Annotated in this window: 87 protein-coding genes and 1 pseudogene (2 of these 88 running past the window's edge); 29 read left to right on the forward strand and 59 right to left on the reverse strand. The window is 50.0% G+C overall.

What is annotated here, in order from left to right; genetic code table 11:
- On the reverse strand, positions 1-959 hold the start of the coding sequence (locus tag ACAN55_RS07175) for a methyl-accepting chemotaxis protein (RefSeq protein ID WP_379130099.1). It extends 1,132 nt beyond the left edge of the window; only the first 959 of its 2,091 coding nucleotides appear in the window; its start codon is at positions 957-959; its stop codon lies off the left edge, out of view.
- Between the two features lie 239 nt (positions 960-1,198).
- Positions 1,199-1,594, reverse strand: a complete 396-nt coding sequence (locus tag ACAN55_RS07180) for a Fur family transcriptional regulator (protein WP_379130101.1) — start codon at positions 1,592-1,594, stop codon at positions 1,199-1,201.
- A 204-nt stretch (positions 1,595-1,798) separates the two neighbouring features.
- Here ACAN55_RS07180 and ACAN55_RS07185 point away from each other — a divergent pair, with 204 nt between their 5' ends.
- Both ACAN55_RS07185 and ACAN55_RS07190 read left to right on the forward strand, forming a co-directional pair.
- Positions 1,799-2,896 carry a GGDEF domain-containing protein gene (locus ACAN55_RS07185; RefSeq protein WP_379130103.1) on the forward strand — a complete coding sequence of 366 codons (1,098 nt, stop codon included), beginning with the start codon at positions 1,799-1,801 and terminating at the stop codon, positions 2,894-2,896.
- A 186-nt stretch (positions 2,897-3,082) separates the two neighbouring features.
- Complete coding sequence (locus ACAN55_RS07190; RefSeq protein ID WP_379130348.1) at positions 3,083-4,606, forward strand: FAD-dependent oxidoreductase; 1,524 nt, start codon at positions 3,083-3,085, stop codon at positions 4,604-4,606.
- A 110-nt stretch (positions 4,607-4,716) separates the two neighbouring features.
- On the opposite strand, the gene ACAN55_RS07195 is transcribed toward ACAN55_RS07190, so the two are convergent.
- The 6 genes from ACAN55_RS07195 to cidR all read right to left on the reverse strand — a co-directional run bounded on the left by ACAN55_RS07195 (position 4,717) and on the right by cidR (position 12,805).
- Complete coding sequence (locus ACAN55_RS07195) at positions 4,717-6,945, reverse strand: MMPL family transporter (RefSeq protein WP_379130351.1); 2,229 nt, start codon at positions 6,943-6,945, stop codon at positions 4,717-4,719.
- A gap of 188 nt (positions 6,946-7,133) precedes the next feature.
- Positions 7,134-9,056 carry an ABC transporter ATP-binding protein gene (locus tag ACAN55_RS07200; protein ID WP_379130105.1) on the reverse strand — a complete coding sequence of 641 codons (1,923 nt, stop codon included), beginning with the start codon at positions 9,054-9,056 and terminating at the stop codon, positions 7,134-7,136.
- Positions 9,053-10,813 (reverse strand): ABC transporter ATP-binding protein, encoded by a 1,761-nt coding sequence (locus ACAN55_RS07205; RefSeq protein WP_379130107.1) that lies wholly within the window; start codon positions 10,811-10,813, stop codon positions 9,053-9,055. The genes ACAN55_RS07200 and ACAN55_RS07205 overlap by 4 nt, the downstream gene beginning before the upstream one ends.
- Positions 10,806-11,309, reverse strand: a complete 504-nt coding sequence (locus ACAN55_RS07210) for a MarR family winged helix-turn-helix transcriptional regulator (RefSeq protein ID WP_379130110.1) — start codon at positions 11,307-11,309, stop codon at positions 10,806-10,808. Before ACAN55_RS07210 ends, ACAN55_RS07205 begins: the two co-directional genes overlap by 8 nt.
- A gap of 215 nt (positions 11,310-11,524) precedes the next feature.
- Complete coding sequence (locus tag ACAN55_RS07215) at positions 11,525-11,815, reverse strand: aspartyl-phosphate phosphatase Spo0E family protein (protein WP_379130112.1); 291 nt, start codon at positions 11,813-11,815, stop codon at positions 11,525-11,527.
- 87 nt (positions 11,816-11,902) lie between these two features.
- Positions 11,903-12,805: a cidABC operon transcriptional activator CidR gene (cidR, locus tag ACAN55_RS07220; RefSeq protein WP_379130115.1), complete on the reverse strand. Its 903-nt coding sequence runs from the start codon at positions 12,803-12,805 to the stop codon at positions 11,903-11,905.
- Between the two features lie 113 nt (positions 12,806-12,918).
- Between cidR and ACAN55_RS07225 the strand changes: the two genes are divergently transcribed.
- Together ACAN55_RS07225 and ACAN55_RS07230 are read left to right on the forward strand one after the other, a co-directional pair.
- Positions 12,919-13,290 carry a CidA/LrgA family holin-like protein gene (locus ACAN55_RS07225; RefSeq protein WP_379130118.1) on the forward strand — a complete coding sequence of 124 codons (372 nt, stop codon included), beginning with the start codon at positions 12,919-12,921 and terminating at the stop codon, positions 13,288-13,290.
- On the forward strand, positions 13,290-13,970 hold the full coding sequence (locus ACAN55_RS07230; protein ID WP_379130353.1) for a CidB/LrgB family autolysis modulator: 681 nt from the start codon (positions 13,290-13,292) through the stop codon (positions 13,968-13,970). The genes ACAN55_RS07225 and ACAN55_RS07230 overlap by 1 nt, the downstream gene beginning before the upstream one ends.
- 66 nt (positions 13,971-14,036) lie before the next feature.
- Here the strand turns inward: ACAN55_RS07230 and ACAN55_RS07235 are convergent, their stop codons facing one another.
- Both ACAN55_RS07235 and ACAN55_RS07240 read right to left on the reverse strand, forming a co-directional pair.
- The gene (locus ACAN55_RS07235) at positions 14,037-15,005 is read right to left on the reverse strand and encodes a Gfo/Idh/MocA family protein (RefSeq protein WP_379130120.1); all 969 of its coding nucleotides are present in this window, start codon (positions 15,003-15,005) and stop codon (positions 14,037-14,039) included.
- A 59-nt stretch (positions 15,006-15,064) separates the two neighbouring features.
- On the reverse strand, positions 15,065-17,374 hold the full coding sequence (locus tag ACAN55_RS07240) for a helicase C-terminal domain-containing protein (protein WP_379130123.1): 2,310 nt from the start codon (positions 17,372-17,374) through the stop codon (positions 15,065-15,067).
- A gap of 200 nt (positions 17,375-17,574) precedes the next feature.
- Between ACAN55_RS07240 and ACAN55_RS07245 the strand changes: the two genes are divergently transcribed.
- Entirely contained in the window at positions 17,575-19,470 is a 1,896-nt protein-coding gene (locus ACAN55_RS07245; RefSeq protein WP_379130126.1) for an LTA synthase family protein, read from the forward strand.
- Between the two features lie 104 nt (positions 19,471-19,574).
- On the opposite strand, the gene ACAN55_RS07250 is transcribed toward ACAN55_RS07245, so the two are convergent.
- Entirely contained in the window at positions 19,575-20,006 is a 432-nt protein-coding gene (locus ACAN55_RS07250) for a MarR family winged helix-turn-helix transcriptional regulator (RefSeq protein WP_379130128.1), read from the reverse strand.
- Between the two features lie 508 nt (positions 20,007-20,514).
- Here ACAN55_RS07250 and ACAN55_RS07255 point away from each other — a divergent pair.
- Positions 20,515-22,209 (forward strand): methyl-accepting chemotaxis protein, encoded by a 1,695-nt coding sequence (locus ACAN55_RS07255; RefSeq protein WP_379130131.1) that lies wholly within the window; start codon positions 20,515-20,517, stop codon positions 22,207-22,209.
- Positions 22,210-22,358: 149 nt separating this feature from the next.
- On the opposite strand, the gene ACAN55_RS07260 is transcribed toward ACAN55_RS07255, so the two are convergent.
- The 3 genes from ACAN55_RS07260 to ACAN55_RS07270 all read right to left on the reverse strand — a co-directional run bounded on the left by ACAN55_RS07260 (position 22,359) and on the right by ACAN55_RS07270 (position 28,580).
- Positions 22,359-24,374, reverse strand: a complete 2,016-nt coding sequence (locus ACAN55_RS07260; protein WP_379130134.1) for a bifunctional diguanylate cyclase/phosphodiesterase — start codon at positions 24,372-24,374, stop codon at positions 22,359-22,361.
- A 426-nt stretch (positions 24,375-24,800) separates the two neighbouring features.
- Positions 24,801-27,770: an S-layer homology domain-containing protein gene (locus ACAN55_RS07265; protein WP_379130136.1), complete on the reverse strand. Its 2,970-nt coding sequence runs from the start codon at positions 27,768-27,770 to the stop codon at positions 24,801-24,803.
- Between the two features lie 81 nt (positions 27,771-27,851).
- Positions 27,852-28,580: a hypothetical protein gene (locus ACAN55_RS07270; RefSeq protein ID WP_379130139.1), complete on the reverse strand. Its 729-nt coding sequence runs from the start codon at positions 28,578-28,580 to the stop codon at positions 27,852-27,854.
- A gap of 418 nt (positions 28,581-28,998) precedes the next feature.
- On the opposite strand from ACAN55_RS07270, the gene ACAN55_RS07275 reads away from it, so the two are divergent.
- Positions 28,999-30,366, forward strand: coding sequence for a dicarboxylate/amino acid:cation symporter (locus tag ACAN55_RS07275; RefSeq protein ID WP_379130142.1), 1,368 nt, complete (start codon positions 28,999-29,001; stop codon positions 30,364-30,366).
- Between the two features lie 64 nt (positions 30,367-30,430).
- Here the strand turns inward: ACAN55_RS07275 and ACAN55_RS07280 are convergent, their stop codons facing one another.
- The 4 genes from ACAN55_RS07280 to ACAN55_RS07295 form a co-directional block, all read right to left on the reverse strand.
- Positions 30,431-31,426 (reverse strand): Gfo/Idh/MocA family protein, encoded by a 996-nt coding sequence (locus ACAN55_RS07280; RefSeq protein ID WP_379130145.1) that lies wholly within the window; start codon positions 31,424-31,426, stop codon positions 30,431-30,433.
- A 75-nt stretch (positions 31,427-31,501) separates the two neighbouring features.
- Positions 31,502-32,455, reverse strand: a complete 954-nt coding sequence (gene menA / locus ACAN55_RS07285) for a 1,4-dihydroxy-2-naphthoate polyprenyltransferase (RefSeq protein ID WP_379130148.1) — start codon at positions 32,453-32,455, stop codon at positions 31,502-31,504.
- A gap of 6 nt (positions 32,456-32,461) precedes the next feature.
- A complete protein-coding gene (locus tag ACAN55_RS07290; RefSeq protein WP_379130150.1) occupies positions 32,462-33,193 on the reverse strand; it encodes a DUF6081 family protein in 732 nt (243 codons plus the stop codon).
- A gap of 30 nt (positions 33,194-33,223) precedes the next feature.
- A complete protein-coding gene (locus ACAN55_RS07295; protein ID WP_379130153.1) occupies positions 33,224-34,141 on the reverse strand; it encodes a prenyltransferase in 918 nt (305 codons plus the stop codon).
- Positions 34,142-34,310: 169 nt separating this feature from the next.
- Here ACAN55_RS07295 and ACAN55_RS07300 point away from each other — a divergent pair, with 169 nt between their 5' ends.
- The 6 genes from ACAN55_RS07300 (at position 34,311) to ACAN55_RS07325 (ending at position 42,504) form a co-directional block, all read left to right on the forward strand.
- The gene (locus ACAN55_RS07300; protein WP_379130155.1) at positions 34,311-36,662 is read left to right on the forward strand and encodes a bifunctional diguanylate cyclase/phosphodiesterase; all 2,352 of its coding nucleotides are present in this window, start codon (positions 34,311-34,313) and stop codon (positions 36,660-36,662) included.
- Positions 36,663-36,786: 124 nt separating this feature from the next.
- On the forward strand, positions 36,787-37,410 hold the full coding sequence (locus ACAN55_RS07305; RefSeq protein ID WP_379130157.1) for an acetate uptake transporter: 624 nt from the start codon (positions 36,787-36,789) through the stop codon (positions 37,408-37,410).
- A 360-nt stretch (positions 37,411-37,770) separates the two neighbouring features.
- Positions 37,771-39,912 (forward strand): bifunctional diguanylate cyclase/phosphodiesterase, encoded by a 2,142-nt coding sequence (locus ACAN55_RS07310; protein WP_379130160.1) that lies wholly within the window; start codon positions 37,771-37,773, stop codon positions 39,910-39,912.
- 51 nt (positions 39,913-39,963) lie between these two features.
- Complete coding sequence (locus tag ACAN55_RS07315; RefSeq protein WP_379130163.1) at positions 39,964-40,284, forward strand: hypothetical protein; 321 nt, start codon at positions 39,964-39,966, stop codon at positions 40,282-40,284.
- A gap of 161 nt (positions 40,285-40,445) precedes the next feature.
- On the forward strand, positions 40,446-40,922 hold the full coding sequence (locus ACAN55_RS07320) for a DsrE/DsrF/DrsH-like family protein (protein ID WP_379130166.1): 477 nt from the start codon (positions 40,446-40,448) through the stop codon (positions 40,920-40,922).
- A gap of 76 nt (positions 40,923-40,998) precedes the next feature.
- Positions 40,999-42,504, forward strand: a complete 1,506-nt coding sequence (locus ACAN55_RS07325) for an aminotransferase class V-fold PLP-dependent enzyme (RefSeq protein ID WP_379130168.1) — start codon at positions 40,999-41,001, stop codon at positions 42,502-42,504.
- Here the strand turns inward: ACAN55_RS07325 and ACAN55_RS07330 are convergent.
- The 6 genes from ACAN55_RS07330 to ACAN55_RS07355 form a co-directional block, all read right to left on the reverse strand.
- Positions 42,494-43,399: an aldo/keto reductase gene (locus ACAN55_RS07330; RefSeq protein ID WP_379130170.1), complete on the reverse strand. Its 906-nt coding sequence runs from the start codon at positions 43,397-43,399 to the stop codon at positions 42,494-42,496. The genes ACAN55_RS07325 and ACAN55_RS07330 overlap by 11 nt on opposite strands.
- A 37-nt stretch (positions 43,400-43,436) precedes the next feature.
- Positions 43,437-44,051: a TVP38/TMEM64 family protein gene (locus tag ACAN55_RS07335; protein WP_379130356.1), complete on the reverse strand. Its 615-nt coding sequence runs from the start codon at positions 44,049-44,051 to the stop codon at positions 43,437-43,439.
- A gap of 198 nt (positions 44,052-44,249) precedes the next feature.
- Complete coding sequence (locus ACAN55_RS07340) at positions 44,250-44,459, reverse strand: hypothetical protein (RefSeq protein WP_379130172.1); 210 nt, start codon at positions 44,457-44,459, stop codon at positions 44,250-44,252.
- Positions 44,459-45,886, reverse strand: coding sequence for a dihydropyrimidinase (hydA, locus tag ACAN55_RS07345; protein ID WP_379130174.1), 1,428 nt, complete (start codon positions 45,884-45,886; stop codon positions 44,459-44,461). The genes ACAN55_RS07340 and hydA overlap by 1 nt, the downstream gene beginning before the upstream one ends.
- Positions 45,887-45,888: 2 nt before the next feature.
- Positions 45,889-47,178 (reverse strand): NAD-dependent dihydropyrimidine dehydrogenase subunit PreA, encoded by a 1,290-nt coding sequence (gene preA / locus ACAN55_RS07350; protein ID WP_379130176.1) that lies wholly within the window; start codon positions 47,176-47,178, stop codon positions 45,889-45,891.
- 245 nt (positions 47,179-47,423) lie between these two features.
- Entirely contained in the window at positions 47,424-48,815 is a 1,392-nt protein-coding gene (locus ACAN55_RS07355) for an NAD(P)-dependent oxidoreductase (RefSeq protein ID WP_379130178.1), read from the reverse strand.
- 348 nt (positions 48,816-49,163) lie between these two features.
- Between ACAN55_RS07355 and ACAN55_RS07360 the strand changes: the two genes are divergently transcribed.
- Positions 49,164-50,852, forward strand: a complete 1,689-nt coding sequence (locus ACAN55_RS07360) for a PucR family transcriptional regulator (protein ID WP_379130180.1) — start codon at positions 49,164-49,166, stop codon at positions 50,850-50,852.
- Here the strand turns inward: ACAN55_RS07360 and ACAN55_RS07365 are convergent.
- The 6 genes from ACAN55_RS07365 to ACAN55_RS07390 all read right to left on the reverse strand — a co-directional run bounded on the left by ACAN55_RS07365 (position 50,827) and on the right by ACAN55_RS07390 (position 57,641).
- Positions 50,827-52,185 (reverse strand): aspartate aminotransferase family protein, encoded by a 1,359-nt coding sequence (locus ACAN55_RS07365; protein ID WP_379130183.1) that lies wholly within the window; start codon positions 52,183-52,185, stop codon positions 50,827-50,829. The genes ACAN55_RS07360 and ACAN55_RS07365 overlap by 26 nt on opposite strands.
- Before the next feature lie 88 nt (positions 52,186-52,273).
- Complete coding sequence (locus ACAN55_RS07370; protein ID WP_379130359.1) at positions 52,274-53,737, reverse strand: CoA-acylating methylmalonate-semialdehyde dehydrogenase; 1,464 nt, start codon at positions 53,735-53,737, stop codon at positions 52,274-52,276.
- 103 nt (positions 53,738-53,840) lie between these two features.
- Positions 53,841-54,950, reverse strand: a complete 1,110-nt coding sequence (locus tag ACAN55_RS07375; RefSeq protein ID WP_379130187.1) for an ABC transporter substrate-binding protein — start codon at positions 54,948-54,950, stop codon at positions 53,841-53,843.
- Between the two features lie 179 nt (positions 54,951-55,129).
- The gene (locus ACAN55_RS07380) at positions 55,130-56,044 is read right to left on the reverse strand and encodes an ABC transporter permease (RefSeq protein WP_379130190.1); all 915 of its coding nucleotides are present in this window, start codon (positions 56,042-56,044) and stop codon (positions 55,130-55,132) included.
- Positions 56,044-56,856 (reverse strand): ABC transporter permease, encoded by an 813-nt coding sequence (locus tag ACAN55_RS07385; RefSeq protein WP_379130193.1) that lies wholly within the window; start codon positions 56,854-56,856, stop codon positions 56,044-56,046. The genes ACAN55_RS07380 and ACAN55_RS07385 overlap by 1 nt, the downstream gene beginning before the upstream one ends.
- Positions 56,857-56,858: 2 nt before the next feature.
- Complete coding sequence (locus ACAN55_RS07390) at positions 56,859-57,641, reverse strand: ABC transporter ATP-binding protein (protein ID WP_379130196.1); 783 nt, start codon at positions 57,639-57,641, stop codon at positions 56,859-56,861.
- Positions 57,642-57,796: 155 nt separating this feature from the next.
- On the opposite strand from ACAN55_RS07390, the gene ACAN55_RS07395 reads away from it, so the two are divergent.
- Positions 57,797-58,102 (forward strand): hypothetical protein, encoded by a 306-nt coding sequence (locus ACAN55_RS07395; RefSeq protein ID WP_379130198.1) that lies wholly within the window; start codon positions 57,797-57,799, stop codon positions 58,100-58,102.
- Here ACAN55_RS07395 and ACAN55_RS07400 read toward each other — a convergent pair.
- Positions 58,086-58,937: an MBL fold metallo-hydrolase gene (locus tag ACAN55_RS07400; protein WP_379130200.1), complete on the reverse strand. Its 852-nt coding sequence runs from the start codon at positions 58,935-58,937 to the stop codon at positions 58,086-58,088. The genes ACAN55_RS07395 and ACAN55_RS07400 overlap by 17 nt on opposite strands.
- A 149-nt stretch (positions 58,938-59,086) precedes the next feature.
- Here ACAN55_RS07400 and ACAN55_RS07405 point away from each other — a divergent pair, with 149 nt between their 5' ends.
- Both ACAN55_RS07405 and ACAN55_RS07410 read left to right on the forward strand, forming a co-directional pair.
- Complete coding sequence (locus ACAN55_RS07405; protein ID WP_379130203.1) at positions 59,087-59,932, forward strand: DUF72 domain-containing protein; 846 nt, start codon at positions 59,087-59,089, stop codon at positions 59,930-59,932.
- 49 nt (positions 59,933-59,981) lie between these two features.
- On the forward strand, positions 59,982-61,442 hold the full coding sequence (locus tag ACAN55_RS07410) for an alpha-amylase (RefSeq protein ID WP_379130205.1): 1,461 nt from the start codon (positions 59,982-59,984) through the stop codon (positions 61,440-61,442).
- A gap of 189 nt (positions 61,443-61,631) precedes the next feature.
- Here ACAN55_RS07410 and ACAN55_RS07415 read toward each other — a convergent pair whose 3' ends face one another.
- The 8 genes from ACAN55_RS07415 to ACAN55_RS07450 all read right to left on the reverse strand — a co-directional run bounded on the left by ACAN55_RS07415 (position 61,632) and on the right by ACAN55_RS07450 (position 68,288).
- On the reverse strand, positions 61,632-62,615 hold the full coding sequence (locus ACAN55_RS07415; protein ID WP_379130208.1) for an aldo/keto reductase: 984 nt from the start codon (positions 62,613-62,615) through the stop codon (positions 61,632-61,634).
- A 170-nt stretch (positions 62,616-62,785) separates the two neighbouring features.
- A complete protein-coding gene (locus tag ACAN55_RS07420) occupies positions 62,786-63,148 on the reverse strand; it encodes a FlxA-like family protein (protein WP_379130211.1) in 363 nt (120 codons plus the stop codon).
- A 100-nt stretch (positions 63,149-63,248) separates the two neighbouring features.
- Positions 63,249-64,118, reverse strand: coding sequence for a DMT family transporter (locus tag ACAN55_RS07425; protein ID WP_379130214.1), 870 nt, complete (start codon positions 64,116-64,118; stop codon positions 63,249-63,251).
- Between the two features lies 1 nt (position 64,119).
- Positions 64,120-65,349, reverse strand: coding sequence for a multidrug effflux MFS transporter (locus tag ACAN55_RS07430; RefSeq protein WP_379130217.1), 1,230 nt, complete (start codon positions 65,347-65,349; stop codon positions 64,120-64,122).
- Positions 65,350-65,620: 271 nt separating this feature from the next.
- Positions 65,621-66,223, reverse strand: a complete 603-nt coding sequence (locus ACAN55_RS07435; protein ID WP_379130220.1) for an alpha/beta hydrolase — start codon at positions 66,221-66,223, stop codon at positions 65,621-65,623.
- Positions 66,220-67,170, reverse strand: a complete 951-nt coding sequence (locus ACAN55_RS07440; protein WP_379130223.1) for a ring-cleaving dioxygenase — start codon at positions 67,168-67,170, stop codon at positions 66,220-66,222. The genes ACAN55_RS07435 and ACAN55_RS07440 overlap by 4 nt, the downstream gene beginning before the upstream one ends.
- A gap of 17 nt (positions 67,171-67,187) precedes the next feature.
- Complete coding sequence (locus tag ACAN55_RS07445; protein WP_379130226.1) at positions 67,188-67,589, reverse strand: DoxX family protein; 402 nt, start codon at positions 67,587-67,589, stop codon at positions 67,188-67,190.
- 228 nt (positions 67,590-67,817) lie between these two features.
- The gene (locus ACAN55_RS07450) at positions 67,818-68,288 is read right to left on the reverse strand and encodes a MarR family winged helix-turn-helix transcriptional regulator (RefSeq protein ID WP_379130229.1); all 471 of its coding nucleotides are present in this window, start codon (positions 68,286-68,288) and stop codon (positions 67,818-67,820) included.
- 736 nt (positions 68,289-69,024) lie between these two features.
- On the opposite strand from ACAN55_RS07450, the gene ACAN55_RS07455 reads away from it, so the two are divergent.
- The 4 genes from ACAN55_RS07455 (at position 69,025) to ACAN55_RS07470 (ending at position 72,281) form a co-directional block, all read left to right on the forward strand.
- Entirely contained in the window at positions 69,025-69,684 is a 660-nt protein-coding gene (locus tag ACAN55_RS07455) for a futalosine hydrolase (protein ID WP_379130361.1), read from the forward strand.
- Positions 69,684-70,544 carry a 1,4-dihydroxy-6-naphtoate synthase gene (locus ACAN55_RS07460; RefSeq protein ID WP_379130232.1) on the forward strand — a complete coding sequence of 287 codons (861 nt, stop codon included), beginning with the start codon at positions 69,684-69,686 and terminating at the stop codon, positions 70,542-70,544. Before ACAN55_RS07455 ends, ACAN55_RS07460 begins: the two co-directional genes overlap by 1 nt.
- A 103-nt stretch (positions 70,545-70,647) precedes the next feature.
- On the forward strand, positions 70,648-71,472 hold the full coding sequence (locus tag ACAN55_RS07465) for a class I SAM-dependent methyltransferase (RefSeq protein WP_379130235.1): 825 nt from the start codon (positions 70,648-70,650) through the stop codon (positions 71,470-71,472).
- 149 nt (positions 71,473-71,621) lie between these two features.
- On the forward strand, positions 71,622-72,281 hold the full coding sequence (locus ACAN55_RS07470; RefSeq protein ID WP_379130238.1) for a DUF559 domain-containing protein: 660 nt from the start codon (positions 71,622-71,624) through the stop codon (positions 72,279-72,281).
- Positions 72,282-72,653: 372 nt separating this feature from the next.
- Here the strand turns inward: ACAN55_RS07470 and ACAN55_RS07475 are convergent, their stop codons facing one another.
- The 4 genes from ACAN55_RS07475 to ACAN55_RS07490 are packed head-to-tail and all read right to left on the reverse strand — an operon-like array spanning position 72,654 to position 76,450.
- A complete protein-coding gene (locus ACAN55_RS07475; RefSeq protein ID WP_379130240.1) occupies positions 72,654-73,727 on the reverse strand; it encodes an ABC transporter substrate-binding protein in 1,074 nt (357 codons plus the stop codon).
- The gene (locus tag ACAN55_RS07480; protein WP_379130242.1) at positions 73,724-74,548 is read right to left on the reverse strand and encodes an ABC transporter permease; all 825 of its coding nucleotides are present in this window, start codon (positions 74,546-74,548) and stop codon (positions 73,724-73,726) included. Before ACAN55_RS07480 ends, ACAN55_RS07475 begins: the two co-directional genes overlap by 4 nt.
- Positions 74,545-75,351 (reverse strand): ABC transporter permease, encoded by an 807-nt coding sequence (locus ACAN55_RS07485; RefSeq protein WP_379130245.1) that lies wholly within the window; start codon positions 75,349-75,351, stop codon positions 74,545-74,547. The genes ACAN55_RS07480 and ACAN55_RS07485 overlap by 4 nt, the downstream gene beginning before the upstream one ends.
- A complete protein-coding gene (locus ACAN55_RS07490; protein WP_379130364.1) occupies positions 75,341-76,450 on the reverse strand; it encodes an ABC transporter ATP-binding protein in 1,110 nt (369 codons plus the stop codon). The genes ACAN55_RS07485 and ACAN55_RS07490 overlap by 11 nt, the downstream gene beginning before the upstream one ends.
- A 258-nt stretch (positions 76,451-76,708) precedes the next feature.
- Here ACAN55_RS07490 and ACAN55_RS07495 point away from each other — a divergent pair, with 258 nt between their 5' ends.
- Positions 76,709-77,833 (forward strand): FUSC family protein, encoded by a 1,125-nt coding sequence (locus tag ACAN55_RS07495; protein ID WP_379130247.1) that lies wholly within the window; start codon positions 76,709-76,711, stop codon positions 77,831-77,833.
- Between the two features lie 110 nt (positions 77,834-77,943).
- On the opposite strand, the gene ACAN55_RS07500 is transcribed toward ACAN55_RS07495, so the two are convergent.
- From ACAN55_RS07500 to ACAN55_RS07510, 3 genes are all read right to left on the reverse strand, one after another.
- The gene (locus tag ACAN55_RS07500) at positions 77,944-78,954 is read right to left on the reverse strand and encodes a glycosyltransferase (protein WP_379130249.1); all 1,011 of its coding nucleotides are present in this window, start codon (positions 78,952-78,954) and stop codon (positions 77,944-77,946) included.
- Between the two features lie 3 nt (positions 78,955-78,957).
- Positions 78,958-80,046 carry a phosphodiester glycosidase family protein gene (locus ACAN55_RS07505; RefSeq protein ID WP_379130251.1) on the reverse strand — a complete coding sequence of 363 codons (1,089 nt, stop codon included), beginning with the start codon at positions 80,044-80,046 and terminating at the stop codon, positions 78,958-78,960.
- Between the two features lie 391 nt (positions 80,047-80,437).
- A complete protein-coding gene (locus tag ACAN55_RS07510; RefSeq protein WP_379130253.1) occupies positions 80,438-81,046 on the reverse strand; it encodes a flavin reductase family protein in 609 nt (202 codons plus the stop codon).
- Between the two features lie 98 nt (positions 81,047-81,144).
- On the opposite strand from ACAN55_RS07510, the gene ACAN55_RS07515 reads away from it, so the two are divergent.
- Positions 81,145-82,122, forward strand: a complete 978-nt coding sequence (locus ACAN55_RS07515; protein ID WP_379130256.1) for an aldo/keto reductase — start codon at positions 81,145-81,147, stop codon at positions 82,120-82,122.
- Between the two features lie 33 nt (positions 82,123-82,155).
- The gene (locus ACAN55_RS07520) at positions 82,156-83,547 is read left to right on the forward strand and encodes an aldehyde dehydrogenase (RefSeq protein ID WP_379130258.1); all 1,392 of its coding nucleotides are present in this window, start codon (positions 82,156-82,158) and stop codon (positions 83,545-83,547) included.
- A gap of 135 nt (positions 83,548-83,682) precedes the next feature.
- Here the strand turns inward: ACAN55_RS07520 and ACAN55_RS07525 are convergent, their stop codons facing one another.
- From ACAN55_RS07525 to ACAN55_RS07550, 6 genes and pseudogenes are all read right to left on the reverse strand, one after another.
- Positions 83,683-84,963, reverse strand: a complete 1,281-nt coding sequence (locus ACAN55_RS07525) for an MFS transporter (protein WP_379130260.1) — start codon at positions 84,961-84,963, stop codon at positions 83,683-83,685.
- 482 nt (positions 84,964-85,445) lie between these two features.
- The gene (locus ACAN55_RS07530; RefSeq protein WP_379130263.1) at positions 85,446-91,610 is read right to left on the reverse strand and encodes an S-layer homology domain-containing protein; all 6,165 of its coding nucleotides are present in this window, start codon (positions 91,608-91,610) and stop codon (positions 85,446-85,448) included.
- A 225-nt stretch (positions 91,611-91,835) separates the two neighbouring features.
- Entirely contained in the window at positions 91,836-92,744 is a 909-nt protein-coding gene (locus tag ACAN55_RS07535) for an HD domain-containing phosphohydrolase (protein WP_379130265.1), read from the reverse strand.
- 16 nt (positions 92,745-92,760) lie between these two features.
- Positions 92,761-93,465 carry a hypothetical protein gene (locus tag ACAN55_RS07540; protein WP_379130268.1) on the reverse strand — a complete coding sequence of 235 codons (705 nt, stop codon included), beginning with the start codon at positions 93,463-93,465 and terminating at the stop codon, positions 92,761-92,763.
- Positions 93,466-93,604: 139 nt separating this feature from the next.
- Entirely contained in the window at positions 93,605-96,532 is a 2,928-nt protein-coding gene (locus ACAN55_RS07545; protein ID WP_379130270.1) for an ABC transporter substrate binding protein, read from the reverse strand.
- Between the two features lie 283 nt (positions 96,533-96,815).
- Positions 96,816-97,732, reverse strand: a pseudogene (locus tag ACAN55_RS07550) (DUF7916 family protein).
- Positions 97,733-98,007: 275 nt separating this feature from the next.
- Here ACAN55_RS07550 and gtfA point away from each other — a divergent pair.
- Entirely contained in the window at positions 98,008-99,462 is a 1,455-nt protein-coding gene (gtfA, locus tag ACAN55_RS07555) for a sucrose phosphorylase (protein ID WP_379130272.1), read from the forward strand.
- A gap of 17 nt (positions 99,463-99,479) precedes the next feature.
- Complete coding sequence (locus ACAN55_RS07560) at positions 99,480-100,457, forward strand: LacI family DNA-binding transcriptional regulator (RefSeq protein ID WP_379130274.1); 978 nt, start codon at positions 99,480-99,482, stop codon at positions 100,455-100,457.
- A 148-nt stretch (positions 100,458-100,605) separates the two neighbouring features.
- Here the strand turns inward: ACAN55_RS07560 and pgmB are convergent, their stop codons facing one another.
- The 5 genes from pgmB to ACAN55_RS07585 all read right to left on the reverse strand — a co-directional run bounded on the left by pgmB (position 100,606) and on the right by ACAN55_RS07585 (position 108,988).
- Entirely contained in the window at positions 100,606-103,608 is a 3,003-nt protein-coding gene (gene pgmB, locus ACAN55_RS07565; RefSeq protein ID WP_379130278.1) for a beta-phosphoglucomutase, read from the reverse strand.
- 326 nt (positions 103,609-103,934) lie between these two features.
- Positions 103,935-105,026: a carbohydrate ABC transporter permease gene (locus tag ACAN55_RS07570; RefSeq protein WP_379130281.1), complete on the reverse strand. Its 1,092-nt coding sequence runs from the start codon at positions 105,024-105,026 to the stop codon at positions 103,935-103,937.
- Positions 105,026-106,108, reverse strand: coding sequence for a carbohydrate ABC transporter permease (locus ACAN55_RS07575; protein WP_379130283.1), 1,083 nt, complete (start codon positions 106,106-106,108; stop codon positions 105,026-105,028). The genes ACAN55_RS07570 and ACAN55_RS07575 overlap by 1 nt, the downstream gene beginning before the upstream one ends.
- Positions 106,109-106,215: 107 nt before the next feature.
- The gene (locus ACAN55_RS07580) at positions 106,216-107,643 is read right to left on the reverse strand and encodes an ABC transporter substrate-binding protein (protein WP_379130286.1); all 1,428 of its coding nucleotides are present in this window, start codon (positions 107,641-107,643) and stop codon (positions 106,216-106,218) included.
- Between the two features lie 340 nt (positions 107,644-107,983).
- On the reverse strand, positions 107,984-108,988 hold the full coding sequence (locus ACAN55_RS07585; protein WP_379130288.1) for a LacI family DNA-binding transcriptional regulator: 1,005 nt from the start codon (positions 108,986-108,988) through the stop codon (positions 107,984-107,986).
- Positions 108,989-109,357: 369 nt separating this feature from the next.
- Between ACAN55_RS07585 and ACAN55_RS07590 the strand changes: the two genes are divergently transcribed.
- Positions 109,358-110,371 (forward strand): LLM class flavin-dependent oxidoreductase, encoded by a 1,014-nt coding sequence (locus tag ACAN55_RS07590; RefSeq protein WP_379130291.1) that lies wholly within the window; start codon positions 109,358-109,360, stop codon positions 110,369-110,371.
- Positions 110,372-110,781: 410 nt separating this feature from the next.
- Positions 110,782-112,014 (forward strand): peptidase T, encoded by a 1,233-nt coding sequence (gene pepT, locus ACAN55_RS07595; RefSeq protein ID WP_379130295.1) that lies wholly within the window; start codon positions 110,782-110,784, stop codon positions 112,012-112,014.
- 91 nt (positions 112,015-112,105) lie between these two features.
- On the opposite strand, the gene ACAN55_RS07600 is transcribed toward pepT, so the two are convergent.
- Positions 112,106-113,203 (reverse strand): NADH-dependent flavin oxidoreductase, encoded by a 1,098-nt coding sequence (locus ACAN55_RS07600; protein ID WP_379130367.1) that lies wholly within the window; start codon positions 113,201-113,203, stop codon positions 112,106-112,108.
- 309 nt (positions 113,204-113,512) lie between these two features.
- Between ACAN55_RS07600 and ACAN55_RS07605 the strand changes: the two genes are divergently transcribed.
- Positions 113,513-114,889, forward strand: a complete 1,377-nt coding sequence (locus ACAN55_RS07605) for an MATE family efflux transporter (RefSeq protein ID WP_379130297.1) — start codon at positions 113,513-113,515, stop codon at positions 114,887-114,889.
- A gap of 115 nt (positions 114,890-115,004) precedes the next feature.
- Here ACAN55_RS07605 and ACAN55_RS07610 read toward each other — a convergent pair whose 3' ends face one another.
- On the reverse strand, positions 115,005-115,343 hold the final stretch of the coding sequence (locus ACAN55_RS07610; protein ID WP_379130299.1) for an extracellular solute-binding protein. It continues 1,014 nt past the right edge of the window; the window shows 339 of its 1,353 coding nt (coding positions 1,015-1,353); its start codon lies off the right edge, out of view; the stop codon is at positions 115,005-115,007.

Consider the following 115,343-nt stretch of genomic DNA (forward strand, 5'->3'; position numbering starts at 1 on the left):
CCTCTACTGATGACTTCAGTCGCTTTCCGGAGGCGAAGCAGGGGTGAAAGAATAGAACGAACATTAAAGTAGATAAGCACCAGAGCCAGCAATACAGATGAGGTGATCACAATCAAAGCCGTATTTCGTATAGCGGATGTTGCAGCGGTAACCTCATTTTTGTTGATTGTTCCGCCAATTCTCCACCCGGTAAGATCGTTCGTCTGGTATACCATCTTTTTATTGGCTTCTTTATACGTATAATCAAATGCCCCGGTCTCGCTCTCGTACATCTTGACGATGAAATCAAGCGAAGTCTCCGAACCTATCTTTTCGGTCGGATGAACCACAAATTTTTTACTGCTATCGATAATAAAGATATAACCTTCTTTACCCACCTTAATGCTAGTGAGTGCGGCCAGTTCCTTCAGATTTAGATTCAGCGCAACTACACCGCTTCCCCCCTCTAGAACTGCAGAGATCGCAATGACACTCTCATTATTAACTGTTTGAAAGACTGGAGAAAGGACAATACCTTTGCCATGCTTCAGTGCATTAACATAGGAGTTATCCTTACGGGGGTCGTATCCCTCAGGAAGCTTCTCATCGGAAGCATGAATGGATTTAGCGCGGCCGGTTCCCACATATATATCCATGACATCCGGATGCAGCGCCGCGTACTCATTAAAGCGTGCTTTAATGGTAGCCGCAGTCTCTCCGTTCGCCTCACTATTAATCTCATCTGCAGTCAGGTTCGCAGCAAAATAATTAATATCGTTTATTTTGGATTGAATATTGGCATTAATAATTTCATTAACGGATGTCACGCTTTCAGAGGCGTTATTCACCAGTTGGGACTCCACTTGGTTACTGGCCGACAGGTAGGTTAGGGAGCCAATAATCATGCTGGGCACCAGTAGAACAAGTAGATATGTAAAAAGTAATTTGGCACGAATGGTGATACGCGCTTTTTTGTTCATCGGTCTGTTCACTCTCACTTTCTATTAATCATGCATACGTTGCGTCGATGAACGCACTACAGTTAATGATATAATTATATAGTAGGATTGAAAACAACTTTTTCTACTGAATTTCTTCATTATTCTCATATATTCGCAGGTAAATAAAGCCATTTGCTGAGACTGAGTACATGAGCACACCAAAAAGGCCGTTTATTGAAAACGGTCTTTTGTTATATGGATTAGATTTCGGATTTCGCTTATTTCTTAGAGCGTTCCCTGCAGGATTGGCAGATTCCGCCGAACACCACATGCGCATGCCCGATCGTATAGCCGGTCTCCTGGGCAACGGATTGCATCCATTCTTCCGGAACATGGGTCATGACCTCATCGACTCTACCGCATTCCTCACAAATAATATGTTGATGATCATCCATACGGGCATCATAGCGGCTGGCCGCTTCTCCAAGTTTCAGTTCACGAATCATTTGTTTATCGGAAAGATAACGCAGCGAATTGTATACTGTGCCATACGCCAAGTTTTGCCCTCTCTCAACCAGGCGGTTCATTACTTCAGCAGCAGTAGGATGATCGTGGGAGTCGCGGACAATATCATATACAGCTTTACGCTGAGAAGTCAGGTTAAGAGTTCTCATACCTATCATCCTTTAAGTTGTTTTTAGATCAAGTATAAGTCTTTGCATGAATAAGGTCAATGGAGTGCTCCAAATGTAGATATCAACTTGCTGTAACCAGTTTATTACAGTGATATTTCTCTTAACCCCATGTTCGAAATCAAGGCTAAAATAGATGCAGCCTTTATCAGGCTATAATTTACGTCGAGGAGCCTTCTATTTTAAATGATTATTGAGATAATAACCAGTTTGTTTGCTAATTTTTGTATTTTATCTACACTGATCTTTCTATCCAGCAAACTTTCTAAGAAATATATTGCTCCAAACCGCCCCATATCGTTAACAGTTCAAATACTGGCAGGCTTCCTGTTTGGAATATTTGGCATTATTATGATGGGCTATTCCGTTCCCGTCGGACCTGATACCTATGCGAATATGCGATATTTGACGATCGTTATTATCGGTGCATACCTGGGTTCGTTGCCGGCGATCCTCTGCGCTGCAGTTCTTGCGGTCAGCCGGGTAATATTTTATGAAGTTTCCTACAATTCCATATCTACCGCCCTCATTCTTCTGCTGGGAGGGATATGCTGCGGATGGATTGCCAGCTTCCCATGGTCACGGCTGCGTAAAATGATGGTCAGCAATGCCCTTTGCCTTGTGCTTACCTTTGCTGCCCTGTACAACAGTCTTGGGAGCCTAAATGCATTGATGGACTTCCTGCCCCTCCAATTACTCATTTCGCTGGTGGCCGGACTACTGATCTATTATGTGGCCGAGTCGATTCAGCGTTCTAACGAACAGTTTGATAAACTGGAGATCCGGGCGACCACGGATTATTTGACCGGCCTCAACAACCTGCGGCAATTTCACCGTCATTTAGAGGCTGAAGCTTCCCGCGCCGAGCGTTACCAGGAGAGCCTGTCCCTGCTCGCCATCGATATAGATCATTTCAAAGTCATCAATGATACCTATGGCCATCCTGCCGGGGATGAGGTTCTTAAGCAGCTTGCCGGAATTTTGAACCAGCACTCCCGCTCTTATGATACCGTCTCCCGCAACGGAGGTGAAGAGTTCGCCGTGATCCTGCCGGATTGCCCGCTGGATGAAGCCAAGAGAGCAGGTGAGCGGATCCGCGCTGCCGTGGAAAACGACTTCTTCCTCCTGCCGTCAGGTAAAAAAATCAACATTACCGTCTCCGTTGGGGTTGCCTGCTATCCCGATACGGTACCTATTGCTGATGCCCATATGCTCAATCACCGTGCCGATCAAGAGCTGTATTCCGCCAAGAACTCAGGCCGCAATAAGGTTAGTGCCGGATAATGTTATCCGCTGCTGGTCACAACCATGAAACCAGCTACAACTTTTTCTCCATATCTCTCCTTGATTCATGAGTTATTGCATGGCTGCACTGTTTTTTTTAGGGTGGCAGTGGTAATAAATGAAGAAAGGAACGATAACGATGGAGGGATAGCGGAAGTGGAATCCAAAACGAAATCAAGCCCCAATATGCCGCAGTTTCCGGAGTCGCTGTGGCGGGGGACCACAGAGCTGCCGTCATTCCCCCGGCTCACGGAAGATCACGACACGGACATTGCCGTTGTGGGAGGCGGAATCACAGGAATTACCACTGCTTATTTACTGATTCATGCCGGATACAAGGTCTCGCTTCTGGAAGCGGGGAGACTTCTGAATGGCACAACCGGATTTACCACCGCCAAAATCACGGCGCAGCATGGCATGATCTACAACGATCTCTTGAAGCATTTCGGAGAAGAGCAAGCCCGTCAATATTTTCAATCAAACAGTGAAGCGATGGAATGGATAGTAGGTACTGTGAAAGAGCTGGATATATCCTGCGGGTTGAACCGGGATACGGCCTATCTCTATGCGGATGCCGGTGATGAACAAACACTGAAGAAGCTGGAGGACGAATTCCAGGCTTATGAGAAGCTGAACCTGCCCGGCGAATGGCAGAATAACGTATCCCTGCCTCTGATGGCTGCTGGAGCCATCGCCCTCCCGGGGCAAGCCAGATTTCATCCGCTACTTTATTTGAAGACTCTGCTCCAGATTTTCCTGGATAAAGGCGGCGTTGTTTATGAACACACGATGATATCCGATGATGTCGAGAATGAGGGTAAGCTGACCCTGTTCACCGAGCAGAGCAGACACCGGATTACCTGCCGCCATGCCGTATCCGCTTCCCACTTCCCTTTTTATGATGGAGGTGCCCTGTACTTCTCACGTCTGCATGCCGAACGCTCCTATGCGCTGGCCATACGTCCGGAAACCGATTATGAGGGAGGCATGTACCTGAGTGCGGGAGAGCCGACACGCTCTTTGCGGGCCGTCGACTGGGAAGGACAGAAGCTGGTCATTGTAGGTGGCAACAACCATAAAACCGGCCATGGGATTTGTACGATCAACCACTACGACAGCTTGGAAGTATTCGCCGGCAACTTGCTTGGCATCAAATCTTTTCCTTACCGGTGGTCTACTCAAGATCTCATAACTCTGGATCGGGTGCCTTATATCGGAAAAGTGTCCGGCAAAGAGGAAATCTATATTGCCACCGGCTTCGCTAAATGGGGGATGACGAATGGTACACTGGCTGCACGTATAATTGCGGATCAGATCCAGCGAAAGGAGAATCCGTACACAGATTTGTACGATCCATCCCGCTTCAAAGCCAACCCTTCCATCAAAAACTTCATCGTGACGAATGCGGAGGTTGTCAAGGAGTTAGTCGCAGGCAAGTTGGAATTCGCACATAAGAAGATTGCAGATATGCAGGAGGACGAGGGGGCTGTTGTCCGTCATGAAGGCAAGCGGGCCGGAGCCTACAAAGATCTCAAGGGAAATCTGCACCTTGTTGACCGTACCTGCACCCATTTGGGCTGTGAAGTGGAATGGAATGATGCAGAGCGAACTTGGGACTGCCCTTGCCACGGCTCCCGCTTCTCCTATGAAGGCAATGTTATTGAGGGGCCAGCTGCACTCCCGCTAACCAAATTGGATAGCGGATTCTGAAGTATTGGCAGTATTGTTCACCATAAGAAAAGAAGATCAAATAAAACAGCGCGCACCGATGTTGAATAGGTGCGCGCTATTTCTTTATATTTTAAGTTAGTCTTATACGCCTACTGCTGTTCACTAACAGGAAGGGCTTTCTCCAATTCCTGGTGCTTGCCCGGCCAGAACGCCAGTCGCCCGAAGAGAACAGTTATCGCCGGAACGAGAAACGGCCGGACCACAAACGTATCGAGCAGCACGCCAAGTGCTGTAATAATGCCGAACTGTACAAGCACCTGAATGGGAAGGCTGGCGAGTACGGCAAAGGTTCCCGCCAAGATAAGGCCTGCAGAGGTAATCACCGAACCGGTCTCATTAACGCCTTCCGCAATCGCCTGCTTGAGTGGCATCACCTTCCGTTTATTCCAGATGTTCGAGATCATGAAGATGTTATAGTCCTCACCAAGTGCAACAAGGAACACAAAGGAATACAGAGGTATAGAGCCTTGGATGGCATCGGCCCCCAGTCCGTAATGGATAATAATCCAGCCCAGTCCAAGTGCGGAAAAGAACGACAAAATGACAGTTGCCACCAAGTAGACCGTGGCTATCACTGAACGCAGATACACCAGCAGCAATAAGGTAATCATACCGATCACAACGGGAATAATCAGATCGGTATCCCGTTCACCTACTTCCTTATTGTCGTACTGCGTTGCCGTCTGCCCACTCACCCACACCTTATCCTCAGGATTCTCAAGACCGAGTTCGGCCAGTGATTGCTCGGCTGTTGCCCTCAGAGCCGGGATATGGCTCATACTCTCCTGAGAATAGGGATTGCTGGTGAAGTTAATATCAAAGCTGAGAATATCTTTATTCACTGCACCCTGCTGCGGATCGGACACAGTGTCCACATAAGAGAGACTGCCCAGCACCGACTTCAGATCTCCTCCATCCGCCTTGCCCTGGGTATCTATCATCAGTTTGGCGGGAGCCAGTTCACCAGGGGAGAACTGCTCGCCGATCAGTGTGAACCCTTCGCGTGATTCCATATCCTCAGGGAATGAGGAGAGGATATCATAGGTGAATTTGATTCCGCTTGAGAAGGAAGCCAGAATGCCCAGCACCACGATCGTTATGCCTACAATCGCCCACGGACGGGACACAACCAGTCCGCCGATTCCATTCCTGCGGGAAGACTTCGGCTTGGGAGCCGGTTTACCTTTCGCCTCAGCCCGCTTGGCTTCCATGAGCGGTGTACGGGGAATGAACGGAAAGAACGATGCCCGGCCGAAGATGGCAAGAAGTGCCGGAACCAGCGTCAAGCTGGCGATGCCCATTATTAGAATCGACAAACTGAAAGGAACCGCGAACCGGTGGTAGGCGCCATATTTGGCCAGAAGGAGCGCAAACAGTGCGAGCACGACCGTAAATCCGCTCATGGCTATAGCCCCCGATGCATCCGTTATCGAACGAAGCAGCGCGCGGCTCTTGCTCTCCTCGGATTTCAGCACCTGACGGAAGCGTGCGATCAGGAACAGACAGTAATCCGTACCCGCTCCGAACAGCAGGACCGTCATGATGGATACCGCCTGCGAATCCACGGTAATCCAGCCTTCCTGCGCCATCTTACCGAGAATCGGACTTGTCGCTCCGTAGGCAAAGCCAACGGCAACCAGTGGAATCAGCGCCAGTATCGGCGACCGGTAGATCAGAAGAAGAAAGACAAGAACCAGAATGACTGTAGCGATTAACAAGGACACATCTGCATTCTCGAACAGGCCGGTGGCATCAATGGAAATACCCACGGGTCCGGTGACTCTTAGGCTCAGGTCGCCGCTGTTCGTTGGGTTGAGAGATAAATCGCTGCCCGCCTCCGCTGTAATGAGACTCTTAAACGCTGTTACGCCTTCTTTTAATTGGTCGCTATCTGCGTTTTTATCAAATAACACCGGCGTAACCAGTGTGCTGCGGTCCTCCGAAAGCGATGCCTGCAGCGCCTGGGGAGGGAGCTGACTCAGCGGCGGCACAAAGTTCTGATGAGGCAACGGCTCCTTCTCTATCTTACCGTATACGGCCTGAATATGTACTAGATCCTCTTGCGAGAGACCGCCTTCCCGGTGCCACACGAGCAGCGCAGGTACTCCGCTCCCGCTTGGGAATTCTTTCTCAGCAATAGCTGTAGCCTGCACAGAAGGTGATGACTCCGGAAGATTGGAGGCGTTATTCAGCACCTGCGAATTCACAGCAGGCCATAGCAACGTGAGCACCCCAACTACCGCTATCCATACGAGAAGCGTTATCCATTTCGTTTTACCGCCTGCTACCCATTTTCCGTAACTAGACATCCGGTTCATCGTCTCCTTCACCCCAGCAGCTTCAAGAAAAATGAGCCGCGGGTCATTTGATACTCTTATCATATATACCCGTGATTGCTTTGGCAAATCATTAGTACAAAAAAACGCCCCCAATTCCGCATGCTTGACTGACAAGCGCAGAACGAGGGACGTCCTCATTACTTAATTATGGGCAATATTTCTTCCTATTAGACCGCGTCGGGCACGTGATCCTCCGAGAATTGGCTGTTATACAGATCAGCGTAGAATCCGCCTTTCTCAAGCAGCTCCACATGCGTGCCTTTCTCAATAACGCTGCCTTGGTTCATCACCAGAATCAGATCAGCATCACGAATGGTGGATAGGCGGTGAGCGATAACAAAGCTCGTTCTACCTTTCATCAGCGTGTTCATCGCTTTCTGGATCTGCACCTCAGTCCGGGTATCGACACTGCTGGTCGCTTCATCCAGAATGAGGATCGACGGATCAGCCATAATGGCCCGGGCAATGGTCAGAAGTTGCTTCTGTCCTTGCGAAATATTGGATGCCTCTTCATTCAGAATCGTGTTGTACCCCAGCGGAAGTGTACGGATAAAGTGATCGGCATGCGCAGCCTTAGCAGCACGCACCACATCGGCTTCCGTAGCACCTTCCCGGCCGTAAGCGATATTATCGCGAATCGTGCCGTTGAAGAGCCAAGTATCCTGGAGCACCATACCAAATTTGCTGCGTAGCTCGCTGCGTTTCATATCGGTGATGTTGACCCCATCGATTACGATTTCCCCGCTGTTCAATTCATAGAAGCGCATCAGCAGGTTGATCAGCGTCGTTTTTCCGGCTCCGGTTGGACCAACAATAGCGATGGTCTGCCCCGGGCTGACTTCAATATTCATATCCTCAATGAGGATAGCGTCATCCTTATACCCGAATTTCACATGGCGGAACTCCACAGCACCTTCTTCAGCCGCAACGGGAGTGCCATTAGCATCCATTACTGGTTTCGCCAGCGAAATAGCAACCTCTGGAACTTCCTCTGCTTCATCCAGCAGCTCGAATACACGCTCTGCGGAGGCAATGGTCGATTGAATAATGTTAGCAATATTAGCAGTTTGAGTAATCGGCATGGTGAATTGGCGCGAGTATTGAATAAAGGCCTGAATATCACCGACTTCAATGGCTTTCTTGGTAACAAAGATTCCGCCGACTACGCAGACAAGCACATAACCCAGGTTACCGATAAACATCATCAACGGCATGATCATACCGGACATGAATTGGGCACGCCAGCCGGAATCATACAGCTTATTGTTAATTTCATCGAAATCACTAAGCGATTGGCGTTCGCGTCCGAACGCTTTAATAATGCGATGTCCGGTATACATTTCTTCTACGTGACCGTTCAATTGACCAAGTGATTTCTGCTGGCCGATAAAATAAGACTGCGAGCGCTTGCTGATTCCCATGATAACGAGAAAGCTCAGCGGCAGTGTAACCACGGTGATGAGTGTCAGCCAAGGGCTGATGGTCAGCATCATAATGATTACACCGATAATCGTGATGATGGACGTAATCAGCTGTGTTAAACTCTGCTGCAGAGTCGTACTGATGTTATCCACGTCATTGGTCGCCCGGCTCAGAATTTCCCCGTGCGTCCGGGAATCAAAGTACTTCAGCGGCAGCCGCTCCAGCTTGGCGTTGATCTGCTCGCGCATATCATAGACAACCTTCTGGGCTACTCCTGCCATTACATACTGCTGAATATAACTGAACAGGGCACTGAAGAGATACAAACCGGCAAGAAGAAGCAGGATATCATTGATGTAGCCAAAATCGATAAAGGCTGCCGGGTCACCCATCATTTTGCCATAGGCGCCTTCAAACAGCTTGGTCGTTGCATGACCCATTTTCTTCGGACTGTAGATACTGAAGACGGTACTGGCAACAGCCGTTAAAAAGACGACAAACAGCTGCAGCTTACGCGGAGCCAGATACGTAATCAACCGGCGGAGTGTCCCCTTAAAATCTTTGGCTTTCTCCGCAGGCAACATCATCCCCGGCGGGCCTCCTGGACCCGGTCCTCTGTGCCGCCGCGGTGGAGCGGCGTTTTTGTTGTTCGCTGTATGTTCACTCATGCTATTTCCTCCTCTGACAACTGCGAGGATACAATCTCGCGGTACACTTCACTGTTATCCAGCAGCTCACGGTGTGTGCCCATTCCGGCAATTTCACCGTCATCGATAACAATAATCCGGTCGGCATCCATGACCGTACTGACCCGCTGGGCGACGATCAGAACGGTAGCCTCTGTAGTTTCATCCTTAAGTGCTGCACGCAGCTTGGCATCTGTCTTGAAGTCAAGTGCGGAGAAACTGTCATCAAACAGATACACTTCCGGTTTTCTAACAAGCGCACGGGCAATGGACAACCGCTGCTTCTGACCACCGGAGACGTTACTGCCTCCTTGGGCAATCTCTGAATTGAAGCCTTCCTTCATCGCAGATACGAAATCGTAAGCCTGCGCGACCTGGGCAGCATGGATAATCTCTTCATCCGTAGCATCGTCTTTGCCATAGCGGATATTATCTTTAATCGTACCTGTGAACAACACGGCTTTTTGCGGAATATATCCGATTTTGGCCCGCAACTGCTCCTGTGTCATATCACGAACATCTACACCATCTACTCGCACTGCACCTGACTCTACATCATAGAACCGTGGAATCAAGCTAAGCAATGTCGATTTACCCGACCCTGTCCCGCCGATAATGGCGGTAACTTCACCCGGACGGGCACTAAAGCTGATTCCCGAAAGAGCGGGCTGCTCTGCACCCGGGTAAGAGAAGGTTACGTTCTCAAACTCAACAAAACCCCGCATGGTATCCCGGCCATCCCCGCGTGTAGCCGCAGCCGTCTTTTGAAGCTCACTTTCCGCAGGATCTTTAATTTCAGGCTGCATATCAAGTACTTCATTGATCCGCAGAGCAGATGCGGAAGCACGTGGAATAAGTACGAACATCATGGAGACCATAATCAGGGAGAACATGATCTGCATTGCATATTGAATGAACGCCATCAGGGAGCCTACCTCCAGGTTGCCTTCATCAATCCGGATTCCTCCGAAGTACAGAATGGCGATCATGGAGAAATTCATAACGATCATCATCAGCGGCATCAGGCCGGCCATGATTTTATTCACTTTGATTGCGGTATCCGTCAAATCACGGTTCGCTTCGCTGAAGCGCTGATTCTCATGACCAATCCGGTTAAACGAACGAATCACGCGAATCCCTGTTAGATGCTCACGTAGTACAAGATTTAATTTATCCAGCTTAATCTGGATGGCTTTAAATAATGGCAGACCCTTCATGCCGATGAACATGATGGCTCCCACTAGCAGCGGAATAACGACGACAAAAATCAGAGACAGATGGGCATCCTCTGATACGGCCATAATAATACCGCCGATCATCATCATCGGAGCGCCGACCATCATCCGAAGCATCATCGTAAGTACGGTTTGAACTTGAGTGATATCGTTCGTCGTACGGGTAATCAGCGAAGCTGTTCCCAGCTTGTCGAATTCATGCAGCGTGAAATTCTCAACATGGTTAAATACGCGGGAGCGTGTGCTTTTACCAAACCCGGCAGCGATTCTCGCCGACAGATAACTGGCGATGATGGAACAGAGTGCCCCGCCGCCTGCTACCAGAAGCATAAAGCCGCCAATTTGCCAAATATAGCTCTGATCCTTATGCACGATCCCTTTATCAACGATGTCAGACATCAGTGTAGGCAGGTATAGATCGCCCATGGACTGCAGGAATATCAGGATCAGTACTGCAGCAACTGCCCATTTAAAGGGTTTCAATTGTCTCATTAATTTAATCAATCTTCTCATCTCCGTTCATTTGTAGCCCGTCTAAATTAAGCGGCGGATTCTGCTCGCGAAAGTCATGTACCTTTAGAAGCAGATCAGCAAGTTTATTACTATCCTCTTCTCCCAGATACTCCACAAGCCGGCTCAGCGATTCATCCAAATGATTCTTAGCCTTAAGCGTAATGGCCTTCCCTTGTTCCGTCAGCATAATTCGCACCACTCTCCGGTCTGAAGGGTCGGCCTGACGTTCAACCATACCTTTGGCCTCAAGGCTGTTGACCAGCTGTGTAACTGTAGGAGGGGTAAGTCCCAGGAACCGGCTGATTTCTGACACCTTAAGTCCCTCGGCTCCGAAATGGGTCCGCCTTGCAATACTTATGAGCAAAGTCAATTCACTGGGCTTGTGGCCTTCGACCGAGTGATGCCAATGCGCCTTACGCATCGTCCGGAGTGCCGCAAAGAGCTTGTGTCCGACTGGATTATCATTATTTATCCCAATCTCGTTCACCTCATTTTTAGTTAGGAGTACTAATAATTAAATCTCATATTAATTAGGCTACCTAATTATATTTTGAGCCCAGTACTTTGTCAAATCATGATTACGCTCTCAAATATTACAGAATGACAAACACCGCCTGATGATATAAAGCACAGCAAAAAGAGGAGCCGCTTCCTCTCCTCTTCTAATTTAAATTTAACGACTCCTGAATCAGCAACTATAGCCTATAGCTGCATAGCGGTCTGATTTCTTGATGCTATATTCATCGAAGCAAGTTTATGGGCTGAGGAATCTGCCTTCCGGCTACGTTGTCTTTCCATCATCTTATTCTGCGCGAGTACAATATAGCCATCCAGCTGCTTACTCAATTCCACCACTACATTATCACTGAGACTGCGGTGCTGCGCCACCTCAAGAAGCTGGCACCTTAGGCTCTCTATAGTCGTAGACAGCTCATCTTCCTTGAAGTCTGTTCGGTATGCATCATGGAAAGAAGCTTGGGGAAGCATCAACATTCACCTTTTCTCTATTATAACTTTTTTCTTATTATAAAGGCTGATGCCAAAAATCATAATTTGCAGAAAAAGAAATAAATGTCGAATTTAATCTACTGATGGATACTGCTGCTCCAATATTCCTTTAGCAAAAGAAAGCCATTCCCGCGCCGCAAAAGAAAGATACCGGTCTCTTCGCCAGATCATCCCAAGCTGCCACGGGATCGCCGGTCCAGTCATCGGAACCACTGCCAGGCGGGAACGATCCATATCCCGGCAGATCGTCTCCGGCAGCAGCGCAATGCCAAGTCCGGCACTTACCATCCTGCTGATCAAATCCCACTGCGAGCTTTCATAGACCACTCTTGGCTCAAACCCCGCTTTGGCGCATTCCATAATAATCCGGTCATGCAGCGTAAAGTCTTCCCTGAACAGAATAAACTCCTCTTCGGATAACTCAGCCAGTGAAATCGACTCTGCCCCGGCTAGATGGTGGGATAAGGGCAAGATAAGCTGCAGCTCTTCCTTAATAAAGGAAAAATGATGAAACCGGGCGTTGTTCACAGGAAGCACGACCACGCCGATATCAAGCAATCCAGTCTCCACATCATGCTCCACCTTCTTGGCCCCGTCTTCATAAAGCCGGATCGTAACAGCAGGATATTTCTTGTGAAACTGTCCGATCACCATTGGAAAAAAGCTGGAGCCCACCATCGGCGGCAGCCCGATCCGGATATGGCCCTGCTTCAGTTCACGCAAGCTATCCAGCTCCGAAGGCAGGCTTTGAAAGGTTTCAACTATGTTTTGTGCTTTAGTGAACAGAATTTCTCCCGCATCTGTCAGGCGGATGCTTTTCCCCTCACGGTAAAACAGGTCTGCACCTAAATCCACCTCCAGGTTGCGGATCATTTTGCTAATCGTCGGTTGGGTGATATATAAAGATTCGGCCGCTTTGGAGAAGCTGCTGAGCCGTGCGGCCTGAACAAAGTATTCTAATTGGCGGATATCCATCCATTGAACCCCTCTCATATAGACAAAAGGAATGTCATTTATTCGATATATTCATTTTACCTATGAAAACAATTCATGTAAACTTTCAATATAAATGAAAGGGGTGGGTTCAGATGAAGAAGATCGCCACAATACTCCTGCAGGTGACCGGACTGACTGTATTCGCATTACTAATAAACAGCTTGGCGTCTTTGATGCATCTGCCTATTCCCGGAAGCATTTTCGGCATGATCCTGCTCTTTATTCTTCTGGAACTTGGTGTGGTACGACTGAACTGGATCGATATCGGCGGTGCCTGGCTCCTTGCAGAACTGCTGCTGTTCTTTATTCCCTCTGCAGTTGGAGTTATGAAATACACGACGCTGCTGGAGACAGACGGCCTTCGCCTCCTCGCCGTTGTTCTTGTTGGAACTTTTGTGGTCATGTCCAGCTCCGGGCTTCTGACAGGAGCCATCTATAAAGCAAAGGAGCGTAGAACATCATGATGACCGGACTATTCCTGCTTGCTCTTACAATCGGTATTTATCTTCTGTCCAAAAAAGTGTATGTTTCCAGCTCGAAAATGTTCATGTCCCCGCTCATCATTACTCCACTGCTGGTGATTAGCTTTCTGTTCATGACAGGGATCTCTTATGATTCTTACAATGCGGGAGGCAAATGGCTTACGGATCTGCTCCAACCGGCAACGGTCGCCTTTGCAATCCCTTTGCATAAAAATTTCAAGGTACTCAAAAAGCACGCCGCCGAGATTGCGGCAGGCGTGCTATCAGGATCGGTTACCGCGGTGATATCCTCGGTATTTCTGGCCAAATGGCTGCATCTGAGCAGCGATTTGGCTACGAGCCTGGTACCTCGTTCGGTGACAACGCCGATCGCCATGAGTATCTCGCAGCGCATCGGAGGCGTGCCGAATATTACGGCAGTATTCGTCATTCTGACCGGAATTTTAGGTTCAATGATGGGTCCAACCGTTCTGCGCCTCTTCCGCATTGATAATGAAATTGCCCGCGGCGTATCGCTGGGAACCGCGGCGCATGGTACGGGAACCTCAAAAGCCTTTGAGCTGAGCTCCCTAACCGGCACCATCTCAAGTATCGCGATGATCTTATCTGCAGTGTTTACGATAGGTGTAACACCTGCCCTGCTCGCGGTTTTCCTCCACTAAATCGGCCGCCCCGGCTTGGGCCGCAGACATGTCCTTCCTACAAGGAGGATATGTCTTTTTTTCGCTCTAAAGCCGAACAGATTGTCCGGACTCCGCCGACTCAAAGGCGGCGCAAGTAACTTGCAGCGTCTTAAACCCATCCTCATAATCACTCAGAATCCGTGAGCGGTCTCCGGTACGCACAGCATGGAGAAACGCCTCACTTTCTTTCAGATACGGATTACCGCTGTTCACATACTCGGTACTGTCTCCGCTTCGCGCTTCGAGCAGACGCTCAGGGTTCCAGTCCAGCATCCCCCGGTCATTATAGAAGCTAAGCCCTACACGTCCAACTTCTCCCGGAAGAACACAAGTATTAGAGATATTGGCGACGATGCCGCTCGCAAGCTTCAGTGACACCGTACCCACATCCGCTACGGTCACGTTATCATGCTGCTCATGCATCACCCGGTTGCCGAACATCCCGTACACCTCGGTAACCTCTCCGCCAAGGTACCGCAGCAAATCCACGATATGTGTAGTCTGCTCCGTGAACTGGCCGCCCGACTGCTCCTGGTTACGCCACCAAGACACACCCGGCATGCCGCCCATCCACTGTCCCACGATCATGCCCACCTTATCACCTTGCAACAGATCCTTGAGCCGTTCAATATTCTCCTGATAACGGAAATGGTATCCCACTGAGGTCAACAGATTACGTTCCTTGATATCCAGAAGAAGACTTGCCGGAATTTCAGTTGTTGCCCCAAGCGGCTTCTCTATAAAAAAAGGAATGTTTCTGCGGATAACCGCCCGCTCGATTGTTCCATGCGCATGCGGAGGAACGCAAATATATACCGCATCCAGTTCCTGTTCATTCAGCATTTCCGTGACATCCCCGTAACCTGCAGCGCTATAACTCTTGGCCATTTCCTCGCCCTTCTCCTTGCTGCTGCCGCAGACCGCCTGCAGCCTCACATCTTCCATGCCGGTTAGTAAATCCGCGTGAACCTTGGAGAACCAGCCTGTACCAATCATTCCGATCTTGAGTGTCATCGTTATACCCTCCTGGTCAGTAAGTACTGAAATGAATGTCTGACATCCATTATACGTTGTTATTTCAGCACCCGATAGTGTTGCCACTCCTCCGGCAGCAGCTGCTTATATGGACTTTGGAGAAAGCGGTCATCCGCAAGCACAATCACTCCCGTATCCTCTTCGCTGCGGATCAGCCGTCCCCCGGCCTGCAGCACCTTGCACATCCCGGGATAGACATAAGCATACTCAAACCCGTTCCTGTCCTGATTGTTAAAATATTGCCGCAGCAGATTGCGCTCCAGTCCTAACTGAGGCAGACCGACACCTACTACCATGACCCCATTTAACCGGTCGCCCGGCAGATCAACCCCCTCGGAGAAAATCCCGCCAAGCACTGCGAAGCCAAGAAGCGTCTCCTCCCGGTCCGGGCGGAAAGCCGCCAGAAAAGCTTCCCGCTCCTCCTCGCTCATCCCCTGACCTTGAAGCAGTGTCTGCACTTCCGGGTAACGCTCACTGAACACCTGGTATACTTCCTGTAGATAAAGATATGAGGGGAAAAACACCAGATAATTGCCTTTGACCATGACCATAGACATCAACGCCTCCGCAAGTGGGGTAAGCGACCTCTCACGGTCATGGTATCTCGTCGATACCGGCAGTACAGAAATCTCCCATTGCTCCCGGTAGAAAGGGGAAGATACCTTAAGGGTATAATCCTCTTCGCCGGCCCCCAGCATATCCCGGTAATAAGACATGGGGGACAGGGTTGCCGAGAACAAGATCCTGCTGCGGAAGCCTTTGGACATCTGACGCAACAGATGTGAAGGATCCAGATTGAACAGCTTCAGGTACACATCCCCCCTGCGCACCTCAGCATATGTAATGTAACGTTCGTCATAGGTTTTGAAAGTACGAAGCATTCCCTGGACGGCAAAATAAGCATCTAATAGACTCTCCCCCTCTTCTATAGAAGGTTCTGACATGAGGGTAACTGAAGGCAGAAGCAGTTCCTGCTCCGCTTCCGCCGCCAAAGCTTCCAGCAAAGGGGGAAGCTCCTCATGATATTTAGGCCACTGCCCTTGTCCCTCTTCATTGCAGCTTTTGCGCAGCGCGACAAAGAAGCGGTTCACTTCCTTGGCTGCATGGCTCAGCTTCCGGTTGCTGGCTTTGAACTGACGCTGAAGAGCCAGAAAGGGGGCCTTGGTAAGAGATGCTGAGAACATCTCCCGTCCCCGGTCCACCAGATTATGCGCTTCATCCACAAGCAGCACGCTGTCCTTCCGGCGCTCCTCGGCAAGACGTTTCAGGCTGATACGCGGATCGAAGATATAGTTGTAATCGCAGATAACGGCATCGCAGGCATACGCCGCATCGAGCGACAGCTCAAACGGGCAGACGGTATGCTTCTTGGCATAGCTGGCCAATACATCCCGGGTCATAAGTGTCTCATGCTCCAGAAGATCCAGAAGCGCCCCGTTGATCCGGTCATAATAGCCGTCTGCAAAAGGGCAATACTCCTTCGTGCAAAGTCCCTCCTCACGAAAGCACGCTTTCTCCTTGGCTGTAATGGTGATGGCATGCAGTTGCAGCCCCCGTGATATCAGCAGGGACATAGCTTCCTCTGCCGCCAGCCGTGTAACTGTCTTAGCTGTCAAATAGAACAGTACCTCACAATGTCCTTCACCCATTGCCTTGATAACAGGAAATATCGTGGACATCGTCTTTCCGATTCCCGTCGGCGCCTGGACAAACAGGCCCGCCCGCTCCGTCACCGCTTTGTACACCGAACCTGCCAGATTGCGCTGCCCGGACCGGTACGCCGGGAACGGAAAAGGCATTTCGCGGATGCTGTCATTTCTATGCTCATGATGCCTAAGAAGCATATCGGCGTAAGGAGCATACCCCCGAACCATCTCCTCCGCAAAGGCATCCAGTTCCTCTCTCGTATATCTCCGGTCCAGACTCATCTGCTCTTCACTTCCGGTGTGCACATAAGTAAGCCTAACATCCATCGCCGGGAGCGATTGCTCGGCAGCTATCATATAAGCGTACATAACCGCCTGTGCCCAATGAACAGGTCGGCCTTCTGCCAGCCTATCCAGCGGTTCTGCTGTGGATTTAATTTCTTCTACTATTAGCGTTCCCGCGTCCGATATCAGCAGCCCGTCACAGCGGCCGTCAATCCTAAAGAGCAGCCCGCTGTACGGGATCTCCGCCTTCACATATACTTCTTTTTGGTCCTTCTCTTGATACTGCTTCTGCACCTTTTGATGAATACGCGTTCCTTCCGCCATGGAGGCCGTACTGCGGAATCCCGGCTCGATGCTGCCGCTGCGGAAGCAATACTCCACAAGCGATCTGACCGAAATAGACACTGTATGGTTCATGCCGTCTTCCCTCCTCAGCGCTGAAGTATCAATTTGTTCCAGTCGTCATATTTGCCCTTTTTCCGTGATATACTTCGGTCTGGCGGCAATGGCATTACCTCCGGCCAGTAATCTTCCGTTTACTTAATCATGAATAAAGATACTGTAATTCTCTAATTTTGACATTCAAGGTGCCGCACTTCATAATAAATTTAATTACCATGGAGTTTTTATGTCTTTGCATCATCCAGAAAGAAGGCGAAGCTGTGTCATTCATTAACGGAAAACGCTGGATTGTGAAACCTTTTATCTTTTTCACCTTGATTTTTATCTTAAAAAGCTTCCTGGCATGGGGTGTTATATTCGGAGATATGCTTCCCTGGAAATCGCTGCTGACAGAGATTCCTTTTGTGTGGGCGCTTTTTTGCCTGATTGAACGCTTCGCTTCCAAACGGAAGCTGGGGTATTACATGACCGTTAATTTGCTGGTAACCGCGATATTTTTTGCAGCCATCATGTATTTTAAATATTACGGAGTGATTGTGACCTATCATGCCCTGGAGCAGGTAAACCAGGTGACTGCCGTACGCAACAGCGTCTTCTCCCTGATGGACCCGTATTATCTGCTTATTTTCTTGGACATCATCGTCCTGGGCTATTACTTCTTCCGCAATAAAAAAGGCCGGGATTTGAAAAAACAGATCAACCGCAAGGGCCGCAAAGGTCTCGTTACCGTATTATTTGTCATCTCACTCGGCCTGTGTCTCTTTAATGTGCTTCCTAATAAAGCAAGTATGAATGAGATCAAAAAAGCACAGGAAATGGGTATTCTTAATTATGAGGCTTATACCATATTTGCTCAAGAGAAACCGGAACCCGTTAAAGCCAGTGAAATTACGCAGGATGTGATTGATCAGCTTAAAGGCACCACTGAGGTCATTAACCCACAACTAGAGGGCACAGCCAAAGGCAAGAACCTGATTATCATCCAAATGGAATCCTTCCAGAACTTCCTGCTCGGGCTTACGATAGACGGCAAGGAAATCACACCTAACTTGAACCAGTTTATGAAGGATAGTCTTTATTTCCCTAACTTCTATCAGATGGTTGGCCAGGGTAATACCTCAGATGCAGAGTTTGTGGTCAATACTTCCTTCTACATCCCGCCACGCGGTGCAGCAACCATGACCTATGTAGACAAGAAACTGCCGAGCTTGCCTCGTCTGCTGCAGGATAACGGATATCAGACGGCCACGTTCCATACCAATGATGTGGAGTTCTGGAACCGCGGGGAGCTCTACAGTGCACTGGGCTGGGAGCATTATTACGATCATAAATTTTTCGGTGATGAGGATGCTTTTTTCTTCGGCGCTTCGGATGAAGTACTCTACCGCAAAACCTCCGAGAAGCTGAAGGAAATGAGTGATAGCGGTCAGCCTTTCTATGCTCAGGTTATTTCCATGTCCTCTCACCATCCGTTCACCATTCCGGAAGACAAATACCGGATGAAGCTGCCGGAACGTTACGAAGGAACCTTCGTTGGTGATTATGTGCGTGCCCAGAACTATGCAGATGAGGCCTTTGGCCAATTCGTAGATGAACTGAAAGCAAACGGTCTATGGGATACAAGTGTAATCATGGTTTACGGCGACCACATGGGCTTGCCGATTTATTCCCTGGACCATGATGATAAAGAGCTGATGACCGAAATTTACGGATATGAGTACAGCTACACGAATATGACTAATATCCCGCTGATGATCCACGGTTCCGGCAATACCGAGCCACAGGTTCTGGAGCAGGTAGGCGGTGAAATTGATATCATGCCTACAGCAGCAGGATTGCTGGGCGTCTCTATGGAGAACAACATTCATTTCGGCCAGAATTTGCTGAACCAGACCTACAATATCTTGCCGGAGCGTTATTACCTGCCATCCGGATCGTTCATTGGCACATCAGGACTCCTGATTCCAGGGAACAGCTTTGAGGACAATACCCAATATCCGCTGGTTACCGGAGGCCCGGCGCCTACTGCAACAGAGGATGAATATAACCGCGCATTAGAGCTGCTTCATCTATCTGACAGCTATGTAACCCAACTACCGGATAAGAATTAAGCAAGATGACAAAAGGGAGTGTACCGAAGCCATCGTCATGGCCTTTGGTACACTCCCTTTATTCAAGAGCAGCCTCGTGTTTTGCCGGGCACTCCTAATCAGAGCTATCTTTCCTGCCTCTCTACCATATCGAAATAACCCGCAAAGCTCTCCAACTCTTCCAGGGTCAATATGGACAAGTGCTCACGCAGCAGCTGTTTCGAACGTTTTTGCCCTTCCTGAAGAACAGTATAGCCTTTCTCTGTCAGCGAGACCATTACAGCTCTCCGGTCATTCTCATCCATCTCACGGATCGTCAGTCCGAGCAGTTCCATCCGGTCGAGCATTACGGTGATGGCACTCGATTTAACCTCCATCTTCTCCGCCAGCCGCACTACCTTCGATTTCTCTTCACTAGCGATTATGTTCAGCAGTGAGTACTGTGGGAAGGTTAGCCCTAATTCCTTGTTCAGTGCCATCCTGGAGATGATCTTCCGCTGCACTCTCCACATAGAAAGTCCAATGCGATCAACCAGCAGATCCATATGTTGTGTCATTCAGTTCAGCTCCCGGTTAATTGTCATAAGCTAAGCGTAACATCTTATCGAAATCGAATTCAATATCCCGTGTCCAAATTGATGGAATCAGACGTAATAAGTTCTATATATAAGCTGAACTTAAGATCTTTACCATTTGGGCTAGGTCGTAACTACGGTGGATGTTTGGACTCCGGCCGCTGTTGTCTCCCGATTTCTAGATTAAAACCCGCTGGTAGCGGTTGAAATCCGGAGACAAAGGCGGACGCTACCGCTCCTCCAGTTCCAAATATCCCTCTACGTTATGTTAAGTTATTTAGTTCTTTCTATTTATTCAAGAAATATGAGTGTATACTTACACCCGAATTTTCGTATATACTTTGTAGTACAGTTGTCTTACAGAAAAGAGCATTATTCGACACCAAAATACAACGTCCCTTTTGATGCCCTGTTTACATTACTACGATATAATCGTAGCAGTGGAACTAAGATCTACTGTACATAATTTGTCGAGGTTGGTGGAAAAAACATGAAGTTGGCAACTAAGTTAGCGTGGATGATGCTTTCTGTATTGCTTCTAGTCGGTTCATCCATAGGATTCTTTGGTTATCGCACAGCTCACAATCAGGTTGATGAAGCTGCTGGTATTGAATTAGTAGGATGCGCCAATATTACGACAGGCCTTGTGAATCCCGCGGATATTACCGCTTTAGCCGCAGGTGATACCAGTAAGCTTGCCGAAATTGAGAAGCAGATCGGCTGGATTAAAGAACATAAACCCATATTTAAAGAAGCTTTCATTCTATCCCTGGACGGTAAAATCCTCGCTGCCGACAAAAGCTTTCAGGAGAGAGGATACAAAGCCGGAGATACCTTCTACTTTAACGAAGAAGACAAGAACATGATTAACACGATGAAGCATTCCACGTATTCTAAAATATATACCTATAAAGGCACCTCACTAAAAACGGGATATGGACCTATCTATCAGGACCATGATCCTTCGAAACCGATTATTGCACTGATGGCTATTAACTTTGACGGACCTCTGATTCAAGAACGGACCATGGACATTATCATTCAACCTTTTATTATCGGTAGCTCGATCCTAATTATTGCTATCATTATAGCTTATCTCCTGATCCGCCGGATGGTCAGCCCGCTTTCCAAGCTGACGGATTCCGTAAATCTGGTCGCCCAAGGTGACCTCACCCACGATCCAATTCTGTTCAACAGCAAGGATGAGATTGGCACCTTAGCCCGTGACTTTAACGACATGACCAAAAGTCTGCGCAATCTGATTACCGAAGTGAATGATACCTCTATTCAGGTCGCCTCTTCCTCACAAGAGTTGTCTGCTAGCGCCCAGGAAACCAACCGGGCTGGTGAACACAGCGTAAATATTACCATCGAACTTGCCGATGGGTCACAGACCCAGCTGCGCAATTTGGAAGGCAGCTATCAAGCCGTACAGAGCATGTCCCGGTTCATTAGCGAAATTGCTGACAATGCCGACAGCGCCATGAACCACGCCGCCACTAATACGGACAAGGCACGAACCGGACGGGAATCCATGGATTCTACGACTACCCAAATGGAGGTCGTGAGCGAGAGTATTACCGATCTTTCCGGTATCATCGATGCTCTATCCAGTCATTCAAAGGAAATTGAGAGTATTGTCGGCACAATTGCAGGCATTGCAGAGGAGACCAACCTTCTATCACTGAATGCCGCCATTGAAGCCGCTCGTGCAGGCGAAGAAGGCCGCGGATTTGCTGTTGTAGCGAATTCCGTACGTAAGCTTGCAGACCGTTCCGCGAAGTCTGCGGCACAAATTGGCGAGCTCGTCAGCCTCATCGTAGGGCAAATGGATAAAGCAGGGGAAACAATGAAGGTGTCGACTCAGGAGATGAGCCACGGCAAGGAGATGATCATCGCTGCAGGCCGTTCCTTCGCCGAGATCGAGAATTCCGTAACCGACATGGCGGCACAGAGCCAGCAGATCTCCGCAACCGTACGCCAGCTGTCTGATATCTCCAGCGGACTTGTAAAGTCGATTCAGAACATTGTGAGTGTATCTAACCAGACTGCTGCAGGTGCAGAGAGCCTATCCGCTTCTTCCCAGGAGCAATTAGCGGCAATGGAAGAGGTTGAAGCTTCAGCTACCTTCCTGTCCTCATTAGCAGACAAGCTTCACACGCTGGTAGACCAGTTCAAAGTATAATTCAGTTATGAAGGAAGGGTGCCTAAAGCCAGCTTGGCTAAGGCACCCTTCCTTTTTATTTCCCTATTCACACAAAATAAGAGCAATCCCTACGCAGATCTCCGCGTAAGGATTGCTCTTGCCGTTTCTGGACTATGTAATTCATTGCTTCAACTAACTGCCTTATTATCCATAAACCATTGGCCCAGCTCATATACCGGCATTGGTTTGCCGTAATAGTAACCCTGCATGACCCGGCAGCCCAAAGACTGAAGCAACTCAATCTGCTCAGGAGTTTCGACTCCTTCAGCAATGACTTCCATATTGAGGTTGGCCGCGATAGCAATAATATTGCTTATAATGGCTTTCTTGGAGTGCATCTTACTCTTTCGGATAAAGACTTGGTCAATTTTAAGCGTATTAATTGGTATTTCATCCAGATTGCCCAGCGATGAGAAGCCCGTTCCGAAATCGTCCAAGGATACTCTAACACCAAGCGTGCGGAGTTTGGACAGTAATGCTACAGTCTCCTCCATATTATTCATGGCAATCGATTCGGTGATCTCAAGCTCCAGAAAGTGGGGCTCAAGGCCGGAACGTGATAGCGCCTCTTCAACAATCTCGTATAAGCTTTCACCCTCAAACATCCGGGCTGACATATTAATCGATACGGCGACTGAAGCAATATTCTCCTTATGCCAGAGCATATTCTGACTGCATACCTCGTGCAGCATCCAATACGTTATCGGTACAATAAGCCCGGTCTCCTCGGCAATCGGAATGAATTCAACTGGCGAGATCATGCCATGCTCCGGATGCCTCCAGCGCAGCAGTGATTCCAGGCCAACAGCCACATTCATTACCGAATCCCATTTCGGCTGGTATACCACCATAAACTCGGAACGGGCCAGTGCCTTACGCAGATCCTTCTCAAGGGACATCCGACGTAGCTGATGACGGTTCATCTCCTGATCAAAAACACTAAGCTTGTTCTTGCCCGAATCCTTGGACATGTACAGTGCCGTATCCGCTGCCTTCATCAGTGACGAGCGGTCTTTGCCGTGGTTAGGAGTTAGGCTTATGCCTACACTTGCCGTAACATACAGCTCATTACCCTCAATGCTGTAGTATTTCTTGAGTTCCTGCAGAACGTGCTCTGCTTTCTCCACCGCAGCTTCCGGCATACAATGAGGGAGAGCCACCAAAAACTCGTCACCGCCAAGCCGGAACACTTTACCACTGTCTCCGATACAGTACTGAAGTCTATGCGCGACCTCCTGGAGCAGCATATCTCCAATATCATGGCCCAGTGTATCATTGATAGACTTGAAACGGTCCAAATCTATAAAGAATACAGCACCCGGAGACTCGCTGAAGAATTCATTCTCAAAGTACCTCTCCAGTCCATGCCGGTTAGGAAGCTCTGTGAGCGGATCATGATAGGCCATACGCTCCAGTACATTCCGATCCAGAAACACAGCACCGCCAGAGACCAGGAACATAAACAGCGTTACCAGAGAAACACCCGTCAAGAGGATAACATCGGTTTGTGCCAAAAAAGGCTTTACTCCCAGCCACGCATCATATTCAAATTGGCTGGTCCGGATACTGGTATAGTGTAACCCTGTAATAGCCACACCAATAAACAACGCGAAGTACCTTTTCCATCGTCCGATGCCAGGATACTCCTTGAATTTATAGATAAGAAAGATTCCGACGTAGCATGCCGAAATAGCGATCAATACCGAAAGAACCTGAGATGGCATGTGATAGTGAAGCGTTGCTTCCATCTTCATCGATGACATTCCCGTATAATGCATTCCGGAGATGCCGCCCCCAAGAATCAGGCCACCCACAATTAAACGCCAAAGAGCAGGGTGAGGAGCAAAGATAAAACGAAGCGACACATAAGAGCACATTATACCGATCAGAATAGACAGCACCGATAACCTGGAATCATAACTGATCTCAAATGGCAGGCGACCGGACAAAATTCCGACAAAATGTGTTGCCCATATTCCGCTTCCCAGTACACAAGCACCCGAAATAAACCATAAATTGCGAATTTTCCCCGTCGAACGGGATCCTTGTAAAATAAGGTTCAAGGCGGAGTAAGCCGCTGTCACCGCAAGGGCAAATGATAAAAAAACAATGCCAATATTATAGTGGATTCCCATTTGATCCATCAGTCAACCTCTTCACCCGTAAGATAATTATCGTAATCGCTGCAGTGCATTTCTTAGAAGGTTCAGTACACGAATATTAGATAAATGGAAGAGTGCGTAAAGATTATAGGCTATCCTAAGAAAAAACCATTCCGGCATAAAGACGAGAAAATGATTATGCAGAAATTTATAAGCCTTTCGGCATTTATAAAAAAGCAACTTTAGGTGTAATTTTACCCTGAATTCAGCAGACTGTCTAAGAAAATACTGGGTTTTTCGCCCTTTTTTTTAAGCAGGCAAAAATTGTCCATATTTGACGCAATATCCAGCTTGAACTTGCAAATCCCGACTCCGGCCATAAAAAAGAGTGGCCCTTGTGGGCCACCCTCTTCTGTACAATCTTTAGAGCGAAAAACAGGCTTATGCGAAGATTTACGAAGTATGCTTCTATTGCGAAAGCAGATTATAAATCACCTGGGCGGCTTGGGCTCTCGTGGATAACCCTAGCGGATTAAGCTTACCTTGATCCCCTTCGATAATTCCACCTTTGGAAAGAGCTTGGAGCGCTTCCCGGGCATAACCGGAGATGAGACCGGCGTCGATATAAGTGTTCAGATCGGCCGTATTAGTACCAGCAGGCACTTCTCCCAAAACCTCAAGTGAACGGTAGAGCAGTGTGAATAGCTCTTGGCGTGTAATGGGTGCATCCGGCTTGAACTGATTCTCCCCGGCCCCGGTTGCCACTCCCAGACGCTTGGCAGCTGCCAGATAAGGCGTATAATACGTGCTGCCCGCATCAGAGAAGTTATCAGCACCCTCGCCGTCTGGTGCTACTCCATATGCTTTTAAGAGCAGAACGATAAATTGCCCCCTCGTTATCTCACCGGCTGGATTATAGTTCCCTGCATCCGTACCGGAGGTAATCTCTCTTGCAGCCAGGAAGCTTACGGCAGGACTGTACCAGGATGAACGTGCCACATCAGTAAATGCTACTTTGTTGTGTCCGATTATATATTGCGAGAAATGCGTAGTCACAAACTCCACACTGCCCGTAGCGGCGTTATATCTGCCCCGTACATGATCCAGTCCGCCAGAGCTATTGATATAGTAAATGATAATAGAATTCGGATCCTCACCGGTCTGCAGTGTGTAGGGCACGCTGACACTAACTTTACCTCCGAACGCCGAGACCTTGCTGTCCCCCGCCTTTACGGACAGGTCGTAGACCGGTCTGTCTCCGAGTACAGCCTTGCCTTCATCCGTTAAAGAAACCTTCGCGATCGCGATACTGATATCACCATTATTGGCCGCTCCGCTGATGCTTGCTACGGACTTGGCGTCAAAAGTAATTGTGCCTCCTTGCTCGTAGTTCACCTTAAGCGCCGCCTTGGTACCTGAGGCCACACTATTAAAAGCAGTTCTCGGTACAGTTAACTCAGCAGTCTTCGTGTCGGCAGATGTAGAGAGCTTGATCTCGATTGCCCCGGTTTTGCCTTCCGCCTCAGCCTTTTTCACTGTTTCCACAAGACCTGATATCGCATCTGCGGCAACGGTCGCTGTGGTCACTCCTGTTGCGGCATCTGTTTTGGAAGAAGCCGATACTACGGCTGTTACCGTATTACCAGATGCTGCCGCTGGTGCCCCGGTGTTAAGAGGAGCACTGGTAGGTGCAGGAGTAGGGCTGCTCCCGCCAGGCGAACCGGCTCCAGGACTTGCCGGTACCGTACTGGCAGGTACCACAATCTCTACAGATTGACCCGCCGGATAGGATACCGCCACGGCACCCGCCGCTGTCGTTGGTCCCTGGTAGCCGTAAGTTGCGGCATACCTCACTAGGTAAGTGCCTGGTGCAAGGCCAGTGATGGTATCTGCTGCGGCTGGTACCGCAGTGTACGCGGATGCACCCGTTAGCTTATACTCAAGCACTCTTTTGTTCACACCTTTAATTTGTCCATCTGTACTGCCGACCGTGCTGGGAGCCTGAGCGGATAATCCGGTAGGCACCGTTTCCAGTTTGGAGAGAACCGTATCCAGCGCTTTGATGTAGTTGGTGTATCTAGCACCGACGGGATAGTCCTGATAAACGTAGTCCGGTTGTATGCTCGACCATGTATACATAAGTTCGATATGCCCCAGTACAGGTGCGCTTGCACCGTTTGCATCCTTGTTGTCTTTATTGTAGGTGAAGAAATAAGGGACCTGAAGACGGTCGCCAGTGACGGTGCCTGAACTACCGGTATAGCTTATCGTATTTTTAGCTATAGTGGTCGGATCAAGCGCGAAGGCCGTTTTATTCTGGGTTTGAATATTCGATAAATAAGTGCTGACCAGATCCACATACAGCTTGGCGTATGGATGATTATTCGTTCTGATCTGAAGCGTATCCGTCTTATGCGGAGTATCCACAGGATTATTAACCGGCTGGGCAACAGTCACGCCAGCATCCAGCTTGGTGTCGAAGAAATATATCTTCTGGATATTATATTTCTTGGCATATGCATTGATATATTTAATGACCGCCTGGGTATTCGGGCACCAAGAGCCGCCAAACAGGAACGCATAGTTGCCTTCACTGGCCAGGATCTTCGTCAGTTGATGATAAGTCACATGTTCATAAACAAGCGTCTCCTGCTGGTCGGTGAAGATTGTCGGCTTTCCGGGATTCTCATTCTCATAATTCCTATTGAAGGCTGCTTTAATGTAAGCAGAAGAGTCAATGACAGAGAAGGATGAGCCGGCACTCAGTACCTCTTCAACATCAGCCTTATACTGAGTCACCAGATTCGGATCTGCCTGAAGTTCACTCTGAGTGGGGCTTTCACTTAAATAGGAGATGATTGGTGCGCTATTGCGGTCCGTATCGAGGTGGTCCTTGTTATATACGAACAGGAAGGGTGCTTCCACCTTGTTGGCGGTTATCGTGGTTCCCGCATTATCGTAGCTCACGTTATGCTCCGGGATGGTCTTATCGTAGAGATTCAGATTAGTCAGGTACTTATTGATCAGGTCCACATATTTATTGGCGTAAGGGTTGCTGGTATCCGCGATATCGAAGCTGTTGCCATCAAGTTTGGTATCGAAGTTATAAATGGCTGAAACATTCAATTCCTTGGCAACCTCATTGATATGTCCAATTACAGCCTGGGTATTCTCGCTCCAAGAGCCGCCGACAAGAACCGCATACGTACCTTCACTCTCAAACAAATTAACGATATCTTCATATGTAGCTGTCTTGAATACATGAGGAGTTCCCGCTAAGGCCGGGTATACATTCTGAAAATAATCAAACGTGCTTACGGATGGAGAACTGCTGCCGGAAGCTTCAGCTACACCGTTTTGACCTTGGACGACCGGAAGAACCAAAAGAGATACCGCTAGCAGCAGCGACAGGATGACCTTAGACTTGAATCGTTTCATTAGGGGTTGCACCTCGATTTCTTATAATTTTCGGCACCAGCCGGGCTTGCCGCCTGATGCCGTTCAGATCTTAGCTCTTCATTATTCCGGGCAATCTTCCTCTGCCGATCCTGAAGAAGCGGGTGCAGCCGGCGGTTGGGCTTGTGGCGCAGGTGCTGATACCGTTTCAGTGGTTCCTGATGAACCAGCATTAGATTCAGAGGAGGTGCTATTTGTGCTGGATGAAGCTTTGACTACCTCTGTTGTAGAGAAGGTTATAGTCTTCTTGGCAGAAGTGGTTTGGGTGGAAGGTGCGGCTGTTGCTTTCGGTTGAGCTGATGCTGCGGGAGCATTAGCTTCCGGAGCTTTAACAGCCACTGCCGTTTGTACTGTAGAAGCCGGTTTTGGGGCTGCGGACGGACTGGATTGCGTTTTGACCAGCTGCTCCACGGCTGCATTCACCTTTGATGTTTCTGAGGCTGGTGCTGGCGCATTCAGTTCAACCTGGGTACCGGAGGTTACAACCGAAGCTGTCTCATCCGCCGCGGCGGAAGCAGCTTGCTGACTAGTGGCTTCCACCTGCGGAGCCGCACTTGCTTCAGGCTGGGCAGCCGGGGCCGTTGCTGCTACAGCCGTATCCACCGCAGTCTGGACAGCAGCCGTTACCTGTCCTTCCGGGGCGGTGGTATGACCTTGGTCTACTGCAACGACCGTTCCTGTATTCTCATCCAACAGCACGGTTTCCGGTGTTGTCTTGGTTGAGACGGCGGCATATGTCAGCACCGAGAAGGCTACGGTTGCTGTAATTACGGATATCGTGATCTTCTTCATAATTGTTATCATCCTTTCAGAAACAGCAATAAGACTTAACGCAGTACGCCGTAACGTACGCATTAAATCTCTGGCTGTCCAGTAGATTCGTCCTCTTACACCATCAACCATCAATCTTCTTCTACTTCTGCACCTGTCCGCTATTCCCCCTCCTTCATTCCACAAAAAAGAGGTCCAACAAAACGCTGTGCGCGCTTCAGTTGAACCTCCGGCTGTCCAGTGGATTCCACTATTTCCTGTGATATATGTTACATAATATTCACATAAATTGTCTTTGTCAATATTAATTTTATTATTCTTATGTATTTTGTCGGATTTATTTTTTTATCTTGAAAACCCATTGACTTTATGGTTTTTTGCGGATAGATTAATTTCATTATTCACATCAAATAAGTTGGTATTGGGAGGGTTGCAAGGAATGAACATAGACAACAATTTGCTTACGGCATTTGAAACGAACTGGTACGGTCTCGTCGTGTCGATCTTTGTATTCGGGCTGCTATTTTATTTAGCACGCAGGCGTATCGGGTTCGGGACCCGAGTAATTATCGGACTTGTAATTGGTTTAGCCGCAGGAATCTTCTTTCAGAATTTAGAATTCGAAACCAAGGCGATCACCACATTCGGCAGCATCTATGTCAGTCTGATCCGCATGCTGGTCATTCCTCTGGTGTTCGTGCTGGTCCTGAACAGCATTTCATCCTTAACCAATCTGGAGTATCTGCGCAAAATCGGATTCAAGACCTTCGCATGGTTCCTCGGAACAACAGGGGTTGCCTCCATTATTGGACTAAGCGTCGCTCTCTTGTTCAACCCCGGCCAAGGCATCCAGCAGGAAGTTCCGGCTGATTTCGCCGCCCGGGATATTCCAACCTTCACCGAGGTTATTCTGGATCTCGTGCCCTCCAACCCGGTGAATGAAGCAGCAACCGGCAAGGTTGTGCCTCTGTTGATCTTCGCTATTTTCCTGGCCGTAGCCATTATTAAGGTCGGCACCAGGAAGCCGGAAGCCGTCAAACCTGTACGTGACCTGATTGAATCTTTGACATTGGTGATGCATCAGCTCGTCAAGTTCATTATCCGATTGACCCCATATGGCGTATTCGCACTGATTGCCGGAATTACAGCCCGTTATGGCTGGGACACGCTCCAGGAATTAGGCAGCGTGATTATCGCTTCTTACGTCGCCTTGATTATTCACTTCGTCCTGGTGTTTGGCGGTTTGGTGTTACTGGTTGCCAAAGTCAATCCCATCCGGTTCTTCCGTAAAATCTATCCGACCATCGCCGTCGCTTTCACCACTCGCAGCAGCTACGCTACGCTTCCGGTCAATCTGGAGGTCATCACCAAACGGCTGCATGTATCCCCGCGTATCGCCAGCTTCGTGGCTCCTTTAGGTGCCTCCGTCAACTTTAATGGCTGTGGGGGAGTATGGCCGGCTATTGTGGCTGTATTCACCGCCCAAGTATTTGGCATTGATTTAGGTGTGACAGACTACATTACGTTAGTCTTAGTCAGCATTATCTCTTCCATTGGCGTAGCAGGCGTTCCGGGGCCAGCTGTCATCTCCACGACCGTTGTGTTGACCGCACTTGGCCTGCCGCTTGAAGGTATTGCCATCGTTGCAGGTGTTGAAGCGCTCATTGATATGGGCCGGACGGCTGTCAATGCATCCGGAACCGCCGTGACCGCCTTGCTTGTCGGTCATTCGGAAGGAGAATTCGACCGCGAAGCCTTTAACGGCAAGGACAACGAAGACGATATCCTGGCTAACGCTGTGTATTAATTCCCGGTACCTATCAAAGACCTCCGTGCCTGTTCATATTCAGGACACGGAGGTTTTGTATTGTTTATTCCAGAAGGCTGATTCTGGCCCGTTCCCTGGCGGAACGGAGGCATGTCTCAATCAGCTTCATATTTCGTACGGCATCCTCGGGCTGATACCGGGGCGTTCCCCCAAAGACCTCAGCTGCAAAGTCATCAGCTTGTCTGACATAAGGATTGGCCCCTGTTGCCTTGATGGTACGTACCTCTTCGCCTGTATATAACAGGAAGTCAGCATCCTCTTCCCGGGCGTTAAATGGCATGGGTACCTCAATCCGGCCGTCAGTGCCTGTGATCTCCAGCAGTTGACGGTTGTACGCCCACATGCCGCAGTCAAAGATCAGGCTTAAATTACCCGGAAATTCCACGAGTCCCGAAGCCATCATATCCACATGATCATGCTCCGGTGAGAACAGGGCATGAACCGTAACTGCCTCCGGCTCCATCCCGTAGATCAGTCTTGCAGCACTTAGCGGATAACAACCGACATCATATAAAGATCCGCCGCCCCAGGCTGACCGGAAACGGATATTATCCGGGTCAGAAGCATCGTTATAGGTAAACGTCCCACGGATCGACCGCAGTTCCCCGATTTCCCCGCCTGCAATGATCCCAAGCAGCTCGTGAATCCGCGGATGATGGCGGTACATAAAGGCTTCCGCCAAGTGTACCCCCGCTTTCCTGCAGGCATCCACCATCTCTGCCGCTTCCGTACTGCTGAGTGCGATCGGCTTCTCGCATAACACATGCTTGCCCGCTTCGGCTGCGCGGATGACCCATTCCCGGTGCAGGTGGTTTGGGAGGGGGATGTACACAGCGTCAATCTCCTGATCGTTCAGCAGTTCCTCATAGCTCCCGTACGGCTTGACCTCACCGAACATTGCAGCAACCTTGCTGCTCTTCTCCAATGACCGGCTGGCGACCGCCTTGATCACTCCAGTTGCCGATTCAGCAATAGCGGGCATCACGGAGCCAGTCGCAATCTGTGCACACCCCAGAATACCCCAACGAAGCTGTTTCATCTTCCGCACACACCTTTCTACATATAGACTTATAGGCAGAGAATGGGAGGATCATCCGGGCTCTGCCCTGGCTAGTTAACTCCAGTTACTGATCAGTACAGCGGTCACGAGAACCACTATACGAGCGGCACTCATCAGAACGAAATTTTTAACGGAAAGAATAAAGGTGGACGCCTTGTCTGGATTTCTGGTGAAAGCAGCAATATTTCGGCGAAGCGGGATCAGAGTCAGCAGCACCGGCAGGACGAGCAGGAGATTCACCTTGAGCACCAGCAGCACGATCAAATCGATATAAGATACATAATAGAGCAGTTTGAACAGTACAAGCGCATTCTCACGTCCGATGTAGACAGGCAAGGTGTATCTGCGGTTCTCGATATCCTCTTCAATATCACAAATATTGTTGGCCAGCATAATTCCGGCAATCCCCAGAATCGCCGGGACAGAGAACCAGAATAAATACAATACCTCGGTCAAATGGATATGCAGCTGAACCCAGCCATCCCGGATCAACAAGCTAACCACAGTGTCGTCTGTATGAATGTAAGCTGAGATGAAAATAATTACAAACCCCATAAACAATCCCGAGAACAGCTCACCCAGGGGCATTCTTGAGATAGGAATCGGCCCGAACGAATACAGAATCCCGATTAGAAAGGACAAACCCCCCAGCAGGAATACCAGCAGTCCGGTTTCGCTCACCAACGCAATCCCTCCACCGGCAGCAAGCAGCAGCAATAGGATAATCGTGGTTACAACCACACTCTCCTTCAGCTTGTGGTGAACGATTGCGTTATGCGTCTCATAGCCGTAACCATGCGTCCGGGATGCTTTTTTATAATCATAATAATTGTTAATCGCTGTAGTCGCCATGTCGAAGCTTAGAAGAGAAATGAACATGAACAGCGCACGAAGGACATAGAAATCCTCAAACCGGTACAGAGCATACAACGTCCCCAAAAGAAACGGGATCATGCTGGCCACCTTAGTCTGGATTTCAACAAATCTCAAGAAACTCCGCAGATTCACAGCCCATCACCCTTCAGACGTCGTGACAGTAATCGGCGACCACTCGGCAATAACCGTCTGTCCATGTGCGGATACACTGCCTTCCGGCGACAAATCCTTTTCCGTCATAATCCCCAGAGCAATCGTGAAGCGGTTCAACTTGACCGGCACATTAGACTCACGGCGCACTTCTCGTCCATTCACATAGAATACAGCTTCATCATTCCCCCGGTGATAGGTAATTTTGTACGTGTTAAACTCGCGGGGCTTAAAATCCGTATCTTCTTTAAAAATGCAGAAATATTTCGTCCCGCTGGTATCCGGCACCTGTACTCCCGGGAAGGGCAGCACTCCGTACACACTGGCGTATTTATCATTCCCGGCAAAAAAATCGAGCGCAGCGCCCGTGGAGAAGTCCAGCAGGTTAAGCGAAACATACCCGTCGTACAAGTCACCCGGTGCTGTCCACTGCGTCCGCGAGCGGATCTGCAGCTCAAAGCTTATTTCTCCATGCTCCGGCACTTCCACCGGCTCTGCTGAATAATACATATGCTTGGCATTATCCAGGATCTGCACCTGATGATTCTGGCGGGTAATAGCCGCGCGTACATACAAAATACCGTTGCGTACGATGACGACAGCCTCCGGCTCCCGGTAAGCCCAGAATGAGCCGTCAGGCAGGGTGAATCCACCCGTCTTCCACACTTCCCCCTCCGATAAAATCGTATGAAAATCGCCGATAACCATCTGCTTGTCCATAATATCTCTCTCTTTCTGTATTGGGTTTGGTTAAAGTAGTCCCTGGATGATCAGGGCTATTGTCATAATGGATCCGCAACGGATCGACGCCTGAAGCGAAGCTCCCATCAGTGGAAGATACGCTGGCGATGGATTGTGTGATTTCAGACCCCGGTAGACCTGAATCGGCGGTACGGCAGTTAACAGCGCAAGCAGCGCATAAACCGGAAGAACCTCCATCGCTACACAAATTACTAGTGAGGCATACGCGGCAAACAGCAGTACACGGGAGAATAGAAGCCCCTTGCGCTCTCCCCATACCACAACCAGTGTCTTTTTCCCTGCCTGACGGTCAGCCTTCCAGTGCAGGAAATGGTGATTGAAGAGCAGCAGCGTGGTCAGAAGCCCTACAGGCAGTGACAGCAGCACCGGCTTCGTACTGAACTGTCCGGTCTGAACGAAATAGGCGCCCATGACGGGCATCAGGCCAAAAGACAGGAAAATAGCCATTTCACTATAGCCTTTGCCACGGTAACCGAAGCGAAGCGGCGGGGCTACATAGAAGTAAGCGATTAGAGCGCCGCCGGCAACGAACCAGAGGACTTCGGGTCCACTGTATATGCTAAGCACCGCTCCGCAGACCACAGCTACTGAAAGCAGGCTCCAGGTCATCCAGGCGAAAATTCGTTCCGAAAGCACACCCCCGGATAAAAATCCTGAATTGGTGGTAATTATGTCAGGTGTATGTTGCGCTTCCACATCCGTTCCATTCCGGTAATCCCAAAGATCATTAACCATATTGGAGAATAAATGTGCCGCAGCAGCTCCAACAAAGGTCAGTACAAACAAAAACGGATGAAATGTTCTTTCCCAAACATAAGCCCCTGCAGCTCCGAGTACGATCGGTACAAGCATGACAGGAATGACTCCAAACCGGGATGCTTTCTTAAATAAGGTCCATTTGTCCATAGCCCAGCTTATCGCCTCCTATTATTATATGATAATAATTATCATTAAATCATTATACATCTTATTTCAAATTTTAGGGGGGTTTTACTCTGCCAAATAAGCCCTGATCATGCTACACTACATCTATAAGATGTACACATCCTGTTACGCCATATACAAGGGGAAACCTATGAATCTACGAAAGCAAATTGGTATATTTATCGCAGGCATAGCTCTGCTTGGAATGGGAGTTACGTATGTATTCATCCACCTCATTTTATTAAACCGCTTTGACAAGCTGGATGAGGCAGACCTTCGGCACAGCATGCAACACATCGTTGCTTCTTATTACGATGAACTGCTGACGATGAAGACAAGCCTGCTGAATTATTCCATGTGGGATGAGACCTCCCAATTTGTCTCCTCTGCTTCACCCGAGCAAGACAATAGCCAGAATCCCTATGTCCTAAGTAACTATGACAATGCCACATATAATAGTAATCGCTTCCATATCATTCTGCTGTTAAACAACCGTGGAGAAGCTGTGTATGGAGGCTCTTATACTTCTGAAGGAGAGACTGCTGCGCTGCCCCAGGAATTCATTAAGCTGTTGTCAAAGGCAAGCAAGCAGTCTGCACTCAAAGGCCCTTCAGACAGCCGGTCGGGAATCGTGCTTCTCGATAAAAAGCCCATGTTAATAACCTTCTTGCCAGTAGTAGAAAGCGATACTGACGAAACCATTGAAGGTACCGCTATCGCCGGCAGATGGCTTGACGAAGAGGAGATTGCAATAATCGGACGCCAAAGCCCTCTGGGTATCCACATTACTCCGATTGGTCCTGACGAAATTGAACAAAGTAAGGGCCGGCTCACCTGGACAAGATCCCGGAGCGGGAATCTCTTGAGCATGAACACGGTTATTAATGACATATTTGGGAATCCTGCAATTATTCTGTCCATGGATCAACCCCGGGCTATTTATCAAAGCGGACTTCATTCGGTCCGGAATTTCCGGCTCATTTATTTCGCAATCACCTTATTTACCAGCTTTGTCATTGTCCTTTATGTGAACCGCTCCATCCTGAAGCGAATGGCATCTTTAATCCGGAATATTCGGGCAATCAGCAGCAGCCACGACTTATCCATCCGTATTCATAGCACCGGAAAAGATGAATTTAGCGACGTGGAGCAGGAATTTAACAACATGATCTCCTCCTTGCAATCTGCGCAGGACAAGCTGAGGCTGCAGGCAACTCTCGATCCGCTAACCCAGCTTCCCAACCGCACCTATTTTTTCGTGAAGCTTAATGAAGTTATTGAGCAAGCGAAAGTAAACCATACGCTGGTTGGACTGTTATTTATAGATATTGATCATTTCAAGACAGTTAACGATAGATGGGGACATGACTACGGTGACGCCCTTCTTAAAGAAATTGCCGGACGAATCACTGGAGCCGTGGGCAATGATGGTCTGGTCTCACGCCTTGGCGGAGATGAGTTCATTATTCTGCTGACAGATATCGGAGAGAACAATCCCTTATCGGAGCATATATCCAGGCTGCTCGAAGCACTCTCCGCTCCGCATCTGATTCACGGTCATACAGTAATCAGCACAGTCAGTATCGGAGCAAGTGTGTACCCGGAGAACGGGATGAATGCAGAGTTGCTCGTCAAACACGCGGATTTGGCCATGTTTCATGTGAAGCAATCCGGGCGAAATAACTTCTTCCAATATTCAGATGCTCTGCAGGGAAGCATCCGCCGGAAGAAACTGCTTGGACAGCAATTATTGTCCGCGGTAGCCAACGGAGAATTAGAAGTTCATTATCAGCCTATACTATCCACTACCACTATGGAGATTACTAAATTGGAGGCTCTGTTGCGTTGGAACAACCCCACTTACGGCGCTGTCTCTCCAGCCGAATTCATTCCGCTGGCGGAATCCAACGGGTCTATTGTCAAGATTGGCCGCTGGGTATTTAAGCAGGTATGCAGCGACCTTTGCAGCTTTCACGAGCAGGGCTTTCTTTTGAAAGCCGCCGTCAATATCTCTGCCGTACAGCTCATGCAGCCTGAACTGCAGGATGAACTGTTACATGCCTTGAAAGAGAGTGGTCTCTCTCCGTCCTGCTTTGAACTTGAAATCACTGAAAGCGTCCTGATGTCCGGAGACAGCTTCTTTACAACCTTGCAGCTTCTCAGGGGCCATGGCTTCCGTATATCTCTGGATGACTTCGGAACGGGCTTCTCCTCCTTAAGTTATCTGCGGCGGTTCCCTGTAGATGTCATCAAGATCGATCGTTCTTTCATTACAGAAATCACCCCTGAGCAGACGGATGATACACTTGTCAAAGCGATCATCGAGCTCAGTCATAATCTTGGATTGTCTGTTGTTTCTGAAGGGGTAGAACTTGTGACACAGTTCGACATGCTACGTAATCTTGGAAGTGATGAACTGCAAGGATATTACATCAGCAGGCCATTGAGAACATCAGGAATCATTTCCTTTTTGTCACAGGATACTCCAAATTACGACAAATAATGAGCGCATCCCTTATAGGCAATTTCTCGTCAATATGATATGATAGGCAAGCTTATGGTAGCCGCATCAAGCAATGCTGTCCTTCGAGCGAACACTTTTATGAATATTGGAGGCTTTAACTTTTATGTCAGCACAACCGCAAGCTACACAATCTGTCAAACTTGTCACTGCCGACCCTAGTGCCATCGGCCTATTCGGATTGGCTATTGTCACACTGGTCGCTTCTTCCCAAAAACTCGAAATCACCACAGGCCTCAGCTACGTTCTTCCATGGGCAGTCTTCCTCGGCGCATTCGCGCAGCTCTTTGCCTGCATTCAGGATGCCAAACACAACAATACGTTCGGCATGACGGCTTTCGGAGCTTATGCCTTTTTCTGGTTCAGCATGGCCGGCAGCTGGTTGATTAAACTCGGTGTGTTTGGAGCTACTCTGGCTGATGCCATTGATCCCAAGCAACTTGGTTTCGCCTTCCTTGGCTACCTGGTATTCACACTGTTCATGACCATCGGAGCCGTGGAGACGAACAAGGTTCTGCTAACCATTTTTGTATTGATCGACTTTTTATTCCTTGGTTTAATGCTTGATTCCTTCGGAGTTGCCGCTGAATTCTTCCACAAGCTGGCTGCTGTATCCGAGTTTGCTATCGCTATTGTATCGCTTTATGGTTGTGGCGCTTCCGTATTGAACGCGCATTTCGGACGCCAGTTCCTTCCGATCGGAGCCCCGCTTCGCATCTTCAAAAAATAATGTGTTATCCGCAAGCATAAGGTGTACCGCCCCGGGTGCCGGCAACTCTGCCGTATGACCCTATTGTCCCCCCGGGACGGTATCCGCTTTTCCGAAATATACCTACCCTCAAAGATTGATACAAACCTATACATATATTTCTGAATAACGGATTTACGTGGTGTCGGCTACTTCGTGCGATACCCGTCTATCCTTTTTTTATTTTCTCGGAATTATTGAGGATTTCTCCTTGCGCATTAGCTTTAAAAATGACATGCTATACTCATCTACGACAATTCTCGACATTTTTCTGAAGGCTTGGGAAACGTTCTTTCATGTAACCGCAATTTATGTTGGTATTTTGTATATCGGAGGCAATTCATGGCTTTTATTAACAAGAAGCCTTTAACGATCATTCTCGGCTTTCTAGTCGTTCTTCAAATCTCATTGTTCTACTACTATAACTTATCGGTGAAACGAGAATACGAGTCTCTGCATGCCGATTTGTCCTCACAGGCTATCATGCTAACATCGAACATTGAAGAGAGAGTGTCGATTGTCAAAGGTGTCAGCTCATTCATACAAACGGTCGGCTTTAATGCCAATCCAGACGTCATAAATCAATATCTATCCGTTACCTACAATAATTCCAAACATCTAATGAACATCCTGGTCGCACCGAACGGCGTTATTAGCTATCTCTATCCGATTGCCGGTAATTCGGCCATTCTTAATAAAAACCTTCTGCTAGACCCTGCGCTGTCCACTCCCGGCTTGATTCAAGAAACCTTGCGGACACGGGAGATTACTGTAGACGGTCCCCGAATTCTCGTTCAAGGAAACAACGGGATGGTGATTCGGCAGGCGCTTTACCAAGGCGACACCTTTACCGGTATCGTCTCCGTCACGCTGAGCATTGATGACATTGTCAAACAGTTTCTCCTTAAGGATTCTGGGGTCTATGTCACCAAGGTGGACGGAACCTATCTTTTTGGTACGGAAGCCATCGGGACAGGTCCGCAAATCACCGTACCTATTCATTTCTATAATCAAAGCTGGAAGATGGGCATTACCGTGGACCCGCAAAAGAAATGGCTGATTCTGCGGGATACGCTGGCGATAGATTTCTCATTCCTGATCATACTGGCTTTTGTCCTATATGTACTATGGCAACAAAGCAGGTTCAACCGGGAGCTCGAACGTGTAGTCAGTATCCGCACCCGTGATCTGCGCGTATCCGAGCGCCTCTATGAGAAGCTTGCTTACTATGACAGTCTTACAGAAATCCCGAACCGCCGTTATTTCATGGATGAGTTCGACAGGCTGCTGCAGACTGCGGATCCTACCCAGACCTATACATTGTTCTTTTTCGACCTCAACAAGTTCAAGGAAATCAACGACACGCTGGGCCATTCCACAGGTGATCAAGTTATAAAAACGTTGGCTAAGCGTATCTCAGCCGGGAATTTACCTTGCCGGATGTTCGCCCGGACAGGTGGTGATGAGTTCGTGATGCTGTTCGAAGATCTTCCGCACGAGCAAATCGCTGTTATCGCCGATCAGATCAGCTCATTAATTTCCGCTACGCTGTATATTTCAGGCGCGCAGTTGAACCTGTCCACCAGTATTGGAATAGCGCTCTACCCGGAGCACTCCGAGAACAAAGAGGACCTGCTGAAATTCGCAGACATGTCGATGTATCAGGCCAAATTACAGGACGGAACCGATTATTTCCTGTTTAACTGGGAGCTCCGGGAGAAGCTTGAGCAAAAAACGATGATTGCCAAATATCTTCATTCCGCACTGGAGAACAATGAATTCGTACTTCACTACCAGCCGCAGGTGAACGCCGTCACCGGGGAAATCACCGGTCTTGAAGCACTTATTCGCTGGAATCACCCCGAGAAGGGACTGCTCGGGCCGGGATATTTCATCACTGCCGTAGAGGAAGCAGGGCTGATGATCCAGCTTACCGATTGGGTCATCCGCGAGGTGTGCAGACAGCTGTGTGATTGGCGCAACGACGGTATGAAGCCGCTGCGGACTTCGATTAATATTTCGAACAGCTGGTTCTACAACCGAAATCTGCTGGAGAATTTGTTCTCCATACTCGATCAGTACCAACTGGATAGCGATGTCCTGGAATTTGAGATTACGGAGAGCACCGCGTTACTTGAGGAGCATTATCCATTGCTCCAGCAAATGCGTGACCGCGGTATTGTCGTATCCATCGACGACTTTGGGACAAAGTATTCCTCACTTAATTACCTGAAGCACTTCCCGGTGAACAAAATTAAGATCGACCGTACATTTATCACCGGTATCGGAGTCAGCTCCATTGATGAGACGATCATCAAGTCGATGGTTTATGTTGCCTCCCAGCTCGGCTATGATCTCATTGCCGAAGGCGTGGAGACACAGGAGCAGGCCGATTTCCTGATTCAGCATGAATGCCCGCATATTCAGGGGTTCCACTTCTATAAACCGCTGCCGGCGGTTGAAATTCGCAAGCTATTCGGTTAATCGCTATAATATAAGATAAACTTACAGGTAATTTCAGAAAGGATTTTGAAGATGAATGGTTTTACTAATTCCGATCTGCTGGGAATAGCAATTTTTGCGCTGATATTAATCCTGCTTGCTTACCGTTTCATCAAAGGCATGCCTAAGGTAATTAATATCTCCGCAATGCGCAGAAGAATGCTCACCTGGTTCCAGGTTGCTCTTGTATTGACGGTCTTGCAACTAAATTTCAAGTCCGGCGACTGGGGATTCGCAGTAATCCTCGGACTCATCGTGCTGTTCACAGGAAGCATCTGGTACGCGGCACGGTATTACGATATACGGCGCCCTGCAGATCCGGAAGAAGCTGCGGCGGAGCCGGACAAACAATAACACCCATAGCTTCAGATTCGCCAAAGTTCCCGTACAGGGAACTTTTTTCTTTATCCAGCCAGAACTATCAGTTCAACCCGGGAAAAGAGAACACCCGAATACCCAAACCTTCACAGAACCATACTAAAGTCATTCCAAGAAATAACGGAGGCGGCTTATCTATGGGCAAAAAAATCAATCTGCTGATGTTCAGCGGAGAATACGATAAAGCGATGGCAGGATTAATTCTCGCCAATGCGGCGAGGGATATTGATGTGGAGGTCACGATGTTTTTTGCATTCTGGGGACTGTTTCTGGTCCGCGATCCGGAGAATATGACTCTTGAGGATAAAACGATTTATGAGAAGATCATGGATGTTGTTACACCTAAGGGCCCGGAGCAATTGCCGCTCTCGCGGATGAATTTCAGCGGACTTGGCCGGCTGATGCTGGAGGAGATGATGGAGGACCAGGGTGCACCGAAACTGATCCATTTCCTGAAAGGCGCACGCAAAAAAAACATCAAGTTCTACGCCTGCAAACTTTCGGTGGAGATTATGGGCTTTAAGCCGGAGGAGCTGCTGCCCGAAGTTGAGATAATCGAAGCTTCCGCTTACTTAAAGGACGCTCTCGACAGCGACATTCAGCTGTTCATCTAATCCTTATAGGCATTAACCTATTTCCTGAGCACAGCATATACTGAGTCCAGAAAGAAACAGCCTGGAGGGATTGCCCATGCTGAGGTTCAGCCCGGACTCTAGGGTAGAGACGCCAGCTTCACTGCAAGAGCATTTTGGATTATTCCGTGAACATACGATTGGTATCCGGCATTCGATTACGACTCCATATGGCAGAATACCGATGCTCTACGCCGACTGGACGGCAAGCGGGCGCCTGTATGAACCGATCGAGCGAAGGATGCAGGATATGTTCGGCCCCTATGTGGCTAACCCGCACACGGAGTCGAACACGACTAGCCTAACTATGACCTTAGCCTACGAAGAGGCCCGACGCATTATTAAACAGCATGTCAACGCTTCTTCGCAGGATGCCCTGCTCTTCTGCGGGTATGGCACTACAGGTGCCATCAACAAGCTGCAGCGGATTCTCGGCCTGAAATGCCCGGAATGGCTTCAGGGGGAGCCGCCTTATACTTCGCAGGACCGGCCGGTTATCTTTATCAGCCATATGGAACATCACTCCAACCTGCTGCCTTGGCAGGAGAGCATTGCCGATGTGGTCATGGTCCCTCCGGACACTAACGGACAGGTGGACCCTGAGCAGTTGGATGACCTCCTGCAGCAATATCGGCACAGGTCTTATAAATTCGGAAGCTTCACCGCGTGTTCCAATGTGACCGGTATCGAAACCCCATACCATAAACTCGCGGCAGTCATGCACCGGCATGGCGGATATTGTTTTGTGGATTTTGCTGCAAGTGCCCCCTATACGGCTATCGATATGCACCCTCCAAACCACCTTGAACGGCTCGACGCAATCTTTTTCTCCCCGCACAAATTCCTAGGCGGTCCGGGTACAGGCGGGATCCTGATCTTTAATACTGAGTTATATAGCAGCCATCTGCCGGATGAGCCTGGAGGAGGAACAGTCGTGTGGGTGAACCCTTGGGGCGGGAGACGTTATACCGGGGATATAGAAGCCCGCGAAGACGGTGGCACCCCGGGATTTCTGGGTGCCATCCGAACCGCGCTCTGCCTTAAACTGAAAGATCAAATGAATACAGATTATATAACTATCCGGGAACGCGAGCTCTGCCGAAGACTGCTGTTGGGCCTGAGCGACATACCCGGACTTCACCTTCTGGCTGCCCGGAATCAGGAGCGACTGGGCATTGTCTCCTTCACAATGGAGAATATCCATTACAATCTCGTTGTCCAGCTGCTCAATGACCGTTTCGGCATCCAAGCCCGCGGGGGCTGTTCCTGCGCCGGACCTTACGGCCATTATCTGCTCGGCATCGGCCATGAAGAATCCTTTCACATCTCAGAGTCTCTCCTCAGCGGCAACCACTCACTGAAACCAGGCTGGATCCGTCTCTCTCTGCACCCCATTATGACAGACAAAGAAATCTTTCTGATCATAATAGCTGTCCAGGAGATTGCAGCCCATATTGGAGAATGGAGCAAAGATTACAGGTACAATCCCTCCACTAACGGATGGGTTCACAAGTACGCGAAAGGTCCAAATGCGGACAACATATGCAGCTTGTTTACTCTGTAATCTGTACCAGCTCCGCAGCCTGAGCATTGGAGATGACCTGCTCTACATTTTTGCAGCCCGGAATCACACTGGTTACGGCCGGATGCCGGAGACACCACGCGAGCGCCCACTGCGCCATAGGCACATCTGCAGGCACTTCATTCGCAGCGATTTCCGCTACGGTCCGCAGCTGTTCCCGCCGCACATCCGCATTATGGTTCGCACGGACATCCCCCGCCTGGAAGACAGCGTCCGGCTTATACTTACCGCTTAAGTAGCCGCTTGCCAGCGGAACACGGGCGAGTATCCCCAGATTATGCTCTGTACAGAGCGGGAAGAGTCTCTCCTCCGGCTTCCGGTCCAGCCGGTTATATACAACCTGTATCGCCTCTGCCCCTACTTCATGTGCGGATGAGGTCTGGTGAACCCCCGGATTAGAGTTACTGATCGAGATTCCCAAGTGGCGGATTTTACCGGCCTGCACCTGTCTGTCCAGCATGCTCCACAGCTTATCATTATCAAATTCCTGATCTGTCCCGGAATGGAACTGGTACAAGTCAATATACTCGCTGCGGAGTGCACGCAAGGAATCATCCAGCTGTTTCAGTACGTCATCGGCAGACCAGAGCTGTTCCCTCAGCAGATGCCCCTCGAAATGGTGGCCGAACTTTGTCGCCACCTTCCATTCCTCACGGTTCCGGCGGGATAGATAATCCCCGATGAATCGCTCGGATAGATGATCCCCGTAGCATTCTGCCGTATCGATCAGATTAATGCCCAGCTCCCCGGCCTTGTCCAACATGGCGTCCACTTCATCCTGGGTGAAATCCTTGCCCCATTCTCCCCCGAACTGCCAGGTACCAAGACCGATTACCGATACATCCATTCCCGTACTCCCAAGCTTGCGATATTGCATGAACAGCACCTCTTTCGTTTATTAGGGATAGCCTATTTTACAATTTTCCGCTGTTCTTCTCTGCTCTGGTGAACCGGGCCTCGATCGCCTTGACGCCCCAGAGCGACAGTCCGATAAACAAGAATACATAAATAAGCTCGGCCGGGTGCCGGATAAAACGTTCCAGATCATTACCAATGTATGAGACCGCGAACACCATAATGGCTTTTCCCGCACACAGTGCAATCAGGTAAGAGCGAAGCCGCATCCCCGCAAGACCAGCCGCCATATTAATGACAACGAAAGGCCCCACCGGAAAAAGACTGAGCAAAAACACATAGCTGAAGCCGCTCTGCCTAACCCAGACCATCGCCTTCGCCACCTTGGGCCGGTTCGCCCACTTTCGCAGATAACGGTGGGAGGCGATTTTGCGGATAATCAGAAATGTGGTCAGGCAGCCGCCGATCAGCCCGATCCAGGAGTATAAAAAGCCGAGCCAAAGCCCGTAGACGGCTGCATTCAGCCCTACAATGCCGATCGTCGGAAGCGGTGGCACAAAGGATTTCATAAAAGCCAGCATAATGCCGGGAAACGGCCCGAAGGAACGGTATTGCTCCAGCATTTGCCGCAGATTGTCCTCTGTCAGCCAGGATGTGACATCCAGTACATACATAACCTGCTGCTCCTCATCATTCATCATTTTGGTGGCATTCAACACCAATTATACATCACTTTTTAGAAGCTTGTTTGACTCCCGTCACAGACAACTGAAGATGTCCCGGGGTGAGCCGGAGAACACAACGGATACACAAAAAGGACTGCGGCAGATGCCGCAGCCAGAAATGTAATGATATAGAGATGTGGTTTCAGACTACCCGTTCGCAATAAGCAGGGAAGTCACATATTTGCGCGCATCTGCCGTCAGCAGAACAAGCTCCGCAGTAGCCAGTGAGGGCTCAGCTCCGGCGAACTTTACTATCGCACCATCCAGATTCTCCTCGATAGCTTTAATGGTATAACCCCGGAACAAAAGCTCATCGATGTCCCGCTGCTCCCGGGCAAATTCTTCATATGCCGACATCAGACCACTCCTTCCCCGATCTGTATTGTGGATGGTCCCGGCGCGACTGTACCGAAACGTCTCCGCTGCAGATATTTGCCGGAGCCGGCTTTGCCGACGTACGCCTTATCGCGGATAACAAATTCACCCCGGCTGAGTACGGATACCGGCTCGCCTTTAATCTCAAAGCCCTCAAACGCATTATAGTCTACGTTCATATGGTGGGTCTCCGCCGAAATTGTCCGCTTCACATTGGGGTCAAAGATTACCAGATCGGCATCACTGCCTACGGCGATCGTACCCTTCTGCGGGAACAAACCAAACAGCTTCGCGCTGCTGGTTGCGATGATATCAACGAACTTATTCAGTGAGATCCGGCCCTTCTCCACACCCTCGGAATACAGCAGGCTGAAGCGGTCTTCAATCGTAGGTCCGCCATTCGGAATTTTGGAGAAGTCTCCAAGCCCCAGCTCCTTCTGACCCTTGAAATTGAATGAGCACTGGTCAGACCCGATAGTCTGCAGGCTACCGCTCCAGAGTGCATCCCACAGGACATCCTGGTTCCACTTCTCGCGCAGCGGAGGAGACCATACATATTTAGCTCCCTCAAAATTTGGCTTCTCTAAATCCGTCTGGTCAAGTACCAAATATTGCGGGCAGGTCTCGCCATAGACGCGCAGCCCTTTTTTGCGGGCCTCAGCAATCTTCCAGACGGCTTCCGCACAGGTCACATGCACGACATAGAGCTGGGAATCGGTCAGCTCCGTTAAATAGGCGGCACGACCGGTAGCCTCTCCTTCCAGCTCCGGCGGACGGGTCAACGCGTGGTAGATCGGATCGGTATTACCGGCAGCCAAAGCCTGCTCCACTAAATAATCAATGACATCGCCATTCTCGGCATGGACCATAACTAGCGCACCCTCGCGTTTAGCCGCTTGCAGCGTCTTGTACAAGGTGCCGTCATCCGCCTGGAGGACATTCTTATAGGCCATGAACACTTTTAGAGACGTAATACCTTCCTTCTCAATAATCTGCGGAAGCTCTTGCAGTACGGTGTCGTTAAGCTCCGAAACCATCAGGTGGAAGCTGTAATCAATTACGGCTTTATCCTGCGATTTCTCGTGCCAGGTATTTACGGCCTCCTGTAAAGGCTTGCCTTTGGACGTTAGGCAGAAATCGATAACCGTCGTCGTTCCGCCAAAGGCTGCGGCCCTGGTTCCGGTCTCGAAGTCATCCGATGTAACCGTTCCGCCAAACGGCATATCCAGATGCGTATGCGGATCTACCCCTCCGGGGAATACATAACATCCTGCCGCATCGATCACCTCCGCACCCTCCGTGTCCAGATTAAGGCCGATCGCTGTAATGATTCCGTTCTCCATGACGACGTCTCCCGTATACGTATCTGCCGCCGTAACGATAATTCCGTTCTTGATCACCTTCTTCATCCTTAGACCACCTCCGCTTCCGAATAGGAGCCATTTAACGTGCTGATTGCTTTCGAGCGCTGATTCCATGTCATCGGAGCAAGCCCGCTCTCCAGCGGAACCATATCAATGGCGCCTTCAGCAGGGCATACGATGGAACAGAGATTACAGCCTACGCAGTCCTCTTCACGCACCTGCAGGATGCTTTTACCTTCGGCATTCGTCAGCATATCAATGCACTGGTGCGAAGCGTCTTCACAAGCAATATGGCACTTGTTGCAATTGATGCAGTTCTCCTCGTTAATACGGGCAACGACTTTATAGTTCAGATCCAGATCACCCCAGTTGGAATACTTGGGCACCGATTTGCCAATCAGTTCCGTGACCGATGCCAGACCCTTCTCATCCAGATAGTTATTCAGTCCATCGATCATCTCTTCGACAATGCGGAATCCATGGTGCATCACGGCTGTACACACCTGAATACCGGTGGCACCCATAAGCATAAACTCAACGACATCCTGCCAGGTGGAGATTCCGCCAATGCCGGATATCGGTACGCCAACCGCTCTGTCGCGGGCACATTCCGCCACCATGCTCAGCGCAATCGGCTTCACCGCAGGGCCACAGTAGCCGCCATGCGCGCCTTGGCCGCCGACATGGGGAATGGTATTCCAGCTGTGAATATCGACCCCTGCTAGGCTGTTAATCGTATTGATCATACTAATCGCATCAGCTCCGCCCATGACCGCATGCCGGGCAACTACAGTAATATCTGTAATGTTCGGTGTAAGCTTCACAATAACAGGGGTTGTCGCGACTTCCTTCACCCATGTGGTCTGTGCCTGCACCAGATCAGGCTGCTGTCCGGAGGCTGCACCCATCCCGCGTTCCGCCATTCCGTGCGGACAGCCAAAGTTGAGCTCAAGCCCGTCTACACCGATGGCCTCCACACGCTTGACGATCTCATGCCAGGCTTTCTGATTCGGTTCAACCATAAGGGAAGCAATAATGGCATGATTCGGAAATCTCTTCTTTGTTTCATATATTTCCTTCAGGTTCACTTCGAGCGGACGGTCCGTAATCAGCTCGATATTGTTAAAGCCCGCAACACGCTGACCATTGAAATGGACCGCGGCAAAACGGGACGAGGTATTAATAATCGGATCGCCGAGCGTCTTCCATACCGCGCCACCCCAACCCGCTTCAAACGCCCGCTGCACCTGGTACCCCGTATTAGTCGGCGGCGCCGAGGCCAGCCAGAACGGATTAGGTGACTTGATACCTGCGAGATCAATGCTCAAATCTGCCATGATGGTTCCCTCCCTGTTTTATTAAATACCTTGATGAATTATCTATTTCAGCTTGCTGTAACTACGGTGAATCTTTGGACTTTCGGCCGCTGTTGTTCCCAGATTTATTTTATTGTTATCCTTAGCGGATTAAATCTGGCAACAAAGGCGGTCGCTATCGCTCCTACAGTTCCAAAATTCCCCTTCGTTACTTCCGCTTCATTTTTCAATTTTCAATTCATTTAAAAAAATTATTTTTATAAAAATTAAACCGCAGATCCGACCACGCTGCCCTGCTGCGGCATGAATTGCTGGACAATGGCATAGGCGGCGTCTTTACCCTGCTGCGCAGCAGATACCACCATTGCCTCCCCTTGTCCGGAACCGAAGACGATATCTCCCGCCGCATAAATCTGCGGATCGGATGTCCGATGAGTCCGTTCGTCAATCTCGACAACACCCCATGTATGGCGGAGTCCGAAGGCTTCGATGAGCGAAGTACGCCGCTGCTGCCCAATGGCCACGACCACTGCATCCACGGGCATCACGAACTCCGACCCTTCCACCGGCATGGGAACGAGGCGCCCATCCTTGCCCGTCTCTCCGGTCAGCTTCATCTGCACACATTCCAGACCAGTGACATTGCCAAGCTCATCGCCAATAATACGTTTCGGCAGGGTAAGCCAGCTGAACTCCACGCCCTCCTGCTTGGCGAACTCATATTCAAAATCATAGGCCGTCATCTCCGAGCGGGTCCGGCGGTAGACCATCTTCACATTCGCCGCTCCCAGCCGCACCGAGCAGGTAGCACCATCAATGGCTGTATTTCCAGCGCCAATCACAGCAACACGCTTGCCCATCAGTTCCAGTGTCGGAATACCCGTCTTCGTGGACTCCACCAGTTGAATGGCATCATACACGCCTGACAAACGTTCACCCTCAATGCCGAGCGGTGGAACATAACCCATCCCGGCAGCAAGTACGATGGCATCATATTCGGCTTTAAGCTCCTCGGCAGAGATATCTACACCTACCTTGACTCCTGTACGGATCTCCACGCCTAAATTCTTCACCTGCTCCACTTCCCACAGTGAGACGGATTGCGGCAGCCGGAAGGATACGATTCCATGCGTGTTCAAACCCCCGGCCAAATCCTTCGCTTCGTAGATCACGACAGAGAAGCCTTTACGGGCGAGTTCGCGCGCTGCGGATAAGCCAGCAGGACCGCCGCCGATGACAGCAATCTTTTTACCATTGGATTCACCGGATTTAAACAGCTGAACACCGCTATTCATCGCCCAGTCTGTGGCATAACGCTGGAGAAGCCCGATCTGAATCGGTGCCGAAGCATCATTCAGCACGCAAGCACCCTCACAAAGCTCTTCCGTAGGACAGACACGGGCACAGCTGGCACCCACCGGATTGGAATCCATAATGGTATAAGCGGAGCCTTTAAGATTGTCCGTGGCAATTCTTTTGATAAAAGAGGGGATGTTGATACTCGTCGGGCAGGCTTTAATGCAGGGGGCATCATAACAATAAAGGCAGCGGTTCGACTCATCTATAGCGCCCTTGCGCGTCAGACCCGGCTCGGCCTCCGCAAAATTGCGCATAAACATATCCGGCGTAAATGTAGTCAATGGAGCTTGATCTCCCATCAGCAATCCCTCCTTCAGTATTTTTCTTATCAACGCCGTGCATCGAGCCTTTCCATAGTACATACATGTTATATAATATAACACAATTACGATATATGCCTTAATTTACTGCTTACTTTACGCCTGTGGTATAGTAAGATAAAGATAATGACGGATAAAAATCACCAAGTTTGACTCAATGAGGTTATATATCCTGACATCTTATACTCAAACTATAGTCAATTCATATTTTCGTTACATTAGACATTATGTCTAATTTCAAAAGTGAATTTTTTACGCGCGAGAATGATTCGGGAATACACACAGAACGAACAGCACAAGGGATTGCGAAAAGCGAGGGGGAATAGTATGGATTGGGAGCTCGTATTTACCATTCGTGATGCATTAAAAAGACCGCTATTTACAGAAGCAGAAGTGATCGGAGGCAAAAACGGCCTGAACCGCTCCATACGCTGGGTACATGTACTGGAAAGCGCCAGCTTCGAAAGCCTGATCCATGGAGAAGAGATGATTCTAACTACAGGAATTGGCATCGGCCTCGATCTGCCAGCCGCACTTTCTTTTGTGGAAAATCTGATTCACAAGAATGCCGCCTGTCTATGCATTGAAATCGGTACCTATTTCAGCTCTGTCCCGCCTGAACTTATAGAGCTGGCTGATCGTCATGATTTCCCGCTGATTATCTTCACCCGCACAGTCCGTTTTATCGACATCACCATGGATCTTCATTCTCTCATCATCAACCGCCATCACCGGATGCTCCAGGAGCTGGAGAGTATCTCCCGCGAATTTCACCGCCTAACCCTAACCTCTCAAGGTGCACTCAAAGTACTGCAGCTTTTATGCAAAAGCACCCGGTCACAAATCGCTTTCGTGCAGCTTCAAGGGAAACCGTTGTTCTTCCCAGCACTGTCTCCGGAGGAACAAGCACCTCTGCTTCGCGCGTTCACTGCCTTCGGAGAAGAAATGGAGGGAAGCCAGCCGGACGCGGCGCCGATCTTGCGCGAATACGGGAATAAGAAGATGCTGATTAAGCCGGTGGGAGCGTTGGACCAGACTTGGGCTTATATCGTCATGATCTGCAATCACAAGCCGCAGGAATTCGACTATCTGCTGCTGGATTCCGCCTCATTGTCTATTGCACAGGAGCTGCTGCGTACACGGTACATGGAAGAGCGCAAGCTTTTTTCGGAGAACCTGTGGGTCGATGAGCTGATCAACGGCCGCATTGAGGATGATAACCGCCTGAAGAGCCTCGTCGGACCCGACTTCAATACCGTAAATGAGCTGCCTTACCGGATCTGCCTGATCGAAATCGAGAACCCGCGGGATGTACGGTGGAACAGCTCGGAGAATGATTGGGAATCCATCACCTTTCACTTGTCACTGATCCTGCGTTCCATCTTCGAGAAATATTCACTCCGTCCGCTCATCACACTGAAGAACAACCGCCTTACTGTCATTACACTGGATATCCAGTCCAAGCTCCCCGGCAAACCGAGACTGCAGCAAGCGCTGGACTCCCTTCAACACATCCGTTCCGATGAAAAACTGAAGGACCTGCATCTCATCATTGGAGTCGGCAAGTCCCATACAGGTCTCAAGCATGCCTATGCCGGCTATCAGGAAGCCGTCCAGGCCTTATCGTTATATCCCTGTTACCACAAATCCCTACTGTTCTACGATGAACTCGGCGTGTTCCAGCTGCTGCTCAGCCTGAACGACGGCAAGACGCTCCAAGCTTTTATCCGCAGCTACCTTGGACCTCTCATTGACCATGACCAGACCAAAGGGAGCGAGCTGATGCTGACCCTGCGGGTGTATCTGGACCACGACGGCTCCAAGCAGATCGCCGCCCGCAATTTGTTCATTGTCCGACAGTCGCTGTATTACCGACTGGATAAAATCACAGAGCTGCTCGGCGAGGATTTCATGTCACCGGAGAACCGGATCTCTATCCAGGTAGCACTGCGCGCCTATCAGTTCCTGTACCCCGATAAACTCACCTTGCCTAGCTCCCGCTCATTACAGATTTGAACGTGTCCACAATAAACTGCAGGTCATCATCGGTCGAAGACAGCGGCGGGGCAAAGGTCAGCACATTGTTATAGCCGGCAACCGTGTCGCCGTTTTTGCCGATAATGAGCCCTTTGGCTTTGCACTTGGCGATAATCGCCTTCACTGTATCCAGATCGGCCGGTTTCTTGCTGACCTTGTCTTCAACCAGTTCTACCCCTGTCACAAGTCCGAAACTGCGCACATCACCAACAAGCTTATGGTCCAGGAGTCCGGATAGCTCCTGGTTTAGCTTTGCCCCCAGAAGACCCGCACGTTCAACCAGCTTCTCCTGCTCCAGAATTTCAAGATTGCGGAGTGCCAACGCGCAGCACGCCGGGTTGCCGCCAAAGGTATTCACATGCCGGAAATAACCGTAGTCATCGCTGTTATCCTTGAACACTTCATAAATATCCTTACGTACGGCTGTTGCGGACAACGGCAGATAAGCACTGGTCAACCCCTTCGCCATGGTGACGATATCCGGCTTCACATTATAATTGTGATGGCCGAATTTACGCCCGGAGCGTCCGAACCCGCAAATAACCTCATCAATAATCAGCAGCACGCCATGCTTGCGGCAGATTTCCTGTACCCGGTCAAGATACACCTGGTGCGGCACGATCACGCCGCCGCCTGTGATGACCGGCTCCATAATAACCGCAGCTACCGTCTCTACGCCTTCCCAAATGATCGTATCCTCGATCGCCTGCGCACACTGCAGATTGAATTCCTCCACCGTCATCCCGGCAGGACGCCGGTAGCTGTCCGGCGGGGCGACATGCAGGAACCCGCCGCTGAGCGGCTCATATTTATATTTCCGCTGCGCCTGGCCCGTGGCCGATAAGGCCCCAAGCGAGCTGCCATGATATCCCCGGTAGCGGGCAATGAATTTATGGCGGTAATGCTGCCCGATCTGCTGCTGATACTGGCGGGCCATTTTGAAGGCGGCTTCATTCGCTTCCGACCCGCTGTTGGAGAAGAAGATCACATAATCATCGCCCAGCCATTCATTCAGCTTCTCCGCGAGCGCAATCGCCGGTTCATGGCTCTGGGTCAGCGGGAAATAAGGCAAGGTCAGCAGCTGATTGTAGGCCGCCTCAGCCAACTCCTTCCGCCCGTATCCCACATTGACGCACCACAGCCCGGACATCCCGTCCAGAAACCGGTTCCCGTGAACGTCGGTAACCCACGAACCGTTCGCGGAAGCTGCAATCATCGGCGGATTCGCCTCACTGTAAGGGGTGATATTATGCCATAAATATTTCTGATCCTTGGCGACGAGCAGCTCATTGTCAGATCCTGTACTTTGCAAGGCACTCTCTCCTCTCAAACTCCATTTAGTGATAAACTCAGTACCGCCGGGTCGTAGGACCTTCAGTCTCTGCACTCCTAGAAGAGCCTCAATACCGTGCGGTCACCATCTTCTTGCGGGTATAGAACTCTACCCCGTCACGGCCATTGGCATGCAGATCGCCATAGAACGACTTCTTGTAGCCCGAGAAAGGGAAGAAAGCCATTGGTGCAGGCACACCCAGGTTCACGCCCAGCATGCCCGCATCAATCTCTTCCCGGAATTCCCGGATGGCACTTGCACTGTCTGTATAGATGCAGGCCCCGTTCGCGAACGGCGACCGGTTCGTCACAGCTATAGCCTCGTCGAGGTTTTTGACGCGGACGACTGCCAGCACCGGCGCGAAGATCTCATCCTTCCAGATCACCATCTCCGGGGTCACATGATCAAATATCGTCGGCCCGATAAAATAGCCGCTGCCAGCTGTTGCCTGATCCTTCCTCCCATCCCGCACCAGTACAGCATTCTCGCGTTCACCAGTCTCGATATACATCAATGTCCGCTCCTTGTTTGACTGGCGGATGACCGGACCGAGAAATACGCCCGGCTCCAGACCGTTGCCGATTTTCAGTTCATCGGCGGCCGTCTTCAGCCGTTCCACCAGTTCATCAGCGATAGTCTCGTGGACTACCACCACGGAGCAGGCCATGCAGCGTTCCCCGGCAGAGCCGAAGGCCGCAGACACTATATTCCTCACGGCATTGTCCAGATCGGCATCCGGAAGTACAATGGAATGATTTTTAGCACCAGCCAGCGCCTGCACTCTTTTGCCATGCGAGGTTCCGGTCTTGTATACGTACTCTGCCACCGGCTGTGACCCGACAAAGGAAATCGCCTTAACGTCCTCATGCTCCAGCAGGCCGTTCACCACATCATGCGCGCCGTGTACGATATTCAGCACCCCGGGCGGAAACCCCGCCTCCGCGAACAGCTCCCCGAGCCGGTTCACGAGCAGCGGCGTACGTTCGGAAGGCTTCAGGATAAAGGTATTCCCGCAGGCAATCGCCAGCGGAAACATCCAGCAGGGCACCATCATCGGGAAGTTGAAGGGTGCGATGCCGCCAATAACGCCCAGAGGATACCGGTACATCCCCGATTCCACTCCGGTAGCGATGTCTGGCAGCTGGCTGCCCATCATCAGCGTTGGAACGCCCGCCGCAAACTCTACACACTCAATCCCACGCTGCACTTCGCCATAGGCTTCCTCCAGGCTTTTGCCGTTCTCCAGCGTAATTAACTCCGCCAGCTCATTCCAATGCTCGATCAGCAGCTGCTGATACCGGAAGAAGTAACGGGCACGCCGCGGTACAGCTACTCTTTTCCACGACTCAAATGCCAGACTTGCAGCCTGAACTGCGAAATCCAGCTCTTCACGTCCGGAGATCGGCACAAAGCCAAGCACCTCGCCCGTCGCCGGGTTATATACTTTCTCATCTCTCCCCGAGGAAGATTCCACCCAGACTCCGCCTACGAAATTCTTGATTCGCTCCGCATGTGTTACCAGTAAAGACATCCCAGCACCTCTCTTCTTCCGCTCTTGTACATATGCACCCTTGAGAACAGAGATGACCGCCAAAATGACGGCCATCCCTTGAATCCTATGCTCCGCTACACTATTACTTGCTGGCCATTTCCACGATCTCGTTCGTATAGGCCTCATCTACCTTGGAAGCCGTTTTAATTACACCAAACTTCAGAGCAATATCAGCGGTCTGCTGGAAGGCAGCAGCATCGGTGTACCCCATCTTCGCAGCGTCAAAGCCTTCCGGCTGAATCAGCTTAGCGACCTCATTCATCATCGTCAGCTGATGCTCTTTGGTGGTGCTGCCCGCTTCCGCCAGCTTCATTACACTATCTACAGCGGCTTCAGGATCGGCGATGGCATCCTTCCAGCCCTTCAGAGAAGCGCGGACAAATTTCGCTGCCGTCTCTTTGTTCTCTGCCAGCCAATCCTTGTTGGCAAAAAGGTTATCCTCGAGCATCGCCACACCCTCGGCATTCATGTCAATCACATTCAGATCGGCTGCCGGTATACCCGATTCCAGCACAACCTGATACTCGTTGTAGGTCATAGCCGAAGCCGCATCCAGCTCTCCGCCCAGGAATTGGTCCATCGTAAAGCCTTGCTTCGTAAAATTCAGATCCTTGTTCGAATCGAGCTTATATTTATCGAATAAAGCTAAGATTTCGAATTCATTGCCGCCCATCCAGTTGCCGACCTTTTTGCCTTTCAGATCAGCGGGCGTGCTAATTCCGGCATCTTTCTTCGATACGAGCACAAGTCCGCTCTTCTGGAAGATTTGCGCGATCTGTACCAGCGGCATCTCCTGCTCCTGACTGGTCAAGAGACTCGCCACCCAATCCACACCGATATCGGCAGAACCGCCAGCCACCTGTTGCTCCGGCACAATATCCGGACCGCCCGGAAGAATCTCCACATTCAGACCTTCTTCAGCGTAGTAACCTTTCTCCTGAGCCACAAAATACCCGGCGAACTGCGCCTGCGGCACCCATTTCAACTGAAGCTTAACGGTTACCGGATCAGCAGCAGGCTCAGTTGTCGCTTCGGCAGCAGGTTCCGTAGTGGCATTTGCCGCAGCAGGTTCGTTAGTCGGAGCCGCATTGTTATTGTTATTCCCTCCGCATCCGGCAACTACTGTCATCACGAGCATCATCAGCAGTACAAGAAGCACCATCCCACGAGACTTGCGGTTTCTAAGATTCATCAATTAACTCCCCCTACCGGTTTTTTTGTCTTTACGTAAAACGCACAGTATGGCTGATATCATGGTGTCTATGCAAACGGCTGCGGAGTTTGGAGTCGGTAACGCCGCGGCATTGTGTACCCGTGAGCACACAGCGCAGCCGTCCCTTCCTCCACCCGCTGCAGCCGGATGTAATGATTTCATGTCCTTGCAGAGGAATGCCACTTAATAAAGATTTTCTCCAGCCGCTCCACCACGAGGTAGAAGAGGACACCGGCAATAGCCGCCAGCACAATGCAGGACCAGCCCAGCGGCATCTTTGCGACCTTGATCGAGTTAGAGAGGAGATAACCCAGCCCCCGGGAGGAGAAGAAAAATTCTCCGACGATGGCCCCGATCATACTAGCGGTGGCGTTGATCTTCAGCGCAGTAAAGACGTAAGGCAGGCTGTTCTGAATCCGCAAATAGCGGAACACCTTCGGCTTGCTTGCTGCGTAGGAATGCATCAGATCCAGCGCGAGCGGGTCAATGGCTGCCATTCCCTTATAGGCATTGATAGACATCGCCGCCATAGTTGTGGCAGTAACGATCGCAATCCGCGAGCCGATGCCATCACTGAACCACAGATTCATAATCGGAGCCAGTGCGACGATAGGAACCGCGTTCAGGGCAGCCACTAGCGTCAGGCTTCCGCCACCCCACCGGGGCCAGGCCGTAGCAGCCAACGCGATCAGGAATCCAATAGCCGAACCTGCAAGCATTCCCAGCACCGCTTCCGTTAAGGTGTAGCCCGTATAGGACAACAGGAGGCTGAAATTCTCCTGCATCGACTCCCAAATGGCGGAAGGCAGCGGAAGCTGGTATTTCTTCAGATCAAAAAGCTTGTGAAAGACCTGGAATTCCCATAAGGCGAGGAAGAGGATTCCAGCGAGCAGCGGCAGCCAGATGCCGGGATTCAGCCATTTGGCCAGCACTCCCTTCTTACCAGGCTTGCCTGATTTCGCCTTGACTCCCAGCTCCATTCCTTCTCTTCCCTCCACTGTAGAGGAACGGCGGACACCTTCAGGATCAGGAGAAGGCAGGTAGGCCGTTTCGCGGACAGTATTACTATCCATCAGCGGCTCCCTCCTTTCGGGCGGAATTCCGGCTGCCAAGGCGCCACCGCGCGTTCAATGAGACTCATCAGCCAGTAGCTGATCATACCGAGAAGTGCGCCGACAAGCACTGTAGACCAGAACATGTAGGTGTGCGAGGGGCCGTAATAAAGATTGCGCAGCATAATTACGCCAATGCCATGCTGGGCGCCCATTAGTTCAACGAGAATCGCACCCGTGACAGCAAGGGGAGCCGCGATCTTCAGTCCGCTGAACAATCCCGGCAGGGATGCCGGCAAGCGCAGCTTCCAGTACACCGCCCATGGTTTAGCAGCGTAGGAATGCATCAGCTCCAGCGCTGAAGGATCTACACTCCGTAGACCACGCAGCATGTTAAGAGAGACCGGGAAGAAGGTTATATAACCCGAGATAATAATGCGCGAGATCTGCTCATCGCGAACAATCCCGTAAATGATGGGGGCCAGCCCCAGAATGGGAATCATCTGCGAGGCAACGGCATAAGGGAAGGTGAGCTTCTCAATAATTCTTGAAACACTCATCAGAATGGCCAGCAGAACTCCGGCAGCCGCACCAAGGAGGAAGCCTACACCAGCGCTGCTGAAGGTAGCACCACCTTCTTTCAGCAGCGTACCTCCATATTGCCAGAAGGTGGATATGACCTCATGCACATAGGGTAGCTTGGACTGGGCGAGCGGAGCGTGCCATACCTCCAGCAACAGCCAGGATACCACCTCCCAAATGACCAGCAGTCCGAAGACCCATACCAGAAGCGGCAGCAGGCGGTTTCGAATAAACAAGCTATTCCCTTTCATCGCTACACCCCTTCGAAGCTGTCGCGGATGCGGGAGATCAGTTCATAGAATTGCGGGCTGTTCCGCATCTCTGCAGTACGCGGACGCGGGAGAGGAATATCAACAACAGCAGACAGGCGCCCCGGATGCGGGGATAAGACAAACACCCGGTCAGAAAGGAAGATGGACTCCGGAATGCTGTGGGTAACAAAGACAATCGTGTTCTGAACCTTGTTCCAGACGGACAGCAACTCTTCATTCAACCGCTCGCGGGTAAACTCATCCAGTGCGGAGAACGGTTCATCCATGAGCAGAATCTCAGGCTCCATGGACAAAGCTCTGGCAATGGCCACCCGCTGCTGCATGCCTCCGCTGAGCTGCCACGGGTATTTATCCGCAAAGCCCTGCAATCCGACCAAATCAAGCAGCTCCAGCGCTTTATCCTCCCGGACCGACTTTTTGACACCTGTCATCTCCAGCGGGAGCGTGATATTGTCTTTGACCTTCCGCCAGTCATAAAGCACAGGGCTTTGAAAGACGATGCCATACTTTTGAGCCAATCGCGCTTCCTTTGCGCTTTTCCCGGCAACCGTGAGATTACCTCCCGTCGGCTCAATCAGATCTGCCATCAGCCGGAGCAGCGTCGTCTTGCCACAACCGGAAGGCCCCAGCAGCGAGACAAACTCCCCTTTGGCGATATTCAGACTGACCTGATGAAGCGCAAGAACATCAGCCGTTTCCGTCATATACCTCATTTCAATATTCTCCAGTTGAATTTCAGGAATTTCATTCATAATAGTCGACATCTCTTTTCCCCCTATTCCTGAATTAGTTTTATTTAATGTTATATTTCATTACACAAAATGCTGAATTTGCACTTAACCGAAATACCCGTGTAGCTTTAACTAACATGTTACACTGTGCACTTCCCACTCACACTAGACAAAGAGTAAAATACCTCATGCTAATTTCCGTCATTTTGTCTAGCGGTCATGTAGATTATGTTCAAAATGCGACGAAGAACGGATATGCAGGTAAGATTACTTTCCACGCTATCGGGCAAAACACTGGAGGAAATCAGATTCTGCAAGCCTATAGTCATGCATGTATGCCTGTTATCGAATTAAAAACTCCCCTTCCGCGTTCATATCAACCTGCGGAAGGGGAGTCCATGTACTATTTTAACTACGGATCTGTTTATTCAAATACCTTTGACAAAGACCTGCCTGCAGATCAGCATTCTGCTGAAATCACACCCCGGCCATAAAATATTCCAGGCCTTGTTCCAGGTCCTTCGGTAGCTCATCAAGCTTTAAGTAGGCCTTGAGTTCAAGGATAACCCGGTCGCGGTCGCGCCCGAACACATCCACAATACGGGCAAGCCGTTCCCAGGCGTCCAGATCCTTCCTGAAATCTTCTTCATTCATTGGAATACCATGCGATTCCACGTACCACTCTGCACGATAACCATACGCCCGGGCGAGCAGACCCAGGAAGCCGGTGCTGCTGTATTTGCGCGGACCGCCGTACACGGAAGGGCCTAACGCATCACCCAGGAATAATATCTGTTCCTCCTTCACATACAAGAAACAGGAATCGCCTGAATGGTCACCACCCACATGGACAAGCTCACAGGAGATGCCGCCCAGATCAATACTGATTCGATCCCGGAAAAGGATGTCAGGCTCAACTACACGAATGGAACGATTCTCGCCATATTCCAAAGCAATATGCGCAACACTTTGTTCACTGATTACACCTTCCCCCGCTAACCTGTTAAGGCTCTCATCAGACCCGTCCAGTCCGGCTAAGGCACCCAGGGCTTGGGCAGTCCCCTCATGGGCTACCACCGGTATATCCCAGGCCGACATCCCAAAGGTATGGTCCCAGTGCCAATGGGTCAATGCTAGAATATCCGGTTGCCTGAACCCTCTCCGGTTCAATTCCTGCCGGAACAGCTCTGCATGCACAGGAGAATTACCCGCATCCATTAGAAGTGTACGCCGCTCCCCCATTATTGCCGAGAGTATTGGACGATCCGTCTCATGCTCGGCGTGCATCATAAATACGTGTGGACTAAGCTGCTGAAACTTGTGCTCCATATTTAGCTCTCCTTTATCCTCGTTAGTTTCATGTTGCATTAATATGACAGATTAATCAACTGCCCCTGTTTTTCAGGGGTGTCTTTCCGTTTAATAAGAGATAGCTGAACCTGTATCGGATCACGAGAACTGAGGAAGGAGGGATGCATGTGATCAAAATAGGACTGACCGGCTTCAGCGATCACGAGGAGCTGTACGGCAAGATCAAACCTGCCGAGCGGCTGCCTACCTACAGCGCCCATTTCACCATCGTGGAGATTGACAGCTCTTTCTATGCCGTTCAACCGGTCCGCAATTATGTGAAATGGGTAAGTCAGACACCCGAAGACTTTCATTTTATCGTCAAAGCTTATCAGGGCATGACCGGGCATCTTCGCGGCAAGAGAAACTATTTCGATACCAAAGAGGACATGTTCAAAGCCTTCCATATCTCGATCGAGCCCGTAATCAGCGCAGGCAAACTTTCCATGGTTCTCTTCCAATTCCCGCCCTGGTTTGACTGCACCCGGCAGAATGTGGAGATCCTGCAAGAGACAAGAGAATGGATGCTGGACGTACCCTGCGCACTGGAGTTCCGCAACAGCAGCTGGTACAGCCCCGAATTCGAGGCCAAGACACTTCAGCTCATGGAACGGGAGGGTTGGATTCATACCGTTGTGGATGAACCACAAGCCGGACCCGGCACGGTACCTATTATTCCGACAGCGACATCGCCGGAGATCACCTACGTGCGAATGCACGGCCGCAATGCCAAGGGCTGGCATCAGAGCAGCCACCCGGAATGGCGTAAGCTTCGATATTTGTACCGTTACAGCACCGAGGAACTGGGAGAGTGGCGCGATCGCCTGCTGCTGCTTGAGAAATCCTCCAAAAATATTTATGTCGTGTTTAACAATAACTCAGGCGGCGATGCTACTGATAATGCCAAAGAGCTGCAAGCCATGTTAGGCCAAGAGGACCGCGGAACCGCTCCGCTGCAGCTGGAACTTTTTTGAACCATACTATCCTATTTACATAGGGTTGCCTGAAGGAGGCCGCAATAATATGAAACGTAACCATACGATGATGCAATTTTTCGAGTGGCATTTGCCTGCTGACGGGAATCACTGGAAGTTATTAAGCCAAATGGCGCCGGAGCTGAAGGCTTCCGGAATCGATTCGGTCTGGGTCCCGCCGGTAACTAAAGCCGTGTCTGGAGAAGACACCGGATATGGGGTTTATGACTTGTATGACCTTGGCGAATTTGACCAGAAGGGTACAGTCCGCACCAAATACGGAACAAAGCAGGAATTGATCGAAGCCATTGCCGAATGTCAGAAAAACGGTATCGCCGTCTACGTTGATCTTGTAATGAACCACAAGGCCGGAGCCGATGAAACCGAAGTGTTCCAGGTCATTGAGGTCGATCCCCACGACCGGACCAAGGAAATTTCCGAACCGTTCGAAATTGAGGGCTGGACGAAGTTCACCTTCCCGGGCCGGGGAGACGAATACTCCTCCTTCAAGTGGGATTTCAACCACTTCAACGGCACTGACTACGATGCCAAAGGAGCCCGCAGCGGCGTCTTCCGGATTGCAGGAGAGAACAAGACCTGGAACGAGAATGTAGACAGTGAATTCGGCAACTATGATTATCTGATGTTCGCTAACATCGACTACAGTCATCCGGACGTACGGAGAGAAATGATGGATTGGGGCAAATGGCTGGTGGATACGCTGCAGTGCAGCGGCTACCGCCTCGATGCCATCAAGCATATCAACCATGATTTCATCAAGGAATTCACGGCAGAGATGACCAAGAAACGCGGTGAGGACTTCTACATTGTCGGGGAATTCTGGAATCCTAATCTGGAGGCCTGCCGCGAGTTTCTGAATACCGTGGATTACCAAATCGATTTATTCGACGTCTCGCTGCATTATAAGCTGTATTCCGCTTCTCTCGCAGGAAGAGATTTCAACTTGTCACAGATATTCAATGATACTCTGGTCCAGACACATCCGTCCAATGCCGTTACTTTCGTAGACAATCACGACTCCCAGCCGCATGAAGCGCTTGAGTCCTGGGTAGGCGACTGGTTCAAACCAAGCGCCTATGCGCTGATTCTGCTCCGCAGGGATGGGTATCCCGTGGTCTTCTACGGCGACTACTATGGAATTGGTGGTCCCGAACCTATCGAGAGTAAAAAGTCTGTCATCGACCCGCTGCTCTCCGCCCGTTATCACAAGGCATACGGCGAACAAACGGACTATTTCGATCATCCTAATACGATCGGCTGGATTCGCAGCGGAGTAGAAGAATTCAAAAGCTCCGGCTGTGCGGTCGTGATCTCAAATGGCGATGACGGTGAGAAGCGAATGTTCGCAGGTGAGCACCGGGCCGGTGAAGTCTGGACTGACATGACCGGGAACCGAGAAGAAGAAATCACGATTGGTGAGGACGGCTGGGCCACATTTACCGTTAAAGGCGGCAGTGTTTCTGTGTGGGCTCTTCCGGATCACGTCTAGGAAGAACTACGGCAATGGGTCATCCAAAAAAAGACGCCCTTATGATGCTCAGGGCGTCTTTTTACAAGCTCCCCTGGGTACCGAGCACGGGGCTCCGGTTATCCAGGGAAGTTTATTTTTCGATCCAGATCAGATCGTCAGCCCCGCATCACACGATACCGACTTGGCTGATTCTCTGAATAACCGCGTTTAGTAAGGTCCTCTGATATGCTGTGCAACCTGCTCGCGGTAGAACGTTTCGAGCTTCTCTTTGTCCGCAGCACTAAAGGAAGGTACCTCGGCCGCGCCAAGGTTATCGTTAACCTGCGATTCATTCTTGAAGCCCGGGATGATGCAGCTAACCTCCGGATGATCCAGTATCCAGCGCATGGACGCCCGGGCCATATCTCCCCGTCCTTCGGATATCCATCTCAGTTCCTCTGCCAGCTCCACACCCTTGGCAAAAGGCAGTCCGGCGAAGGTCTCTCCTACGTTAAACTGCTCCCCATTCGCATTGAAATTGCGGTGGTCATCGGCAGCAAACGTGCTGTTTGCCGAGAACTTGCCTGTCAGCAGCCCGCTGGCCAGCGGCAGTCTGACCAGGATACCCGTTCCGTTCGCTTTCGCCTGCGGCAGCAGCTCTGCAGCTGGTTTTTGACGGAACAGATTGAAGATAACCTGCAGCGCCTTGACTCCTGGTACTCCTAAACAGAACAACCCTTCTTCTACGGTCTCCACGCTTACGCCGTAATGGCGGATTTTACCCTCAGCCTGCAGCTTGTCCAGCACCTCAAATACCCGGCCATCCTTCAGAATCTCAAGCGGCGGGCAATGAATCTGATACAGATCGATAGCTTCGCGCTCCAGCCGCTTCAAGCTTTGCTCACAATACTGTCTGACTGACTCCTCCGAATAAGTGCTGTAATCATGGATATCTCCGGCACGGCAAAACTTGGTAGCAATATGTACGGTATCCTCTTTACCCTTGGTCGCCTGAGCCAGCAGCTTCTCTGCATGTCCCCCGCCGTAAACATCAGCTGTATCAAAAAAATTAACGCCGCTATCCATGGCTTTCGCAAGACCTTTAAGCGCTTCGGTGTCGCTGGAAGCTCCCCAACTGCCACCGATGGCCCATGTGCCGAAACTAACTTCACTTATCGATATTCCTGTATCCCCGAGCTGACGGTAATTCATCTCTCATCCTCCTGTTATTGAACGTTCGCAAGATAATTAAAGCGTATACAAAAATGAACCCTAATGCAAGATGCAGAGGATTCCGGGATGTATAGGGAGTGTGCTAGGGTTAAGCAACAACGTAAAAAGTGCCCCGGCACCCTATTATAAGGTTTGCGGAGCACTCACATTTAGATTCGAATATCAAATCGGCCTTCACTGTTTGTTGTTGCTGAACCTATTTCCGCAGGACTGGCTGCGGTAAGCGGTTTGCCCCCGGGAGGTGGTGGTGGCGGAGCCTGCTGTGCCGCAGCACTCTCAGAAGATGAATTCTTACTCTTCTCAGCGATCTGCGCCTCCAGTGTTTTAATCTGCTGTTCGATCTGTTTCTTTTTGGCTTCCTTTGCCTTGTCACTGTCTTTACTGGAATCAACCTTCTCCAGATCTGCCTTCAGCTTGGTCAGTTGCTTCTCCAGCAAATCTGTTTCGCTTGTGCCGGATGATGCTGAAATATAAGCAGCAGCGTTTGTACCGGAAATCGACGATATGCTCATGGTTGTCCCTCCTTCCATACTCCAATATAGAGCCTAAAGGAGCCGGATACGTTAAAACCCGCTGAAAGTTTGCTGAAAGCAAAGAGAGACTATACTGTGCTTACGTCCGGGTACGGTCTTTACGGTTCACTAAAGTCACACTGAGCAGAATAATAGCCAGTCCAATCACGGTGTTCACATACAGAGACTCCTTCAGGAAAAGAACCCCCCACAGGATGCCGAATATCGGAACGAGGAACGTTACCGTAACTGTCTTGACCGCACCGACATTCCGGATCAGCCGGAAATAAATCAGATAGGCTACCGAGGTGCAGAGCAGAGACAATCCGGCTACGGAGTAGACCGCTGGGGCAGACGGAAGCTCATGCGGCGCAAAGATTACCGCCAGCGGCAGCAGCACAATACTGGCTCCAAGCTGTTGTCCGATGGCAAGCGTAAGCGGCTCTACGCCTTTGCCCGCATGCGAAGCATATAGACCGCCGAAGCCATAGGACAAGGCTGCGCCTAGCGAGAAAATAACCGAATATAGAATAGCTCCCTCCAGAGGCACAGGACTAAAACCGACCAGAACTGCCACACCGGCCAGCCCGGTAATCAGTCCCGCGCTCTTGACCAGCCCGGGCTTCCCCTGCCCGATACCCCAAGCAGCCAAAGCCGTGAACATCGGTGTTGTGGCATTAAGAATAGCTGCCAGCGATGCATTCAGATGCAGCTCTGCCATACAGATCAGCGTGAAGGGCAGTGCGGCATTCAGTGCGCCCAGAATCAGAAAGGCCTTCCAGTGGCGCAGAATTTGCGGCTTAATTCCCCGAAGGAAGGCGTAGAGCAGCAGTGCAGCCGCTGCTAGACTCACACGCAGTTCTGTCGTAAAGACCGGACCAAAAACCGGAGAAGCGATTCTCATGAATAAAAAAGAGGCTCCCCAAATGAGTGCCAGCAGCAATAATGCCGCCATATCCTTGCGGGCCATATCAGGATCTTCCTCCTCTTACAAGCAGAGTGTAGGCACCGATCGAGCACAGCCCCGCTGAAGCCATAACCAATGCCATGGGAAGAGCCGTCTCTCCGCTGCCAAGACCCACAAGCGGGGCTACACAACCTCCGAGCAGCAGCGGAAGCAAGCCGAGCAGCGCAGCAGCACTGCCTGCGGTTTCACCTTGATCCTGCATCGCCAGCGAGAAGCTGGTGGTACCGACCATGCCCACGCTCGAAACGACCGCAAACAGGCAGATCAGAAGCAGCGCAAGGCCGCCTCCGGCAGCAACTGTAACCAGGAGTAATACGGCACCTGTCGCACACAGCAGGAGACCGCTAAGCAGCAGCCTGCGTTCGCCCACCTTCACCGATAATCTGCCGGCGATTTGACCGGTCAGAATAATCCCGAGTCCGTTCATGGCAAAGATCAGGCTGTACATCTGCGGCGTAACGCCGTAAATATTCTGAAGGACAAAAGAGGAACCCGAGATGTAGGCGAACATGGCAGCGGTGACGAACCCCTGCGACAAGGCAAAACCCATAAATTTGCGGTTTCCGAGCAGCGTTCCGAATGTCCTCACCGTACCCATCAGTCCACTGCTGGACCGTCGTTCCTTCGGCAGAGTCTCAGGCAAACGCAGAAGTATGGTAGCGAAGAAGAGAAAGCCTGCCACGCACAGCACTACGAATACGCCCTGCCATGTGGTCCATCTCAGCAATTGTCCACCGATAACAGGGGCGAGTATCGGACCTAACCCGTTCACGATCATGAGTAGAGAAAAGAACCGGGTCAGCTCAGAGCCCGAATACAAATCCCTGGCCGCTGCACGGGAAATGACTACGCCTACCGAACCGGAGAGACCCTGAATCAGCCGTAAGGCTACCAGAACCCCAACCGAAGGGGCAAAGGCGCATAGCAACGAGGATATGGCATAGATCATCATTCCGACCAGCAGCGGACGGCGGCGCCCATAGACATCGCTCAGTGGCCCTGCCACCAGCTGCCCAAGGGCCAGTCCCATCAAAAAGAAGGTCAAGCTAAGCTGTACGAAGGAAGCCCTCGTATCAAAATATGTGCCGAGAGCAGGCAGCGCCGGTAAATACATATCAATGGACAAGGGCCCGATGGCGGAAAGTGCCCCCAGAATTACGGCCAGCTGCAATCTTTTGCCCCGTGAGGGCTTCGCTGCGCCAGCGGCATTGCTGTCATTCAAATTCTTGATCATGAGGCTTACGTCAACCTTTCCGGAACAACCTGACGGCCGTTTTATATTCTTTTCATACTACATGAAGAGAAGTGAAGGGTTCAATCCTTTTTTTACCAGACAATCCGCCGAAACATTCTGAAAGGAGCTGCGGGCTCCTGATTAGGCAAAAGCAAAAACCCGCAGAATCGGAACTGAAAAGCGTCCGTTTCTGCGGGTCTTATTTCATTTATATTTTTATGGAAAATAAGGATTTTACTGTGTACTCAGCGGCTCGACCATATCATCACGGTTATTTATGCTGCAGCCAAAGTCTTGCCGCTTCGGCCTCCGCAGTGCTCAGCCTGTGCCCCTGATTGCCCCAGTGGGTGGTCACCTCAGCTCCCGCCCCTTGCAGCAGCTCCTCCAGCTCCCGGGTCTCCTCCTGCGAGATAAGCGGGTCGTTCAGTCCGGCCCCGATGAAGACAGACACTTCGCTTAGGGAGGGAAGCTCCAATCCCCGTAGCGGAACCATAGGGTGCAGCAGCACTGCCGAGCGGAAGACCTCCTTGTAATGAAACAGCAGGCTTCCGGCGATATTGGCGCCGTTGGAATACCCCACTGCGGTTAAACGCTCGGTATCGAAGCCGTATTTAATTGCTGCCTCATCCAGGAAGTTCTTCACCTCATGCGTACGGTAGATCAGGTCTGCCTCATCAAATACACCCTCGGAGAGCCGCCGGAAGAACCGGGGCATGCCATTCTCTAGAACATTGCCCCGGATGCCGAGTACGGAGGAGCCGGGAGACAGCATCTCCGCAAGCGGCAGCAGATCATGTTCATTGCCTCCGGTACCGTGGAATAATACGAGTACTGGCTTGCTCTTATCCGTGCCTTCCCGGAATACATGGATCATCCTTGCTTCACCTCGACTTCACGGATTTCAAAAGGGCTCAGATTGGCTTCAATATCCTTGCGGTGCGGTTCATACCATGCCGGAAGCATCAGCTTGCCGCCCAGTGCTTCTGGAGCTTCATCGCGGGCAAAGCCCGGAGGGTCCGTGGCAATTTCAAAGAGAATTCCGCCTTCCTCACGGAAGTAAATGGCGTTGAAGTACTGGCGATCTTGAACAGGAGTCGGCTGATAACCGTGGCCTTGTACTTGGCGGCTCCACTCCAGTTGCTCGGCATCGTCTTTGGCCCGCCACGCAATATGGTGAACCGTTCCTGTGCCTCCCGAGCCATGCGGCACCGGCTCTGCCTTCAGATCAATGATATTGCCAAGATCCGCTGAGGTTCTATAGCGGATATACCCATCGCCTTCAGCAACACGCTCCATGCCAAGTGTACGGCTGAGTGTATCTGCCGTGTGCTGCGGATTCGTGCTGTACAGTACAGCGCCGCCAAAGCCTTTAATGGCATGCTCAGCAGGAATTCCGGCGAAAGTCCAGCTGCTTGGCGCACCTTCCTCACGCTCAACAAGCTCAATCCGCAGCCCGTCATAGTCGGCAAAGGACAGATAATTTTCCGAAATACGGGTTACCTTAGTTACCGGGATGCTATAAGCCGCCAGTCGCTGCTCCCAAAAGGCCAGAGAACCCGGGGACACCGCATAAGTCGTTACCCCAACCTGACCGCCGCCGATTCTTCCTTTACGCCCGGTTGACCAGGGAAAGAACGTAATGATTGTACCCGGCGCGCCGCTTTCATTACCGAAATAGAGATGATATACCTCAGGAGCGTCAAAATTAATGGTCTTCTTCACCAGCCGAAGTCCAAGAATTCCGGCATAGAAATCAGCGTTCCGCTGTGCATCGCCCACGAAGGCGGTAATATGATGGATACCTGCAGTTTGTAATGTCATGAGTATAATCCCCTTTCTTAGTTGAAGAACAGCGCGTCAAGTGAAATCGAACCAGGTCCTGCTATAGCCAATCCGGCTGCTACGACCAGCAGAATCAGCGGAAACTCAAATCCATTCGCCGTCGACCAGAATCCGTTCGGTGCGTGAACCTTTACGATTGCTCCGAGCATTGTAGCGATAATTAGCACCGCCGCTACAGGAGTCAGAAGTCCAGCTACAAACAACAAACCCCCAACCAGTTCCATAAGTCCGGCCAGCACCGCCATTGTCACACCGGGTTTAATGCCGACTGATTCCATCCAGCCCCCGGTTCCTTTCGGGCCATACCCTCCAAACCAGCCAAACAGCTTTTGTGAACCATGTCCGATAAATGCAACCCCGATAACCAATCTCATCAATAATAACCCTACACTAACCATTTTTAACCCTCTCCATTCTCTTGGTTTTAATTATCTTAACGTTAAGATATACGATAAAAAATTTTTGGTCTTTCACTTTTACTAACAACATCACGAAGCCAGTTCTTTCACCGCTTAAATTACTACTTAATCAGTTCACTTAGTCAGCCTGGGCAGCACAACGGAATTTGCTGGTTGAGCATACCCCGGCGGGTACGCTATGAGTAAAAGCGCGAGTGTCGGAAGCTTCTACACGCCTTTACCCAGTCTTTTCAAAAAATCGATCGCCTGATCCTTCTCCTCTGTGCTGAGCCCGCCCATCAGATGATGAATGGATGACACATGTTTCGGGAATATTTCATCAAAGAGTTCCCGGCCCGCTTCCGTGATCTCGGCATAGGTGACACGGCGGTCATCACTGCAAGGTACACGTTTCAGCAGTCCCTTATTCTCAAGCTTGTCGATATTATAAGTAATGCTTCCGCTGGTAACGAGGATCTTCTCACCGATCTGCTGCAGCGGAATGCGGGTACGATGATACAAGACTTCAAGAACCATGAATTCCGCGGAAGACAACCCGTAACTCTTCATGTCCTTCACGGCATGATCCATTAAACTCCGGTAAGCTTTGGATAACACAACGAACAATTTCAGCGATGCCGCCTCATCCTTGTCGTTCACATTACCGTTATTCAGTCCGGCTGTTTCGAGGTTGTTCATGATCTCACCTCCACTCCATGTAGTATTTCTCCAGCTGCCTTAAGAAATTATCTTTCTGTTAAATATCTTTAACTTAAGATAAATATAATCCTTTGGAGTGGCTTTGTCAACAGCTTCTGCAAAAAGAATTAAATATGCCGTCCTATACCCTCCGCACATCTGCCGAATCACAATGTGGACTGGTCAGAGTCTGGAGTAGGGCCTAATGAGTAGAACCTCCTGTGACATGATCATAGTCCTGAGTAAGGCCACCTGAGTGGAGCCTTCTAAGCCCACTGGCTGAAAATATATTAGCCTATACTTTCTGCTTGCGTTTATAAGACACTCTCTAGAGGCAATGTGCATTGAGTGACTTCTCCACGAAAGAGGAAGAAAGCCATACGCTCCTGGTTAGCAGAGCGCACATTGATTGCCGCCTTACGTTGACCTGACCTATAAAACGGCGTATCCTTTTCCTTGCGAATACCGGATGACAGCCTCGTGATTGTACATCCTTTCTTATATTATTACTTCTATTATTGGAGGCGGACGAATGACTACATACTCTGATTACTCCACAAGTGGAGCTGCGGAGAGATCACGCGGAGCTCTGGAGGGATCACGCGGAGCTACGGAGCGATCACGCGGAGCTGCGGAGGGATCACGCGGAGCTACGGAGGGATCACGCGGAGCTGCGGAGGGATCACGCGGAGCTACGGAGGGATCACGCGGAGCTACGGAGGAATCATGCGGAGCTCTGGAGGGACAAGCCCTCCAGCAGCGTGTGCTGATCGTGACCGCAGTCGACGCAGAGCGGGACGCGGTCCTGCGCGGGCTGAAGGGCAGCAGCAGGTTCCATGTTGTGGCGGCAGGCGCTGGCACTGCCGCAGCAGCGGCGGGTACCGCCGCGGTTCTCGCAGCCGGACCGTACGGCTGCGTCATCAGCGCCGGGATCGGCGGCGGGTTCCCCGGGCGGGCGCCTGTAGGCTCGCTGGTCATCGCCAGCGAGATGATTGCGGCCGACCTCGGGGCGGAGACGCCGGAGGGCTTCCGCAGCGCTGCCGAACTCGGCTTCGGCAGCGTGTCCGTGCCGGCCGACTCCGGCACGGTGCAGGCAGTGCAGGCCGCGCTGGCAGCGGCCGGGCTTGCCGTAAGCACGGGACCCGTGCTTACGGTCTCGACGGCTACCGGCACAGCGGTGACGGCCGCCGCTTTGGAGGCGCGCGTGCCGGGCGCCGCGGCCGAGGCCATGGAAGGCTACGGCGTCGCCGTAGCCGCCAAGGCCCTGGGGATAGCGGCGCTTGAAATCCGCGCCATCTCGAACCCGGTCGGTCCCCGCGACCGGGCCGCCTGGAAGATCGGCGAAGCGCTGGAGCAGCTCACAGCTGCAGCCGAAATATTACTGGAGGTGCTGTAATGACGACAACGGCTCATGAACTTAATATTGCTTTTTCTCCTTGTCCCAACGATACCTTCGTATTTCACGCCTTGGCTCATGGTCTGGTGGAAGGTGCTCCGAGTCTAAACGTAACTTATGCAGATATCGATATTACTAACGGGCTAGCCGCTGAAGGTAAAGGTCCGGAAGTCATGAAAATCTCCTATGCCGCCCTGCCTTGGGTACTGGACCGGTATAGATTACTTCCTTGTGGCGGTGCGCTCGGCCGGGGCTGCGGCCCGTTGCTGCTGACCAGTGGCGGACCGACATCCGTCAAACGTCCAGCCGATCTCACCGGACGCCGGATTGCCGTGCCAAGCGAACGCTCGACCGCCTATTTATTGTTCCGCCTATGGGCAGCGCAGCATGTGCCGGATGGCATCGGCGAAATTGTGGTCATGCCTTTTGATAAAATTATGCCTGCCGTGAAGGATGGTTCGATAGATGCCGGTCTGGTTATCCATGAAGCACGATTTACCTACCCATCCTACGGACTGCACATGCTGACTGATCTGGGCAGCTGGTGGGAGAGCGATACGGGTCTTCCGATTCCGCTGGGTGCTATTATCGCGCGGCGTGATTTGGACTCTGAAGCTATCACAGGTTGGGTTCGCACTTCCCTGCAATATGCCTGGGACCATCCGACCGCTTCCCGTGATTACGTGCTGGCCCATGCTCAGGAGCTGTCTCCGGAAGTGGCCAAGTCGCATATTGACCTCTATGTGAACAGTTTCTCCATGAATCTCGGCGAAGACGGCTATGCCGCGATTTCTTCTCTGCTTACCCGTGCCGCGGCAGAGGGTCTTGTCCCTGCGGTTGATCCCGAATTACTGCGATAGAACTCATGCTTCAGTCGGGTTTTTTACACAGCGATGTCTATGCCCCACACTTTCCTAATACGAATATATCAGCCCTAAAATTAACCTTCACCGGAGGTAACTTATGATACCGGATGGAAACCGCAAAGCGAATATCGACCGCTTCCTGGGATACCCGAATGATTATGACCGCTACCGCCCCGAAGCGCCTCAGCTTGTAACCACTCTGCTGGGCGATTACCTGGGAGCCCGTCCGGAGCTTGTCGTGGATGTCGGCTGTGGTACGGGTTTATCCACTTTTTTATGGAGTGACCATGCAGACCGCGTCATCGGAGTCGAACCAAACCCGGATATGCGCGGCAAAGCATTGGATAAACTGGCCTCATTGCAGCTCGAGGGGGCACAACTCTCCTTCATCCCGGGTTATGCCAATCAACTGGACCTGCCCTCAGGGAGTGCAGACATCGTTACCTGCTCCCAGTCCTTTCATTGGATGGAGCCGGTAAGTACGCTGAAAGAGATTTCGCGGATTCTGCGGGATGGCGGCGTCTTTGCGGCCTATGATTGTGTATGGCCTCCGGCACTCCGGCACACGATCGAAGAGAGATATAACCACCTCATTCTAAAAGCCGACGAAGTCTTAGGCCGGATACAACCAGCAGAAGAACAGGCACAGAAATGGAATAAGGACGAACACTTATCGAGAATCCGAGCTAGCAGAGCTTTTACGTTCACGCGGGAGATTGTGTTTCATCATATCGAGCTGTGCGATGCGGAGCGTTATATCGGCCTAGCGCTTAGCCAAGGCGGAATCCAAAACGTCCTGAAGCTCGGCTCAGAAGAACTAGACAATGACATTGCCACATTCCGCGACGCGGTCAATCAGCATTTTCAAGGCAAGACCCTTGAGGTTGTGTTCAGCTACAAAATGTACATTGGCATCAAGTAAAAGATATACATCGACATCAAGTAAATAAATGTCATACCGTATCATCCGCTTTGTGCCGTATCCTAATTGAAGAGACGAAGAACGTCCCGTATCCACTCCTTTCGAGTGCGAACGGGACGTTTTTATTTTTTTCGAATGGAGTGATTTCGTTGAACTTTGAAGAAACCCATGAAGCGTATATGATCCAGCATCTTGCGAGGAGAACCGGGGAACGCCACGGCCGGCTGGAAAGGGGACACCGTCATGCTGAAGTGCTCTTCCTCCGTAATGTGTGGTGGCCGCTGCGCGGAAATTTGGAGCACCTGCACCCTGAGTATGAGGTATCGGACTGGCGGGGAAGATCTTATTTTGCCGACTTCGCCTGGCTCCCAGGGTACACGAAATTATTAATCGAAATCAAAGGCTACGCCACACATGTTCAGGAGATGGACCGCCAGAAATACTGCAGTGAGCTGAATCGCGAGACCTTCCTGCACGCCATGGGGTATAACGTGATTTCTTTTGCCTATGATGATGTGCAGCAGCGCCCGGATCTTTGCATAACCTTGCTGCGCATGGTGTTCAGCCGCTATCAGCCGGAACCCCGCATTCAGCTGGCAGAGAAGGAAGTCATTCGCCTGACCATCCAGCATGCGGGGGCTGTTCGTCCCAAGGATGTGGAGCAGCATTTCGGAATCAACCATAAAACAGCAGTCCAACTGCTGCAAAAGCTGTGCACCAAAGGCTGCCTCCTCCCCTCCTACCGCGGCAACCACAAACGAATCGTCCGGTACGAGCTGGCCCGCAATGTGCTGGATTACTTTGACTAACCTAAAATTCTTAATATTAGTGTTTGTTCTCTGACGCATAGAGTCTGCTTCTACAACTTCGTATTACTGACGTTGAAGCTACCTTCGATCACTCACAAACACCAGTATAGTCTTCAACACACCAGCGCATCACGTTACCCGTAAAGCCACCTGCATAAGTCAAAACGCATGAAATCTGCCGGATGACGCCAAAAAGGAGCATCCACACACACCGAATCGGTGTGCAGATACTCCTCTACAATGCCGGGAACAGGCAACAATACTAGTTATGCCGCCTTTCAACCGCCTTACAGCCAGCAGCTCCTCTTCAGCCGCCTTCCTTGCAGTCAGCTACAAGTCTATACCGAAATCCCTACTGACAACAGATTCCATCTACTTCTTATTCATCTTGAACTTCAGGAACAGCTCATTGTAGTGGGCGAGCATGCGCTTGCCGAGGTTGTCGTAGACCTCAAGCCGGTCTGTGATTTCAGCAGGCGGATAGAAACGGGTGTCTCCGGAGATATCCTCCGGCAGCAGCTTCAGTGCCTCCATATTCGGCGTGGAATAACCGACGTATTCGGCATTTTTGGCTGCTACTTCCGGACGCAGCATGAAATCGATGAACTTGTGGGCACCTTCCACATTGGCCGCCGTCTTCGGAATAACCATGTTGTCGAACCATTTGTTCGAGCCTTCCTCCGGCACCACGTAATCCAGTTTATCGTTCTCGTCCATAATTTCTGCCGCATCCCCGGACCAGACGATCCCGACTGCAGCTTCTTCGTTCGCCAGCAGCATCTTGATCTCATCGCCGACAATCGCTTTTACATTCGGGGACAGCTTATTCAGCTTCTCCAGCGCTTCCAGCAGATGGTCCTCGTTCGTGTCGTTTAAGGAATAGTGCAGGCTGTTCAACGCCATCCCCATCACCTCGCGCGCACCGTCCACCAGGAAGATATTATTATTCAGCCGCTTATCCCACAGGGAATCCCAGCTGCTGAAATCCATACCCTTTGTCATCTCGGGGTTATAGATAATCCCCACCGTTCCCCAGAAATACGGTACCGAATACTGGTTGCCAGGGTCAAAGGAGAGGTCCATAAAGCGCGGATCAATATTGCCTAGGTTAGGCAGCTTGCTATGATCCAGCGGCAGCAGCAGGTTCTCTTCCTTCATTTTGTCGATGGCATAATCGGAAGGAATCACCACATCAAAGGTCGTCCCGCCCTGCTCCACCTTGGTCAGCATCGCCTCATTCGAATCAAACGTCTGGTAGATCACCGTAATCCCGGTCTCTGCCTCGAATTGCTCAAGGAGCTCCGGCTCGATATAATCCCCCCAGTTGTAGATCGTCAGCGTGTTGCCGCCGGAATAACCTTCATTGGAGTTCATCCATGCCCCCAGATACATCAGGGCGAACGCCACCACAAAAATCGCAATAAACGTATTTACCAGCTGTTTCATCTAGGCACCCCCGCTTCCGCCACTGGTTCAGCCATAACGACAGGGCGAGCTTTCCGGCGCGTTAGGAAGTAATATCCGGTGACGAGCAGGATGGTGAAGAGGAAGATCAGGGTCGACAGTGCATTGATCGATAGCGATACCCCTTGTCTTGCTCTGGAATAAATCTCAACCGACAGCGTGGAATATCCATTCCCCGTTACAAAAAACGTTACCGCGAAATCATCCAGTGAGTAGGTCAGGGCCATAAAGAATCCGCTGAAGATCCCCGGCTTAATGATTGGCAAAATAACTTTGGTCAGCACATCGCGGCGGGTAGCCCCAAGATCGCGGGCGGCATCCGTCAGTGTCGGACTCATCTCCTGCAGATGCGGCAGAATCATCAGCACGGCAATCGGTACACTGAACGCCACATGCGACAGCAGCACCGAGGTGAAGCCCAGCTTGATGCCGACGATCGTGAACAGGATCAGAAACGAGGCTCCGATAATGACGTCTGGACTGACGATGAGCACATTGTTCAGCGACAAAAGCGTATTTTTAGCCCGGCGGTTTCGTATCCGCTGAATAGCCAGCGCCCCGATCACGGCAATAATAGTCGCAATAGCCGACGACAGCAGCGCAATAACCAACGTATTTATTACGATAATAATCAGCCGCGTGTCCTGAACCACCTCACGGTAGTAATCCAGCGTAAACCCTTCAAAGCCGTGCATCGTGCCGCCGCTATTGAAGGAGTAGTACATCAGATAGAAAATCGGTGCATACAGCACAGCGAACACCAGCACCAGATAGATATTCAAGAATCCGTTTTTGTTTCTCACTGCCGCACCCCTTTCCGCGCGCCGCCCCAGAGGATCATAAAGAGCGCCATAATGGCGATGAGGAAGACCGCAACCGTCGAGCCCATGCCCCAGTCCTGCGTCACGAGAAAATGCTGCTCAATCGCGGTGCCAAGCGTAATAACCCGGCTGCCTGCGATCAGGCGCGTAATCATAAACAGCGACAGCGCCGGGATGAACACCGCCATACAGCCAGAGCGCACCCCCGAAATCGTCAGCGGAAAAATAACCCTCCGGAACGTCGTCCAGCCGGAAGCACCTAGATCACGCGCCGCATCCACAAGCGACAGATTCAGTTCTTCCAGTGCGCTGTAGATCGGCAGGATCATAAACGGTATAAAAATATACACCGATACGAACACAAAGCTGAAGCCGGTGAACAGAATTTGCTGCTCTCCAAGCCCCATCAGATCAAAGAAATTATTGACCGGACCGAAGGTGCCGAAGATCCCGATGAAGGCGTAGGTTTTGAGCAGCAGATTGATCCATGTCGGCAAAATAATCAGCAGCAGCCACAGCTGCTTATGCTTGGTCCGGGTGAGCAGATACGCCGCCGGATAGGCCACCAGGAGCGAGAACAGCGTAATCAGGAACGCATACCAGAACGAATTCAGCGTCATGCGCAAATACACCGGAGTGAAGAAATTAACGTAATTGTCCAGCGTCAGATGACCGTCCAGATCAAATAACGAGTAATAAATAATCAGGACCACCGGAGCAATAACGAACAGCGCGATCCACAAATAATAAGGGATGAGATAATACGACCGGCCCTTACTGTTCATGGCTGTCCACCCCGCTGTAGGCTTCGAGACGTTTGTCGAACTCTTCCTCCGTTTCACCGAACCTCATGACATGAATCGCTTCAGGGTCAAAATAAAGTCCGATTTCGCTGCCGACCTCCGCTTTGCGGGTGGAGTGAACCAGCCATTCATGACCTGACTCGTCATAGCAGCTAATCTCATAATGCACACCGCGGAACAGCTGGGAATCCACGCGCACGCGCAGCTTACCCTGCTCCACCGTAGCGATTTCCAGATCCTCGGGACGGATCACAATTTCTACTGCCTCGTTCGGCTTCAAGCCCGCATCCACACATTCAAACCGGTGACCGTTAAATTCCACCAGATAATCCTCGATCATCACACCGGGTACAATATTCGATTCCCCGATGAAATCGGCAACAAACCGGTTAATCGGCTCATCGTAAATATCGTTTGGCGTGCCGCTCTGCTCGATTCGGCCTTTGTTCATGACAAAGATCCAGTCCGACATCGCCAGCGCTTCCTCCTGGTCATGCGTGACGAAGATGAAGGTAATGCCGAGACGCTGCTGCATTTCACGCAAAATATACTGCATCTCTGTACGCAGCTTCAAATCCAGCGCCGACAAAGGCTCATCCAGCAAAAGAACCTGCGGTTCATTCACTATCGCGCGGGCAATCGCCACACGCTGCCGCTGTCCGCCGGACATTTCATTAATCGCACGCTGCTCGTATCCGACCAGATTGACGAAGCGCAGCGCTTCCTGCACCTTCTGCGTGATCACATCTTTTTTCAGCTTCTTAATGCGAAGTCCGAAGGCAATGTTCTCAAAGACGTTCAAATGCGGGAACAAAGCATAATCCTGAAACACCGTATTAACCTGACGCTCATTGGCGGGAATGTGGTTAATGACCTTTCCGTTCAAATAAATAGAGCCCTCTGTCGGCTCCGCGAACCCCGCTATGAGGCGCAATATCGTTGTTTTTCCACAGCCGGACGGTCCGAGCAGTGTGTAGAACTTTCCCTTCTCAATTTCAAAACTTACGCCTTTCAGTACCGGTTCCTCATCGTCATACTGCTTAGTGACATCGGCAAAAGAAATAATGGTCCCTTCCGGAATAACTATGGCGAACAACCTCCCTGCTTTGAGTAGTACAACTTATTTTGCGACAATCCCTTGCTTCATTCGACAATGAATCGATAGTACTAGCATATAGGAATTTTCATACATATGCGATAGTCTACATTATTAAACACAGGTTAAAAACTTAACAACTTCGTAAAAAATGCCTGCCGCCCTGCTCATGACCCGGTGCTATAATGAAAACGGCTGAAAATTACCGGTTTTTTCTTAACTTTACGAAAAGAGATGAAGGATATGAACGAGGGGTTACAAGACCGCCTTGAGAAATATGGCATATCACTTTACATGATAAGGGTCACGCTTGCTGCTTCCCTGTCGTGGATGGCAGTGAATTCGCTTTATGGAGACCGTTACTTATATTTTGCACCGCTGGCTGCGGTTCTGATTACCCAGGGAACGGTGAAGGCTTCACTCGAAAAAGGGGTCTACCGTCTACTGGGCATTATTCTCGGAGGAATTGTCAGTCTGATCATTGGCCGATTCTTCGATGTCGGCGGTCTTTCGATCCTGCTGATGCTGCTGCTTGGGATCGGAGTCGCCACAGCCTGCCGGATTAACATCCAGGCAGTTACGCAGATCGGCGTGACTTCCATCTTAGCCCTTACCTTTTATAACGACGGCTATGTCATCTGGCGTATGGCAGAGACCTTTATTGGTGTAGCCATAGCTGTCATAATCAACATCATTATCGTTCCGCCCAATGCCTTCGTCAAGGCCAAACGCAAGATCTATGAGAGCACCCTGCTGTTATCCGATGCACTCAGCGGACTTGCTACCGGCGGAAGGGGATATAAGCAGGCTTCTGCCGCTCTGGAGCAGGCTGGACAATGGCTAAAGCGCGGCGGACAGGAGCAGAAAGAGCTGCATTTCACCATTTCCCATTATAAATACCGGCATGAGCTGCAGCAGCTGATGGCTTCTACCGCACATCTTAAGGTAATCCATTCTTATATCAAAAGCATTGCCGAAGAGATACAGCTTCTGCCATCGCATTACCCCGCTGCCGACTGGATGATTGAAGTGATGGAGACAACCGCGGATTGTATAGCTATCTACGGCACCATGGCATTATCGGAAGATGAGCTGCGTCATTCACTTACAGATCAATTGAACAGCGCGCGTGAGCTGCAAATGAATAGCTTCTCCGGGCTTCAGGGACAATGCTCCTTAACTGCCATTCGTGATCTTGGAGCCGTCTTCTCTCATCTGAACCGGATCCTGGAAGAGGTAGAACAGGCCAACAACCATAACTACTACGTTGCAAGCGTTCCAGCAGGAGCGGACCCCGCACAGGCCGCGAAATTGATCAAGAAGAAACGGCTGCGCCGTTCTTACAGGGACGGCATCCCTTTCTCGTAGAAATATAAATGGAACCTATAAATTCTTATCATTGAACAAGGACGCTCTCACATGCTGTAGCTTGGGAGCGTCCTTTTTTGGGTTATACCCTAAGTTTCATCTCTTGAATGCTAATAGACAAATCTTCGCTGGGCCCAATAACTAAATAGAAACAACAGGCATTCGGTAGCGATCTTCGCAGGAATCAAAGGAACACCTAAAAACGTGTGCAGCAACGACAAACATCCGTAATTTAGCCCGATGATTAAAGTAGCAAGCGCATAATAACGGAAGATCGACGTCCGGAACGAAGTCTCTTTCTGACGGGCGAAGACAATTCGCCGGTTCATGGCGTAATTCACAGCCGAACTTCCGGCTCTGGCGCCGACCACCGACAACAGCAGATTCCCGGTTACAGACTGAAGCAGCAAGAGCAGAATGAAATCAAGAATGCCCGAGATGAGTGAAGATAGGCTGAATTTTAGAATCGGGAGGTATATCTTCAGGGAGTCTGCAACCGGACGAAAATGGGATGATTCGTTATCGTTCAAGTAGATCGTATCAATTGGCAGCTCCTTGATGCCATAGCCTTGGGCTGGTGCTTCGAGCAGCAGATTCATCTCGTATTCGAACCGTTCACCGGGCACTTGGCAGAGCCAGTTCAGCATGCTTCTCGGATACCCGCGAAGGCCGGTCTGCGTATCCCCGATGGAGATGCCGGTCGCGGCGTTGTACACCTTGCTGGTGAGGCGGTTGCCGAACCGGCTGCGCAGTGGCACCTTGCCGGTGAACAACCGGCTGCCCAGCACCATCTGGGCTTCGGCAGCTTCGCTGACCCTTCCCACATCGACGATGTCTTTCGGCGAATGCTGACCGTCGCTGTCGGCGCAGACGACAGCCGCAGCGGGAACATTCTCTAATATATATTGAAAGCCTGTCTTGAGCGCCCTGCCCTTGCCCCGGTTAACGACGTGGGTCAGGACGGTACAGCCGGCAGCTTTTACAGAATCAAAGATGCTGCGGAACCGTTCCCCGCTCCCGTCATCTACGACAATAATCGGCGCTTCCGTGATATTCCGAAGGCTCTTGATAAGATCGATCAGGCGGTGATCCGGCTCATAGGATGGTATTAATACGGTCATGGCTTATTCCTCCCCTAAATAGAGGATGTCGCTTACGCCGCGTTCCTCTTGTTTGCCCTGCGGATTATTCACAACACGACCATTAAAAACCATCGTAGACGAGCCGCCACCATCCAGATTGTATGCTTCAGTGGCACCGAGGTCTGCGAACAGCTGCGCGAACTCGTCCAGCGTCATACCACGGCTTTCATCCGACCGACCGTCGACAACGACGAACACATAGTGGTTCGGCGAAATCATGCCAATGCCTGTGCGGGGGTTCGAATTGGAAATGGAGCGGTTGCCGAAATTCGTATCGATTTTGATGTTCTCGAGATCCTGGACCATTTCACCACTCTTGATAAGCGCCGGACCGAACGATAACGTTTGAAGGACACCGTTCGCAAGCAGAGTGTCTGCGGATACTTCCTCTTCCTCATAAGAGGCCATAGTACCGTCCTTGTACAAGGCAACAGCCTCGCGGGCAGGTTCATTACGGTAGAGGACACCATTACGGATGATTACTCCGTCGCTCCGGAAGCCGTAATAATCTCCGTTGATGGCGAAGATGGCATTGTGATCAGCAGCAATCTCTGAAGTATCTTCGGTGATGTTCGTACCGAAGGAATTATCCGCGAACGCCGACTGGATCAGGGATGCGTCAGAAACCTGGACATCGGCGACATAATACGTAATCTGGTCGCTGCCGGTGCCAGTAACAACCTGATCGATAGAGATGGACATATCATCCGTGCTGTAGTTCCAGTCGTCCGATACAGGTTGGGATGAACTCCCGCTACCCGTACTCGAATCCGATATCGCTTCCGGCGAATTCGTTTCCGACGTGCCAGAGGCTGTTCCACTGGAATTTGTCGCGGCACTGGAATTTACCGTGGTACTGGCTTTTTCTGTACTGCTGGAATTTGTCGTGCTTCTGGAATTTGCTGTGCTACTGGCGTTTGCCGTGCTGTTCGTCGCCTCGGCAGCAACAACGACTTCAACGTGTTCGATCAAATAACGATCGGCGAGCTTGTATAAGACAAAAGCGACGAGCAGAGTGAAGAGCGTCACGGTAATCAGCAGTTTTCGTTTGAATGAGATTTTTTGGGGCATAGGGATGAATCCGCCTTTCTTGTTCCTATAGGGACTTTATTGGTTAAGGCAAGTATAGGCGGCGTAGCTTAACTGAGACTTAAATGAAAGCTGAAGGTTTGCTGAGGACATCACGACCTGCATATTAAAAAGACAAGCCGCGTTTGTCGCATCGGCTTGCCTTATATAGTCTTGCTCTTTAGATATAGTCTTGCACTCAAGATATAGTCTTACACTCAAGATATCGTCATGCTCATCCGATATGTCTTGTTCACAGGATATCATCTTGCTTCTTAGTTTCTTGTCATTGCTATCTTGTCACTGCTGGCTTGTGAGCCTAAATTGCTGTTCCTCCATGAATATTGTTCAAGTGGGGTCAACATTTTCAGTTCTATTTATACCCTCAACGCCTTCAAGTTTCGGCCTCATACCGGGGCCGCTCCAAGTCAAAGGTTGGTCCGATCGTGCCATAGGACGCCCCCGCCAGACGGCTGACCGGCTTCAGCTTACTGACATTAATCCTTCCGTTCTCGTAAAGTTCATCCTCAACATAGAAGCTGACGATCTCCCCAATGAGCATATCGAAATTACCAAGGTCCAAATGCTGAACAAGCCTGCACTCCATGGCGATCTGGCATTCTTTTACCCGGGGGACTTGTACTGCTTGACCTGGGACGGTTGTCAGCCCTGCTAGCTCAATTTCGCTGACTCCGCTAGGCGCATTAATCGAAGTGTGGTTGACCTTCGCCACATTGTCCTCGCCCACAATATGTACTACAAACTCCTTGCCCCGTACAATATTGCGGGAAGTATCCTTCATCTCCCCGTTTGGCAACTTTCCACAGGAAATCATGATCATCGGCGGATCATTATTCACGATGTTGAAGAAACTGAACGGCGCGGCATTAACGACTCTCTCTTCATTTAGCGAAGTGACAAAGGCGATAGGTCTCGGCACAACACTCCCGATCAGCAGCCTGTAATTATCGTATGCCGACTGGTCTTTCGTACGGACAAACATAATAACCCTCCTCTTCAAGCTTTCATCCTGCATAAAAATGATTATACTCTATATATCACAACGTATTTACCATGTCTAATGGAGCAGGAGTGGTTCTCTTGAACACTAACAGATTAGGAAGCAGCGGACTTCAGGTATCCGCTTTGGGTCTCGGCACCAATGCCTTCGGCAAACGCGCTGACGAGCCTACATCTATTCAGATTGTACATGCCGCTTTGGATCAAGGCATCAGCTTCATTGATACAGCCAATATTTATGCCGGCAGCGAATCGGAAAGAATCATCGGACTTGCCCTCGAAGGCAGACGGCACGAGGCAGTCCTGGCTACAAAAGCGGGACTGGTCAGGCATCCGGGGCCAAACGGTAGCGGCTCCTCCCGTCATCATCTCATGAAGGAGCTCGAAGGCAGTCTTACCCGCCTAAAAACAGATTACGTGGATCTCTACCAGATACATACTTTCGATCCACACACACCGCTTGATGAAACCTTGCGGGCTCTGGACGACATGGTCTCCTCGGGAAAAGTCCGCTATATCGGAGCCTCCAACTATATGGCTTGGGAGCTTATGAAGGCGCTTGGCATCAGCGAAGCTAAGGGCTTGATCCACTATGTGTCGTTGCAGTGCAGCTACTCCCTTGCTGATCGCACACCGGAGAATGAACTTCTTCCGCTCTGCCTGGATCAAAGGGTAGGCATGATTTCATACTTCCCGCTGGCAGGCGGTATTCTCACTGGAAAATACAATACAGGCGGGGCCGTACCTTCCGGATCCAGAGCCGATACTGATCCTAACTTCAACCGTTTCCTTACGGACAGCCGGATTCAACTGGGAGAAACCGTCGCACAAATCGCTGCAGAGCTGGGACACACCCCAACTGCCTTGTCTTTAGCCTGGCTTATGGACCGGCCGGCAGTATCCACCGTGATCGTCGGTGCCACAAAGGTCGAGCAACTCCAAGAGAATCTGGCCAGCACCTCTATCCAGCTTGATCAGGACACACTGGGCAAGCTGGATGAAGTCAGCCTGTCCTTCCGGTACGGCGAGCCGTTCGCCGTCTACCGCCTGCCGGAATAAACCAGCGCAAACACTCGTAAAGGAGGACCCGACATGGTCCCACTGACAGCCCGTGATATTGAGGATATGCTGCGGGAGCATAGACAATTTTTTGACAGCGGAATTACCAGGGAAGCTTCTTTCCGCATCGAACAGCTACAGAAGCTGAAGAAAGTGATCCAGCGTTATGAGAGCCGCATTCTCACCGCGCTGAATAAAGACCTGCGTAAGAGTGAGTTCGAAGCTTATTCGAATGAAGTCGGCTTTGTGCTGGACAGCATCGGATCGATGACCAAGAAGCTGAAGTCATGGATGAAGCCCCAAAAGGTGCGAACACCGCTTCATTTGTTCCCGTCCAGAAGTTATACCATCAGCGAGCCTTACGGAACCGTGCTGATCATTGGGCCGTTTAACTATCCGTTCCAGCTCCTGATTGAACCGCTGATTGGCGCTATGACCGCAGGCAATGGTGCCGTGCTTAAGCCATCCGAAAGTACACCGCATATTTCTGCACTGATCGCTGAGATGATCGGCGAGACTTTCGACAAGTCGTACATCCGCGTAGTCGAGGGGGAGAAGGAGATAACTTCTCTGCTCATTCACGCCAAATTCGATTATATTTTCTTCACCGGCAGTGTACCGGTCGGCAGAATTGTCATGGAAGCGGCAGCGAAGAACCTCACTCCCGTCACACTGGAGCTTGGCGGAAAAAGTCCTGTCATCGTTGACCCGAGTGCTAATCTCGATATCGCCGCCAAACGGATCGTCTGGGGCAAGCTGATCAATGCCGGCCAGACCTGCATCGCACCCGACTATGTGCTGGTCCACAAGAGCATTGCCGGCGAGCTTCTGATCCGAATGAAGCATTATATCTCCGCGTTCTATGGAATCGATCCGCAGAGTAGCCCCGATTATGGGCGCATTGTGAATGGGCGTCAGCTTGACCGGCTGGCCGGAATTCTGGAGCGCGACCGGGAGAAGCTTATTATGGGCGGAACCGTGGAGAAGGAAGATTTATATATCGAACCCACCTTGCTCTTTCCCGCAGCCTGGGAGGATGCCTCGATGGAGGATGAAATCTTCGGCCCGATTCTGCCCGTGATGGAATACGAACACCTTGACGAAGCGATCCGGATGATCAACGATCGTCCCAAGCCACTAGCACTCTACTTGTTCACCGAGGATAAGAGCGTCGAGCAGGAGGTACTAAACCGTGTCTCCTTCGGGGGAGGCTGCATCAACGACACCATCTCCCATGTGGCGAATCCGAACCTGCCATTCGGCGGCGTCGGCCCCTCCGGCATCGGCGCCTATCACGGCAAGGACAGCTTCAACCTCTTTTCCCACCGCAAAAGCATCGTCAAACGCAGCTCCCGCATTGATCCTGGCGTTGTCTACCCTCCATACGGGAACAAGGTCAAGCTGGCGAGGAAGCTGCTGAAATAATGCGCTAAAAATAAAAAGAAACGGATATTGCCCCTTTGAAGGACAATATCCGTTTCTCGTATAAATATATGATTGATCTAGTAACGAAGCGTTATCCGAGGCCATCCTAAGGATGGTCTTTTTCCCTTCCACCACTTAGTTAACGGTTACTTCAGCAAGTGGCGGCTTTGATTCTTGAAGCGGCTTCATTGCCCTCGGGAATAAATAACTATAGAGGATAGAGAACCCAATCAGCATAAGGCCTAGAAAGAGAAAGAGGGAGCTCACCGATACCTTGGCCGGAAAGATCAGATAGAGAATGAGTAAGCTTAGAACCTGGGACATAATGATCAGTGGCGTCATAAGACCGCCAACTCGGCCCATTTTCTGCGGTTCGACGAGTGCTGGTAACCATCCGCCAATTCCCACATTGATTAACGGCAAGAAGAAAGCAATAGCAAACATGCATACGAGGAACGTGGTTACTTGATGGGAGAAGGCGATCAGCACAGTTGATGCTCCAGTTGTAAATAATCCGAGAATTATCATTTGGAACGGTTTAAGCTTCTTCGCTGCTATAGCTACAACGTAGCTTCCAAGAATAATGCCTAAGCCGACAGCAAAACCCTCATACATAACTATAGTTTCATAATTAGCTGGCGCTAACTTATATTTCAACAGAAATATTGGCAGGAGGGCAAAAAAAGCATTTAATACACCAAACACCAGACATCCGGATAATAGAATACGGATCACCTTGTGCCCGAGCGCATACGTCAAGCCCTCTTTGTAGTCTCTTGAAATCGAAGACAATTGCAGCTTACTCCATCCTGATTCTCCGTTCGGTAGCAACAAATTACGGTCGAATTTGCAGGAATGAATGAGCAGACCGGCAAGCAGAAAAGAGACCGTATCGATGAGAATGGCGCCTGTAATTCCCAGAGACCAGAACATAAACACTCCCAGCGATTTACCGAATAAATCAAGCGAGCTCTTCAGCATCTGATTGAGCCCCGAAGCCACAACATAATCCTTTTTCGACAATACCCCTTGAACCAGCGAAGCCTGGGCAGGATTGAAAAAGAAATGTACAGAGGTTCGGATAAACAGGCAGGCAAAAATGAACGGCAGGGATTTCGTAAGCACCGCAATCATTAAGAGCACCGATACACCAGCGCTGAAAAAAAGGCTGTACACCGCGAGCTTTTGACGATTAAACCGGTCGGTAATAACGCCCACAAAAGCAAAGACAAGCAGTATTGGAAGTGTGGACATCAGCTCAGACAAGGTTGTTAAAAACGGTCGATCCGCGAAGCTTCTAAGTAAATAAACAATAAAGGCTGTGACTCCAATCATCGTTCCCATTTCTGAAACAAAAGACGCAAACAACAGACGGCTGTAAGTTTTGTTTTTCAATAGTGTAATGAATTGATTCATGTTTCAACCTTTCTAACGGCAGTATGCAAAACTGGACAGCATTGAGAAATGAATATGCTTTTCGATATTATATCTTTAAAAGGTATAAATTACCATATATAATCTCTATTATTTTCCGTACTTTCCCAATTTAAGTTCCATTAAACGCAAAAAAAAGAGACGCCCTTGACTCTGCGTGTAAAATAAATGGCGACCAGCCACCCTACGCAGAGCAAAAAGACATGTCTCATACGCAGTCTCACGAGAGCTAGAACCACATGATTCGTAAGATGAGGTTAGCCAGCTTAATCTGGCTAACCTCATCTTCATTAAAAATATCTATAGCTTGGAAGGAAGATGAAATATCTGGGCAATGCGCTCTTTGGAGAACCAGGATACAGCCCCACCACCATTACCATACTCACTTTGAGGAATTATTATATAGCACTTCATATCAACCTTGATGAAAATACCTGTTTTTGGAACATCACCTTACTCTTTACTTAGTCGAGGTAATTGACGTATTGGAGGAAACGTTTCAAAAGAACGGTCGCTTGAGCGCGAGTCGCATTCTCGCCGGGTGATAGATTGACATCGTCGGTGCCTCTGAGCAGTCCAGAGGTTACGAGTTTCGCCATTGCGTCATTTGACCATGTACTGACCGTACCACTGTCCTTGAATTGTGCCAGGATTTGTTCCTTCGTTTGGTTGCCTAGCGAGATATACCGTCCGCTAGCTTCAATTGCACGAAGCAGCATGACCGCCATTTGTTCACGTGTAATTTGCTCGTTCGGACGGAAAGTCTGATCGGCGAAGCCCTCCATCAGATTCGCGCTTACTGCGGCATTGGCTGCGGCTGCGTACCAATCGGTTGCCGATACATCCTTGAAGTTCGACGGACCCGTTTGCGTCGAAAGGCCAAGCGATCTGACAAGCAAGGTCGTAAACTCCGCTCGGGAAGTGTTGGCATCAGGTGCAAAGGCGTTATCTGTTACACCGTTGACGATGTGCTTGGATGATAGCAGATCGATGTCCGTCTTGGCCCAGTGCTCGGTCTGACCGTTCGCGCCCAGATCGGCAAATACTTTCGGAACAGCTGTCATAATCGTGTACGTATTATTGCCGTCTGCTTTAAAAGTGACCACGGTGCTAGTATTCTCCGATTTGAATGCAGCCGGTACGAAATCAAATTCGCCGGTTGTTGGGTTGTACCCGAAGACCGTCGCCTGGTTCCCGCTAATCGTCTGTTGAATCGTAAGCGAAGCGTTGGCGTTCGCATTGCCGTTATGAACAACCTGCATTTTCTTACCGCCTTCTTCTGCTGTCACGGAGAACCTGATCGAGCTGGTAACCGGGTTAAGCTTCGCCTTGGATGCGCTGATATTGACAGCCTCGCGGTCTTTGCCTGTCAGAGGTTCAATTGAAACATTAAATGTCAAGTTTTGACCTGTTGTTCCCAGTTGTTTAGCTATCACACTCGTATCGAAGAGCTGCAAGGGCAGCTCATAGCTTATGTTGTTCGTTTTAATGTCCAGCTTAGCATTCGGAACTTCATCGATCGCATTCTTGATGTTATTCGCAGAGATGTCTACCACTACAGATTGGCCGGGTTTCACTGAGTCCACGTACACATTCACAATCGGCGGCAGAGATGTCGGATTCTTCACCAGCTTTTCTTTTAGAGCGATGAACGAGTCGATAAACTTTTGGTCATTGGCTACTGAAACAATAACCGCAGTGTCTTCATTTTGATTTTTGCCTTGCGACAGTTTGATTGCACTGTCATCCACATCTACCTGATTCGGAAGCGGTGTTGATAATGATTTCTGCGTTGAAATGAACCCACTGCCGCCGTCAGGCACTGCCACTGAAATGCGGATCGTAAAGTGCAGCGTTGTCGTTGCCGTCAAGCCGTTGGCCGTCCTCGTGCTTGTGACTTGCAGCGCATACACGCCGTTCGCCGAGAGGGCTGTACCTTTCGTGAACGGCTGTGACGCACCTCCATCCTTAGACAAGCTGGCCTCGCTACTCGTGCCCGCCGGGTCCGTCCAGCCCGGCGTAACCGCCGCGCTATAGGTTGCTCCTTCCGTTACGCCGGTAACTATTGGCGATGCAGGCGCTGTCGTGTTGATCGTAAAGTGCAGCGTTGTCGTTGCCGTCAAGCCGTTGGCCGTCCTCGTGTTTGTGACTTGCAGCGCATACACGCCGTTCGCCGAGAGGGCTGTACCTTTCGTGAACGGCTGTGACGCACCTCCATCCTTAGACAAGCTGGCCTCGCTACTCGTGCCCGCCGGGTCCGTCCAGCCCGGCGTAACCGCCGCGCTATAGGTTGCTCCTTCCGTTACGCCGGTAACTATTGGCGATGCAGGCGCTGTCGTGTTGATCGTAAAGTGCAGCGTTGTCGTTGCCGTCAAGCCGTTGGCCGTCCTCGTGTTTGTGACTTGCAGCGCATACACGCCGTTCGCCGAGAGGGCTGTACCTTTCGTGAACGGCTGTGACGCACCTCCATCCTTAGACAAGCTGGCCTCGCTACTCGTGCCCGCCGGGTCCGTCCAGCCCGGCGTAACCGCCGCGCTATAGGTTGCTCCTTCCGTTACGCCGGTAACTATTGGCGATGCAGGCGCTGTCGTGTTGATCGTAAAGTGCAGCGTTGTCGTTGCCGTCAAGCCGTTGGCCGTCCTCGTGTTTGTGACTTGCAGCGCATACACGCCGTTCGCCGAGAGGGCTGTACCTTTCGTGAACGGCTGTGACGCACCTCCATCCTTAGACAAGCTGGCCTCGCTACTCGTGCCCGCCGGGTCCGTCCAGCCCGGCGTAACCGCCGCGCTATAGGTTGCTCCTTCCGTTACGCCGGTAACTATTGGCGATGCAGGCGCTGTCGTGTTGATCGTAAAGTGCAGCGTTGTCGTTGCCGTCAAGCCGTTGGCCGTCCTCGTGTTTGTGACTTGCAGCGCATACACGCCGTTCGCCGAGAGGGCTGTACCTTTCGTGAACGGCTGTGACGCACCTCCATCCTTAGACAAGCTGGCCTCGCTACTCGTGCCCGCCGGGTCCGTCCAGCCCGGCGTAACCGCCGAGTTATAGGTTGCCCCTTCTGTTACGCCGGTAACTATTGGCGATGCAGGCGCTGTCGTGTTGATCGTAAAGTGCAGCGTTGTCGTTGCCGTCAAGCCGTTGGCCTCGCTCGTGTTTGTGACTTGCAGCGCATACACGCCGTTCGCCGAGAGGGCTGTGCCTTTCGTGAACGGCTGTGACGCACCTCCATCCTTAGACAAGCTGGCCTCGCTACTCGTGCCCGCCGGGTCCGTCCAGCCCGGCGTAACCGCCGCGCTATAGGTTGCTCCCTCCGTTACTCCGGTAACTATTGGCACTTCAGGCCTTACGCAAATGGTTACGTCCGTGCTGACGTTGGGGCTGATTCCATCATTGAGCGCTATCGACATGTCCACATTCTGAGACCAGTTCACGGCCGTATACAAGACATTATTGGCAGCAAGGAATGTATTCAGATTCGCTATCGTCCCTGTCAAAGTCAATGCACTCGTACCAGAACCCGAAACCGTAATGCCATTTCCGGACACTGTAGACAGCGTACCGTTTGCCACGCTCATTAAAGATGTTGCCATATTCGAACCACTGCCTGTAAAGCTAACTCCCGTAAGCGCACTTGGTATAGCTTTTGTTACATTAATCTTTTCCGGAGCCGTAATAGAAGACGGCGCAATCGGCGTAATTAATTGGAACTCTATAGCGTCCGCTACAATGCGTCCATTAGCGTTATCGTTACGAACGGTAACACTTCCTTCGGTTCCCTTCTTAAACGTATATTCCCCGAGTTCTATCGTCGCGTTGTACTTCTGATTCGCATGGACTGTCGTCGTACCGTTCGCATTCACAATATCTACCTGCGCATTGTCGGCACGATTCAAGTCTGGAGCGTTCTTCATACGTATCCTATAAGTTCCTGCGCTCGGCAAATCCGGCTGGAATTTCACGTAACTTCCGCCAGGGCTCGGATAGATGAACCAATAATCCGGACCGTATCGAAGGTTCGAAGCGGAGCTTGCTGTCCAGCTTCCCGACTTCGTTACGTTCGATCCGGAATCCGCATTATCGACAATAACAGTTGCCAGCACTTCATGCTGCGGCGGCGGCACAGCCGTATCTACCCAAAAGCTGAGATCGTCAAAATAAAGCGATATATCCTGCTTCCCCATATCTTTCAAAAACTTGACCGTACCTGGTCCGAGATAATTTTTAAAGATCCCCGCTTGATAATAACCTTCATTGGAAATCCAAGAGTGTTGGGTTCGTTCGTTGGTCTCGTTAAAGAGGGTCACCCATTCTTGTTCTCCCTCCACCTTCATTTTCACAATGACCCTTGCCGAGCTCGTACTATCCACCTTCGGATCAGCGCCCTTGACCACATAGATGTCCCATTCCGCCCATTTTCCGAAAGGCACAGGGACCGATGAGTTGCTAGTAAGCCATTGCCTGTACCCGTCTGAATTCTTGAAATCCATGTCTTCCCCTCTTAGGTGCCACGTGAACCCGCCATTCAGACTCTTGTCATAGTTGGGCTCAAATTCAAAGTTGATGCGGAACGCCCCAGCTGCGTTAACATGGTCAAGCTGGCTCGCTATGCTGTCTGGAGATGGAGGCGTCCAAATCTCGAAGAGATCCGTCCATTTCGCCAAGCCGTCCGAATTCTCCGGCGTAATATCCTTAAGCGCCTCGTAATCCGGTGAAAAATATTGGCGATATTTAACATGAAGTGTATTATAAATTTCATTTCTGCCTACTTGCTTCCCCATAGAGAAAGACCCTTGAGCTCTGCCGTTCAATGTCGTGCTGGCCGAATCGGCTCCATAATTGACAACCGTAAACTTTGCTACCTTGTTATTCGGATCTAGCGGATCAGGAACGATGGAATACGTCGATAGCGAAGGATCCCTGTAATAATTGCCGTAATTAAGGTCTCCATTTAGATTATCCCAACTGAATGTCGATAAAGGCTGATCTGATCCTGCAAATGTAGATGTCCTACCCTGATCGTTGGTGACCGCTGTTACATTCGACTCGAAGCCGGATTGAACAACCAATCGCTCGGTACTGTCCGGTTTCCACTTAGCATATAGCGTAGCATTGTTGGCAGTCATGGTGTACTGGCTTGATGGTTGGTAATTTGAGCTGAATTCATTCGGTGTCGAATTCCAGCCTTGGAAGGTATAGCCCGCTCTAATCAAATTGCCCGTATTGCCAAGAACCGTTACTTTCGTAGAGGCGGTATACGTATTGTTGTCGAAAGGCACCGTTCCGCCCGTACTGCCATTTCCGTTGTAGCTGATCGTATATCTAGGGCTCATCGCCCACTTCGCATACAGAGTTACATTGGACGAGCCGATCACGAGTTGGTTCGTCGGCTCGTAATCCGCACCCGTTCCATCCGACGCTGTATTCCAGCCCGCAAACGTATAATTGGTCATCGTCAGATTCCCCGTATTACCCAGCACGGTCACACTTGACCCCGCCACATAGTTATTGGTATCCGATGGTGCAGTCCCGCCTGTGCTTCCGTTTGCATTGTAGGTAACTTTGTAAATCGCAGACGTAGTCCACTTGGCGTAGAGCGTTACATTGGCGGTCCCCATCACGAACGTGTCGCCAGCTCTGTAGTCTGTACCTGTTCCATCTGCTGTCGTATTCCAACCCAGGAATGTGTTACCTGTATTAACGAGATTGCCCGTATTGCCGAGAACATTGACGGTATCGACGCTACCGTAAGAGAGCCCATCGACAGGCACAGTTCCACCTGTGCTACCATTCCCGTCATAGGTCACCGAATAATAAGTGGCCATGTCTGGCGTGACCGTAAAATTCCCGATCGAGGCGAAATCATTGTAGGGCTTGACGTGATCGGCTGACCAATTGTTGGGGTCCCCCATCGCTGCTAACAGTACCGATTGACTGCCCACTTTTGGTCCTTTGTACTCCAAATCTCTGCACCCATAGACACCCTGAGGCGTTCCAGAAATGTTCGATGTAAATGCGTTCATGGCTCGTATTGGCGTTGCAGAAGGCGCGTACGATAACCGATCTACTGCAATATTACCGGTTGTGATCCAACTTCCGTTCGTAATATACTCACTGCCATTCGCATTGTTGAATGCATAGATGAACGTAGCGCCGGACGTTGAGCTACGTGTGCCCTGATGGACAAAGATTTGATCGCCGTTACCGGAGAATCCTGATATGGATCCCCCGAGAGATCCGTTGACACCGGTGTAGCTTGTCCCCGATGCATCCACGATAGCGGCGTTGCTGCTTGGATTGTTGGTGACGATGAACAACTTGCCTGCTGTCAGGTCAGTCGGCACCGTCCACGTCATATGCCCCTCCGAAGTCAAATCGGCGCTAAAATTTCCAGTAGCATAAATGCTGGCATCCGTAAAGTGTACAATCGTACCACTGCCAATATCCCTTAGAATAACAAATGCCCAACGTTGTGCCGGGTAAGGATCTTTGGCATTGATTCCCACAATTCCGATATCACCGGGGGACAAGGTCGTCGGAGTCGAACTAGCATGGCTCACACCCACAGGAATTAGCATGGTGACGACCATGACGAATGATAATAGAGCAGCTAACCAAGATTTCCGAATCTTCAAGTCAATCGCCTCCGATGAAAGTGCTTACAAAGATGCAGTGACAGCATAAACCTCAAAGCATACGCGTGCAATCATCCATATCCAAATCTTCATGTAGACACATCTTGCATTTTATCGTTACAAGATCATCATACCTTATATTGGAACCCAATCGGAATCAAAAACAGGGTCCGTCCCATGTAGCTATTTCATAGCTTATGGAGCAGCCCCGTTTCGTTACATTAATTATTTTAAAACACCGTCCACAATCAGTGCTTTTTCAAAAAGATTAACAAGTTCACTATCATAATGAATCCCCGACAATCTCTTTAACTCTGCCATAGCAATGGTCGGATCAAGACCTTTCCGGTAAGGGCGGTCAGAAGTCATTGCATCAAAGGTATCAGCAATCCCAATAATTCTGGCTTCAAGCAGAATATCATCTTCCTTAAGACCGTTGGGATATCCAGAACCGTCCAGTCTCTCATGATGTTGAAGGATAATCTGGCTAATATTCGTATAGTAAAGGTCTTTAACCATAATGTAACCGTCATAAGAATGACGCTTAATGATATCAAATTCCTCTTTTGTTAAGCTTCCTGGCTTATTTAAAATTTCTTCAGGGATATTGATTTTCCCTATATCATGAAACAAAGTCGCAAAATATAAATCCTCTAAACGGTCTTTTGTGAGTTTGAGCATTCTCGCTATTTTAAATGAAAACTCTTGTACACGGACACTATGTTGATACGTATAATTGTCCTTTCCTTCCACTTGTTTAACAATATTGGACAACTTCGCTATTCTGTGGCTAAGGTAGTGAAAGGCTGGTTTAGTGGTATACCACAATAGTTTCATATCAGTCATTGCACTAAAAAATACTGAATCCTGCAAATGCTGCACGTAAAAATAATCGCCTTGATCTAAAATGATATTTTCTTCATCTTTTTTATAACTGCATTTTCCTTCAATTATGTAGAAGAACTCCATTGTTTCAGATTCTTCAGCAGGGTGAACATAAAACATTTTACCATGTTGGATTTTTTGAAAGATCACTTCCGAGCCGTCCCCTTTTGCTAGGAGTGAAAAGTCGGAAGCTCCTTGCTGTTCATTTTCGATGCTGTCCCCGCCTTTTCCAATCTTCAGGCCCCTCATATGTAATCTTCCTCTCTTACCAGCCTACAACTAGCGGATCAATCCAAACCCACTGGTCAGCGATTTTCACTAGTTTCCATGAGTTCTCCGCGATGACACCGAGTTCGGCTGCTTTTTTGATGGCTTTATTGGAGATTTCCAAGGTTTCATCGTTCAGCTTGGTGATCAGTTGATTCAGCTCTCTGGTGTATTTCTCCGTCCGTTCCGCAAGTTCAGCGGCTTTACTCGATACTTTGGCGTTCAACTTGTCGATATTCTTCTGGATTTTGGCAGCATCTTTATTGTCGGCTGTGATCAAGGTTGCCAGCAGTTCATTGATGTCACTGTTGATATCTGCCACTTCCGCAGTTACGTCTGCATTGGCTTTATCCAGCTTCAACTGAGCTTCAGCGATTTCTTTAACGAGCTTGTCCTTCTTCGCGGGGTCGTTCTCCGCTTGCAGCTTCGCTTTCAGCTTATCCAGCTTCTCACTGAGTTTCACAGCATCCTTGCCCTGTTCAATGATCCGTACATCCCTCAGATAATCTGCCTGCAGCTCATCGGCTTTTTTAACCGCTTTTTCAATCTTTTTGTCGATTTCCTGGTTAGCTTTTTCAATAACTTTCAACGCTTCCTGCTGATCTTTCGTCAGATTCGCAGTCGGTGAAGCAAATACAGAACCACTTACCAGGAATAAAACTAACATTAGGATTGTGCTGCTTGCCAGTAGTTTTCTTAACATCTACGCCATCCCTTCTTAATAAACTTTTATTTATATTATTATAGTATGGCATGGGCATCTTTACCAGTTGTAATAGTTCCTAATTTTAATAGTTATAAAGGATAGAATTCACGAAATCTATGCGTATCTATCAGTTATCTTACCGATTCATAATCCAGGCCTCCACTTGACCTTCCGGAATAGGTTTGCTGAAATAGTAGCCCTGGATTTTATCACAATTTGTCCGTTCCAGGAAGGCAAGCTGTTCTACCGTCTCTACCCCTTCTGCCGTCACATTCAGTCCCATATCATGACCGATAGTTACAATGGAGCTGGCCAGAGCCATATTACTTGGTGTATCAATACTGTCAATGAAGGATTTATCGATCTTCAGGGTGTTAATCGGAAGCTGCTTCAAGTAACTAAGTGAAGAATATCCCGTCCCGAAATCATCCAGTGCAATGCTAATACCTTTGGCCCGCAGAAACTCCAGTTTCGCACTGATCGCTTCAAAGGATTCCATGAAAATGGACTCGGTGATCTCCAGCTCCAACAATTCAGGTCTAAGTCCTGTCTCCTGCAGCACCGACTCCACCATATCTGTGAAATCATCAAGCATTAATTGAATAACAGAAATATTCACGGAGACGTGATAGCCCTCATACCCTTTGTTCTGAAGATCCACAATGAATGTGCTTGCCGTCCGCAGTACCCATTCCCCGATCGGTATGATTAAGCGGCAATCCTCGGCGATTTTGATAAAAGATAGCGGAGATACAAATCCCAGTACCGGGCTGTTCCAGCGCAATAACGCCTCAAACCCCCAGACGCTACCTGTTCCCAATTCAACAAGCGGCTGATAATGCAGGGAAAGCTCATTATTGGTGATTACATTTCTTAAGTGCTTCTCGATAATCATACGCTCGTCAAAATGCTGCTGCATCGCCTGGCCGTAGAGCACATAGATGCCTTTTCCCGCTTCCTTCGCTTTGTACATGGCGATATCAGCATTCTTCAGCAGCTCCTCAGCACTCACTCCGCTCTCCGGATAGGTGGCGATCCCGATGCTTGTTGAGATGTGTACCACGCTGTCACCCAGCAGGAACGGCTCTTTGAATTCCTGAACCAACGCGTCTGCATATACAATCGCTTCTCCGGGACCGGCAATATCTTTTAGCAAAATAACAAACTCATCTCCGCCGAAACGGAAATGCTTACTTCTTCCATCCGCTGGCCCAAGCAGGCGCTCCCCGACTTTCACAAGTAATTGATCCCCAAAGGAGTGTCCCATCGTATCGTTTATATATTTGAAGTTATCGATATCGAGGAAGAAGAGTGCAGCATGGCTGCCGGAGTGCTGTTCAATAAAGGTGCCTAACTCCTCGGTGAGGGACAATCGGTTCGGAAGTCCGCTGAGCGCATCGTTATAAGCAAGCAGTCGGTATTTCTCTTCGCTGATCTGCAGCAGCTTCTGGTTCTCTACTACCTTGTTATACTGTTCAACAAGCTCATCCTGCAGAGCGGTGAGCTCCTCATAAGTCGACTCTAGCTCCTGATAGCTCATTTGCAGCTTATTTTCTACGCCCTTACGGTCGGTCACATCAGTCATAGAACCCGCAAAACGGATAAATTCCCCAGTCGGACTCCGCAGCACTTTACCTCTGGCCTGAAACCACTTATAGTCACCCGACTTCGCAAGCATACGGTATTCGCTGTAATAATAGGCCGAACGCCCCTCCAAATGAAGCTTGCGCTGCTCTTTCTCCTCCTCGGCATCCTCCGGATGCAGGATATTCCTCCACCCGCCATGAGTTTCGTCGATCTCATCCTTCTCGTAGCCAAGCAGTTCATACCAGCTGTCCGAAAAGTAATAGATCATCGTCGACATATCCACATCCCAGATGACGGCGTCGGAGCCGTAAGTTGCCAAACCGAACCGCTCGTTGCTTCTCTCCAGATTCTTGCGCATCCGCCGGACCAAACCTACATAGAAGAGCAGAATGGCGATAAAGGTAATCAGTATAACAAAAGCTGCGATAATGCTGATAACCAGACTTTTATAAGTCTCATAGAAAGAGAAGGGCTTGTTGATGATCTCGCTGCCTTCAGGCAGCTTTTTAAGTGATATATCAAAACGTTGAAGTTCATTATAATCGAACACATTGCGGACCGTATTCTTGGATAGAATCGGGATATAGTCGAAATTCCAGCCCTGCAGTACCTGGATGGCCATGTTTGCCGCTTCTTGGCCCTGGATTGTTCCGCTAATCATGCTTCCGCCAAAGGCCCCATGGTTCAAACCGAAATCGTAGATATGATAGACGGGAACGCTGCTGCTCTGGCTGAGCTGGCTGGAAAACCGGTCAAATTCCGTGATTTGCCCTGTAGAATCGCTGTAGTACGTGGTCATGAGAATAATGCTGTCAGAGGTCAATTCTGCTGCTTTAGTGAAAATTTCTGCACTCGAAAGACGATTCATCGGATACAATTGCAAGCCCAGGTTCATGGATAGAATCTTATCGATGACCATTTTACCTGTGGATAGTCCGCTTTCGGAGTTGTCAAAAACGACATATACATTCTTCAGAGACGGATTCACTTCAAGTGCCATCCTTATCGTTTCAACCGGGTTGATCTCCTCAACGACACCTGTAATACGGTCTAGTGATTTCACGTTGTTCACGCCAACCTGGTTCACCCCGCTGAATACAATCGGTGCATCGTTCAGAATCTCCTTACGGTGGCTGATGGCGAAATTGAGCGCACTATCATCGGTTACGATGATGACGTCGATATGTACGTTTCTATACTTGGATTTGATCATTTCATAAAAGCGGTTCAAATTATCAATGTTAGGGTACCGTTTCCAGTCCATATATTCGGTGTAGATCGTTGGAATATTATTGGCATTCCGGAGCTGAGCCTCGATTCCTTCATTCTGATCGTCAGTCCAGTCGAAGCCTTTATGATATGAATTAAGTATCAGTACATTCTGTTCCGGCTGCTCATACATTGCGCTAGTTACTGCCGGAGTACTCGCTGCAAGGAATAAGATACCGATGATTATCCCAAGCCCTAGTTTCAACAAAAGCTTGAGATGAAATCTCTCATCACACATAAGTACACTCCCATTCATCTATGCTCAAGGTCACTATTTTACTTATAAAACGGGAAAATTCGACAATATACTAATTCGTTGTTCCTGCTTCTCTTTCCTCTTTTGTCCATTGAAAAGCTTAGAATTTTTAGTTATCTGAAGGCACTCCTAAAGTTTCAAGCTTCACCTTCGTTGCTCCACCTTGTATCTTCAATAAAAAACGGCTTCCCGTAGATATAGGGAAGCCGTTATCACGTATTATCTTATTTCATTTTTATCTCAGCACTGATGAAGCCATGCGGATATACGTATGCCTTCTCCCGCGGATCACAATAGAATATGCCATGATGTTTTCGGGTACAGCGATTCCCGTATAGCCGCCGTCGCCTATATGGAATAAATCGGCCCCGGCCATTTTCCCGTTAAGGGCGATCTGCCGGATCGTTCCTTCATCCGCACCCTCCTGGCTCGTTCCCGTGGCGAGCAAAGCAAGTGCACCTTCCCGCTGCACGGCCTGCACCATCTGGCGGGAGGCCTCAACCGTAATACCCGGAACCGTTCCGGGGGAAGGAAGCAGCACAATATCGGCGCCGGCCCGAACAAAGCTGCGTATTTCATCTACATTCACGATGTCGCTCCCTGCTTCTCCCGCCACACCAGCGCCATGCATTTTGCCGGCGATAATCAGCATTTCCTGGCCTATGGCTTCACGAGCTGATCTGATCGCCTGGCGGATCTCCTGATTGGTAACCCCTGTTTTGGGGTTACCAATCAGGAGATGAAGTCAAAACCGAGATCGCGGGCTTTCCGAATGGTATCGGCAGATGCCCTTCTTCCCGGGGGCAAGAGATCCAGAGCCTCTGCAGGATGCGCCTGCGGATCCACTGGCTCTAGGTTCAGGCCGACCGGTCGGCCAACCAGTTTTTTTAGCATACGGATGACCTCGGAAGGTTCTTGTGAGGGTAACCCGGCAATGGCAGGGGCATTGACATCGATGAAATTCAGCAGAATCATATCGGCTCCAAAGGCAGCCACAACCTCTGCATTGGTCACGCTTGGGTACAGCGGCATTACATTCGTGATTACCTCGGCAATGAGTACGCGTCCTTCCGAGGCTTTGATTGCCTGCTTAAGCTCGGTGGCTTTCATGTTTGCGAAATCCGACGCCGTGCAGTCCAGTAAACGTTTCATCATAAACTCCCCTTTATAGCAGATCGATTGGTATCTCTCTTCTACTGTAGTCTATGAAATCCATTTCACAGCAAGCTCGAATACTGTTCCCGGCAATTAATTTCAGGGCAACTAGCAGAATAATAATTGCCGTCAGCCCATAACAGGAGAGGGAGGTAAAAAATCTTTTTGAATCCTATATGCTAACCGGTTGACATATGCTTTTCAGCTTATCTATAATGGATTTGTAAGCTTTATCATGCTTTTCATTTCCTATCAGACAGGGGCGTATCAAGTTGACCATTCCCAATAAAGTCATGCTAATTACGTATGCGGACAGTATGGGCCGCAATTTACAGGAAACAGCAGAGCTGCTGAATAAGCATTTCACCAGTGCTATTGGCGGCGTACACATCCTGCCGTTCTATCCATCTTCCGCGGACCGCGGTTTTGCCCCACTCACTTACGACACAGTAGATCCTGCATTCGGCTCATGGGAGGATATTGCCCAGATTGGCAACCAGTTCTATTTGATGTACGACTTCATGATTAACCATATTTCCCGCAGCTCCCATTATTTCGCCGATTTCCAGCAGCACAAAGATCAATCGGAATATGCCGACCTGTTCATCCGGTATAAGGATTTCTGGCCGGGCGGCGAGCCTACCCCTGAGGAAGTCGATGCTATCTATAAACGCAAGCCCCGTGCTCCTTATATTGATGTAACCTTTGCCGATGGAAGCAGCGAGAAGATCTGGTGCACTTTTGATGAGGAGCAGGTCGACCTCAATTTATATACAGAAACAGCCAAACAATTCGTGAGACATCATCTGGAAGGTCTTTCACAGCATGGAGCGTCTATCATCCGTCTGGATGCATTCGCCTATGCCACGAAAAAGGCCGGAACCAGCTGTTTCTTCATTGAGCCGGATACGTGGGAGATGCTTGATGAGGTCAAGGACATTCTGGAGCCGCATGGTGTGGAACTGCTGCCGGAGATTCATGAGCATTACAGCATTCAAATGAAACTGGCGGAACAAGGGTATTGGGTATACGATTTCGCCCTGCCTATGCTTGTCCTTCACGCATTATACAGCGGGTCATCGCATCGTCTGGAGCACTGGCTTCGCATCTGCCCGCGTAAGCAATTCACGACTCTGGATACCCACGACGGAATCGGCATTGTGGATGTGGCTGATCTCTTATCACCGGAGGAAATCGAGGATACCAAAAACAACTTATTCACCCAAGGGGCCAATGTCAAAAGAGTCTACAACACCCTGGCGTACAACAACCTGGATATCTATCAGTTGAATTGCACCTATTACTCCGCGCTTGGCGATGATGATGATGCTTATGTGCTGGCCCGCGCGATTCAATTCTTCACCCCGGGCATTCCCCAGGTCTATTATGTAGGTCTGCTCGCCGGCAAAAATGATCTTGAGCTTCTGGAGGAAACCAAAGTCGGCAGAAATATTAACCGCCACTACTATTCCAAAGAAGAGGTCGAGGAGAACTTGGGACGTCCGGTACTCCGCCGCTTGTTCCAATTGATGGAATTCCGCAATTCGTATCCTGTATTTGACGGAGAGCTCACTGTGGTAGACACTGGAGCGGCCTCCACGATAGAATTAACCTGGAATCAAGGGAAGCTGCGGGCAACCCTGCGCGCGGATCTGGCTACACGTCAGTTCACCGTTTATTACACAGACGAATTTACCGGGGAGGAAAAGCTACTTACCGGAGTATAGATAGGGAGAGCAACACGATGCCGACGATCAAAGATGTGGCACGGGAGGCCGGCGTTTCCGTCACGACCGTGTCCAGAGTACTGAATAACAGAGGATATCTCAGCGAAGAGCTGAAGCAAAAGGTATTTGGAGCCATGGAGTCTCTGAATTATCGTCCGAATGAGCTGGCCCGTTCACTCAGCCGCTCCAAGTCGAACATTATCGGGCTTATCATCCCCCATGTCTCCCATCCTTTTTTCGGTCAGCTCGCCGGTCATATTGAGGATTACGCTTACCGGAGCGGCTATAAGCTGCTGCTCTGCAATTCCCAGCTGGACCAAAGCAAGGAGAGCGAATATATTGATATGCTGCGGTCTAGCAGAGTAGATGGCATAATCATGGGCAGTCATACGCTTGAGGTGGAAGCCTACCAGAATATCCACCTGCCCGTGGTTACCTTGGATCGGAAGATTTCGGAGACGATTCCGTATATTTGTTCCGATAACTATCACGGGGGAATGCTGGCTGCCACTCATTTGATGGATAACGGCCGCCAGAATCTTGCTTTTATTGGCGGGCATCCTCATCTGAATGTATTATCCCGGGCAAGACATGAGGCATTCCTGGATGCTTCCAAAGAGCGGGGAATCGAGCATACCTCGCTGCATACGGATATCAACGGCTTTGACTTTCAGGAATACGAGCTGTTATTGGATCAACTGTTCGAAAGATACCCGAAAGTCGACGGCATTGTAGCTGGGAGTGATCTCATTGCTGCCTATGCAGTTAAAGCCTGTCAGATCCGGGGTTATAGAATACCTGAAGATATTGCGATTGTAGGATATGACGGAACCTACGTCTGCGGCCTGGTGCATCCCGCAATCACCACAATCGTTCAGCCTATAGAGGCCATGGCCAAGCTTGCGGTCGAGCTGGTCATCGAACAAGTGGAAGGACGCAAAGTGCTCATGGAGCATATTCTTCCCGTCTCTCTCCGCAAAGGCGGAACAGCCTAATTTAGAGGAAGAGCTATTTAAAGATTATCTGAGTGATATGAAACACCACTTGCGCCAAATTGTTTCGGATGCCGGTTTTCTCTAAAAGAAATCCCCCGCTTTTGCTTCCATAACGGAAACAAGAACGGGGGATTTTGTTGAAAAGACTTTATTTCATGAACTGTTCCAGCAGAAGTTCTACACTAAGCTCCGAAGTGGATGGCAGCAGCAGATCGGCTGCTCCAAGCTGCTCAGCAATTCCAATGCCTACGGCAAGCATACCAGCCGCTTGAATCGCGGAAATTCCGGCAGCAGCATCTTCAATACCAATGCAGTTCCGAGGTTCTACATCCAGCATTTCCGCAGCTTTAAGGAAGATCTGCGGATCCGGTTTGCCCTTGCAGATGTCTCCGGGATCTGCAACTGCCTGGAACCAGTGAGCAGCTTCCAGTCTATCCAGAATCAACGGGGCATTATGACTGGCCGATGCCAGACCTACTGCGATGCCGCGCTCCTGCAGGCCCATTAGAAGGCTCTCAATGCCCGGGAGCAGATCTGCAGGTGTAATCCGTTCGATCATTATCTTGTAATTCTCATTCTTCTTGGTAGCAAGGGCCAGCTTATCCTGCTCCGTGAGTTGTAATTCGCTTCCTTCCAGAATGATCTCCAGGGATTCCATCCGGCTGACACCCTTCAGCCGTTCATTCTTTTCCCGGTCAAACGGCAGTCCCAGCTCATCGGACAGCTCCTTCCATGCCAGGAAGTGGTACTCTGCGGAATCGGTAATTACTCCATCCAGATCAAAGATGACCGCTTCCAGCTTTCTCGCCAGAGATACCTTTACCGGTTTCCGTGGTGGCAGCAGCAATTCATGCCCCTTGTGCCGGATCGTAAGCCCATCACCCTCAAGCAGTGTATACTCCACTTCATCCTTACTCACAAAGATATCCACCAATTGACCCCGGTTCATAATCTTAAAGCGATAGCTCTCCCACTGTTCCGGAAGCGCCGGATTGAAGCACAGCACACCATCTGCCAGCCTCATTCCCCCGAATCCATTCACAATCGACATCCATGAGCCGGACATTGCTGCCGTATGAAGGCCATCCTTGGCATTGCGGTTAATATCATCCAGATCCATCCGGACCGTACGGTCAAAGTAAGAGTAGGCGCCAGCCAAATCTCCAATCTCCGCTGACATTATACTGTGAATACACGGCGATAAAGAGGAGTCATGGGTGGTAAGAGGCTCGTAATAATTATAATTTCTGATTTTATCCGCAAGGCTGAACTTATCACTCAACAGGAACATCACCATCACCAGATCTGCCTGCTTGAGCACCTGATGACGATAAATCACCAGCGGATGGTAATTCAGCAGCAGTGGATATTTATCCGCCGGTGTATTGTCGAAGTCCCATTTCTTCTTCGTCAGGAAGGTATCATCCTGGGCGTAGATTCCCAACTCCTTGTCAAAAGGAATGAACATGGTCTGCGCGGCCCTTAGCCACACCGCTTCTTCTTCCTGGGTCAGACCGATACTTTCCTGCAACCGGGCATAATGCTCCGGATATTTCTGCCGCAGCAGTTCCACGGTTTCACACGCAAAGATCAATTGATCCTGCACCATTAGATTGGTATACGTATTATTGTTAACGATAGCTGTATACTCATCCGGTCCTGTCACGGCATCAATGCAGAAGGCACCGCCACGCGCAGGGTTAAAGTGTCCCATATCCACCCAGAACCGGGACGTCTCGAACAGAATTTCCGCACCTTTGGCAGCGAGAAACTCATAGTCCCCCGTAGCTTGTACGTATTGCTTCAGGCCATAGGCGATATCTGCATTGATATGGGCCTGAGCTGTACCCGCCGGGAAATAGGCAGAGTTCTCTTCCCCGTCAATCGTGCGCCAAGGATATAACGCTCCCTTTTGCGACATGACCGCTGCCCGATCTCTCGCTTTACCCAGCGTAGCGTATCGGAATTCCAGCAGCGCCCTGCTAATCTCCGGCTGGGTGTAAGTGAAGAAAGGCAGCATATACATTTCCGTATCCCAGAAGTAATGCCCTTCATACCCTTCTCCGGTAAGACCCTTGGCGCCGATATTCGTTACGCCGTCACGGCCGACCGATTGCAGCAATTGAAAAGCATTGAAGCGGATTCCTTGCTGCAGCGCAGGGTCTCCATTAATCTCCACATCCGTCCGGCTCCAGAAGGCATCCAGATATTCCCGTTGCTCGTGGGCAAGCCCTTCAAAGCCGGTCTGCTCCGCCATGCGAAGCACCTCTGCACTCCGGCTCATCAGCTCATCCTCGGGATAATCCTTGGAGGTATGATAAGAAATATATTTACTTAGTGTAACCGTCTCTCCGCGCAGCACCGGAACTTCAAAGACAGCGGAGATCCGCTCACCTTCTACTTTCTCCGTCACTTCATAACCGGATAACGCATGCAGGGTATGGCTCATCGTCGTTAGTAGAGCAAAGCCGGTATGCCGCGTCCGCTGCTTCATCCAGATCAAGGAATCTCCATGCTCAGCACCTTCCGGTAGCAGGCTCGGCTCCGCACTCCCCGCACCAAGGCGGGGATCATCGGTTGCCTCCGGCCGGGCGATTACGCCGTCCATGACCGAAGTAAACGTTACGGTTCCGTCGAAATTGAGCGCGGTTACTTCATAATCCACAGCAGCCAAATGTTTATGCCGCAGGGCCACCATCCGCCGGATATTCAGCAGCACGCGGTGCCCCGCAGGTGATTCCCATTCCACCTGCCGGAGCAGGATGCCGCTCTTCATATCCAACTGCCTGGTATAACAGTGAATCTTGCCTGTATTTAAATGAAAGGAATGTCCTTCTATGCTGAGCTCGATAATCTTGGCGTCTGTCACATTCAGCATCGCCTGGTTGCGTGACGGATACCCGTAAGCCCCTTCGGGATACGTAATCGGTTCCGAATCGAAGAATCCATTCAGGTAATTGCCGGTAACCGAAGTTCCCGCAGTTCCATGATACCCCTCCTCGAAATTACCCCGCATCCCAATATATCCATTGCCCAGGGCGAACACACTTTCACTTCTTTGATTATTCTCATCCTCGTAAGCATCCTCACCCAGGCTCCACTCACGGTATGGGTACAAGGCCTCCGGATGTTCGTATGGTTTCATCTTCATCTGAATGCGGCTCCTCCTAACAGCAGTCTGCTTCTGTCTTTGATCTGTTTATTCTGAACATAAGACTTTCCATTTGGTTGAGGCCGTAACTACGGTGAATGTTTGGACTTCCGGCCGCTGTTGTCTCCCGATTTCTTGATTAAAACCGCTCTCCGCGGTTGAAATCCGGAGACAGCATATGCTTCCGTTGCGAGCTTTCCTTCGGAAAGCTTTCGGGCGGACGCTACCGCTCCTCCAGCTCCAAAAATCCCCCTTCGTTACCTATACCTTTTTGTTAAATACTTAAGTTCAGCTTATATATTTGTTTTATATTTCCCCGCAGTCTCTTAACCTTTGACCGATCCGCCCATCAGGCCACGTACGAAATACTTTTGCAGCAGGAAGAAAATAGCCAGCGGCATCAGCATCGAGATAAAGGCGGCAGAGGTCAGCAAATGCCAGTCGTTGCCGCGTGATCCGACGAGATCAGCGATCTTCATGGACATCACCTGTACGGACGGCTGGTTCCCGATAAAGATAAGGGAGACCAGATAGTCATTCCATACCCAGAGGAACTGGAAGATCCCGATTGAAGCCAGCGCAGGTACGGATAACGGTAGAATCAGTCTGCTGAATATCGTGAAATGACTCGCTCCGTCAATAAACGCCGACTCAAACAAATCTTTTGGCAGCTGGCTGATAAAGTTGTACATGAAATACGTTACCAGCGGCAGACCGAAAGCGGTATGCGCCAGCCATATCCCTAAATAACTGCCGTTCAAACCAAGCGCCGTATAATCCTTCAGCACCGGAATGAGTGCAACCTGGATCGGGATGACGAGCATACAAATAATGATGACGAACAAGGTTTTGCGGCCCGGGAACCGCAGCCAGGCGAAAGCATATGCGGCAAAAGAGGCAATCAGTACAGGAATTACCGTTGCGGGAACAGCAATCGTCAGCGTATTCCAGAACGCCTGCGACAAACCTGAACCCTTCTGCACCGTTTCGCTACCATCGGCTTCCTTGAGTTTATATTCCTTGCCTGAAAGTACATTTTTATAGTTGTCCAGCGTCAGATCCGGTTTAGTCTCCCAGCCCTGCTCTTGAACATTAACCGTGCGCGCTCTGCGGTTCTCCCACAGCAGGCGGTTTCCGTCAACGGTAACACCCGCTTTAAGCTCATCGTCGCTATAAGTCTTGCCGTTCACTTCAATGGGTTCGCGGAGATCCACGTCCTTGGAGAGTTGAATCGTCTTCCCTGCTGTCCATTCCTGATGCGGCAACACCTTCCACCAGCCGGTATGCAGGATGTCGACCGCCGGACGGAATGAGGAGACAAAGAGTCCCAGTGTCGGCAGCAGCCATATAAAGCAAATGAAGCCTAGAACGATGTTAACAATGGTTTTACTTCCTTTTCTCTTCTTCTTGCCGACCATTAGAATCCCCCCTGCTTGCGGAACTGTCGCAGATTAATAATGATTACAGGCAAGACTGCAATCAGCAGAACAATCGCCAGCGTCGATCCGTAACCGAAGTTACGGTACATGAAGAACTGCCGGTAGAACTGAGTCGCCACCACTTCTGTATCGTATTGACCACCCGTCATCACCATGACGACGTCAAATATTTTCAGCGTAAAGACAATAATGGTTGTTGTTACCGTCAGGATCGTGGTCGAAATGTAAGGAATCATGATTCCGAAAAAGATTTTGATCTCCGATGCTCCATCCACACGCGCCGCTTCCATAATATCCTCTGGAACACCTTTGATCGCCGCGGAGAAAATAACCATCGCGAACCCGGTCTGCATCCAAATCAATATTACTATGAGGAAAAAGTTGTTCCACGGCTGCAGCATGCTGGTCCAAGCCTGCGGCTCACCGCCGAAATAAGTCACAATCGCGTTCAGAAATCCGATTTGTTCATCGCCAGGTTGATAGTAATATACAAACTTCCATATAACCCCTGCTGCTACGAAAGAGATCGCCATCGGCATAAAAATAATGGATTTAGCAATTTTCTCATAACTGCTGCGGTCTGCCAGGATGGCAATCAAGAGACCGAAGGTGACGCATGCCAGTGTTCCCACGAACACCCAGAGCAAGTTGTTGCGCAGTGCAGTCGCCATCAGATGATCACTGAAGATAGCGGCATAATTGCTGAGTCCAACAAATTCCTCAGAAGATGCGTTGAAAAAACTGAGATACAACGTCCGCAGTGCAGGCAGAATCAGCAGCCAGCCCAGGATCAGAACTGCAGGCCCGACAAAAATAAAGGGGAGCACCCTTTTGCGTATAAATTCAGGGTACTGTTCAACCGCCCATGTGAGGGTATAGTAAATTAAATAAACGCCCAGCACGCCCCAAAGGACGGCAAGAACCGCAGTGACCAGCGGATTCAGCGTCGAATCCCGGAAAAACCTGAAGATCAGACCGTTAACGACGATGTTGGCTGCGAGTACAACCAGGGATAAAAGCACCGCCTTCATGCTGATTCTTTGCTTTGCTTGTGCACCCATGTAAGCTCCTCCTATAAGCAGACAAAAAGAGGGGCAGATGTTCTTGCCAACCTTGCTGCCCCTCTTCATGTGTGCTGCCTTTTTAATACTAAGTTACGTTTGGCCTATTAGTTATTCCAACCGGACTGAATTTGTTCCAGTGCCTGGTCAAGAGTAGCCGTACCACTTACGTAGTCGGTCATTCCTTTCCAGAAGGTTCCTGCACCTACTTTACCAGGCATGAGGTCAGAACCGTCAAAACGGAGTGTGGAAGCATCTTGAACCAGCTTCGCCATGCGGCGATCGGATTCAGAACTGTACCAGTCGAGTGAAGCATCGTTCATTGGCGCGATCACGCCGCCGGATTGTACCCAAGTTTTGATGGATTCACCAGTAGTGAAGAATTCCATAACCGCACGAACTTCTGGACGATCGTTGAACATAGCGTAAATGTCGCCTGCTACCAGCACTGGCTTGCCGTATTGCGGATCAATGGACGGCAGGTAGAACCAGTCATAATCCTCATCTACTTTAGCTGTTTCAGGGAAGAAGCTTGTAATAAAGTTCCCTTGACGGTGGAACCAGGCTTTCGGCGGGTTGTCGAACATTGGTTTTGGAGCATCACCGAATGCAGTGGTTACGATGGATTTAGTACCGCCATAAACATAATCTTTGTTCATCCAGATTTGGGACATTACTTCTACTGCATGTTTAACTTCTGGGGAAGTGAACGGAAGCTCGCCTTTTACCCATTTGTCATAATTCTCAGGAGTGGTCGTACGAAGCATAATATCTTCTACCCAGTCTGTAGCTGCCCAGCCGGTAGCTGCTCCGCTTTCAATACCGATTGCCCATGCAGGATCGCCGTCTTTGGCAATTTGCTCGGTCAAGGCCATCATTTCATCCCAAGTTTGAGGAATGGTGTAGCCGGCTTCTTCAAATTGTTTCTTAGGATACCATACAAGGCTCTTTACGTTACTGCGGTTCCAGATACCGGCCATAATTTTGCCGTCTTTACCGTCCATAGTGGACATATCCAGCCAGCTTTGGTTGTAGTTGGCTTTCAATTTGGCTTGATCCAGAACGTTAGTCAGGTCAACCACTTTGCCTGTTTTAGCAATGGAAGAGAGCAGACCCGGTTGCGGGAAGTCCGCAATATCAGGAGCGTTGCCGCCGTCAACACGGATGTTGATTGTAGCTTCAAATTCCTTGGAGCCTTCATATTGAATGTCGATGCCTGTTTTAGCTTCAAAATCCTTAATGCTGTTCTCGAATTTCACTTGGTCAGCATCCACGAACGGTCCGAACATGGTTACCTTGGTTCCTTTATATTCACCTTTCATCGCCAACTCCAGCGGAGTGCCCGCAGCGTCTGTACCGCCGTTGTCTGTCGATGCCTGATTGTTATCTGCTGTTTGATTATTGGTCGCTGCCGGAGGATCCGTTGGAGCAGCATTATTGTTGTTACCTCCGTTACCGCATGCACTCAGCATCATTGTAAATGATAAGCAAAGGGCCAAAGCGAGCGACATTTTACGTCCTGAAGCTTTTTTCATCTTTTCATACATCCCCTTTAATTGTTTTAGAGAATTGCATTATTCATTGATGATACGGTTGCCCGAACCGTTACCAGGCTCAATCACCTCCCTTGCAAAGCTTTTCAGAAACGCCTCTGATCTTTCGTAAAAAATTATTTTTTGTTCCGCGACTATAATAATAACGCTTTCATTTCCATGATAACACACCGAATGGGCGTTTCCAATACCGTGTTATATTTATTTTTCACTTTCTTTGGCTTTCAGGTGCTCTAATTCCTAGTCTGTAATATAAAACTACCTTTGGTTTTGTTGGTTATTGAAAAGCTTTTCAGTCTGCCGGGAAAAGAAAGGAGCCTGCTCATTTCTCCCGTGAGGACTCCCTCACGATTAATCTGTGCTCCAATTTTTCACGATTGACCTTGACGCTTCCGGTGGTAAGCAATTCATGAATTTTCTCTGCTGCCCTGTACCCCAATTCATAGATCGGCTGAGCAATGGTAGTCAGCTTAGGTATGAACATACTGGACATTCGCAGATTATCAAATCCAATAACGGATACTTGCCCTGGTACAAGGATATTGCGGTCTTTCAGATAGGATATGGTTCCCATGGCAAATTCGTCAGCGACGCAAAATACAGCGGTTAGTTCAGGGTAAGCCGTGAACAACTCATGTGCAGCCTGATACGCATGCTCAAAGCGGTGGTTGGCAGAACGGATCTTCTCTACATTGTACTCCAGCCCGTGTTCCGTCAAAGCTCTAACGAATCCATCGTAACGCGGCGGCCCCGATATCGAGTTGTCATGGTTGAAGCCGATCATACCAATTTGCTTGTGACCCAGATCGATTAGAAATTTCACAGCCTCATAGGCTGCAACTTCATCATCGATCTCCACGCAGGGGATATCATATTCATCCGAGTGGGAAGAGACAAGCACAAAGGGAATCCGGCAGCCTACCAGCTTCTCGTAATACTCCGGGTACAGAACATCACTGGCAAATACGATTCCGTCCACCTGCTTCTCGTGGAAAGCATCGATATAGGACAGGAGGCGTTCCTTATCGCGGTCCGTATTACAGATCATCAGACTGTAACCCAATCTGTTGCACGCATCCTGCATGCCCCGGATAACTCCTGCAAAATATAGATTCTCAATATCCGGAATGAGAAGACCCAGCGTGAATGATTTCTTGTAGATCAGTCCACGTGCGAATGCATTCGGCTGATATTGCAGGGCCTGTATAGCGTTCATTACCCTAGTTCGTTTACTTTCCACCACCGTTTCCGGTGCATTCATCACACGGGATACGGTACTGATGGATACTTCGGCCATCTTGGCGACATCTCTGATTGTTGGCTTCATGACTGATAACTTCCTTTTTAGAAAACCTTTTCAAGGTGATTATAACAAGGTGATTGTCACAGCACAAGAGGTTTTTTAACCGCTTACAATATTTTTTTAGTTCTTTTTCATGCGTAAATATCTATTTTTCCTACTAATCTTAAAAATATTCAGATAAAAACGGTGCCTTGAACGACGATATTTTGAAAAGCTTTTCAAAATATCGTTAATACTACATTATCACTCTCCAATTTGTTCATTCCCCATCAATGCGCTTACTTAAAGTATGTTGATAATATATATTCATGCTATACTCATGGGGTAGTTTGATTCTCAGCTGCAAATACTGCTTGATAATACTATATAGAGGATATATACAGGAGGGATACAATGAAGCAGCTTCAGGACATACCGATATCCATACTCGATCTGGCACCTATTATTGAAGGAAGCACAGCGGCAGATTCTCTTCAAAATACCCTGGACTTAGCACGCCATGCGGAACAATGGGGTTATGAAAGGTATTGGCTGGCGGAGCATCACAACATGCCCGGTATTGCCAGCTCAGCGACCTCAATTGTGATCGGTCATGTAGCAGCGGGTACAAAGCGTATTCGTGTAGGTTCGGGCGGCATTATGCTAAGTAACCATGCCCCGCTTGTCATCGCGGAGCAGTTCGGGACACTGGAATCACTATACCCCGGGCGCATTGATCTTGGGCTTGGAAGAGCTCCTGGTTCAGACCAGCCGGCTTCGCGGGCTCTTCGAAGAGGCCTCAGCCGTGACGGTCATGAGTTTCCCGAGCAGTTAGCTGAGCTGCAGTCATACCTGGATCCCGACACCTTTGATTCCCGTCCACCAGGTGTTCGCGCGATTCCAGGTGAGGGCCTGAATATTCCCATTTGGCTGCTGGGTTCCAGTGGCTTCAGTGCACAATTGGCAGGCCAACTCGGTCTTCCATTTGCTTTTGCCAGCCATTTCGCGCCCGATTATCTTCTTCCTGCACTGCATTTATACCGCAGCAGCTTCCGTCCATCAGCGGCACTTGATCGTCCGCATGTCATGGTCGGACTGGGCGTCACAGCGGCAGATTCAATAGAAGAAGCCCGCCGTCTGGCGACCTCGCAGCAGTTGCAGTTCCTTAACATTATCCGTGGACGCACTGGTAAGCTCCAGCCTCCGGTAGATCGTATGGATGAAATGTGGACGCTGCAAGAGAAGGCCCTTCTTCTGGATAAAATGAAATATTCTCTTGCCGGCGATGCGGACTCGATCCGAACAAGAGCACTTGAGATTCTAGAGGAAACAGACGCCGATGAGTTTATCATTGCTTCCCAGATCTATGATCATACCGCCCGGCTACACTCCTATGAGCTGACAGCTAAAGCCTTCAAGGGATTATAACCATCCCATATAGATTCATGAATTTAAGCATGACTGACCTCAGGGCAATGGAAGAGATTCGCCGGCCAAATAAGTAGTCCTCCCAAAAACCACTATTCGACAAGAAGACAGAATTGACAACAGCGATGGATATATAATTCCGCTGATACGGGGAGAATTCGGTCGAAAACAACAAAATCACGGCAAAAAAGAGGGAGGAAGGCCTGGATGGAAGCTAGCAGATTTAAAGAAAGCTCTCAGACGGCTGGAGGAGGCACTTGAAGCGGTTGGACGAGGTGTATTGAGCGGTTAGGGGGGTACCTGGAGCGGTAAGATAATAGGAAGAGAAATAGATTAAGACACTGCAAAGATGAGACTGTGCTTAGAACATGATACTATATATTTACGATAATAAAGAGGAGATGGATATATTGAAGCAAGAAGTCATGAACCGTTTTATTTCTTATGCCCAAATGAATACGCAGTCTGATGATGACAGCGATACCTGTCCTTCCACCGAAGGACAATGGGTGCTCGCACGCAAGCTTGTAGAGGAGCTGCGCGAAATTGGGTTGCAAGAGGTAACACTGGATGACAACGGATATGTAATGGCTACGCTGCCGGGGAACAGTGATAAGGATATTCCGGTAATCGGATTCCTGGCGCATCTCGATACAGCTACCGATTTCACAGGAGAGGGTGTGAAGCCGCAAATCATCGAGTCATACGAAGGCGGCGATCTGGTACTGAATAAGGAGCTGAACATTGTACTCTCTACAGCCAGCTTCCCTGAGCTGGAGGGGTACAAAGGACATACACTGATCACAACAGATGGCACTACATTGCTAGGTGCAGATAATAAGGCGGGAATTGCCGAGATTATGACGGCTATGGCTTATCTGATCAATCATCCGGAAATCAAACACGGCAAGCTGCGGGTGGCCTTTACACCTGATGAGGAGATTGGACGCGGACCACATAAGTTTGATGTAGCTGCATTCGGCGCTAACTATGCCTATACAGTAGACGGCGGACCGCTTGGCGAGCTGGAATATGAGAGTTTTAATGCGGCGGCAGCCAAAATCACGATCAACGGAGTGAACGTTCACCCGGGTACTGCCAAGGATAAGATGATACATTCCTCTAAAATCGCTATGGCGCTGCACTTAAGACTGCCTGCCGGGGAAGCTCCCGAATTCACAGAGGGGTATGAAGGCTTTTATCACCTGATATCCATCCAGGGAAGTGCGGAGCGCAGCAAGCTTCACTATATTATCCGCGACTTCGATCGTGTGTCGTTTGAGGCACGCAAAGCCTTCTTGTCATCCGTAGTAGATGAATTTAAGAGTACATACGGTGATGACAACATTACTCTTGAACTAAATGACCAGTACTACAATATGCGTGAAAAGATCGAACCTGTACGGCACATTGTCGATATCGCTCATGAGGCCATGGAGAACCTGGGAATTGCACCGGTGATTCGCCCTATCCGCGGAGGAACGGACGGCTCCCAGCTTTCTTACATGGGTCTGCCCACTCCGAACATCTTTACGGGGGGAGAGAACTTCCACGGTAAGTTTGAATATGCTTCAGCGGACAACATGGTGAAGGCTACCCAGGTCATCATTGAAATTGCTAAACTGTTCGAGCAAAAGGCTTAAGCAGAGACACGCTTCACTCAAAACAGCTTTATTCTTATCAAAAAACCCGTACCACCTCATAAAAGGTGATACGGGTTTTTACATGATTACATCAAGAAGTCGCCTTAACCGGTAGCCAGCCCGGGGTATGCACAAGGGCACCCCATAGCGGGTCCGGAATCACTAGCTCTTCCTGTGCAGTAGGGTCCAGCTCTGTAGCTATCTCAGAAGCCCGGCCTTCAGCCACTTTCTCTACCCAGTCCGGATCGATCAGCAGTGGGCGTCCTAAGGCTACCAGTGCTACACCACTGTTGAAAGCTTTCAGAGCATCATCTGCACTGTAAAGAGAGCCTACCCCGATAACCGGAACGCTTCCGGCCACCCGATCAAGGATCTGCTCCATCCGGGGACGGGGATCCGTGGTGCCGCGGTGGGGAAGAGACCAGAATTCCCGCAGAGACACATGCAGATAATCCAACCCTTGTTCTTTCAGGACATCAATCAATGCGAAGGTCTCCTCCATGGTAATACCTGGAGTTTCAGGTTCCTCTGGCGAGAAACGGTAGCCGATAAGAAACGGAGATTGGGCATGAGCCGCTGCCGCCCCCTTAACCGCCTCAACAACGGCCAGCGGGAAGGCCATGCGTTTCTCCAGGTTCCCGCCCCAGCGGTCTTCGCGGGTATTCGAATGAGGAGAGAAGAACTGCTGAACCAGATACCCATTGGCGCCGTGGATCTCCACGCCGTCGAAACCCGCTTCAATCGCCCGGCGTGTCGCTTCGCCGAAATCAGCGATAATGCCTGTGATCTCTTCCTCTGTTAATGCACGGGGCACCGGTCCTCTGCCGCCGCCCGGCAATTCCGCAGGAACGGCGCTCGCACTGACAGTCTGGCCATCCGGCAGGAGATCAGACGGACATTGGCGGCCTCCGTGGAATATTTGCAGAACGGCCTTTGCCCCTTGGCTCTTAATAGCATCAGATAGTTTGCGCAGGCTGGGTATTAACTCATCCCGGTCCGCACCAAACTCCCCTTTAAATCCTTTTCCGCCACGCGAGACATAGACACAAGCCGTGATCACCATTCCAACACCCCGTGAACGGCGGATATAATATGCAATTTCCTGTTCGGATACAACTCCATCATCCAGCGAGGAGAAGTTAGTCATCGGGGCCATAACTACTCTGTTCTTAAGCGAAACTCCGTTCATAAACTGAAAAGCATCCAATAAAGGTGCGTAACTACTGCTAGACACTATAAATCCCTCCAACCTCAAGATTATTTTAATGCTGTTCTTCCGCAGGCAGTTTGCGCTGAGGATTCAGCCTCTTTTCCGCAGAAACTTATTTTATTGTAGCTAATTACTATTAGTAAATCAAATCAGCCAATAAATCAAGTTCAGCCGGTCCTTTACATAGTTTGCACAACCCTCAGAAATATTGATGCATTTTAATAAAAGCTGTGCTAACATACCCTTTGTTCGGAGTGGATCCGGTATCCTAATGAAGAAGGTGCGCGTTTGAAATCCAAAGAGTTAAATCTTGTACGGCTGACCTGGCCGATTTTCCTGGAGCTGTTCTTATTCATGCTTATGGGCAGTGTAGATACATTTATGATCAGTTCGGTGGCTGATGATGCGGTAGCCGGGGTAGGTGCAGCCAACCAGATCATTGCCATCGCCATTCTGGTATTGAGCGTAATCGGTAACGGCGCCGCCATCGTCGTATCCCAGTATCTAGGCTCTAAGAAACCGCAGGAAGCAGCTCAAGTAATTGGTAACGCTATTACGTTAAATCTGGCGGTAGGTATTATCCTAAGTACAGTTCTGTTCCTGTTCGGCAAACAACTGCTGATTGCGCTTAATGTGAAGAATGATATTCTCGGCTATGCACAGTCCTATATTCAGATTGTCGGGAGCTTTATCTTCTTCCAGGCTTTGCTTAACGCACTGGCTGCTACTATCCGCACGCACGGCTTCACGAAGCAGACGATGGCTGTATCCATGCTGATGAATGTTATTCATGTAGTCGGCAACTATATTCTGATCTTCGGGAATTTCGGCTTCCCGGCACTCGGCGTTCAAGGCGCAGCCATCTCCACAGTCACCAGCAGATTTATTTGTCTGATTCTCCTCTTCCTGTTGCTCTACAGAATTATGGAGGTTCGCGTTGCCTTCCGTTACTATATAAACCTTACTAAAAAGTACGTTCTGCAAATTCTAAAAATCGGTATCCCTTCGGCCTTCGAATCGGTCATCTATCAATGCTGCCAGCTGGTATTTACGATGTATATAACGTACCTGGGCGCGGAAGCTATGGCTACCCGCCAGTATGCACTCAATATCTCCAGCTACATCTTCCTGTTCAGCGTAGCCGTCTCCATGGGAACATCCATCATGGTCGGCCGTCTAGTCGGCGCGGGACGTCCGCAGGAGGCTTACATCCGCGTGTTCTCAAGCGTGAAGTGGGCACTTCTGGCAACAGTGATTATTGATGCCCTAGTCATCATCTTCCGGGTGCCGCTGATGGGTATTTTTACGAATAATGAGAGCATCATTCTGATGGGAGCACATGTCATTCTGCTGAGCTTTTTCCTGGAGACGGGCCGCACCTGCAATTTGGTCATTATCAACTCCCTGCGTGCCTCCGGGGATGCCAAGTTCCCGGTGTATATGGGCCTCATCTCCATGGTCTGCATGAGCCTGCCGCTGGGTTACTTCCTGGTGTTCACGCTGGATTTGGGGCTAGCCGGGGTATGGATTGCCACGGCAACCGATGAATGGACACGGGCGGTTATTATGTACTTCCGCTGGCGGAGCCGGGCCTGGGAGAAACATGCCCTAGTGCGTCTGGATCCGGCAGAGGAGCAGAAAGGTTCCGCTGCCGCCATGGGTTAGTTCATTGTGAGTGTAATTAAAAGGCTGTTCAGAAGTCCAATTGGACTCATGAACAGCCTTTTGTATTTCATCCTTTGACCGAACCGACTAATCATCAGGGGCAGAAGTATTGTAATCAGTTGCCTTGTTCTATCGCTTCTTTATGTTTGACGGCGAATTGCTCCGGTGTAACCGCCTCACCGAAAAGCGCCTGTATCATGTCCAGATGGACTTGGGCCGCGTTCGGCTTCATTTGAATATCCGCGAACAGCGTGATGCTGCTGGCATTGTTCAGTTCATTCAGCAGCTCGATATATAACTGTGGCAGTTGGGACTTCGAGGTATCAACCTTGGTGGCAGGAATAACGCCAGCTGTTGTTACAGAATCCTCACCCCATTTAGCAACGAAATATTCGACAAACACTTTCGCTTCTTCTTTGACCTTTGAATTCTCCGCGACGAAGAGGCCTACGCC

This window comes from Paenibacillus oryziterrae (assembly GCF_042610485.1).
GTDB lineage: Bacteria > Bacillota > Bacilli > Paenibacillales > Paenibacillaceae > Paenibacillus_AQ.

What these genes read in the sequence shown, in the direction of transcription:
- ACAN55_RS07375 (WP_379130187.1), bottom strand. Translation starts at nt 54,950, where the DNA reads ATGAATCTTAGAAACCGCAAGTCTCGTGGGATGGTGCTTCTTGTACTG.
- ACAN55_RS07435 (WP_379130220.1), bottom strand. Translation starts at nt 66,223, where the DNA reads ATGATCCATGTATTCCGGGAAGGCACGGATAAGAGCAAGCCAGTACTC.
- hydA (WP_379130174.1), bottom strand. Translation starts at nt 45,886, where the DNA reads ATGAAGAAGGTGATCAAGAACGGAATTATCGTTACGGCGGCAGATACG.
- ACAN55_RS07320 (WP_379130166.1), top strand. Translation starts at nt 40,446, where the DNA reads ATGGGCAAAAAAATCAATCTGCTGATGTTCAGCGGAGAATACGATAAA.
- ACAN55_RS07225 (WP_379130118.1), top strand. Translation starts at nt 12,919, where the DNA reads ATGAAGAAGATCGCCACAATACTCCTGCAGGTGACCGGACTGACTGTA.
- ACAN55_RS07295 (WP_379130153.1), bottom strand. Translation starts at nt 34,141, where the DNA reads ATGGACAAATGGACCTTATTTAAGAAAGCATCCCGGTTTGGAGTCATT.
- ACAN55_RS07380 (WP_379130190.1), bottom strand. Translation starts at nt 56,044, where the DNA reads ATGGATAGTAATACTGTCCGCGAAACGGCCTACCTGCCTTCTCCTGAT.
- ACAN55_RS07585 (WP_379130288.1), bottom strand. Translation starts at nt 108,988, where the DNA reads ATGAAGCCAACAATCAGAGATGTCGCCAAGATGGCCGAAGTATCCATC.
- ACAN55_RS07525 (WP_379130260.1), bottom strand. Translation starts at nt 84,963, where the DNA reads ATGAATCAATTCATTACACTATTGAAAAACAAAACTTACAGCCGTCTG.
- ACAN55_RS07245 (WP_379130126.1), top strand. Translation starts at nt 17,575, where the DNA reads ATGGAGTTTTTATGTCTTTGCATCATCCAGAAAGAAGGCGAAGCTGTG.
- ACAN55_RS07180 (WP_379130101.1), bottom strand. Translation starts at nt 1,594, where the DNA reads ATGAGAACTCTTAACCTGACTTCTCAGCGTAAAGCTGTATATGATATT.
- ACAN55_RS07540 (WP_379130268.1), bottom strand. Translation starts at nt 93,465, where the DNA reads ATGTTAAGAAAACTACTGGCAAGCAGCACAATCCTAATGTTAGTTTTA.
- ACAN55_RS07440 (WP_379130223.1), bottom strand. Translation starts at nt 67,170, where the DNA reads ATGACATTACAAACTGCAGGTATCCATCATATTACCGCCTTCGTGGGC.
- ACAN55_RS07570 (WP_379130281.1), bottom strand. Translation starts at nt 105,026, where the DNA reads ATGGTCGGCAAGAAGAAGAGAAAAGGAAGTAAAACCATTGTTAACATC.
- ACAN55_RS07600 (WP_379130367.1), bottom strand. Translation starts at nt 113,203, where the DNA reads ATGAACGGAGTTTCGCTTAAGAACAGAGTAGTTATGGCCCCGATGACT.
- ACAN55_RS07215 (WP_379130112.1), bottom strand. Translation starts at nt 11,815, where the DNA reads ATGTTGATGCTTCCCCAAGCTTCTTTCCATGATGCATACCGAACAGAC.
- ACAN55_RS07390 (WP_379130196.1), bottom strand. Translation starts at nt 57,641, where the DNA reads ATGTCGACTATTATGAATGAAATTCCTGAAATTCAACTGGAGAATATT.
- ACAN55_RS07190 (WP_379130348.1), top strand. Translation starts at nt 3,083, where the DNA reads ATGCCGCAGTTTCCGGAGTCGCTGTGGCGGGGGACCACAGAGCTGCCG.
- ACAN55_RS07360 (WP_379130180.1), top strand. Translation starts at nt 49,164, where the DNA reads ATGGATTGGGAGCTCGTATTTACCATTCGTGATGCATTAAAAAGACCG.
- pgmB (WP_379130278.1), bottom strand. Translation starts at nt 103,608, where the DNA reads ATGAAGATGAAACCATACGAACATCCGGAGGCCTTGTACCCATACCGT.
- cidR (WP_379130115.1), bottom strand. Translation starts at nt 12,805, where the DNA reads ATGGATATCCGCCAATTAGAATACTTTGTTCAGGCCGCACGGCTCAGC.
- ACAN55_RS07270 (WP_379130139.1), bottom strand. Translation starts at nt 28,580, where the DNA reads ATGAAGAAGATCACGATATCCGTAATTACAGCAACCGTAGCCTTCTCG.
- ACAN55_RS07330 (WP_379130170.1), bottom strand. Translation starts at nt 43,399, where the DNA reads ATGCAATATCGCAAGCTTGGGAGTACGGGAATGGATGTATCGGTAATC.
- ACAN55_RS07495 (WP_379130247.1), top strand. Translation starts at nt 76,709, where the DNA reads ATGAACGAGGGGTTACAAGACCGCCTTGAGAAATATGGCATATCACTT.
- ACAN55_RS07425 (WP_379130214.1), bottom strand. Translation starts at nt 64,118, where the DNA reads ATGGCCCGCAAGGATATGGCGGCATTATTGCTGCTGGCACTCATTTGG.
- ACAN55_RS07240 (WP_379130123.1), bottom strand. Translation starts at nt 17,374, where the DNA reads ATGAACCATACAGTGTCTATTTCGGTCAGATCGCTTGTGGAGTATTGC.
- ACAN55_RS07535 (WP_379130265.1), bottom strand. Translation starts at nt 92,744, where the DNA reads ATGAGGGGCCTGAAGATTGGAAAAGGCGGGGACAGCATCGAAAATGAA.
- ACAN55_RS07280 (WP_379130145.1), bottom strand. Translation starts at nt 31,426, where the DNA reads ATGAAACAGCTTCGTTGGGGTATTCTGGGGTGTGCACAGATTGCGACT.
- ACAN55_RS07510 (WP_379130253.1), bottom strand. Translation starts at nt 81,046, where the DNA reads ATGTTTGTCCGTACGAAAGACCAGTCGGCATACGATAATTACAGGCTG.
- ACAN55_RS07400 (WP_379130200.1), bottom strand. Translation starts at nt 58,937, where the DNA reads ATGGAGCACAAGTTTCAGCAGCTTAGTCCACACGTATTTATGATGCAC.
- ACAN55_RS07385 (WP_379130193.1), bottom strand. Translation starts at nt 56,856, where the DNA reads ATGAAAGGGAATAGCTTGTTTATTCGAAACCGCCTGCTGCCGCTTCTG.
- ACAN55_RS07355 (WP_379130178.1), bottom strand. Translation starts at nt 48,815, where the DNA reads ATGGGAGATCAAGCTCCATTGACTACATTTACGCCGGATATGTTTATG.
- ACAN55_RS07500 (WP_379130249.1), bottom strand. Translation starts at nt 78,954, where the DNA reads ATGACCGTATTAATACCATCCTATGAGCCGGATCACCGCCTGATCGAT.
- ACAN55_RS07580 (WP_379130286.1), bottom strand. Translation starts at nt 107,643, where the DNA reads ATGAAAAAAGCTTCAGGACGTAAAATGTCGCTCGCTTTGGCCCTTTGC.
- ACAN55_RS07520 (WP_379130258.1), top strand. Translation starts at nt 82,156, where the DNA reads ATGGTCCCACTGACAGCCCGTGATATTGAGGATATGCTGCGGGAGCAT.
- ACAN55_RS07460 (WP_379130232.1), top strand. Translation starts at nt 69,684, where the DNA reads ATGACGACAACGGCTCATGAACTTAATATTGCTTTTTCTCCTTGTCCC.
- ACAN55_RS07465 (WP_379130235.1), top strand. Translation starts at nt 70,648, where the DNA reads ATGATACCGGATGGAAACCGCAAAGCGAATATCGACCGCTTCCTGGGA.
- ACAN55_RS07195 (WP_379130351.1), bottom strand. Translation starts at nt 6,945, where the DNA reads ATGAACCGGATGTCTAGTTACGGAAAATGGGTAGCAGGCGGTAAAACG.
- ACAN55_RS07445 (WP_379130226.1), bottom strand. Translation starts at nt 67,589, where the DNA reads ATGGTTAGTGTAGGGTTATTATTGATGAGATTGGTTATCGGGGTTGCA.
- ACAN55_RS07410 (WP_379130205.1), top strand. Translation starts at nt 59,982, where the DNA reads ATGAAACGTAACCATACGATGATGCAATTTTTCGAGTGGCATTTGCCT.
- ACAN55_RS07430 (WP_379130217.1), bottom strand. Translation starts at nt 65,349, where the DNA reads ATGATCAAGAATTTGAATGACAGCAATGCCGCTGGCGCAGCGAAGCCC.
- ACAN55_RS07260 (WP_379130134.1), bottom strand. Translation starts at nt 24,374, where the DNA reads ATGGATCAAATGGGAATCCACTATAATATTGGCATTGTTTTTTTATCA.
- ACAN55_RS07250 (WP_379130128.1), bottom strand. Translation starts at nt 20,006, where the DNA reads ATGACACAACATATGGATCTGCTGGTTGATCGCATTGGACTTTCTATG.
- ACAN55_RS07340 (WP_379130172.1), bottom strand. Translation starts at nt 44,459, where the DNA reads ATGTCGGCATATGAAGAATTTGCCCGGGAGCAGCGGGACATCGATGAG.
- ACAN55_RS07485 (WP_379130245.1), bottom strand. Translation starts at nt 75,351, where the DNA reads ATGAACAGTAAGGGCCGGTCGTATTATCTCATCCCTTATTATTTGTGG.
- preA (WP_379130176.1), bottom strand. Translation starts at nt 47,178, where the DNA reads ATGGCAGATTTGAGCATTGATCTCGCAGGTATCAAGTCACCTAATCCG.
- ACAN55_RS07235 (WP_379130120.1), bottom strand. Translation starts at nt 15,005, where the DNA reads ATGACACTCAAGATCGGAATGATTGGTACAGGCTGGTTCTCCAAGGTT.
- ACAN55_RS07290 (WP_379130150.1), bottom strand. Translation starts at nt 33,193, where the DNA reads ATGGACAAGCAGATGGTTATCGGCGATTTTCATACGATTTTATCGGAG.
- ACAN55_RS07185 (WP_379130103.1), top strand. Translation starts at nt 1,799, where the DNA reads ATGATTATTGAGATAATAACCAGTTTGTTTGCTAATTTTTGTATTTTA.
- ACAN55_RS07415 (WP_379130208.1), bottom strand. Translation starts at nt 62,615, where the DNA reads ATGAATTACCGTCAGCTCGGGGATACAGGAATATCGATAAGTGAAGTT.
- ACAN55_RS07590 (WP_379130291.1), top strand. Translation starts at nt 109,358, where the DNA reads ATGAAGCAGCTTCAGGACATACCGATATCCATACTCGATCTGGCACCT.
- ACAN55_RS07275 (WP_379130142.1), top strand. Translation starts at nt 28,999, where the DNA reads ATGAACATAGACAACAATTTGCTTACGGCATTTGAAACGAACTGGTAC.
- ACAN55_RS07420 (WP_379130211.1), bottom strand. Translation starts at nt 63,148, where the DNA reads ATGAGCATATCGTCGATTTCCGGTACAAACGCTGCTGCTTATATTTCA.
- ACAN55_RS07255 (WP_379130131.1), top strand. Translation starts at nt 20,515, where the DNA reads ATGAAGTTGGCAACTAAGTTAGCGTGGATGATGCTTTCTGTATTGCTT.
- ACAN55_RS07310 (WP_379130160.1), top strand. Translation starts at nt 37,771, where the DNA reads ATGGCTTTTATTAACAAGAAGCCTTTAACGATCATTCTCGGCTTTCTA.
- ACAN55_RS07325 (WP_379130168.1), top strand. Translation starts at nt 40,999, where the DNA reads ATGCTGAGGTTCAGCCCGGACTCTAGGGTAGAGACGCCAGCTTCACTG.
- ACAN55_RS07305 (WP_379130157.1), top strand. Translation starts at nt 36,787, where the DNA reads ATGTCAGCACAACCGCAAGCTACACAATCTGTCAAACTTGTCACTGCC.
- ACAN55_RS07475 (WP_379130240.1), bottom strand. Translation starts at nt 73,727, where the DNA reads ATGAAACAGCTGGTAAATACGTTTATTGCGATTTTTGTGGTGGCGTTC.
- ACAN55_RS07560 (WP_379130274.1), top strand. Translation starts at nt 99,480, where the DNA reads ATGCCGACGATCAAAGATGTGGCACGGGAGGCCGGCGTTTCCGTCACG.
- ACAN55_RS07505 (WP_379130251.1), bottom strand. Translation starts at nt 80,046, where the DNA reads ATGCCCCAAAAAATCTCATTCAAACGAAAACTGCTGATTACCGTGACG.
- ACAN55_RS07265 (WP_379130136.1), bottom strand. Translation starts at nt 27,770, where the DNA reads ATGAAACGATTCAAGTCTAAGGTCATCCTGTCGCTGCTGCTAGCGGTA.
- ACAN55_RS07315 (WP_379130163.1), top strand. Translation starts at nt 39,964, where the DNA reads ATGAATGGTTTTACTAATTCCGATCTGCTGGGAATAGCAATTTTTGCG.
- ACAN55_RS07230 (WP_379130353.1), top strand. Translation starts at nt 13,290, where the DNA reads ATGACCGGACTATTCCTGCTTGCTCTTACAATCGGTATTTATCTTCTG.
- ACAN55_RS07300 (WP_379130155.1), top strand. Translation starts at nt 34,311, where the DNA reads ATGAATCTACGAAAGCAAATTGGTATATTTATCGCAGGCATAGCTCTG.
- ACAN55_RS07395 (WP_379130198.1), top strand. Translation starts at nt 57,797, where the DNA reads ATGCTAATTTCCGTCATTTTGTCTAGCGGTCATGTAGATTATGTTCAA.
- ACAN55_RS07450 (WP_379130229.1), bottom strand. Translation starts at nt 68,288, where the DNA reads ATGAACAACCTCGAAACAGCCGGACTGAATAACGGTAATGTGAACGAC.
- ACAN55_RS07575 (WP_379130283.1), bottom strand. Translation starts at nt 106,108, where the DNA reads ATGGGTGCACAAGCAAAGCAAAGAATCAGCATGAAGGCGGTGCTTTTA.
- ACAN55_RS07200 (WP_379130105.1), bottom strand. Translation starts at nt 9,056, where the DNA reads ATGAGTGAACATACAGCGAACAACAAAAACGCCGCTCCACCGCGGCGG.
- ACAN55_RS07370 (WP_379130359.1), bottom strand. Translation starts at nt 53,737, where the DNA reads ATGTCTTTACTGGTAACACATGCGGAGCGAATCAAGAATTTCGTAGGC.
- ACAN55_RS07335 (WP_379130356.1), bottom strand. Translation starts at nt 44,051, where the DNA reads ATGTATGTACTGGATGTCACATCCTGGCTGACAGAGGACAATCTGCGG.